A 114,670-nucleotide genomic window follows, 5' to 3' on the forward strand; every position below is an offset into this window, starting at 1 on the left:
GGCGACCTGGTCGTCGGAGCGGAGCACGAGAAGACGGGGGACAAGGAGGACGCCGGCACGGTGGTCATCGTCTGGGGCTCCGCGAGCGGCCTCTCCGGTGCCACGACGGTGAAGAACCCCCTTTCGCTGTACGGGAGTTACTTCGGGCTGAGCATCGCGGCCGCCGACTTCACCGGCGACGGGAAGCCCGACCTGGCGATCTCCGCGCAGGGCGACACCGGCGTCCCCACCTACCGGATCCGGCTGATCCGCGGTCCGTTCGGCAAGTCCGGCTCGACGGGCACGGTCTCCTCGTACTCCCCCGGGATCGACAGGCCGGCCCTCACCGCGGGCCGGGTCGACGGCGACACCAAGGCCGACCTGGTGGTCACCGGGCAGAAGGCGAACAGCGACCGGCTGGCCGGAGCCGTCTACTACAAGGGCGCGTCGAGCGGCCTCAGCAAGGCGGCCACGCTGCCCGTCGCAGAGACCGCGGCGATCGGCGACCTCGACAAGGACGGCTACGGCGACATCGTCCTCGGCAACCCGCAGGACCCGGACCGCGATCCGTCGGGCTCCACCGGCGGCAGGATCAACGTCGTCTACGGCACGTCGTCCGGCCCGAGCACGACCCGCCGGAACTCGCTCGGCCAGAACACCGCCGGTGTACCGGACTCGGCCGAGGCGGGCGACCGGTTCGGCCAGGCACTGGCCATCGGGGACTTCGACAAGGACGGCTACGGCGACCTCGCCGTGGGCGCACCGGGCGAGTCCTTCGGCGACGACCAGCACTACATCGCCTCCGCGGGCACGATCACGCTGCTGCGCGGCTCGGCGTCCGGTCTCACCACGACCGGGGCGACACAGCTCACGCAGGACAGCCCCGGGGTACCGGGCTCGGTGGAGGCGGGCGACAGCTTCGGCGCCACTCTCCTCGCGTCCGACGTCACCCACGACGGCCGCGCGGACCTCACGGCGATCGCGTCCCAGGAGAACGACCCGGCCGGTGCCGCATGGTTCCTGCCGGGCGCGAAGTCGACGTCCTCGGTGTCCTTCGGTCCGACCTCGATCGGCCTGACGAACAATCAGGGCGGCGCGTTCGGAATGGACTTGGCGGGCTAGTCACCGCGGGATCGACGCGACGCCCGCCGGACGGGGCGCCGCGTCGATCCCGGACAGGGCGCCGCGTCGATCCCGTGGCGAGCCGCCGTGCCGCCTCGGCCGGTCGGACGTATCCACCCTCCCCGGCGACCCGAGGCGTCACCGCAGGCGCCCCGAGGAGACACCGCGGGGCCGCGCCACTGGCACCGGCGACCGCTGCGGCCACCACCTCGGCCTCGGCCACCACCACCGCCACCTCGGCCTCGGCTTCCGCCTTCGCCTTCGAAGAAATCCTCGAACTCACGTACAACCCTCAACCACCATCAATGGTCTCCTGTTCGCCGATCAGTCAGTGAACTGCCGGACAACTCAGGGCAAACAAAGACGATCGGCTCCCATTGACAGGGGATGTGCGCCCAGCATCCCCGCATGCCGCAGGAGAATCCCGCATGCACAAGCGTCACCCGCACCACGTGCGACTCGCCCTCGCGACGGCAACGGCTGCCGCGCTGACGGGAGGTCTGCTCACCTTCTCGGCCGCGACCGCGACCGCCGCGGACTCGATGAGGGTCCCGCAGGCCGACTTCAACAACGACGGCATCGGCGACGTGGCCCTGTCGGCCGTCGGCGCCTCCGTCAGCGGCCACGCGGGCGCCGGCCAGATCGTCGCCCTCTACGGCACGACCACCGGCGTCTCGTCCGCCAGGCGTTCCACGATCAGCCAGAACACCACGGGTGTCCCCGGCACCGCCGAGGCCGGGGACGGTTTCGGCGGTGAGACGGCGTACGCCGACTTCAACAACGACGGGTACGACGACCTCGCCGTCGCCTCCCCCTGGGAGAAGGTCGGCACCGACACCAACGGCGGCGCCATCGCCATCCTCTGGGGCTCCGCGAGCGGCCTCACCGGCAAGAGCATCGACGTCCCGGACCCGTCCCCCTCCTCGCACGACTACTGGGGCAAGGACCTGGCGGCCGGCGACTTCGACGGCGACGGGAAGGCCGACCTGGCCGTCGGCAGCTCGGCGAGCACGATCTACGTCTACAAGGGCGGCTTCAGCACGGCCGGCACCCCCGGCGGCCGTACGACGATCAAGCCCCCGATCCAGTCGGGCACCAACGACAACCCGTACGGCCCGCTCAGCCTGACCGCGGGAGACGTGAACGGCGACCACAGGACCGACCTGATCGTCGACGGCTACGAGACACAGACGAGCTACGGCTGGAACACGAACTACTTCGTGCCCGGCACGGCGAGCGGCCTGAGCGTCGCGTCCGCGAAGACCCTCAAGCCGGGGATCATCACGGGCATCGGTGACATCAACGGCGACGGCTTCGGCGACATCGTCAGCGGCGCCGGCTGGGACGCCACCCTGGACGACGGCACGACCGTCCCGGACGCCGCCACCGGCGGCAAGGTGAACATCACCTACGGCTCGGCGTCCGGCCCGGCCGGCACGACCGGGATCACCCAGAACAGCGGCAGCGTCCCCGGCACCTCGGAGACGGGCGACCGGTTCGGCTGGGACCTGGACATGGGCGACATCAACGGCGACGGCTACCAGGACGTGGTCGTCTCCGCCCCGGACGAGGACATCGACGGTGTCTCCAACACCGGCATGGTCACCGTCCTGTACGGCTCGGCGGCCGGCGTCGACGTCTCCTCCGGCGCCCAGTCGTTCGCGCAGAGCACGGCCGGGGTCCCCGGCAGCGACGAGAAGAACGACCTGTTCGGCGCGGACGTCAAGCTCGACGACGTCACCGGCGACGACCGGGCCGACCTGCTCATCGGCTCGTACGAGAACGCCGGCAACGGCGCGGTGACCTACCTGCCCTCCAACGGCAGCAAGATCACCACGACCGGCTCCCGCACCGTCTCGCCGAGCACGTCCGGCGTCTCGACGTCGGGCACCCCGCAGTTCGGCGCCAATTTCGCCGACTGATCCGGGTCACTCCCAGGGCTGGTCCAGGTAGCTCCCGAACAGTCGAACCGGCGTTCGGGGGCGACCGGGCTGCTCTCCCCGGAAGGGGCCGCCCGTCCCGGGCGACCCCTTCCCCACACGCCGGGCCCGCTCCGCTCACGGGCCCGGCGTGTCCCGTTCCCCGGGCGTTCCCGGGTCCCGCCCTCCCTGCCGTTCCGTCGTACGGACGTTCCCGTACGGGGCCGCCCTGACTACCCCTTAGGGGATGTCACAGCTCGGACCCAATGCCCGGCCCGTTGCCCCGGGCCCGGCACGTCACTCTTCGGGACCAGGTACGTTCGATAACGTGGCTGGATTCAGGATCGGACGCGGCGGCCGGGACAACCGTGCCCCGCAAGCGCGACCGCAACAACAACCGTCGTACGGACAGGCCCCCCAGGGACGCGGACAGCAGTCCCCCCAGGGAGGCGGGCAACAGCCGTACGGCTACCCGCCCGCGCCGTCGCAGCCGCAGTACGGGGGACAGCAGCCGTACGGCGGGCAGCAGGGCGGTCAGCCCTACCGTGGCGGGCAGCAGGGCGGTCAGCCGTATCGCGGCGGGCAGCAGGGCGGCTGGCCCCAGGGCGGCGGACACGACGGCGGGCACGATGAGCCGGAGTACTTCGGCGACGGTCACCCGCAGCAGGGCCCCGACCCGTACGCGGCGAACAGCCCCGGCCACACCCAGGCCTTCTCGATCGGCGAGGACCCCTACAACCAGGGCGGGACCTACCGCGCGGGCCAGGCGGCGGCTCCGCCGGTCGGCCCGCGGCTGCACTGGAAGGACCTGCTCAAGGGCATAGTGACGGCCCCCAACCGGACCTTCCTCCAGATGCGCGACTACACGATGTGGGCCCCGGCCCTGATCGTGACGTTCCTCTACGGCCTGCTGGCGGTCTTCGGCTTCGACAGCGCCCGCCAGGACGCCATCAGCGCGACCCTCTCCAATGCCGTCCCGATCGTCCTGACGACCGCCGTGGCCCTTGTCATCAGCACGTTCGTCCTGGGCGTGGTCACCCACACGCTGGCCCGCCAGCTCGGCGGCGACGGCGCCTGGCAGCCCACGGTCGGCCTCTCCATGCTGATCATGTCCATCACGGACGCCCCGCGACTGCTCGTCGCCATGTTCTTCGGCGGCAACGCGTCCTTCGTCCAGCTGCTCGGCTGGATCACCTGGGTCGCCGCGGGTGCCCTGCTCACCCTGATGGTCGGCAAGTCCCACGACCTCCCGTGGCCCAAGGCACTCGCCGCGTCATCCATTCAGCTGATCGCCATCCTGTCGATCATCAAGCTGGGCACGTTCTGACGGCTTCCGCGCGCCCCTCGTACAGGGGCCCACACGCATGAGAAGGGGCTCCCGGCACAACGCCGGGAGCCCCTTCTCACGCGTTCACCGAACGGGTCAGCAGGCCGGGAGTGCACTCCCGGCCGACAGGCCAGAGGGCGCCTCAGCCGACGGCAAGCAGGTCAGAGGGCGTCCTTCGAGGGAGTGATGGGCTCCCCCGCCTTACGTACCGGAGGCAGGACACTCCAGGGGAAGTTGATCCACTCGTCGGTCCTCCGCCACACGTACTCGCACTTCACGAGCGACTGGGTCTTCTCGTAGATCACGGCGCTGCGGACCTCGGCGACGGCGTCGACGCAGAAGTCGTGCACGAGCTTGAGCGTCTTGCCCGTGTCGGCGACGTCGTCCGTGATCAGGACCTTCTTGTCGGAGAAGTCGATCGTGTTGGGGACGGGGGCGAGCATGACCGGCATCTCCAACGTCGTCCCCACCCCCGTGTAGAACTCGACGTTCACGAGATGGATGTTCTTGCAGTCGAGGGCGTACGCGAGCCCGCCCGCGACGAAGACGCCGCCACGGGCGATGGAGAGCACGATGTCCGGCTCGTACCCGTCGTCGGCGATGGTCTGGGCGAGTTCGCGTACGGCGACGCCGAACCCTTCGTAGCTGAGGTTCTCGCGCACGGGAGACACGGGAGACACGCTCATCGCCTCAGACCTGGGTGCGGTGGAAGTTCAGGAAGGACCGCGAGGCGGTCGGACCGCGCTGGCCCTGGTAGCGGGAACCGTACCGGTCGCTGCCGTACGGGAACTCGGCCGGCGAGCTGAGCCGGAACATGCACAGCTGACCGATCTTCATCCCCGGCCACAGTTTGATCGGCAGGGTCGCGAGGTTCGACAGCTCCAGGGTGACGTGCCCGGAGAACCCGGGGTCGATGAACCCGGCGGTGGAGTGGGTGACCAGCCCCAGCCGGCCCAGGGAGCTCTTGCCTTCGAGCCGCGAAGCGAGGTCGTCGGGCAGCGAGATGACCTCGTACGTACTGGCGAGGACGAACTCTCCAGGGTGCAGGATGAACGGCTCGTCACCCTCGGGCTCGACGAGCCGCGTGAGGTCCGACTGTTCGACCGCTGGGTCGATATGGGGGTAGCGGTGGTTCTCGAACACCCGGAAGTAGCGGTCGAGGCGCACGTCGATGCTCGACGGCTGCACCATGGATTCGTCGTAGGGATCGATCCGGACCCGCCCGGCGTCGATCTCGGCCCGGATGTCCTTGTCTGAGAGAAGCACGCCCTGAGGATACGCAAGGGGCGCGGAGCCACCACAATCGTGATGGCTCCGCGCGCCCGTACTGCTCCGCCGCTCCTGCGCCCGAGACGACTCCTCGGCCTCTGCGCCCCTGCTGGAGCACCGGTTCTCGTGCCTCTACTGCTTACTGTTGCCGCTCCTACTGATCGGCCCCTGCCGCGTCACCGCTCCGGTACTGCCTTCTCCAAGGTCACCGGCACCACACTGCGGAGCCGGGCACACCGTGGACACCGGAGCAGCCGGCCGGGGCCGAGCCGCTCGGCCTGCTGCATCGGGAACGAAGCGGTGCTGAACACGTGCCCCTCGGCACAACGGACGACGGTGCGCTCCATCAAGTCCCAGAGTCCCTTCCCCAAGAGCTGCGTCAGGCTGATGCCCTGACAACGAAAGCCACATTACGGGATGAAAGGGACGGCTCTCCAAGCGGCACTCCGCCCCCGCCCGGACCCACTTCAACGCCCCCACCGTACGCCCCAACTCCGGGCGCTCGCAGCCGCATCCACCCTGCGAAACACGAGCGGGCCCTGCGGCTTCGGCGCCGGGGGCGGGGCATGAGGTAGAGTGAGCGAGCATTCGACACCGGCCCGATCGGCGTCTTACGCGGGTGTAGTTTAGTGGTAGAACATCAGCTTCCCAAGCTGAGAGTGCGAGTTCGATTCTCGTCACCCGCTCCATGTGAAACCCCCAGGTCGATGACCCGGGGGTTCTTTGTTGTCCAAACCAAGGGGCGGGGCGCAGGACGACGGCACGCACACCCGCGTCAGGCTTGGCTCTCCGGGAGCTCACCGGCCGTTGGTCCGCTCGGGCTCGGCGGCTCGGACGCGGATCGCCATGTCGTCCAGGTCGGCGTCCCGGCGGCGCAGGCCCGCCAGTTCCTCGGATCGCATCGGGCCGTACGCGCCGAGGCAGACCATGAGGCGCCGGCGGATGCCGATCGCGTCGGCGAGGGCATCCACCTGGCCGACGGTGGCGATACGACGTTCCGCCGCGGACTCCTTGCCCGTGCCAAGGCCCGGCGCGTCATCGGATGCGCCGGGCCTTGGGGGGGCCTCAGCCGGTGAAGGTGAAGTACTTCCAGGAGCTGTTCGTGGTCGAGTTCACGGTGTCGCCCGAGGAGTTGTTGATGTAGGACGACCGCACGCGCATCGAGTAGCCGGTCTGGTGCGTGCCGCCCAGTTCCACCACCGACTTGCCCGTGGAGTCGAGCTTGAAGTACTGGTACCCCGCCGACCGCCAGGCGCCGCCGGAGTAGATCTGGAACTCCAGCTTCTGCGAGCGGCCGGAGTAGGCCGTCATCGTGGTCGTGAAGAGCGGATTGGTCGTCTTCCGGAAGTAGTACTTGGTGTACCCGTTGACCGTGGCCGTCTTGTAGGAGCGGCTCACACTCAGCGACACCTTGACCTTCGCGCCCACCCAACTCGTGGCCGTCTTCGGGGCGGTCCGCGCGTCGCCGGAGAAGGACGCGCTCACCGTGGTGTCGCGCTTCAGGGTCAAGGAGGCCGACAGGTTGCCCCCGCTGTTGACCGTGCCGGTCTTGACCAGGTACTTGCCCTTGCCGTCGCCCGCGGTGTCCGCGTAGAGCGAGAGCGTCCGGTTCTTGTACGTCGTGCCGAGGTGGGCGGTGAACGTCACGTTGCTGGCGTAGTCGTAGACGCTGCCGTTCTTGCTCACGGTCAGGGTCGCGGAGTTCCGGGAGACCTCGACCGTGTCGGAGGCGGAGGCAGCCGTGCGATCGGCGCCGCCGGCATAGGAGGCCTTGTACGTGACCTTGCCGCCCGCGGGCGGGGTGTCGGTGAAGGAGAAGGTCCCGTCCGCCTTCACCGTCGCGGCCGGGAGCGCCTTGCCGTTCGGGGACTCGACGTCCGTTCGGGTGACCGCGACGGTGGTCCCCGCGGGCAGCCCGAGCGTGTTCGTGACCTTGCCGGAGACGGTCAGCGACTTGGCACGGCCGGCCGTCGCCGGGGCGTTCACCGTGATGCCGGTGACGGCCTTGCCGGGGTCGGTGACGACGCGCAGGCGGTAATAGCTCTGGAGGTCGCGCGTGACCGCGAAGAGCCGGCTGCTGTCGGGCGCGAAAGCGAGGTCGCCGTGGTCGAGCAGGGTCTCCTGGGAGACTCCGCCCCGTTCGTCGGTGAAGTCGGCGGTCCGCCTCGGGGCCGTGCCACCGGGCCTGTAGATGGACACCTGGGGGAGGAACATCGCGTAGGTGTCGGAGCCCACCGCGACGAGGCCGTCCGGCGCGACAGCCACCGACCGTTGTGCCGAGTAGGTGCTCGGATACCTGATGGTCTCCGACAGGTCCGAGGTCCGGAAGACCTGCTGGAAGTCGCCCGCCGTGGTGGCCACCACCAGCCCTGTGCCGTCCGGGGTGAGCGCCAGGTCCTCCGCGGTGTTGCCGATGGCGGCGTCCTGCCCGCCGAGGAACGCGGTCCGGCCGGCCGTGCCGGACGACACGTCATAGATGCCGAGGGTGAAGTAGTACTGGCGCGAGCCGGCCGCCAGGGTGTTGGGAGCGCCCGGTACCGAGTCCAGCAGGGGAGCGTCCTTCCAGGTCCCCTCGGCCTCCTGGGCGAGCGAAACCCGCGTCTGCCCGCCTGACAGGTCGAGGGAGCCGATGTTGCCGTGACCGTCGCCGCCATAGCCGAACCAGAGCTTGCCGCCCGCGAGCGCCAGGTGCTGCGGATCCGTGCCGTCACCCGTCGCGTACCGCCCGGCCACGGTCAGCGTCGCCGGGTCGACGGCCACGATCTCATCGGTTCCCGGCACGGCGACGTAGAGCGTTGCCGAGTCGGCGGACAGCTCCAGGCCGTCGGCCTGCGGCAACGAGGTGACCGTCCCGATGACGGTGCCGTTGTAGTCGGTCGCGACGACCTTGCCTCCCGACGGGTCACTGATGAAGACCCGCTTGTGAACGCCGTCCACGATGATGTCGCCGCTGGACCTGATGGGCAGCGCGGCGCTGCTGTCGGCGACAGCAGCGCCCGCGGACGACCCGATCAGGGCGACTGAACCGAGGGCGACCGCGAGCGCCGTCCCGGCCGAAATGCTGCGCACACGCACAGTGATGCAACCCCCACTAGGAAACACAAGACTGCCCTCAAGACCCCTGTAGCCCCATCAGGGTTGTACGGCACACCCGCGCGATTCTCCGCAGGTCCCACTGGCTGCCGCCCGGGAGCCGGGCACCTTCCATGGCAGGCGCCCACTGGGATCGCTGCGATCGGGGAACACCGGGGAATCGAGGACGCTCAGTACGGCCGCGGGATCTCGTACTCGCCCAACGCAGCGTGAGGAGCCGAAACGTGTTCCCCCTCGCGGACCAGCGCCATAACTCCCCCTCCAACAGCGAAGATGCCGGCGAACCCAACTCAGCCGACCGTCTCAATTTCCTTCTCGTTCGGCGCCGTTCATGGCCGTTCGGGCGAGCCCAAGGCGGTGGCCGCTCAGACGACCGGCCGCACCTGAACACAGTTGAACGGCCCCGTCCGAGGCTCCCGGGACCACCATCAGGTCGGCCATGCTCGCCGTGGCATGATCCACCGCCATGAGGAGACGCCGGTGGGGGAAGACCGTGACAGGGGCTCTGCTCGCCGCCGTCGCGACAACAGCCATGAGTGGCTGCGGGGGAGAGACGGACGCATCCGCCGACAAGAAGGAGCCGGCACTGAGCGCGAGCCCGTCTTGGCACAGTGCGACTCTGCAGGATGCGGCGTACATGTTCCAGAAGGACTTTCGGGAACTGACCACGACCGACTGTTCCGCGGACTGCGGGCGGGACCTGGCAAAGGTTTTCGGCGACGGACTGCTGCTCAAAGACCTGATGAAGGCGTCCGGGGCGTCGGAAAGCGTCTATGCCGAGCCGATTCGTCTGTTCGGCAAGCTGGAGAAGGGATTCACCGCCGCCGCAGCGCTGAGCGGGGAGGCCCGCCTCCCTCCCATGCTCGGCCCGGCACGCGAGCTGAACAACTGGCTGAACACCCACCCCATCCGATAGACCGACGGGCCCGGGAGCGGTGACCACCGAGAGCTCAGAACAGCCCGCGTTGCCGCAGCCGGCCCAACGTCGCGTTCTTCAACCGGAGTCACTCGCGCCACAACCATTGCGTCGTGGCGGTGGTCAACATGAACGTCCGATGTACCAGGGACCGATACCGGGAGTCTCCGTGCCCAACCGCAATCGCCGTCGTTCCGCCGTGGGCTGTGCCGCGCTCGCCGCGCTGCTGACCGCCCCCGTGCTTCTGGCCGCACCGGCCTCCGCCACGACGACGACGCCGGTGATCGACTTCAACGGCGACGGGTTCGCCGACCTGGCGATCAGCGCGCCCGACGCCACGGTGTCGGGCGTCGGCGACGCGGGCTACCTGTCGGTCGTGTACGGCTCCTCCGCCGGGGCCGACACCAAGCACTCCCAGTTGATCACGCGCGCCGCCGAGGGCGTGCCCGGAGACGTCATGGAGTACGACTACTTCGGCAGTTGGACGGCGGCCCGCGACCTCGACGGGGACGGCTACACCGACCTCGTGGTCGGCGGTTACCACACGCCCGTGGTGCTGTGGGGCTCCCCACAGGGCCTCCGCGGCGGCGCCGCACTCGCCGGTACGACGTACCAGGTGGGTGCCGGTGACATCAACGGCGACGGTCACGCCGACCTCGTCGCCAACGTCGGCGGCTCGCTGGAGGTGCGCTTCGGTCCCTTCACCCGCGCCGGGGTGCCCGCGTCGACCGACACCCTCGCCTTCGCCGAAGAGGACGGCCCGCAGGACTTCACCGTCGGCGACGTGACCGGGGACGGCAAGGACGATGTCGTCACCCAGCACGGCTTCGAGGAGATGCAGCACAAGTCCCGCTTGTGGAAGGGCACGTCCACCGGGCTGAGCAAGACCTTCCAGTCCTCCGGCTATTACACGGTCGGCGGGGTCATCGCCGACGTGAACAAGGACGGCTACGGCGACTTCATCGCCCGTCAGGTCGACCAGGTCTCCGAGATGATGGAGTACGACGCCGGCGACATCCGTGTCGTCTACGGCTCGGCGTCCGGCTTCTCCACCCGTACCAGCAAGATCAACCAGGACACGGCGGGCGTCCCGGGCGTCGGCGAGGCGGGCGACGACAACGCCGACTACGGCGACCAGTTCGGCTACTCGCTCGCCGCCGGCGACGTGACCGGCGACGGCTACCCGGACATAGCGGTGGGTGTGCCCGGCGAGGACATCGGCTCGATCCGTGAGGCAGGTGCGGTGGTCCTGCTCAAGGGCGGCGCGTCCGGCCTCACCGGTACCGGCGCACAGGCCTTCAGCCAGTCCACGTCCGGCGTGCCGGGCGCATCGGAGAAGGACGACCACTTCGGTGCCGCCGTCCTGCTCGCGGACGTCAACGCCAACCATCGCGTGGACCTCGCCGTGGGCACGCCCCAGGAGGACGGCACCTACCAGGACTCGGGCGCGGCCTGGCTCCTGCGCGGCTCGAAGAACGGCCTGACGACCACCAACATCGCCTCCTTCGGCCCCGGCACACTGAACGCGCCGCAGAAGGGCTCCCGATTCGGAACCGGCTTCGCGCGCTGAGCCCGTCGAGCCGTCGGGGCACGCGCGGACGAGCCCCGACGGCCCGCAGATCCAAGGCCCCCTTGTCGCCCAACCGATGAGCGGGGTGCGCACCGCAGTTGTGAGCGCTACGGCGTATCAGGCAGCCGGTCGGCGATGGTCCGATCACGGTCACCGGTGAGGTGCCGACGGATCGGGGCCGGAGGCTGTCCCTCGGCGCCCGCGTTCGTCACATGCGACGGGCGCTCCTGCGCGCCAGGAATTCGGCGGCGATCCCGGCCAGAAGTGCGAGGCTCAGGCCCAGGACACCCGCGTTGACGACCGAGGGACCTTGGGACCAGGCCCAAGCGCAGCCGACCGCGAAGGCCACGGCCACCGCGATGCGGCCGGGAGTTCCGCTGTCCGCGAGCAGGGGGGTCTGCCCAGCCCTGCGCCGACGGTATTTGAGTACGACGATGACCGCGGCAACCAGCACCAGGATGGCCGGTCCTGCAAAGCTGTCCATAACCTACGTGTGCCCTCTCTGTTTCTCGGCGGTGTGCGGCGGACCTACTTGCAGTATCCGCCCTTGTACTCGTACGGAAGGAAGGTCGGCACCTTCACCTCGACGCACTTGCCGTCGGAGCCCGCGTTCCAGGCCACCCGGGAAATGTTCGCCGCGTTCAGGATGCCGTACGCGTCGAACGGCGGCGGAGCGGCCGCGAACAGCACGGCCACGAAGCTGGCATTGGACGCGAGGTGAGCCGTCTCCTTCTTGTTGAAGTAGACCGTTCCGCTGATGATTCCCCAGGTCCACTTCGGGTCGGCGACGATGGGGTACGCGGCGTTCGCGTCGGCTTCCACGGTCTGGGTGACGGTGTCCCCCTCGACGCGGTAAGCGGTAGGCACCGGGGCGCCGTTCGCATCCTTCGCCCAAGGCGTCTCCAGCCCGCCGATGATCTTTCCGGAGGCGTCGAAGACGACCAGGCCGCCCTCGGCGGTCTGCCGCGTCGTGGCGCCTTCCGGGAGAGTCAACCCGAACGACTGCTGTCGCGGAGCGTTGGCGTCGTCCAGGGTGAAGAGCGCGCGGAAGCCACCGTCCGTCGTCGCCTGCGCGGCGGTGGAGACCGAGTCGTCGCGGCCGGCGAAGACGGCCGTGCCGCTCGTACTTGAGGACTCCCTCCCGCCAACTCCGGGAAGGGCGAGCTTGATGGTGTCCTCCCCCTTGGTCGCGCTGATCGGATCGTCGGCGCGGGCCGGAAGGAATACCTGGGCACCTTCCGCGGCCACGGTGCCCGAGCCCTTGAGGATCTCCTGCGTGCCCGTCGCCTTCTCGATCACCGTCGAGGGTGTCGCGGTGTGCGATGACGTGTCAGCCATGGCGCCGGGCGCGGTGAGCATGGTCAGTGCCGCCGCCCCGGCAACGAGGGTCAAGTTTCCAACTCTCGGTATTCGCAAAGCAGTTCCCCCAGTGTTGTGGTCCGAACCGAACTCGTCGGCCGGGGGATCCTCACACGGTCGACCAGGAGCTCACAAGATCAACAGTTTTCGGCTGCCATCGCCGCACTGGCGACATACATGACTCATTGCTTGCATATGGCACTCCCATGGTGAACCTCGGCCGATTTGCTCCACTTTGACGATCACCCCGCGCACAGCGCGAACGGCCTTGTGAAGTCGGCCACTTGGCCTGAATCACGCACGCGGGGGATCAGCGGCAGTCCTCTTGATCGAGCAAGGGTCCCGGCCTGTCGGTCGCCAGGCTCAGCCCTTGCTCAAATCGGTCGAATCTCCTTGACGATCATCCGGACGTTGCGTGACTGTTGTGCCCATGCCGCTCCCTGGGGCAAAGGTTCCGGCGAGCCGGCAGGACGGACGGCTCGCCCCGTATCGCCCGCTGATGGGTTGAGGACGATCCGATGAAGCTCTTCCCGCCGGCCGTCGGACTGTCGGCTCTGCTGCTCGTGTCGGCCTGTTCCGGCGGCACACACCATCGCGCCACCGCCACCCGCGGCGCGACCGCCACTGCGGTGTCGGCCTCGACGAACCCGGCCCGCCTTCCCGATCCGGTCCGATCGCCGGTCCCTGTCGGGTCGAAGACGCTGTACACCGGGTCGGGTCACGGCGCGGGCGGTGTCGTGCTTCCCGCGTCGGCGGGGAAAGCCTCGTCCGTCACGGTGATGTGGACATGCGCCGGTCCCTCCGGGTTCGACATCACCGCCGCCGGCAAGACCCTCGCCGGGTCCCGGTGCGGTGACGGGACCGGCGTGTTCACCGCCGAGATACCGCACGCCCATATGCGCGAACTGGCATGGAGGTTCTCGGCCGACGATTCGGTGGTCTGGCGGATGGTCGTCACCCAGCCGCCCGGGAAGTAGTGGTTGGAACGGGCGCGCCGACGCCTGGAGCCGACCGCACGCGAAGGCCCCGAACCGGTCGACCGTGGTTCGGGGCCTTCGGCATCGACGAGCGGCCACTTCAGGACGTCATGCCCCGGGCGGGGCCTTCGTCCTTGGTGCGGCTGCTAGTTGGAGAAGTACAGGTACTTCCACGAGCCGTACGTCGTCGAGTTGACGTTGTCGCCCGAGGAGTTGTTGATGTACGACGAGCGCACGCGCGCCTTGAGGCCGGACGTGCCCGGGGCACCCAGGCTCACGGCCGACTTGCCGTTCGAGCCGAGCTTGAAGTACTGCGGGCTGCCGTCGGTGGTGTACCACTTGCCGGCGTAGTAGACCTGCAGGTCGATGCGCTGCTTGCGGCCCGGGTAGTACGTCATGGTCGTGGTGAGCACCGGGTCGGTGTTCTTGTGGAACCAGTAGTACGTCGTCGAGCCGATCTTGGCCGTCTTGTACTGCTTCGACACGGAGGTGGACGTCTTCACCTTGGCGTAGCCCGTGGACTTGACGGTCCTGGACTTGTAGCGGGCGTCGCCCTTGAAGACCGCGGTGACGTCGGTGTCGCGGGTCATGTCTATCTTCGCGGAGATGTTGCCGCTGGAGTTGACGGTCCCGGTCTTGATCAGCTTGTTCGGCTTGTCGCCGCCGTAGGGGTTGGCCCAGATCTCGACGGTGCGGTTCTTGTACGTCGTACCGAGGTGCGCCGTGAACGTCACGTCGGTGCCGTACGAGTACACCTTGCCGTTGTTGTTCAGGCTCAGCGAGGTCGTGGCGCGCGATACGTCGACCTTGTCGCTCGCGGTGACCGCGGAGTGCCCGGCGTCGCCCGCGTACGTCACCTTGTAGGTGACCGTGCCGCCGGCGGGCGGGGTGTCGGAGAAGGAGTACGTGCCGTCCGACTTCGCCGTGACGGCGGGCAGCGCCTTGCCGCTCGGGGAGTCCAGGTCGACCCGGGTGACCTGGAGCTTCGCGCCGGCCGGGAGCGGGACCGTAGCGGTCAGCCGGCCGGTGACGGTGAGCTTCTTGGCGCGGGTCGCGCTCGTCGGGGCGTTGACGGTCAGGGTCGGGTTGTTCAGCGTCGGGTCGGTGAGGACCTTGACGCTGTAGCCGCCGCCCGAGCTGACGAGCGCGAAGATCCGGGAGCCGTCCGGCGCCCAGGAGAGGGCCGCCGTCTGGGCCGTGCCCTCGTCGTAGGTGTGCACCGGCAGGGTGGCGTTCGGCTGGTACGTGCGGATCTTGCCGCCGTTGACCTGGGCGAGAAGTCCGTTGGAGCCGATGTCCGCGAGCTGGCCGCTCGGGTACGAGCCCGCGGCCTTGAAGTTGCCGCCCGTGTAGGCGTCCCGGTCCTTGCCGTTGACCAGCACCTGCTTGCCGCCGGGCACCAGGTCGATGTCGCCGATGCCGTCGTTCAGCGAGTAGTCGCCGTTGTGCCAGGCGACCAGGGCGGCCGTGCCGCTGGAGACGTCGAGCACGGCCATCGAGTCGGTGGACAGGCCGTTCTCGGCGACGGCGAGGATGCCCGGCTGGGTCGAGTCGGTGTCCAGCAGGGCCTGGCCCCAGATCCCGCTCGAGGTGCCCCCGGACGGGAACTGCCCCATGCTCACCGGGTCGGTGCCGCTCGCCGGGTCCACCGTCGGGTCGACCGAGCCGAGGTTGCCGTCCCACTGGTCGCCGTAGGAGAACCACACCTTGCCGCCGCTGAAGGCGACATGGCGCGGGCCGGTGTTGGTGGAGACGGTGTAGCGGGCCTTGACGTCGAGGGTGCTCGCGTCGATGGCCCAGATCTCGTGGAGCTGGGGCGCGGCCGCGTACACGGTCGACCCGTCGTCCGAGACCGCCAGGTCGCTGACGCCGGTGACTCCGCCGACCGAACCGAGGACCGTACCGGAGTAGTCGGTGGCCGCGACGGTGCCGTTGGTGCTGTCGCCGACGAACACCCGCTTCACCACGCCGTCCACGGCGAGGCCGCCGGGCGAGGTGACATGGGCGGTCGGAGCGGCCGAAGCGGTGCCGACCGCGCCGAGGCTCAGTGCCGCCGATCCGAAGAGGACCGCGATCGCCGTCGCGGTCGAGATGCTGCGCGTACGCACAGTGCTGTTACCCCCACATGGAAACCCGGTACCGCGACCGGGGAGACGAGTGCGCCGCGCAGCACCCGGACATGACCGCTGGACTGCGGTGATGTGCGGGGCGCGGCTGCTGGAAGCAGGCTATGGCATGGCTGTGACAATTGGGGAGGGGATTTCCGGGGGTGGCTCAAGCCCTGGCAGGGCTTGAGCCACGACCGGTCTCAGGCTCTGACCGTGAGGTGGAGCCAGCCGCCCCACGTGCTCAGGTTGGTGGTGTCCTTCGTGCTGCGCTCGTACTCGGAGCGGACCCGGAACTTCTGGTTGAGCGCGTTGGTGAGGCTCACCTGGGCCGCCGCCGCGCTGTTCGTGGAGAGGGCGTAGCAGCCCGATGTGGTGAGCGTGTGCCAGGCTCCGCTGTAGTACTCCTGCACCTGGAAGCGCTGGCACTGACCCGCCTTGTTCGGCGTCACGGTCGCGGTCACCGTCGGCTTCGCCGTGCGGTGGTAGACGCGGTAGGTGGTGCCGCTGTACGTGGTGCTCGTGTAGTAGCCGCCGAGGGTCGTGGCGACCTTCGCATAGGTGTTGGCGGTGCGGGTGGCCGTCGCGGGCGCGTAGCGGTAGTCGCCCGCGAAGGACGCCGTGAACGTCGTGGTGCGGGTGGGCTTGTAGGTGGCCGTCAGGTTGCCCTTGGCGTCCACGGCTCCCGTCTTGACCAGCGTCTTCGTGCCGCCGGAGGGCGTGGCGTAGACCGAAACCGTACGGCCGTCGTAGGTCGTGCCGAGGTGCGCGGTGACGGTGGCCGTCGCGCCGTACGCGTACGAGGACGCGTTGGTGGTGACGGACACGGCCGTCGCCGCGCGGGACACCTGGACGATCGCGGACGCGGTGGCCGCCTCGTGGGAGGCGTCGCCCGGGTAGCTCACCGTGTAGGTGTCGGCGCCGCCGACGGACGGGGTGTCCTTCACGGTGATCGTGCCGTCGGCGCCCACGGGCGCGGTCCACTTCACCGGCGCGGTGGTGTGGGCGGCGTCCGTACGGGAGACGGTGACCGTCTCGCCGCTGCCGTACGGGGCGTCGCCGAGCTTGCCGCCGAAGGACAGAGCGGCCCCGCGGGTCGCGGTCGCCGGGGCCTTCAGTGTCAGGGCCGGGGCGTACGGGGAGACCGTCAGGCCCACGTCGGCGGTCGTCGGCCGGTGGGTGGCGTCACCCGCGTACGAGAGGTGGTAGGTGAACCGCCCGGCGCGGTTCGGGACGTCGGTGACGGTGAACGCGGTGGTGGACGGGTCGACGGTGGCCGACGGGAGCTGTTTCGTCTCCTGGGTGTCCTCGTTCGTCCTGGTCACCTGGACGGCGGTCCCCCGGGGCAGGCTGCCGAGGCCGAACTGGGTCAGGAGCGAGCCGGTGAAGGCGACCGAGCCGGGGCTCGCCGAGCTGATGTCCGCGCCCGTGAGGGTGGTCGGCAGCTTGGCCACGTACACCCCGAGCGAGGCCGTCGCGGCCCGGTGCGTCGCGTCACCGGCGTACGACACCTGGTAGGTGTACGTGCCCTCGTCCGGCCGGATGTCGCTGACGGCGAACGTCCCGTCCTTGCCGACCGTGGTGTCGGGCAGGGCCGTTCCGTCGCGGGTGACCTGGAGCCGGGCGCCGGCCGGCACGAGGCCGCGGGTTCTCAGCGAGCCGGTGAACGTGTACTGCTCGGTGGGGACCGCGTACTTCGCCTGGTCCAGGGAGAGTTGGGTGTCGGTCAGCTTGGGGGCGCTCAGCACGTCGAGGGTGTGGGCGCCGGAGGAGTCCTGCGTGACGGCGTAGAGCGTGGTGCCGTCGGCTCCCCACTCCAGGCCGTCGGGGGCCACGGTGGTACCGGCCGGGAAGGTGACGTGGTTCTCGGCGAGGGTGCCGGAGCCGGCGTGGAGGTAGACGCCGGAGGTGCCGGCGACGGCGATCGTGCCGTCGGTGTCGACCGCGAGCGAGTTCGGGGCGGAGTTCACCCCGCCGGTGAAGTACACGGCAGGGTCGGCGGCGGCGAGGTCCGAGGCACGGTATGCCTGGAGGGCCGGCTGCTCCGGAGCGGCGAGCAGCACCTTCGCGCCGTCGCCGGTGACCCGGAGTCCGGTCGCCGTGCCGCCGAACACGAGGGTGTCGGCCTCGGTCGACGGGGTGCCGGAGGAGACGTCGAAGGTGGCCACGTGGCTGAGGCTCTGCTGCGGCTCCTCGGCCGCGAGCACGTCGCCGCCCGTCGTGAGCCGCGGTGCCGCCGACCAGTGCGACATGGCGGGCCGAGGAGTCGCCGCGGGGGCGGCGGCGGAGGGATCGACCGATCCGATGCCGCCCTTTCCGTCGGCCGTGTATCCGTACCAGACACGGCCGCCCGCGACCGCGACGGAGACCGGGGCGCTGCCGGGCCCGGTGGACCAGCGGCCGGTCTCGGTGAGCGTCGCCGCGTCGATGGCGGATATGGCGTCGCCGTCCGCCAGAGCCGCGTACAGCGTGCGGCCGTCGGGGGACAGCGCCAGCCCGGTGGCGCCCGGCTCGTCCGCGACGGTGGCGACGGGGGCGCCCGCCAGGTCGGTCACGACGATGCCGGTCGAGCCGGCACCCTCGCTGAAGAAGATGTGCTGGTGAGCGGTGTCGACCAGCATGCGCGCGTAGCCGGGCAGCGGCAGCGCCACGGTGCTGTCGGCGAACGCGGCCGGGCCGGTGAGGCCCACGGTGGCGGTGGTCAGCCCGGCCACGACTGACAGGGCAGCGGCGAGCGAGACCCGCTGGAGACGCATGGAGCTCCTGTGAGGAAAAGGAGGGAACGAGCGGTCACGACAGTGACTCTCGCCCCCTTGGACACTCCAGCCTCACGAAAGGTTGCCCGTCAGCGGACCGTGAAATGGGTCCACTGGGTCCAGGCGCCGCCGGTCTCCGCGCCCTTGGCCGGCGGCGTGTAGTGGCCGCGGATCCGGTAGTGGTCGTTGCTCGTGAACAGCTTCAGCGCCGCGGCGGTTGGCGTCGAGAATCGCGCCGGCTTCATGAAAGGCCCCCACTCCACCTTCACGATCAAGAGGCGCAAACTAACACGGAGTTGCTGTCGCAGGATCGGCGTCAGCACCCCGACCAGCGGCTTTGCCACCGATCCTGGGCCGCATCCGCCGAGGCCCCCGTACTGCGCCGCAGGTCAGGGCGAGCTGTCATGACCTGGCAAAAAAATGGCACCCGCCCCCGGTGCGCACGGCCCTTGCCGATGCCGTGCCGCGAGAGGAAGATCCAGGCGGTCGAGGAGGCGGCATGCTGCGGTTCATGGACTGGTCGGTGGTCGCCATGGGGTGCGCGCTGATCGCCGGAAGTCTTGGTGTTCTCCGGGGGGCGCGCGTCGACGCGTCGAGGGGGGCGGGTCCCGGTCAGGGCCGTCGCTCCCCCTCCGCGTGGTTCCCGCTCCTCCTCATGGGCCTGGCGATGATCTCCGCCAGGCTGCCGGGCCTGCTGCACGCGCCTCACCAAGTCGTCGAGATTCTCGACGCGTCGACGTTCGTGATCGCGGTGACGACCGCGGTCCTCACCATCCGGTTGGCGCGCTCCTTCCGGGCGCGCGGCGGCGCCTGAGCAACCCCTGCGAGCAGCGCCTCTGTGCACCCCCTGTGGGCAGCCCATGGACGCCGGCTGGGCGCCGGTGGCGCTGTCCGAGTGCCGGCCCGGCGTCGTGTGACGGCTCCGGTGGCCGGGCGGCCTCGCAACCGGGGCCGTTCGGCCCTATCGGCACCGACCCGCCAAGTGATCCTCTGGCGCGGCGGCCGAGTGCCCCGCCCCTCCTCAACTCCCGCTCCCCCGTACGGGAATGGGGCCGGAGCACTCGGCACGCGCCAAGAACGGCTCCGGTCCGCACGGACCGCACCGGCGACGTGCGGTCCCCCCGGACCGGCCGGTGACCAGTCGATCCCAGGAGGCTCAGTTGCGGCGCACCTTCGGAACGATCTTCATGGTGCTGGCGATCGCCGGCACGATCGGCTCACTCGCGTACCCGGTGTTCTATTCGTACCCCCACCGTTTCGACGCCGTGAAGGCCGTCGTGGCCGACCCGGGCCCCGTGGTGGACACACCGTGGGGACCGCTGAGCGCCGCCGATCGCGACCTCGTGGTGCGGGTCCGGCTTGAGGGGCTGTGGGAGATACCCGCGGGCCGCCAGGCGATCGAGCGAGCTCCCACCAAGGAGATCAAGGAGGCGGGCACCGAGCTGGTGGCCGGTCATACCGACCTCGACAAACGTGTGCGCACCGTCGCAGCCGACCTCGCCATCGCCCTGCCGACCCAGCCGACCGCGGAGGAGCAGAGCCGGCTCGCGGAACTGTCGGCTTCCCAGGGCGAGGGCTACCGGCATGAATTCGCGAACCTGCTGCGTGACGAGCACGGCCAGATCTTCCAGGCGCTCGCGCAGGTGCGCAGCAGCACCCGCAACACACTGATACGGGCGCTGGCCACGGCCACCAACCGGACCGAACTCGACCACATCTCGGCGCTGGAGAAGACCGGATACGTCGACTTCGACGCCATCGCGCACGAGGCGACGGCCCCACCGGAGCCGATCCCGACAGGCGTGTCGGCACCGTCGCCGTGAGAACGGAGGCCGGGCGGCCCCGGCCTTTCGCGACGGCCCCGGCGACGGCTGTCACGCCGAAGCGGACCGCCGCGACCCCGGAGTGCTCCGGCGCGGGCGGGACGGGCGGCTCAGTGCGCGATCGAGCAGTCGCCCCAGGCGGCGGCCAGGGCGTGGGGAATCGCCGGGACGTCAGCGCAGCCGTGCGGCCCGGCGGGGAAACCGTCGGTCGCGATGTAGACCCAGCCACCGCCCGAGCTGCGGAAGTACTTCACGGCGCTGCCCTCGTCCTGCATGCCCACGAGTTCCGCGTGCGTGGCACCCGCGGTGAGCCCGAACCGGGTGGCGGCGTAACGGACGTTGCCGCACTGACCGTAGAAGAACACGTGCGGCACCGGCCGGATGTGCGCGAAGTGCGTGACCTTGTCGCGGTAGGCCCTCGTCACGGCGGTCTTCACCGCGTCCCCGGCGGTCAGGTTGCGGCAGCCCGGAACGGCCGCGGGCGAGACCCCGTCCGTAGCTCGACCCGCGGTCGCTGAGGCGGTCGCGGAGCCGTGCGACGGCGTGGGCGTGGGCGCGCCGGCCGGGCTCGACGCGTCCGGCGCGGAGGCGTCCGGAGAGGAGGCGCGGGTGCCCGTGGCGGAACCGGCGCCCGCCGAGTCCTGGCATCCCGTCAGCAGCAGGACTGCGCCCGCCAGCGCTGTCACCGTCGCCGTCACCGTTACCGACGTACGTATGAGACCGGGCATGGTCCCTCCTTGTTCTCGACGACTTCTCGCGGCCGACGTCTCCGGGCCGCGAAGTCACGGTCACGGCCTGCGTGACCACGGCATACGGCGGGAGCGCTCCCCCGGCCGCGGGTTCTGTCCCACAGGACAGCGCGGGACCGCCCGGGAGTTGCGGGGGAAGGGATGCGGGATGGTCTCGATTCCGCATACGGTTCGTCCCGGCGGTGACCGGCGGTGACGATGGCGACCGGCGCCGCGTGCCGCCGCGTGGCGCCCCGACGGTGACGGTCGCGGTCGCGCCGAGCGCGGCGCGCTCACGCGCGGGCCGCTACGGCATGGGCTCGATTGTCGTCACATTTTCCGAACTCCGCCGCATGATCCCCGGGCAGAAACGCTGCGACCCGGGCGAACCAATATCTGTGGCGGCGACGTAAGAAATCGAAGCCGGACGCGATGAGAGTTCCTTGATCGACAGGCGGGGCGACGTTATCCGCCGCGCACAATCGATCGTGCCGTGCTACTGTCGATAGCAGTTGCAGTTGTGGTTCCCAAAAACTTGTGAGCATCCACCCTCTTCTTGCAGGGTGGAGTTCTTTTGTGTCTCCGGTCATTTTCCGGCGGGGTAATCATCACGGCGACACGGAGTCGGCACAGTGCGGACTCCGAGCACCGTCCCAAAGGAGAATTGACATGGCTACTGGCACCGTGAAGTGGTTCAACGCGGAAAAGGGCTTCGGCTTCATCGAGCAGGACGGCGGCGGCGCCGACGTCTTCGCCCACTACTCGAACATCGCCGCCCAGGGCTTCCGTGAGCTCCAGGAAGGCCAGAAGGTGTCCTTCGACATCGCTCAGGGCCAGAAGGGCCCGACGGCGGAGAACATCGTTCCCGCCTGACCTTCACACGCACGGCGTAGCTGGGGCCCGCACCTTGGGGTGCGGGCCCCAGCTCGCCGCGTTTCCGGCGCAGACGTCCCGGTGGTCCGCGGTGATTTCGCCCCGCGACCGCGCTTCCGGGAGTTCACGATCGGATCAGGGTCCACGGCCTGCCCTTCAGCGCCCACGGCCCTCGGCACGGGAAGCGCCACCCGCGACTGCGGGAAGCGAACCCCTCGGAGCGGCGCCGGCGCCCGGACTTCCGGACTCCTTTCCTGAACCTCCGTCGCCGATCCCGCGCCCGGTCCGCTTCTGGTCCCTCCTGATCCGATCCGCCGATCGTCCGACGGTGCCCGTTCCCGCTCCTGGCTCACTCCGGGGCAATGTAGGGGCCGCGTAAGGTCCGCGTACGGTTCGCTCCTGTGTTCCGCGTTCCGCCGCACGCCGTCCGACACCTCCCGCTCGCACCCTTCGTTTCCCTTCACTTTTCTTCACCCTTCTCCATTCTTTTCCATTCCGCTCCACCGTCTTAACTTTCTCTTATTTCCGGGATCCCGCCGCTCGTTCGGCAGACATCCCGTGAGAGTTCTCACCGATCCGATTCGGTGCTGAATTTCGTTCGGCTCGTTCTCGCGATTCTCTGCGCTGCTCACCGGCTGCGGGAATTCCTTGATACGTGCCCGGTCAAGGAAGGTTCCGCATGAACCGCACGCGTACCAACGATCGCTACACCCGTACTCGCAGTGAGGGCGCCGGCTCCAAGAGGAGTGGCGGCAGCCGATTCGGAGCCCCGTCCTCGGGCCGTTCCGGCGCTCCGAGTCGTTCCAAGGGCGGCTACGGACGCCACCAGGCCTCTCCCCAGGGGGAGTTCGCGGTACCCGTGACGATCACGCCCGCCCTGCCGGCCGTGGAGGCGTTCGCCGACCTGGCTCTGCCGGAGCAGTTGCTGGCGGCGCTCGGCCACGAGGGCGTCAGCGTCCCGTTCCCGATCCAGGGTGCGACCCTGCCGAACTCCCTCGCGGGCCGTGACGTACTCGGCCGCGGCCGCACCGGCTCGGGCAAGACCCTGGCCTTCGGCCTCGCGCTGCTGGCCCGCACCGCCGGTCAGCGCGCCGAGCCCCGGCAGCCGCTGGCCCTGGTCCTCGTGCCCACCCGAGAGCTCGCCCAGCAGGTCACCGACGCGCTCACCCCGTACGCCCGTTCCCTGCGTCTGCGGATGGCCACCGTCGTCGGCGGTATGTCGATCGGCCGCCAGGCCAGTGCCCTGCGCGGCGGCGCGGAGGTCGTCGTCGCGACGCCCGGCAGGCTCAAGGACCTCATCGAGCGGGGCGACTGCCGACTGAACCAGGTCGCCATCACCGTCCTCGACGAGGCCGACCAGATGGCCGACATGGGCTTCATGCCGCAGGTCACGGCGCTGCTGGACCAGGTACGTCCGGAAGGCCAGCGGATGCTGTTCTCCGCCACCCTGGACCGAAACGTCGACCTGCTGGTCCGCCGCTACCTCTCCGACCCGGTCGTCCACTCCGTCGACCCGTCCGCGGGCGCGGTCACCACGATGGAGCACCACGTCCTGCATGTGCAGGCCTCGGACAAGCACCGGACGACCACCGAGATCGCCGCGCGCGACGGCCGGGTGATCATGTTCCTGGACACCAAGCACGCGGTGGACCGGCTGACCGAGCACCTGCTGAGCAGCGGCGTCCGCGCCGCCGCCCTGCACGGCGGCAAGTCCCAGCCGCAGCGCACCCGGACCCTGGCCCAGTTCAAGACCGGGCACGTGACCGTCCTGGTGGCGACCAACGTCGCGGCGCGTGGCATCCACGTCGACAACCTCGACCTCGTCGTCAACGTCGACCCGCCGACGGACCACAAGGACTACCTGCACCGCGGCGGCCGTACGGCCCGTGCCGGCGAGTCCGGCAGCGTCGTGACCCTGGTGATGCCCAACCAGCGCCGCGAGATGAGCCGGCTGATGGTCGCCGCCGGGATCACCCCGCAGACCAGTCAAGTGCGTTCGGGCGAAGCGGAGTTGACCCGTATCACGGGTGCCCAGGCTCCCTCGGGCGTGCCGGTCGTGATCCGGGCGCCGGTGACGGAGCGTCCGCGTCGCAGCGCCTCCGCCTCGTCGCGGGGTCGCCGCGGCCGCTCCGGCCAGGGCCGCCCCACCACCGGCAGCGGCTCGCACCGCACGCCCCAGCAGTAACCCCGACGGCCACCGGCTGACACCGGGCGTGCGCCGTCCCCCGCCGGGACAGCGCACGGCCGCCGCCGGACAGCCGACGGTCGCCGCCCGACACGCCCGACACGCCCGCCTGACGGCTGACGGCTCGGGACCGCGACACGCCGGTCACCGGCGCCCCGTTCACCGTCGCCGGGCGCCCGGTCGCGTGACCGTCTGCCGGTCGCGGTACCGGGTGCCGTTGGTCGGTCGCCGGGCACCAGGTACCCGCCCTCCGGTCGACCAGCCGCCCGTTGCCAGGCACAGCCCGGCACACGGTCGCCGGTCACGCGAGGCGGTACCCGGCAGAAGCAACAGCGCCGGGCACCAGTTGCCAGGCACGACACCCGGCGGTCCGGCTGCGCGTCACGGCGGCCGGTAGCCGGACGTCGGGCGCGGTATCCAGTCGCCGGGCGGCCGGCGTCGGTCACCGGTTGCCCCTCGCTGACTGCCGGTCACCGGTTGCCGTATCCCGTAACCGGGCGCCGGTCGGCCGGTTGCCGTAACCGGGCGCCGGTTGGCCGGTTGCGGTAACCGGGCGCCGGTTGGCCGGTTGCAGTAACCGGGATCCGGTTGGCCGGTTGCCGTAGTCGGGCGCTGGTCGGCCGGTTGCCGTAACCGGGCGCCGGTTGCCGGTCGCCGCTCCAGTGACCGAGCGCCGGCTGCCGTAACCGGTAACCATGCGCCGGTCGCCGTAACCGGTAACCATGTGCCGGTCGCCGTATCCGGTAACCGCGTACCAGTTGCCGGGCGTCTGTCCCAGTAGCCGGGTTCCGGGCGCCAGTTGCCGGGCGCCCGCCGCAGTGGCGGTCACCGGGCGCTGGCGCGTCGCGCCTGGTGTCTGGCACCGTTCGCTGCACTCTCCCCCGCACTCACCCCGCAGGAGGCACCTTTTGGCGCTCGTTCAGACGCAGCCGCAGTTTGCGGGACCCGTCCCGGCCGTCGTCGTCGATCCGGGCGACGTCTCGGGGCCGCGTGTGCGGGGCGACATGACCGTCGAGGTGGCGCTGTCCGTCATGGCCGGTGCCCGTGTCGGGCATCTCCTCGTCTGCGACGAGGACGACCAGTGCACGGGCTCGGTCACCGAGGCCCAGCTCACCGCCGTCCGCCACGGCTCCGCGTACACGGACCGGGTGCGCCTGCGTGACGTCCTCGGCCCCCGTCGCACCCAGGGCGCCCCCGCCCTGGCCCTCTCCCACTGAGCGTCCGCCGCCCCGGGCCCCGCTCGGCCGGTTACCCCGCTTCCCCGCTTGTCGCTCTTCCCCGCTTCTCCCGCTATCTGTGAGGCATCATGCGCTGTGTCATCGCCCGCTTCCCGTTCGACCTCACCAAGAGTGGTGTGCTGGACTCGATGAAGGGGATCAAGCCCGAGCCGATCACGGGTGAGTCCGTGATCATCGGCCGCGTCCACTATCCCGTCAAGCAGGTGGGCGAGGTCATCACCCGCCAGGACCGCCGCGATTTCACGGGCGGGGAAGTGACCCGGGCCATGGCCCGCCTCGGCTTCACCTGCCGCACCCCGGAGGTGGCCACGCCCCCGCCCGTCCTGAGCCCGCTCCAGGCCGCCTCGGCGCTGCTCGGCAGCCCCGAACCGCTCGAGCTCTGAGGACCTCCGCCGACACCAGGACAACCATGAGGGCCCCGCCGACACCGTCGGCGGGGCCCTCATCGCGTCTCACTGATCGGAGTAGCTGAAGTCGCCCACGGTCCAGGCGCCGACGTCCTCGATCGCGACGCGGTACATGCCGCCGGTCTCGGGAATCCCGACGCTGCCCTGAAGGATGCGGGCGAGATGGAAGTGCAGATGGGTCGGCTTCCCGGCGCGGTCGCCCCGGCCCGCCGTCCGGTCGGGGGAGAAGACGTCGGAGAACGGACCGAGGCGGTCCGAGTCCTTCAGGACCTCCGACACCCGCTCCCGCCACACGGCCTCGGGAGCCAGCCGGCCCGTGATGACGGCACCGCCGACGACCACGGTCAACGACATCTGCGTGCTGTGCCCGGACTCCACCATGGCGGAGATGTCAACGAGGAGCTCGTCAGGGTTCGACATGGAAGCCCATTCTATTCAGCAGCCCCGCCGGTCGCTGCGTGGCGCAGAATATCTTGGATCCGAGCGGCTCCAAATCTGTCTTTGTCACGGTAGACATCGCGTGTCGGCGTGATTAGGGTTTCTTGTGCAGGCACAGTCGGGCCGGAGGATCTCTCAACCGGTCCGGTACCTGCCCGATACGGACGAAGGACGGAGGAAGCAGACGCCATCAGGATCGCCCGGCCCGGAAGCATCCCGGTCCGAGCACCGCTAGAACCCGGAATGGACGGTGGTTCCCGGTCACGCACACACGATCCCCGCTCACCCGCCCCTCTCCGGGGCCCGGTAGCGGAAACAGACGGTCGGCTCCGCAGTAGAGCCGGCAGATGGTGTTCAAGTTCCTTCGGGGCCCTGGTGCCGTACGGCGGCGGGGCCCCTCGACGCGCGCCAAAACGAGGTGAAATGACAGCGGACACTCCACTCAGTGGTCGTCTCGACGACGACGACTACCCCGCGTACACGATGGGCAGGGCCGCCGAGATGCTCGGCACCACGCCGGGCTTCCTCCGAGCCATCGGGGAGGCCCGGCTGATCACGCCCCTCCGCTCGGAGGGCGGCCACCGCCGCTACTCCCGCTACCAGCTACGGATCGCCGCCCGCGCACGGGAACTCGTCGACCGGGGAACGCCCATCGATGCCGCCTGCCGCATCGTCATCCTTGAGGACCAGCTCGAAGAGGCCCAGCGGATCAACGCCGAGTACCGGCGCGCCGCGCAGACGGCGCCGGAGGGATCCAGAGCCCGCTGAACACGCCGACGGACGGGCAGGCCGTCCCGACGGCACGGAATCGACACCCCCGATCGACCCGCACGGGTGGAGTGCGTCCGCGCCCGGGAACGGGATCGCGTTGACACAGGGGGTCGCCCGGCGTTGACTGACAGCCCGATGTGCGGCCCGTACCTCTCGGACGACCGTGGCGGCCGCGATCACCGCGGTGATCGCCCCTCCGGAACGCCCGACCCGATCGTCGCCACACCGCCGCGGTCACAGCGCCCGCATCGTCACCACCCGATCGTCAGCACCCGATCGTCGCGACATGACCGCCAGCACCCGATGTCACGACACGACGTCACACCCGATCGGCACGACACGATCGTCGCGACATGATCGTCGCCATCCGATCTCCCTACGCGCCCCGCCGGTACGAGGTACAGGAAGTGGCCCACGATGATGTACGACCAGACACGCGCCCAGCAGCCCCCGGACAGGCAGCCCGGCTCCACCGGGCGTCGTACGCCGGGCCCGGAGCCGCTGCTCGGGTCGGACGAGCGGGCCGGGATCACCCAGCGCCTCCACCACGCACTCAACACCTTCGCGCACAACCCGCGTGAGGCGCTCGAAGAGGCCGAGACCGCGTTCGACGATGCCGCGGCCCAGCTCATGAGCGCCCTCACGGAACGGCGGCGCGCCCTCCACGACGGCTGGCACGGCCAGGACCCCGAGACCCAGGCCGACGAACTGCGCCACGCGCTGCGGCAGTACCGCGAGATCACCCAGCGGGTGCTGCGCATGTGAGCCCGCGCCGGCCGCCTCCGGCCGGAAACCCGCCGGTTCCGGGCACGCCGTCAACCCGTGTCCCGCCGTCACCCCAGGTCTTACGGAGCCGTGACGTGGTGGGCGTGGTGATGCCGCCGGACCGGGTGGCGGTCCTAGCGTTCGGGTCATGCGTGTACTGGTTACCGGCGGAGCCGGGTTCATCGGAGGTCAGGTCGTCTCGGCGCTGCGCGCGCGGGGGCACGACGCGGTCGTGTTCGACCTGCGGGACGGGCAGGACGTGCGGGACGCCGACGCCGTCGCGGGCGCGCTGAACGGCGTGGACGCGGTGTGCCATCAGGCCGCGATGGTGGGCCTCGGGACCGGGTTCGGCGACGCGGTCGAATACGTGTCGCGCAACGACCTCGGTACGGCCGTGCTGCTCGCCGGGATGGCCGACGCGGGCGTACGACGGCTCGTGCTCGCGGGGTCGATGGTCGTCTACGGGGAGGGGCGGTACACGTGCGAGTGGCACGGGGTGGTGCGGCCGGGGCCGCGGACCGTCGCCGATCTGGACGCGGGGCACTACGAGCCGCGCTGCCCGCGCTGCGGTGAGGAGTTGACGCCGGGCCTGGTGGGCGAGGACGCGCCGGCCGACCCACGCAATGTGTACGCGACGACCAAACTGGCCCAGGAGCATCTCGCGGCGGCGTGGGCCCGGTCGACGGACGGCACCGCGGTGTCGCTGCGCTATCACAACGTCTACGGTCCCGGGATGCCCCGCGACACCCCGTACGCGGGCGTCGCCTCCTTCTTCCGGTCCGCGCTCGCCCGCGGTGAGGCCCCGCGCGTCTTCGAGGACGGCGGCCAGCGACGGGACTTCGTCCACGTGGGCGATGTGGCGGCTGCCAACGTGGCCGCGCTGGAGGCGAGTTCGCCGGACGGCGCCCTCACCGTCTACAACACCGGCAGCGGCGAGCCCCGTACGGTCGGCGAGATGGCGCGCGCGCTGGCGGACGCGTACGGCGGCCCCGAGCCGGTCGTGACCGGGGAGTACCGGCTGGGGGACGTACGGCACATCACCGCGGACTCGGCGCGGCTGCGGGCCGAGCTGGGGTGGAAGGCGGAGATCGCCTTCACCGAGGGAATGCGGGAGTTCGCGACGGCACCGCTGCGCGGGGAGTAGGCCCTCAGCGGCCGGACACCCGGCTCGCGGGCCGGCCACCCGGCCCACGGCCGGACGCCCGGCCACCCTGACGTCCGGGTGGCCGGGCGTCAGTGCGTCCGGGCGTCCGGGCGTCCGGGTGCTGCACGGGTGTCCGCTCACACCCCCGCCATCGGGAGGGTGACCTCGAAGCGGCAGCCGCCGGGAACGTTGTGGACGGCGGCCATGCCCCGGTGGGCCTCGACGATGCCCCGGACGATGGCCAGGCCGAGGCCCGCTCCCGCGGGTGGCGTACGGGCGTGGGTGCCGCGCCAGCCGGTGTCGAAGACGCGCGGCAGGTCCTCCTCCGGGATACCTCCGCAGCCGTCGGTGACGGACAGGACGACGCCCGTGTCCGAGCGTTCGGCGGCGACCGCGACCGTGCCGTCGGCGGGCGTACGGCGGATGGCGTTGACGAGGAGGTTGCCGAGCACGCGGCTCATCTCCTTGCCGTCCACCTCGACCGGCACCTGCTCGATGCGGTTCCCGACCAGACGTACGCCGTGTTCGCGGGCCAGCGGATCCGCTCCCGCGAGCGCGTCACCCACGAGGTCGTACACGGAGACGCGGGAGGGGGACAGGGCCAGGGCGCCCGCGTGGATCCGGGAGAGTTCGAAGAGGTCGCCGACCATGTCGTTGAGGCGTTCGACCTCCGTACGGATCTGGCGCAGATAGCGGTTCGGGTCCGCCGCCACGCCGTCCTCCAGTGCCTCGGACATCGCGCGCAGTCCGGCGAGCGGGGTACGCAGGTCGTGCGAGATCCAGGCCACGAGTTCGCGGCGCGAGGTCTCCAGGGCACGCTCGCGGTCGCGGGACTCGGCCAGCTTGCGACTGGTGGCCGCCAACTCACGGCTGAGCGCGGCGAGTTCGGCGGTAGCCGGACCCTCGGGGGCCGCGAAGTCGCCGCCGTCGCCGAAGGAACGGGCGGCCAGCGTCAGCGCCCTGCTGCGGGCCACCACCCAGCGGCCCAGCAGGAGCGCGGTGGCCAGCGAGACGACGGCCGCCATGGTGATGACCGTCGTGACCACGCTCAGGTCGTGCGGGGACAGGAACATCGCCCACGCCACCGCCAGCGTTCCGGCGAGCATCGCGCAGACGGCCACGGCGGCGACGACCGCGACGGAGGCGGTGAGCGAGCGGCGGCGGAGCAGCCGGAGCGCGCCCGCGCCGAGCAGGCCGGCCGCGGCCGCACCCAGGAAGGCGAACAGGGCCATGACGAGTATGTCGTTCACGAGCGGGCCTCTTCCTCGGGCGTTCTCCCGGGCACGGGGTGGGACGGTCCGGCGGTGGGCAGGGCCGCCGCCGCCGTGTCGTCGAAGCGGTAGCCCACGCCCCACACGGTCTGGATCAGACGGGGTCGCGCGGGGTCGTCCTCGACCTTGCCGCGCAGCCGGCGTACGTGGACGGTGACCGTCGACAGGTCGCCGAAGTCCCAGCCCCACACCTCGCGCATCAGGTCCTCGCGGGCGTACGCCCGTCCGGGGTGCCGCAGGAAGAAGGCGAGGAGGTCGAACTCGCGCAGGGTGAGGGCGAGTTCGGCGCCGTTCTTGGTGGCACGGCGGGCCGACGGGTCGATACCGAGACCGGCCGCGCAGAGCGGGCGCGCGGCGGCCACCGGCCGGCTCCTGCGCAGCACGGACTCGACCCGCAGGACCAGCTCCCGCGGGCTGAACGGCTTGGTGACGTAGTCGTCGGCCCCGACCTCCAGGCCGAGGATCCGGTCGTCCTCGTCGCCGCGCGCGGTGAGCATGATGACCGGCACGGGCCCCTGGGCGCGCAGTCGGCGGCACACCTCCAGGCCGTCCATGCCCGGCAGCATCAGATCGAGCACCACCAGGTCGGGCCGGTGCTCGGCGGCGCGGGTGAGCGCGGCGGGACCGTCCGCGGCGCGGTCCACGAGGTACCCGGCGCGGTCGAGGTACCCGGAGACGACCTCGGCCACGGTCGGGTCGTCGTCCACGACGAGGACCCGGGTGCTCGCGGCGCCAGGGGGCGCGGCCGCCCCTCCGGCAGGACTCGCGACGGGACCCGGACGGGAGCCCGGCCCGTGCCCCGGGTGAGCGTCCGGCGCGAACTCCGGGCGAGGACCGGTCGCGGGCCCCGGGCGACTGCCCGGAGCAGTCCCCGGTTGCGGGCCCGCGGCCGGTCCCGGGCCCCCGGCGGCGCTCGGGGCAGGTCCGGCACCTGGGGATTCGTGCGGTCGATGCATGGATCCAGCGTCCCACCCGGGCCGGTCCGGCACGGCTCGTCGGTACCGACGTCCGAGTTTCGTAAGGACATGAAGTCCGGTATATCCCTTTCGTGTTCGTAAGGTGAAGCCCGTGACGACCTTCCCCGTACCTGACCCGGACGTCGACCTGGTCCTTCCCTGTCTGAACGAGGCCGGCGCCCTGCCCTGGGTGCTCTCCCGGATCCCGCCCGGCTGGCGCGCGCTCGTCGTGGACAACGGTTCCACGGACGGCTCCGCGGAACTGGCCCGCGCGCTCGGCGCGACCGTCGTGCGCGAGGAGCGCCGCGGATTCGGCGCCGCCTGCCACGCCGGGCTGACCGCCGCCACCGCGGACATCGTCTGCTTCTGCGACTGCGACGGCTCCCTCGACCCGGCGCTGCTCCTGCCGTTCGTCGCCGAGGTCCGGGCCGGTGAGTCCGACCTGGTGCTCGGCCGACGCCGTCCGCGGGAGCGCGGCGCCTGGCCGGCGCACGCCCGTGCGGGCAACATCGCGCTGGCCCGGATGCTCCGGCGCCGCACCGGGCTGCGCCTGCACGACCTCGGTCCGCTGCGCGCGGCCCGCCGCGAGGCGCTGCTCGGCCTCGGGCTCACCGACCGGCGCAGCGGCTATCCGCTCCAGATGGTCGTCCGTGCCGCCGACGCCGGGTGGCGCGTCGCCGAGCACGACGTGCCGTATCTGGCGCGCACCGGCGTCTCCAAGGTCACCGGCACCTGGCGCGGTACCTGGCAGGCGGTACGGGACATGCGCCGCGTCCTGGCCGAACCGCCCGCGCCGGTGGCGGCCCCCGTCCCCGCCCCCGTCCAGGCCCCGGACGGCACCCCGGTCCAGGCCCCGGCCCGAACCGGAGTCCGGACCGGAGTTCAGGTCCCCGCCCCGGCGCCGTCCCCGGCTCCGTCCGCGGCGTCGACCCTCGCACCGTCCCGAGGAGGAACCGTCCAGTGAGCGTCACCCTGCTCGTCATCGCCAAGGAACCGCGCCCTGGACGGGTGAAGACCCGGCTCACCCCGCCGTTCACCCCCCAGGAGGCCGCGGCGCTCGCCGAGGCGGCCCTGGTGGACACCCTGCGTACGGTGGCCGCGACGCCCGCGCGGCGCCGGGTCCTGGTACTCGACGGGGCGCCCGGCCCCTGGCTGCCGGCCGGCTTCGACGTCGTACGACAGTGCGCGGGCACTCTGGACGAGCGGCTGGCCGCGGCGTTCGCGGGCTGTGACGGGCCCGCGCTGCTCATCGGCATGGACACCCCCCAGGTGACCCCGGACCTCCTCACGGTGGACTTCGCGGACTGCGACGCGTACTTCGGGCCCGCCGAGGACGGCGGCTTCTGGGCGCTGGGCCTGGCCGAACCCGACCCGGAGCTCCTGCGGGGCGTACCGATGTCGACGCACACGACGGGTGCCGCGCAGCGGGAACGGCTCGTCGGGGCCGGGCTCCGGGTACGGGATCTGCCCCGTCTGCGGGACGTCGACACGGCCGCGGACGCGACGGCGGTCGCCGCGGACGCGCCCACAGGCGTCTTCGCGGCGGAGCTGGGCCGGCTCGGGGCGGCGGCCGCACCGGGCGCCGGACAGGTTCCCCGACCGTCCACCGGCGAGGCCTCGGGATTCGTCGCGGGGCTCAAGGCCGTGCAGGCCGCCGGACTCGCACCCGGGACCGGGACCGGGACCGGCACAGCCGCCACCGCCACCGGCCACGAGATCGGCCCGGTCGCCGGGCGGCGGGGTGCGGTGCGATGAGCGGCGCCCGTGGGACGACCGCGCGGGATGTCGGCGCGGCACGGATCTCCGTGCCGGCCGCCGACACCGGGAACGACACCGGGAACGGCGACGGAAGAGGGGCGCCGGTCGGGCGGGGTTCGCGGTCCTGGGCCGCCGATCCCTACGCCGACGCGCTGGGCGCCGGGCGGGGGCCGCTGTTCCTGCGGCGGACGGACGGCTGGCTGCTCCCCCTGGAGGTGGAACGCTGGTGCGCCCGCGCCGACGCGGTGGACCTCCAGGTGCTCGCGTACTGCGAAGGTGCCGTGCTCGACGTGGGATGCGGGCCGGGCCGGCTGGTCGCGGAACTCGCCGCACGCGGACGCCCCGCGCTCGGCATCGACGTCAGCGAGGCCGCCGTCGCCCGCACGGTGCGGTTCGGCGGGCAGGCACTGCACCGGTCGGTCTTCGAGCCGCTGCCCGGCGAGGGCCGCTGGGGCACCGCCCTCCTCGTCGACGGCAACATCGGCATCGGCGGCGACCCCGCCGCCCTCCTCCGCCGCACGGCCGAACTGCTCGCCCCGGGCGGCCTGCTGATCGCCGAGACCGTGGCGGGCGCGGACGTCGACGAACGCGTCGACGTCCGCATCGTCCGCGCCGCGCACACCGACGACGAGGACTACGAGGACGGGGACGGGAAGGGGCACGGCACGGACGACGGCACCGGGCACGAGGGTGCCGCCGGGACCGCGGCCCGGGGCGGTGGCGAGCCCGGGGCAGGTGCCCGGGGCCCGTCGGGAGACCGGGCCGCCTTCCCCTGGGCCAGGGTGGGCACCCCGGCCCTGCTCCGGCACGCGGCGCGCGCCGGCTGGCGCGCGGACGCTCAGTGGTCGGCGGGCGGACGCTCCTTCGTGGCCCTGCGCAGCGGGCCACGGCGGGACGCCCGGAGGGACCGCAGGACGAGCAGCAGCGCCGACCCGGCGAACAGCGCCGCCGTGATCAGCAGCCAGTGGGCCAGGAAATCGTCGGCCGGCAGGGTGGTCGCCGACCGGTAGTGGTCGGCGATCTGCCCGCTGATCAGCGGGAACCACACCAGCAGCAGCAGACCGGAGAGGGCCGCCGGAACGCGGACGTACATCGTCCGGTCCCGGTGGCCGGTCGCGCCCAGCGTCTCCGAGACGGCCCGGTCCGCTCCCGCGTACAGCGGCACCAGCACCAGGTCGTGCAGCACCGCGGCGCCCACGAACCACAAGGCCACCCGGGACCAGTCGTCCGCGAGCAACCGCACCCCCGCGTAGGCGGCGAGCGCGAACGAGCAGGCCATCAGCAGGAGTTGGAAGGGGCTGCCGATCAGGTCCCGGGCGGGGCGCGGGCGGGGCGCCGGGTGCGTCGCCCCAGATCGGCGGCGAGGGTCGAGGCGTCGTGGGTCGAGGCGTCGCATCACAGGTCTCCGAACGTCATCCGGGCCACCCATTTGGTGTTCAGCACGCCCGGCGCGGCCGGAACGATGACCCGCGCCGGGTAGCCGTGGTCGGGGGTCAGGTCCTCGCCGTTGACGAACAGGGCCAGCAGGGAGAGGGGATCGCGCACCTGGTTGTCGCGCAGGGCGGCCACCCGGAACGCCCCGTGCCGCTGCAACGACTCCACGATCACGTCCGGGGCCGCGTCCCCCTCGTACCCGACGAGTCCCGCCAGGTCCCGCAGCCGCACACCCCGCCACCACTGGTCGGACGTCGACCAGCCCTCGACACAGGCGATGGGCAACGCGGAGCTGTGCAGCGGGAGTCCCTGGAGTTCGGCGCGGCTCAGCCGGACCGTCCGGCCGTTGCCCGTGACGACCAGGCGCCAGGCCTCCTCGCTCGTCTCCGTGGCGGTGATGCCGCGTGACGCGGCCGTCTTGTTGATCTGGAAGCCGTTGGGTCCGGAACCCGGTTCGGCGCCGCCGTGCGGGGCCAGCAGCGCCGTCTGTCGCAGCGGCCCGTCGAAGCTGTGGCCCGCCGTGGTGGCGGCCAGGAGCAGGGACCCGCCTCCGACGAATCCGAGGGCCCCGCGCCGCGAGACGGTGGGCGGCAGCGGGTCGGGGGACACCAACTCGTCCTCGGGCCGCGCCGGTTCGCCCGCACCCGCCGACGAACTCGCCCCGGGCCGCGGGCTCGCACTCGCACTCGCACTCGGGCGGCGGATCTGCCGCAGGTTGCGGAGAGCGGTCGGCACCCGCAGGACCGCGTGCGTCACGAACGCCGCGATGAACACCCAGGCTCCGTAGAAGTGCAGCGTGTAGAAGGAGCCGGGGAAGACGTAGTCGAGCTGGATGTTCAGCACGCCGGTGGTGAACTCGAAGAGCGCGCCGCCGACCAGAAGGAGCAGCGAGAGCCGTTCCAGGGCGTGCGCGAGCGAGCGGGCCGGCGGCAGCGCGAACAGTTTCGGTACGACCGACCACAGCTTCGCCAGCAGGACGGGGATCAGTGCGACGCCGAGCGTCACGTGGACGCCCTGGGTGAGGCGGTACAGCCACACCGGGCCGGTCGGCCAGGAGAAGAGGTAGAACCCGAGGATCCCCTTGTCGGGGGTCTTGTCGTTCACCGCCGACAGATTCGGGTTGTAGGCCGCGTACGACAGGAGCCCGGTCACGAACAGCACCGTGATCCCGACGAGCAGCACCACGCCGAGCACGGAGGTGAACCAGGGACCGCGCAGCGGGCTGCGCCAGAACGCGGGTGACGAGGGAGACCGTGGCATGCCCCGACCGTAGGCCGGGAGCACCCCCCGAACGGGTTCTCAAACCATGACGAAACTCTGACGTACACCTCAGTGGCCGCGATCGGCGGAGTCTCCCGGCCTAGCGTGCGAGGGTGAACCGCGATCTCCCCCGCGATCTGCCTCGCGACCGCCCCGAAGACCCGGCCCGGGTCGCACCCCCGGCCGCTCCGCCTCCAGTCGCTCCTCCCCCGACCGCCTCCCCTCCGGCCTCTTCCTCTCCGGCCTCTTCCCCTCCGGCCTCTTCCCCTCCGGCCTCTTCCCCTCCGGCCTCTTCCCCTCCGGCCTCTTCCCCTCCGGCCTCTTCCCCTCCGGCCTCTTCCCCTCCGGCCGCGCTTCCCACGGCTTCTCCCCGGTCGGTTCCCCGGGCACGTTCCCGGGGCCTGGCACCGATCCTGTCCCGGGCCCGCTCCCAGGCCCGGTCCCCCGGCCTCTCCCGCGCGCTGCTGAGCGACCGGCCCCGGGCCGCCTTCCGCGACCTGGCCGCCGCGCTGGCCGCCGCGCTGCTCGTCCTGACGGCGGTGGTCGTCGGCTATGCCATCGAGCACAGCGACGGCACGCTGTTCGTCAGCGCCGCACCCCTGTACGGGCATTGGGGGCCGCATGTCGGGCCGGGCACCGCGGCCTCGATCGCCGTGGCCGTCGCGGGCGTGGCGTACGGACCGTCACTGGCCGCCCGGCTGCCCTGGCGCCCGCTGCTCTCCGCGGTGTGGGCCACGGCGACGGCGTGGACGTTCTCCCTCGCGCTGATCGACGGCTGGCAGCGGGGCGTGGCCCGGCGCCTCACCACGCGGTACGAGTACCTCCGGGTCATCTCCCCGGTCGACCGCTTCCACGACATCCCGGCCACCCTGCGGGACTTCACCCACCACATCCTCTTGCAGTCCCCGGACCACTGGCCCGCGCACATCGCCGGACATCCGCCGGCCGCCACCCTCACCTTCGTCCTGCTCGACCGGATCGGTCTGGGCGGCGGGGCCTGGGCGGGCGTCTGGTGCGTCACCGTCGGCGCGACGGCCGGCGTGGCGGTGCTCGTCACCGTCCGCGTCCTGGCCGGGGAGGCTCTCGCCCGGCGCGCCGCGCCCTTCCTCGCGCTCGCCCCGGCCGCCGTGTGGATGGGGACCTCGGCGGACGGCTACTTCGCCGCCGTCGCCGCCTGGGCCCTCGCCCTGCTCGCCCTCGCGGTCACCGGACACCGGCCACGGACGACGGGCCTCGCCGCCGGTCTCCTCCTGGGCCTCACCGCGTACCTCTCGTACGGGCTGACCCTGATCTCCGTGATCGCGGGCGCCGTCCTGCTGCTCGGGCGGCGTTCCAGGCTGCGCCCGCTCCCGTACACCCTGGCCGGACTCACCGTCGTACCCGTGGTGTTCACCCTGCTCGGCTTCAACTGGTTCGAGGCATATCACCTGTTGGTCACCCGCTACTACCAAGGGGCGGGCGGTGTCCGGCCGTACGGCTACTGGGTCTGGGCGAACCCCGCCTGCACGGTGCTGATCGCAGGACCGGCGACGGTGGCGGGGCTGCGCAGAGCGGGGGCGGCGGTCCTGCGGATCGGGGCGGCACCGGTACGGCTCCGTACGACTCGCGCCCCGGAGGGCCCGTCTCCCGCACCCGGGCCGGGCACCCCGGTCCACGAGGAGGCCGCGGCCACCGGCGGACCAGAGGCCGCAGGCACCGCCGGACCCGCCCCGCGTCTCGCCGTCCTCGTCGTGGCGGCGCTGCTCGCCCTTCTCGTCGCCGATCTCTCCGGTATGAGCAAGGCGGAGACCGAACGCATCTGGCTGCCGTTCGTGATGTGGATGCTCCCGGCGGGGGCGTTCCTCCCCCGGCCCCGAGCCTGGCTCATCGCCCAGGCCGCCTTGGCCCTGCTCGTCAACCACCTCGTGCTGACGGGCTGGTGACCCCGCTCGAAGAGATGGGACGCCTCAGCGTTCGGTGTTCGCCGGCTGGGCGAGTGTCGCTCCGAAGACCAGGCCCACGGCGATGGCGGTGACGATCGTGATGAGTTTCAGCAGGTCGCGGAAGCCCTCGATGACATGGCCGCCGGCCAGGGTGGTCAGCCCGCGCATGCCGAGGGAGCCGACGGTGAGGGTGAAGAAGCCGGGCAGGAGCAGGACGAGCCGGGGCGGCTGCTTCGGCCGCAAGGTCAGCCGGGTCGCGGCGGCGGCCAGGACGGCGGCCGCGACGAACGTTCCGCCGGTCTCGCCGATCGCCTTGGTGGCGAGGGACTGCACGCCCACGGTGACGTACACGAGCACGAGCAGGGGCGGCAGCAGCCGGAACGGGATGGCGAAGGCCAGCAGCGTGCCGGTGGTGAAGACGATCCAGCTCAGGAAGAGGGCCCAGCGCGGGAGATCGGACGCGGCGGCGATGTCGAAGAGGGCGCGGGTGGAGGTGCCGGTGAGGAACAGGCCCAGCAGGACCCCGAGATAGAGCTGGACGAGGAGGAAGGCCGCGTAGACGAGCCGGATGGCGCCGGTGGTGATGTAGCCGGCGGCGAGTTCGGCCGCGGCGGCGCTCAGATAGTCGCCGGGGACGAAGTAGAAGAGCGCGGGCAGCATCAGCAGCACGGGGCCGCCGTGCGAGAGGTCGCGGGCGAAGACCTCGACGGTGATCACGGAGACGGTCGTCGAGACGACCAGCGGGAGCACCGTGGCGAACCGCGGGACCCGGTCCGCCGTGACGGCCAGCACGGCGGCGACGGCTCCGAGGACGGCGGTGGCGCCCACCTCGTACCACGTGGACTGCATCAACGGGGCGAAGCCCAGCGTGAAGAGCACGATGCCGAGCAGCTTGAGCCACCACGGGTAGGGCGGCCGGGACGCCTCGATCGCGGCCAGCCGCCGGTCCGCCTCGGCGACGCCGGTCCGCCCCGCCCGCACGTCCTCGACGAGCGGTTTCAGCGCGACGACCCGATCGAGCCGGAAGACCTCGGGCAAACCGCGCAGGGTCACCGTCCGGGTGTCGCCGCGGCTGCTGACGGTCAGCGCGGCGCCGTCCGGTACGAGCAGGACGGAGGCGTCGGCGCCCAGCGCGCGGGCGGTCTGCCGGACGGTGCGTTCGATCAGGACGGCGCCCTCGCCGCTGGACCGCAGCAGCAGCCCGGTCAACCTGGCCAGGAAGGCGGCGACTTCGTCCGGGGCGGCGACCGTGTCCGGTTTCACCGGCCGCCTCCCCTCGACGCGTGGCCCGGCACCGCCGGAATGGGCGCGGGGGTCCCCCACCAGCGTGCCGAGCGCCCGCCTCCCCGGGCGAGCGAAGCGGTCCGAACGGGTGAGGAGCCGCCGGAAGCCGACGCCATCCGCCGCGCACCCGGACGGTGACGGGGTCCTGACAGGACCGGGGCGGCCTACGGGCTCACCCGGACGGGTCACCCGCCGCGCGCCCCCACTCACCCGCCCGGAGGCTGGCCTCATCGCTTTCGACCCACGAACAGGGAGGGGTCCGATGAGCTCGATGGACATGCCCGCGGACACGCCACGGCAGACGGCGCGGGCCGCGCACGCCACCATGCCGGATGCGCCCAGGCTCACCTGGTTGACGCTGGCGCTGATGACGACGGCGTCCGTGGCGAGTCTGCGGGCCGCTCCCACCATGGCGGTGTACGGGCTGGCCTGCGTGTTCCTCTACCTCGTCCCGGCGATCGTGTTCCTGCTGCCGACCGCGCTGGTCTCCGCCGAACTCGCCTCCGGCTGGAACGGCGGTGTCTACCGCTGGGTGAGCGAAGGGCTGTCCAAGCCGCTCGGCTTCCTCGCCGTGTGGTGCCAGTTCGCGATGACGATCTTCTACTACCCGAGCCTGCTGGCCTTCGTGGCGAGCACCCTCGCGTACGTCATCGACCCGGCCCTCGCATCGAGCGGCCTCTACACCGCGATCGTCATCATGGTCCTGTACTGGACCGGCGTCTGGGTCTCGTCACGCGGCACCAAGGCCCTCGCGGGGCTGTCCAGTTGGGGCCTGGTCATCGGCACCCTGATCCCCGGCACGATCCTCGTCGTGCTCGGCATGGTCTTCCTGGCCCAGGGCAACCCCTCGGCGGCGCCCATGACGGCGAGCCATCTGCTGCCCCAGTGGACGGGCCTGGCCAGCCTCGTCCTGATCGTCAACAACTTCCTCTCGTACTCCGGCATGGAGATGAACGCCGTCCACGTGTCGTCGCTGAAGAACCCGGCGAAGGAATACCCGAAGTCGATGTTCCTGGCGATGGGCCTGGTACTGCTGATCTTCATCCTGCCCGCGCTGGCCATCAGTTGGGTGGTCCCCTCCGACCAGACCAGCCTCACCGCCGGTGTCATGCAGGCGTTCGACGCGTTCTTCTCGTACTTCGACATCGGCTGGATGACTCCGATCGCGGCGGTGATGCTGATCTCCGCGTCGCTGGCCGGCATGCTGACCTGGCTCGCCGGACCGTCCAAGGGCCTGCTGCAGATCTCCCGCAGCGAGGGCTATCTGCCGCCGTTCCTCCAGCAGTTGAACCGGTTCGGGGTCCAGCAGAACATCCTGGTGACCCAGGGCGTCGTGACCACGGTGATCGCGCTGGGGTACGCCTTCATCCCGAACGTCTCCAACGTGTACTGGATCTTCTCGACGATCACCACGCAGGTGTATCTCATCGTCTACCTGCTGATGTTCGTCGCGGCGATGCGGCTGCGGAAGAACCAGCCCGACCACCCGCGCGGCTACCGCGTCCCCGCGCTCAACGTGCTGTGCGTCGTCGGCCTGCTGTCCTCGGCCGCGGCCATGATCATCGGTTTCGTGCCGCCCTCGCAGTTCGGCGGCGGCAGCGTCCTGGTGTACGTCGTCATCATCGGCTCCGGTCTGGGCATCCTCGGCCTGCTGATCCCGTGGGCCTTCCTGAAGTTCCGCAAGCCCAGTTGGCAGACGCAGGCCGCTCGCGAGGAGGAGGCGGGGGCATGAGTCCCACCCGGTTCGCATCCGAGCACAAGTGGATCTACATCGGCGCGATCGTCCTGCTGCTCACGTTCGTCGTGATCGGGCTCGTGCGCTACGCGGCCATCACGACGAACAGCAAGGCCGCGACGAAGGCCAACGAACTCGCCGACGCCGCCGTGGCGGCCGGCTACCGGCGCCCCGACACCGAGCTGATCGCGAGCGTCCTGGGCACCGACGGCGGCCTGGTCTGCGACGACCCCTCCAGCGCCCTCAAGTCGGCGCTCTGGAAGATCAACGTGTCGAACGGCGCCGCGTTCGTCGGCCAGCGGCCCGTCATCGGCGACGGCAGCGCGCTCAAGGCCGAGGCCGCGATTCTGAAGATCTACTGCCCGGACAAGCTGGACACGTTCCAGGACAGGCTCGACACCCTGAAGACCGACGACACAGTGAGGCAGTGACGGTGTCCGAACTCGCCGAGAAGGTAGCCGGGTTGATGGGCCGCGCCAGGGCGGACCTGGCCGAGCTGGTCGCGATCCCGTCCGTCGCCGACCCGCGCCAGTACCCGCCCGAGGAGTGCCACCGGGCCGCACGATGGGTGGCCGACGCCTTCACCGAGGCGGGGCTGCGGGACGTCCACCTCGCCGAGACGCCCGACGGGAGCCACGCGGTCATCGGCCACCGCCCGCCGCCGCCGGGCGCGCCCACCGTCCTGCTGTACTGCCACTACGACGTGCAGCCGCCGCTGGACGACGACGCCTGGACCACTCCGCCCTTCACCCTCACGGAACGCGACGGCCGCTGGTACGGGCGCGGCACCGCGGACTGCAAGGGCAACATCGTGATGCACCTGACCGCGCTGCGGGCGCTCGGCGACGACATCCCGGTCGGCCTGAAGTTCGTCGCCGAGGGTTCGGAGGAACAGGGCACCGGCGGTCTGGAGAGTTACGTGGCCCAGCACCCGGAGCAGTTCCTCGCCGACGCGCTGCTGGTGTGCGACACCGGCAACGCGGAGGTCGGCACGGGCACCGCCACCGTCACCCTGCGCGGCCTCGCCAATGTCGTCGTCACCGTCGACACGCTGGCCGGAGAGGTGCATTCGGGCATGTTCGGCGGCCCCGCCCCGGACGCGCTCGCCGCGCTGATCCAGTTGCTCGCCACCCTGCGCGACCCGGCCACCGGCGCCACCCGCGTCGACGACCTCGACTGCGAGGGCGGTTGGGAGGGCGCCGGCTACGACGAGAAGCAGTTCCGCGCGGACGCCGGAGTACTGGACGGGGTCCGCCTCACCGGAACCGGCACGGTCGCCGACCGGCTGTGGGCGCGCCCCGCCGTCACCGTCCTCGGCATCGACTGCCCTCCGGTGGTCGGCTCCGCCGCCGCCGTACCACCCACCGCACGGGCCCGGGTGAGTCTGCGGATCCCGCCGGGCACGAACCCGCTCACCGCCCGCGCGGCCCTCACCCGGCACCTCACCGAGGCCGCGCCCTGGGGGGCGCGGGTCACCGTCGAGGACGAGAGCACGGGAGCCCCCTTCCGGGCGGCCACCGACGGGCCCGCCTACACCGCGCTCGGGCGCGCCATGAACGAGGTCTACGGCAGGCCCATGGCCTTCCTCGGCCAGGGCGGCTCCATCCCGCTGTGCAACGTCCTCGCCGAGACCTACCCGCGCGCCGAGATCATCCTCATGGGCGTGGAGGAACCCCGCTGCCTCATCCACGCGCCCAACGAGAGCGTCGACCCGACCGAGATCGAGCACATGGCCCAGGTCGAGGCACTCTTCCTGCGCGCCTACGCGGCCGTGGGGGGCCGCGGCCGCTGACCGTGCCCACCGGCCCGCGCCGCGCCCGGACCCGGCTTGCGGGCGCGCGGACCGCCTGCCTATCGTCGCGCGTATGCAGTCCTACACGATCGGCCAGGCCGCCCGGCTCCTCGGGGTGAGCCCCGACACCGCCCGGCGCTGGGCGGACGCCGGGCGGGTGACCACGCACCGGGACGAGAGCGGACGGCGGCTCATCGAGGGACGCGACCTCGCCGCGTTCTCGGTGGAGCTGGCCGGAGCCGGTGGCGAGGAGGGACTCACCTCCTACACGTCCGTCCGCAACGCCTTTCCCGGCATCGTGACCGCCGTCAAGCTCGGCGATGTCGCGGCCCAGGTGGAGATCCAGGCGGGACCGCACCGGCTGGTCTCCCTGCTGACCCGGGAGGCCGTCGAGGAACTGGGCCTGGAGGTCGGCGTGGAGGCCACCGCCCGGGTCAAGTCGACCAACGTGCACATCGACCGCGCCTGAGCGGCGGCCCGTCCACGGGCCCGTCGTCGCGTACGCGTGGGGGCGCCGGATTCACGAGACCGTCGTCGCGTACGAGGGGCGCCGGATTCAGGAGACCGTCGTCGAGTACGAGTGGGCTCCCGTCCCCGCCAGCGCGCCCCCGTCGACGATCAGGTACTCGTCGCGGATCGGGGTGCCGTCCAGCCAGCACTCCAGGATCTCCCGGGTGCCCGCCGCGTAGCGTGCCTGCGCGGAGAGCGAGGAACCCGAGATGTGCGGGGTCATCCCGTGGTGCGGCACGGTGCGCCAGGGATGGTCGGCGGGCGCCGGCTGCGGATACCAGACATCGCCTCCGTAACCGGCCAACTGCCCGCTGACCAGCGCTCGTTCGACAGCGTCGCGGTCCACGATCCGGGCCCGCGCGGTGTTGATGAGATACGCCCCGCGCTTCATCGTGGCGAGCAGCCCGTCGCCGAACAGGCCCTCGGTCTCCGGGTGCAGCGGCGCGTTGACGGTCACGACGTCGCAGTGCGGGACCATGTCGGCCGCGGTCGGGTGGAAGGTGAGCCCGAGTTCCCGTTCGACGGCCTCCGGCAGCCGGTGCCGGTCCGTGTAGTGGAGCGACACGTCGAAGGGCGCGAGCCGCCGCAGCACCGCGAGACCGATCCGCCCGGCGGCGACCGTGCCGACGTGCATGCCCTCCAGGTCGTACGAACGGGCCACGCAGTCCGCGATGTTCCAGCCGCCGTCGAGCACCACCCGGTGGGCGGGCAGGTAGTCGCGGACGAGCGAGAGCGTGGTCATCACCACGTGTTCGGCCACGCTGATGCTGTTGCAGTACGTCACCTCGGCGACCGTCACCCCGTGCGCGATGGCCGCGTCGAGGTCCACGTGGTCCGAGCCGATCCCGGCCGTGACCGCGAGTTTCAGGTTCTTGGCGGCGGCGATGCGCTCGGGGGTGAGGTACGCGGGCCAGAAGGGCTGGGAGATGACGACGTCCGCGTCGGGCAGCTCCCGGTCGAAGACCGATCCGGTGCCGTCCTTGTCGGAGGTGACGACCAGGGTGTGACCGCGCTCCTCCAGGAAGCGGCGCAGACCGAGTTCGCCGGTCACGCTGCCGAGCAGCCGCCCCGGGACGAAGTCCGTGCCCTTCGGGGTGGGAGCCGTCTGACCGCCGGGGTAGTGGTCGATGACCGGGAGGTCGTCCCGGGCGTACGTCGTCGGGTATCCGTCGGCCGGGTCGTCGTACAGCACGCAGAGCACCTTGGCCATGTCGCGGCTCTCCTCAACTCCGTTGTACGTAAGGTGCTTTCACCATCCTCGGAGTCAAATGCGCTGGTCAAAGCGAACGTTGCTATGTGCTGATAGCCGCGGGCTATGAACCCGCCTCCCCCAGGTGCGCCTTCAGCAGCGAGTCCAGCGCGTCGCGCACCCCCGCCTCCCGGGCCACCCTCAACAGCGCCTGCGCCAGCACCGATTCGGGCTCGTGCCGGGCGACCACGATGCCGACCCGGGGCCCGTGCGCGGGACCTTCCAGCGGCACCACCCGCATCCCCCGCGGCACCCCGAACATGTGCAGCCAGGCGTGCGAGATCACGCTCGACCAACGGCCGCCGGGCAACTGCGCGTACAGCCCCGCGACCGTGTCCGACTCGATCGCCGGAGCCGCCCGCGCACCGTCCGCGGCGAAGTACTCGTCGATGATCCGGCGGTTGCGCATCCGCGGGCTCAGCAGACACAGCGGGAGACCGGCCGCCTCCGCCCAGCGGGCCCTCGCCGCGCCGGCCAGCGGTCCGTCCACCGGCGTGAGCAGCACGTACCGCTCCTCGTACAGCGGGAAGCGCCGGACGTGCCGCAGGTCGTCGTCGTCGAGATACGTCATCGCCGCGTCGAGCTCGAACTCGGCGAGCCCGTGCGAGATCTGCGCCGAGGACAGCGACTCCAGGCTGACCCGGGCCCGTGTGTGGCGCTCGCAGAACGGGGTGGTCAGCAGGGACGCGGCGGGCAGCGCGGTGGGCACGATACCGAGGCGCAGGGTGCCGGTCAGACCACCGCGCAGCGCCGACAGCTCCTGGCGCAGGGCGTCCCGTTCGGCGAGGATGCGGTGCGCCCAGGCCAGGACGACCTCGCCCTCCGGGGTGAGCCCCTCGTACCGTCGGCCGCGGCGCACGATCGGTACGTCCAGCTCGTGTTCGAGCCGGCGGATCGCGGCGGACAGCGACGGCTGCGACACGAAGCAGGCCGCCGCCGCCCGTGCGAAGTGCCGCTCCCGGGCGAGCGCGACCAGGTACTCCAGCCGACGCAGCAGCACGCGCCACCTCCCGTAGGCGGGCCAGGGTCGCAGACACGGGGCGGCCCTGTCACGACCCCGGCCGGCTCACGCCACCGGCCGGCTCACGACCCGGCCCTCACAACCCCGCCGGGTACCGGCCGTCCACCCGGATGGTGTTGATGCCACTGATGTGCCGGGCCCCGCAGCGGTCCTGCGGCAGGACCAGTTGCGGGCCCGCCCGGTCCAGCGGGGTGCCGTCGATGGCGACCGCGAGCAGCACCGGGGCGTCCGCGAAGTCGGGGTCGATCTCGGCCCAGGTGAGCAGCGCGTGATGACCGTCCGCGCCCGCCACCGCGATGAGGAAGCGCAGCCGGTCCTTGCGGCGGGCCGGATCGAAGCTTGGCCCGGCGTCCCGCAGCACGTCGTGCAGCCGCGGGCCCTCGAAACCGTGGTGCCGCACTCCGCTGGTGGCGCACTCGAAGCTGACCCGGACCCGGTGCTGGGGCCACATGAGCAGGTCGGGCACGGTCAGCCGGACCGGGCGGGCGAGGTCGCCGGTCAGCGCGAGCTCGGCGAGCGGGGGAGCCGGCGGCGTCGGCTGTGTCAGGGACTGGCTCACTGGGCAGCACCTCCCGCAGGACCGTACCCAGCGGACGGTCCCGTACAAACGCACATGCGTACATCCGAAGGCCGTACGTACAGCTCATGCGATGCGACAGGAGACTTACAGCTCGCATATGCGGAAGTATGATCTGCGTATAACAGAACGTGAGCTCATGACTGATGATCACGCCGGGGGCTTCAGCGAGCCTCAGAGTTTCCGAGGGAGTAGATCCGTGATGACCCGATCCGCGCGCCGGACCCGCCGCACCAGCCGCACCCTGCAGGTGGCCGGCGTCGGAGCCGCCGCGCTGCTGGCCCTGAGCGCCTGCTCCTCCTCCGACGGCAAGTCCGACTCCTCGGGCAAGGCGAAGTCGTCGGCCTCGACGTCCTCCTCGCCGAAGCTCTCCGGCACCGTGACCGTGTTCGCCGCCGCCTCCCTGAAGGAGAGCTTCACGGCCCTCGGCCAGCAGTTCGAGAAGGCCCACCCGGGCACCAAGGTCACCTTCAGCTTCGGCGGCAGCGACTCCCTCGCCGCGAGCATCACGGGCGGCGCCCCGGCGGACGTCTTCGCCGCGGCCAGCCCGAAGACAATGGCGATCGTGACCGACAAGAAGGACGCGGCGACCGCCCCCGCCACCTTCGTGCGCAACCAGCTGGAGATCGCCACCCTGCCCGGCAACCCGGACAAGGTCGCCTCCCTGAAGGACCTCACCAAGTCCGGCCTCAAGGTCGTCCTGTGCGACAAGACGGTGCCGTGCGGCGCCGCCGCGCAGAAGGCGCTGACCGCGAGCAAGCTGAAGCTCACCCCGGCGTCCTACGAGCAGGACGTCAAGAGCGCCCTGACCAAGGTGGAGCTGAAGGAGGCCGACGCGGCGGTCGTGTACAAGACCGATGTGAAGGCCGCGGGTGACAAGGTGGAGGGCGTGGAGTTCCCCGAGTCGGCCGACGCCATCAACGACTACCCGATCGCCCTGCTCAAGGACGCGCCCAACGCGGCGGCGGCCAAGGCGTTCATCGAGCTGGTGCGGTCCGCGGAGGGCCAGAAGGTGCTGACGGCGGCGGGCTTCCTGCAGCCCACGTCCTGACCTCCGCCCCCCTGGCAGCCGCACCCGTCGGCCCTGTCCGGGCACCCGAACCCCGTCTCCTGAAGCCATGAGTGATCCCGTGACCTCGCTCGACAAGTCCGACGCCGCGGCCGACACCCTCACGGGTGGGCCGCGGCTCGGCCGTGGCCGGACGCGGGGCCGGGCGGGCGGGCGGATCCGTGGCGGGGCACCGCTTCCCCTGCTGCTCCCGGCTCTCGTCGGGCTCGCGTTCCTGCTCCTCCCGCTTCTGGCGCTGCTCGTCCGGGCGCCCTGGCACAACCTGCCGGAACAACTGGCCGAGCCCGAGGTCTGGCAGGCCCTCCGGCTGTCCCTGTTCTCGGCCACGGCCGCCACGGTGGTGTGCCTGGTCCTCGGTGTGCCGCTCGCCTGGCTGCTGGCGCGTACGCGGTTCCCCGGGCGCGGGCTCGTCCGGGCACTGGTCACGCTGCCGCTCGTGCTGCCCCCGGTGGTCGGCGGTGTCGCGCTGCTGCTGGCCCTCGGCCGCAACGGCGTCGTCGGGCACCTGCTCGACTCCTGGTTCGGGATCACCCTCCCGTTCACCACGGCCGGGGTGGTCGTGGCCGAGGCCTTCGTGGCGATGCCGTTCCTGGTGATCAGCGTGGAAGGCACCCTGCGGGCGGCCGACCCGCGCTACGAGGAGGCCGCCATGACCCTGGGCGCCTCCCGCTTCACCGCGTTCCGCCGGGTCACCCTGCCCCTCATCGCGCCGGGCATCGCCGCCGGTTCCGTCCTGGCCTGGGCCCGCGCGCTGGGCGAGTTCGGCGCGACGATCACCTTCGCGGGCAACTTCCCGGGCCGTACCCAGACCATGCCGCTGGCCGTCTATCTGGCCCTGCAGAGCGACCCGGACGCCGCGATCGCCCTGAGCCTCGTCCTGCTCGTGGTGTCGATCGCGGTTCTCGCCGGTCTGCGGGACCGCTGGATGACGGCGGGGGCGTCATGACGGACGTCCCGACGAACGCGAACCTCACGACCGGCAAGGGCCTCGACGCCCGTCTCGTCGTCGAGCGCGGCCCGTTCCGCCTCGACATCGAACTGACCGCAGGACCCGGTGACGTCGTCGCGCTGCTCGGGCCGAACGGCGCGGGCAAGACGACCGCGCTGCGCGCGCTCGCCGGGCTCACCCCGCTGTCCGAGGGCGGCCGGCTGCGGCTGGACGGCGTCCCCCTGGACCGCACACCGCCCGAGTCCCGCCCGGTCGGCGTCGTCTTCCAGGACTACCTGCTCTTCCCGCATCTGTCCGCGCTCGACAACGTCGCCTTCGGACCGCGCTGCCAGGGCGTGTCCAAGGCGGAGGCGCGGAAGCAGGCAGCCGTCTGGCTGGAGCGCATGGGCCTCGCCGACCACGCGGGGGCCAAGCCCCGCCGGCTCTCCGGCGGACAGGCGCAACGGGTCGCGGTCGCCCGCGCCCTCGCCACCCGCCCCCGGCTGCTGCTGCTCGACGAACCGCTCGCCGCGCTGGACGCCCGCACGCGCCTGGACGTCCGCGCCCAACTCCGGCACCATCTGGCCGACTTCGAGGCCGTCGCCGTCCTCGTGACGCACGACCCGCTGGACGCGATGGTGCTGGCCGACCGGCTCGTGGTCGTCGAGGACGGCCGGGTCGTCCAGGAGGGCAGCCCGTCGGACATCGCCCGCCGGCCGCGCACGGACTACATCGCCCAGTTGGTCGGCCTCAACCTCTACCGGGGCGAGGCCGGGGGCCACACCGTACGGCTGGAGGCGGGCCCGGCGATCACCACGACCGAGACACTCGACGGGCCCGTCTTCGTGGCGTTCCCGCCGAGCGCCGTCACGCTCCACCGCGACCGCCCCACCGGCACCAGCGCCCGGAACCTGTGGCAGTGCCAGGTGGCCGGTCTGGAGACGCACGGCGACCAGATCCGCGCGGACCTCACCGGCGAACTCCCGCTCGCCGCCGACCTGACGACGGTCGCCGCGGCGGAACTCGACCTGCACCCCGGCGCTGCCGTCTGGGCCACCGTGAAGGCGGCCCAGACGCACGCGTATCCGGCCTAGCGTCCGCTCCCGGGCCTGAGGACCGCCGGCCCTACTCCCCGGGCGGGACAGCCGTCGCGCGGACCATCACGCAGTCGAACTCCACCACCCGTCCGGTCGCCGCCTCCCGTGACACCGGGTACATGCCGGTGATCTCGAAGCCGGCCTCCTCGTACACCGCGACGGCCTCGCCCATCCGGGGACTGCCCTCGTACAGCCGCAGCGTCGCGACCTCCGACTGCATCCCCACGAACTCCGCGGCGCGCTCTCCGGCGCCGGCGAACACCTCCAGGTCGTAGCCCTGGGTGTCCATCTTCAGATAGGGGCGGGGGTCGGTGATCCCGGCGAGCGCCTTGTCCATCATCCCGTCGAGACGGCGGACCTCGATGTCCTCGGTACGGGTCTTGGCGAAGCGCTTGTAGCGGTCCTTCCCGTAATCACTGGGCGCGAGAAGGGAGTTCATGGTGTTCCAGCCCACATGGATGGACTGGGTGGTGTCCTCCCGTCCGAGGCCGACCTGGTGCACCTGCCAGTCGGGGTCTCCCTCGGCCGCCTTCCGGAGCTTGCCGAACGCCTCCGCGGTCGGCTCGAAGGAGACGATCCGGCCGGTGTAGCCGAGGCGGCGCAACTGGCGTCCGTACTGGCCGGAGTTGGCCCCCACGTCGAAGACGCAGTTCACCTCGTAGCGGTCGAGCAGGGCGGTCACGTGCTGGCCGCAGAGATAGGCCGCGGCCGACAACTGGAACTTGCGTTCGTCGGCCGCCGTCTCCTTCTCGTCGAGCAGGAGACGGGCGCCGGTGTCACCCAGCGGAACGTGCTTCCAGGCCGCCGTCCGCCCGCGCAGCACCAGATCGGCGCCCTTGCCCAGGGCGACGCGTCTGCGCACACCGCGCCGGTAGACCACCGCGGCTCCCGATCCGAGGTCCAGCACCTGCACCCCTACGCGGGGAAGCAGACCTAGCAGCTTTCTGTGAAGCGTCGCCATGACCCACACCCTGTCAGACGGACACGCGTGTCCACCGGGAGTTGGTTGAACCCCTTCCGACCGCGTGATAGAGGCAGGGGATGACCTCTCCTGAGACCGGCATCCCGGAACTGGCCGCCGCCCTGGACATGCGACCCCATCCGGAGGGCGGCTGGTTCGTCGAGACCTGGACCGCGCCGCAGGCCTTCCGGCCCGACGGCTACCCGGGCCCCCGCGCCGCCGCCTCCGCCATCTACTTCCTCCTCGCCCCCGGCGACACCTCCGCCTGGCACACCGTCCGCTCCGACGAACTCTGGCTGTGGCACCGCGGCGGTCCCCTGGACGTGCTCCTCGGCGGCGACGGAACGACCCCCCAGTCCACCCCGCAGGTCGTCCGCCTCGGCCCGCGTGTCGAGGCGGGGGAGCGCCCCCAGGTCCTCGTCCCCGGCGGCGTCTGGCAGTCCGCCCGCCCGGCCGGCGACCAGGAGGTTCTGGTCAGTTGCGTGGTGGCGCCCGGCTTCGACTACGACGACTTCCGTCTGCTGGACTCCGGGCGCTGATCGAACCCCTACGCGCTGTGGCGGCTTTGTGACGCAGGTCGTTGGTTGCCGATCGCCCGGGTGGGGCATCACCCGAAGGCAGGGCCTGCCGCGCACCGGTTCGCGCGGGGCCCCGGTCGACGGGGACGGAGTCGTCGGCCGGGTGCTGGTTGCCCTGGAGGGGGAAGAGAGGTGTCAGTCATGCGTGCGCACCAGCGCACCGTCCGGCCGACCGCCCGCGTGGAGTACACACTGCCGCGTACGGCCGTCTCGGCGGGCAGGGCCCGCAAGCTGACGACGGCGTTCCTGACCCGGCCGCGTCCACGGCTCGCGTCGCCGACCGCAGACCAGGTGGACGACGCCACGCTGATCGCCTCCGAGCTCGTCGCCAACGCCGTACGGCACGGCCGCAGCGGTTGCAGGCTGAGGCTGCAACTGGGGCACGGAAGGGTGACGGTCGAGGTCCGCGACGACAGTCCCGGACGGCCGCGGGTCGGCGTCCTGGACGCCGAATCGGAGAGCGGGCGGGGCCTGGCCATGGTCCAGCAGCTCGCCCACAGCCTGGAGGTCGTCAGTACGGGCCTGGGCGGCAAGACCGTCCGCGCGGTCCTGGCGGTGTAGTCGGTCGATGGGCCGAGTTTGGCGCCGCCAAAAACGGGAACAGGTCACCGAAAAAAATTCATCGCCCATTCAATGACCGCGGAAAAAGCAGATGGCCGACACCCACACCTTGCGGTGCGGATGCCGGCCATCCGGCGTCCCAGACTAGGCGGGGACGATGTTCTCCGCCTGCGGGCCCTTCTGGCCCTGCGTGACGTCGAAGGTCACCTTCTGGCCTTCCTGGAGCTCACGGAAGCCAGAGGTGGCGATGTTCGAGTAGTGAGCGAAGACGTCGGCGCCGCCGCCATCCTGCTCGATGAAGCCGAAGCCCTTTTCCGCGTTGAACCACTTCACGGTGCCAGTAGCCATGTCAAATCTCCTTCGGGGCAAAGCTCGAAGGTCCACACTGTGTGGACCTGCGTCGCCGCAATGATTGCCCCAACCGGAATGCACCGGAAAAACTTTGGGAACCACAACTGCAACTGAAATCGACAGTAGCACGCTACGGGCCTCGAAGGTGGCGCACTATCTCACCCTGGCGTGGGGAATAACAAAACCTCGCGGGCCCGTGCACCAAATTCTGTATCGGCCGGAGCAGATATCCCGGAACCGGCCGAGAAACGGCCTCAGAGGCCCTCTGACGTCGCCCGACGTCGGCGCTCAGGCGTCCTGCGGTGTCGACCCGCGCAGCTCCGCGTTGATCCGCAGGGCTTCGTCGAGGCAGTCCTCCAGCGTGACGATCCGGCAGGCGGCCTCGACGGGCGTTCCCTGGTCGACGAGATCCCGGGCGCGGGCCGCGACCCGCAGTTGATTGCGGGAGTAACGGCGGTGGCCGCCGTCGGAGCGCAGCGGCGTGATCAGCCCCGCCTCCCCGACGGCCCGCAGGAACGCGGGGGTGGCGTCGATCAGCTCGGCGGCACGACCCATCGTGTAGGCGGGGTACTCGTCGTCGTCGAACCGGTCGGTGGGGCTCATGGTGCTTCCCTGGGGCGCGTGCATCACCTTCCACTTTGGCAGATCCCGTGCGGTACCGGCCGGGGGCACCCGGCATCGGTCCGGTGACATCCGCGCGCCGCACTCACCCGGACGGCCCGGTGCGCTGGTGGGAGGGCGTGGCCGGTGATGGCGTGGGGGCACACAGCCCGACCTCGGGACCGTCCTCGGGAGGCCCTCGCATGAACCGTCCGTCCTGTCTCCTGGCATCCGCCCTGACCGCGGGGATGCTGCTCTCGACGGCCGCCTGCTCGAACGGCGGCGGTGACGGCGGCGGCTCCGGCCGTACGGACTCCTCCGCGTCCCCCGCCTCCGCGTCCCCCGTCCCCGCCTCTCCCGTGGCCGAGGAGTCCGGCTCCGCGTCGCCCTCGCCCTCCCCTTCCGTCCGGGAGCTCACCAAGGCCGAGGCCCAGTCCGCGCTGATCACCAACTCCGACCTCGGTTCGCAGTGGGACGAGTCGAAGGGCGTGGCGGCCTGGCACGACACGCTGCTCAAGAGCAAGGTCGACGAGGCCGACTTCGTCACCGACAAGGCGAACGCCAAGCAGTGCCAGAAGCTGCTGGACGGTCTGTACAGCGAGAACCTGCTGGGCAAGCCGCAGGGAGCCAGTGCCGTCACCGGCTTCGACGACAGCGACAACGACGCCCAGATGCGCTACGAGGTCGCCTCGTACGGGAAGAGCTCACTGGACACGCAGCTGAAGTGGCTGAAGACGCTGCCGGACATCTGCGACCAGTTCACGGCCGTCGACGGCAACGGCGACAAGCAGACCGTCCAGGTCGTCTCGACGCATCTGCCCGACGTGGGGGACGCCCGCCAGGGCCTCCAGGTCACGATGAGCGGCAAGCTGGAGGGCGACCCCGAGACCCTGACGCTCGACTTCGCCGCGGTCCGGGTCGGCGACAGCGCCCTGTCCCTCACCAACGGCGGCCTCTCCGGTACCGAGCACCAGTCCACGGAGCAGGCGGTCCAGGCCGGCACGAACCGCCTGAAGGACGTCCTGGCGGGGAAGTCGCCCGCCCCGACACAGGGCTGAGGCCGAGGACCGGCACGATCACCGACGAGATACGCGGTGACGCCGCTCCCCGCACGGACGGGAGCGGCGCCCCCGCGTTCCACCGACCACCTGACCCTGCCCCCTCCCCCCTCTCCCCCCTTCCCCTCTCCTCGGCGATCTCGGGACCCGTCAGACCGTTGTTGAGCATGCGCAGGGTCTGGTCGTGCAGGTACGCGTACAGGTCGCGCTGCTCGGCGAGGAAGCGGACGACGTCGTCGTGCCCCCAGGTCGGCCAGTGGTGGGAGGCGAAGGCGACGTCGTAGGTGCCGTCGAAGAAGTCGATGGCCTCGTCGAGGTAGCGGGCCCACTGCCGGGCGTCGCGGACCAGGGCGCCGCGCAGGGTGAGCAGGTTGTGCATGTTGTGCGTGGCGTTCTCCGCCAGGCACAGGGCCCGCCGGTCCGGGAAGAGGAAGTTCATCTCGGCCGGGGCCTCGGTGCCGGGGGTGACCTGGAAGACGATCCGCACGCCGTCGACCGTCTCCGTCTGGCCGGTGCGGGTGATGTCCAGGGTCGGCGGTACGAGCGTCAGGGTGCCGCTGGAGACCGCGGGGCCGAGCCCCGTGCTGATCTGGCCGTCGGGCGCCTTGGGCAGATGGTCGCCGTACATGTAGCCGGCGCGGCGGATCATGGCGTTGCCCGCGTGGACGTTCTCGCTGACCGCGTGCTCCAGGAAGCCCTCCGGCGCGATGACCGGGACGCCCTCCTCCGTGCCGTGCGGCAGCACTCCGCGGGCGCCGCCGAAGTGGTCGGCGTGCGAGTGGGTGTAGATCAGACCGGTGACGGGGCGTGCTCCCCGGTGCTCGCGGTACAGGGCGAGCGCGGCGGCGGCGGTCTCCGCGCAGAGCAGCGGATCGATGACGATCACTCCGCGGTCGCCCTCGACGAGTGTCATGTTGGAGATGTCGAGGCCCCGTACCTGGTACACGCCCTCGGTGACCTCGTACAGGCCCCGGCGCGCGCAGAGCTGGGCCTGCCGCCACAGACTCGGATGCGCGGTCCCCGGACACTCACCGTCGAGGAACTCGTACGCCTCGCTGTCCCATCACCCGCCCGTCCTCCGCCCGGACCACAGCGGGCCCGAACACCGCGAGCAACCCCCGGTCGGCGTTCTCGAAGTCGGCGACGTCGTCGAACGGCAGCTCATCACGCGAGGAAGTCGTCATCCACCCAGCCTCGACCGGGGCAGGGCGGGAGGCATGCGGTGTGGGCCGTCGTGCCGGAGGGCAGTCGGTGACACACGTGGCCGGTCCGGGCCGCCACGCACCGCGGCCCCGGCAACCTGTGGTGGGGCTGCCGCGGGCTGAGGTGGCGGGCCGGGGTGTTACGTCATTGCTTGCTAGTCAGAGCCGGTCCATCCGGGTGTAGGGGCTCAGGACGCGGACCTGGCGGGCGCCGAAGTCGACGAGCATCGCGATGCCCTCTTCGACGCCGACGATCGTGCCCAGGCCGTACTGGTCGTGGGAGACGCGGTCTCCGAGGCTGAACTCCTTGGCCACGGGGACGACGGGTGCGGCGAAGGGGCTGGTGGGCAGGTGGCGCCGGGGCGCGGAGGATTTACTCATCGTGATTCCAGTATGGGCCCTATTCCGGTGGGCGGTAGGGCTTGATGGTCTCGATCCCGCTCCGACTCGACGTCCCGCACCGCTCGGGAACGCGGTGGGCGGGGACCCCGGTGTACGGTCCCCGCCCGGCAGGCCGCGCGTTCACTGAGGTCAGCCGTCGGGGCGGCCGGTCCGCGATCATTCCGGTTCGCGGACCGGTTCACCGGGCGCGCCTGTCGTGGACCGGACAGGCCACGGCGGCGGGTCGGGACCCGCCGGAACCGGGGTGCGGACCGTCGGTACGGCGGGGTCCCCGGGGGAGGCGTACGCCCGCGCGGGCGCTCCGCCCGCCCCTCGGGACCCCGGGATGCCGGGGTCCCGCCCGGGGGAACGTGCACCGTGCGGCCGGGCCGGGGCGCCTGCCGCGAGCGGATCCGGGCGGCGCGCACGACTCCCGTCAGCCCCCGGACGTCGCGACGGCGCCCCGGCCCGGCCGCACGGTGACGGGATCGAGCCGGTTCATGACGCCCGCCACCATCTCGGCGGCCGAGTTCGCCGCCGTGGAGGGGAGCTGGGCGATCCGGGCCGGGTGCCGGCCGTGGGCGGGATGCTGGGCGAAGAGGGCGACCGTGGTGGACAGTCTCGCGTCGTACATGGTCTGCCACAGGGTGCGGGTTCCGGCGCCCCCGGTGAACACGCCCCAGGTCCCGCCGGACGGGTGCAGGAGTTTGGTGACGAGCTGCACGGTGGACGGGCCCATCACGGTGCGGGTGCGCGGCCGGGCGGTGTAGAGGGTCCGGCCGTCCCGGGTGATCCTCTGGACGGTGTACGGCTCGGCGTAGGTGCCGCCGGCCGCCGCCGTGGCGTACGCCGCCGACAGCGAGAGCGGAGTGGGCGCGGCGCGCTTGGGAAGGTCGGCCAGGGGAGGGCCGAGCCTGGCCCGGGTGAACGGCTCCATCGCCGTACCCGCCTCCACCGCTCCGGCCAGCGCGTCGTTGAACGGCTGCCGGGCGTAGTCCGCGCCCCCGTACAGCACGCGGATCGCGCCGTCGCCCGGCACCAGCGCCACGATCGTGGAGTGCAGGCTGACGCCCTTGACGCCCGCCGGATCGGCGGCCGATTCCGCCGCCGCGTCCTGGGCGGCGAGGTCGAAGGTGGTGCGGACGGTGTATCCGCCGCGAGCCAGTTCGTCCTGGGTGATGCCGAGCCGGTCCGCGGCCTCCGCGGCGGCGACGTCGATCAGGTACTGGCGCTGGCCGTCCGTGGCCCCGGGCGGATAGAAGCGGAACGCCGGAAGGCGGGCCGCGGCGCGCTGCGCCGGTGTGATCGCCCCGCTGTCGGCCATCGCGTCCAGCACCCACTCCCAGCGGCGCGTGAGTTTCGCCGTCACGGCCGCGTCCGAGCCCGCCTTCTCGTAGTACGAGGGGATGTTGATGACGGCGGCGAGGGCGGCGCCCTGGCTGACCGTCAGCCTGGCGGCGTCGACGCCGAAGTAGTTGCGCGCCGCGGCCTGGATGCCCGCGGCGCCGCGGCCGAAGTAGACCGTGTTGAGGTAGCCCTCCAGGATCTCGTTCTTGGACCGGGTGCGGTCCAGTTTGACCGCGATCAGCGCCTCGCGCGCCTTGCGGGACAGCGACTGCTGGGGACTGAGCAGGGCGTTCTTCACGTACTGCTGGGTGATCGTGGAGCCGCCCTGCCGGCCGCCGCCGCTCAGCGTCGACCAGGCCGCCCGGACGATCGCGGTCGGCGAGACCCCGGTGTCCGTACGGAAGGAACGATTCTCCGCGGCGATCACCGCCTCCTGGACATGCCTCGGCACCTGGGCGAGCGGGACCGCCTGCCGGTCCACCGGACCGCGCCGCCCCAGATAGTCACCCCGGCTGTCGACGAAGACCGTGCTCTGCATCGCCGTCTCCGGGTGCGGCTCGGGAATCAGGGTGAGCCGGTACGCCACCACCACCGCGCCCGCGAGCGTGAGCACGAGGGCCAGCAGGACGGTCAGCGCGCGGCGCAGCCGACGGCCGCGGGTACGGCGGGCCTTCACGCGCCGGGCCCGCAGGACGCGGCCGAGCCCGGACCGGACGCGGACGCGGGGGCCCGGGGGCGCGCTCGCCGCGGCGCCGGCGGTCCCGCTCCCGGCCCGTGTCCCACGCCAGGACGGCATCCCGCGCGCGGCCCGTGAACCCCGCACAGCCCGTGAACCCCTCACAGGTCGCGGCCCCCGCACGCCTCCCCGGCCCCTCACGGCCGGTACTTCTGGCTCACGAGCACCGCTCCCGAGGTGTCGTACACCGTGACTCTCCGGGGGTCCCAGGACGGAGGGTCGTCCGGGGCCGGGCTGGGCGGCGCCGGGGTCATCACGTACCAGGCGCCCCAGCCGGGCTTGCCCGCGAGGGTGAGTGCGGTGGCGTGGAGGACGCCCGCGGGGGTCGTGACCTCGACGCGGGCCGGCTCGCCCGAGCCGATGAACACCCCGGACAGGAACGTGCGGCCGTCGTTGCGATAGGACGCCTGGAGCGAGACGCGGGGGCCGACCCGGCTGAGGTAGTCGTCCGTGACGCCGTGGGACTGGACGGGCATGCCCGGTTCGGTCCAGCGCGAGCCGTCCTTCGTCAGCCAGATCTCGGTGCCGGACGCCACCCGGACCCGCTCGCCGGACGCCACGACCCGCACCCGCCCGGCGCTCTCGGCGGGAGAGGGAGCAGCGCTGCCGCCGTGGGCGGCGGGCGCGTTCACGGACTCACCGGGCCCGAAGGGAACGCCGTCGCGGATCCCGGCCACGGCGAGCGGCACCAGCAGCGCCCCGCAGGCGGCCCCCAGCACGGCGGTCCTGCGGCGGCGCCGGCGTCGGCGCCCCTCGCGTTCGATGGCGAGCAGCGGCACGGCGGACGGGGTGACGTCGTACGCGGCGTCGGCGAACACCTCGCGCAGCCGCTCGGCCTCGGCCGACATGCGCGCGGAACGGGACGAGTGGTTCATGGGCGTGCTCCGGAGACGAAGGGACGGCCGGCGAACACCGGGTGGGCGCGCAGCGCCTGCAGACCGCGCCGGGCGTGGGTCTTGACGGTGCCGACCGAGCAGCCGAGCAGTTGAGCCGTCTCGGCCTCGCCCAGGTCCTCCCAGTAGCGCAGCACCAGGACGGCGCGCTGCCGCGCCGAAAGCGCGGCCAACGCGGTGTCCAGAGCGGCCCGTTGGGTGACCGCCTCGGCGTGTCCGGGGTCGCGCTGGTGCGCCCGCTCGGGCACGAAGGGCATCAGGAGCTGCGCGACCCGTCTCTTGCGGATGCGGCTGAGGTTGTTGTTGACCAGCGAGCGGCGTACGTAGAAGTCGACGTCGTCGCTCGGGATGCGCCGCCAGCGGGAGTACACCTTGGCCAGCGTGGTCTGGACGAGATCCTCGGCGTCGTGGAAGTCGCCGGTGAGCAGGTGCGCGGTGCGCACCAGGCGAGGCCAGGCAGCACCGGCGTAGGCGGCGAAGTCGCCGCTTTCCGCGGTGGGCCGGGAGGTGTCGGTGAGGCTGTGCGGCACGACCTGCGGTCCCTCGGGTCGGGTGCGTGGGGGGTGGTTCGGGGCGAGGGAGCGATCACCCTCTGCGTCCCGGTCAAAACGGACAACTCCTCGTGATGTGGCTGACGTTCGGGCGACGGGAGGACGCCCCTCCCCCGTACAAACTCCCGGCGCCCCAGGTCCGGATGACACCGCCCGACGATTTTCCGCACGGATGTACGTCAGCCGATCTTCCGCACGGACGCACGTCAGTCACTTTTCCGCGCGGGTGTACGTCAGTTGAGCGCGCTCGCCGCCCGCCATCGGTCCCAGCTCAGGTTCCAGTCGCCGTAGCCGTTGCCGACGGCGACGGTCTCCCGGGAGCCGACGACCGTGACGACGTCGCCGGGGACGACCTCGTCGTAGAACGCCTTCGCGGGGCCGCCGGTGGCGAGTCCGACGCAGCCGTGCGTGACGTTCCGGACCCCGCCGTAGGTGTTCGCCTTCGGGTTCTGGTGGAGGTAGGTGCCCGAGGCGGTGAGGTGCACGGCGTAGTAGTAATAGCCCGCGTACGCGTCGCCGTAGCCGACGGACCGGGAGTTCATGAAGACCCTGGGCGCCTTGTCGGAGACGACCATCGTGCCGTTCCAGGTGTCCATGCCCGGCGCGACCGCGGTGATCGGGACGCGGCGCGACGAACCGGCCGTCTTGAGCGTCATGAAGTGTGTACGGACATCCACTGTGGCGACGAGGGAGCGGCCCACCGTGAAATGCCTAGTGATTCCGGCCCCCACCCGGACGGTCACCGCCGTGCCGGGCTTCCAGTACACGCGGGGCCGGAAGTCGACGCGCTGCCCGTCGGCGAGGTTACGGTCCCGGACCCAGCCCCAGGCCCCCTCGACCTCGGCGGTCACCTTCAACCGTCGTTCCAAATCCGCCCGTTCGGCCATCGGGACCGGATGGTCGAAGGTCACCGATATCGGCATGCCGACGCCCACGGTCTGCCCGTCGGCGATGTTGACGTGCGCGCCCGCCAGGGATGCGAGCGGGGTGGCGGAGGGACTGGGCCGGGCCTTGCCCGCGGGGCTCGCGGTCCCGGTGGCGGCCGGTCCGCCGCCCGGACCGGCTCCCGTGTCCCCGCCGTCCGCCGCCGCCCGCGCCGAACACCCGGTCAGCGCGAGCGCGCACACGGCCGCCGCCGCGCCCCAGGCGCGGGTGGACCGGCCGCGGCCGCCTCTCAGTCCCGTGAACATGGTGATCCCCCTGTTGTGTGTTTCGATGTGCGACGTACGGGACCTGTACGCGCGACGGGGACGGGCGGGTTGCACACGGCCGCCCGAACTGCGGAAATTCCGGCGGGGGGCATGACCGAGGAAGAGTTCGACGCGTTCTACGCGACCGCGTTTCCCCGGCTGACCGGCCAGCTCTACGCGTTCACGGGGGACCACGGCGAGGCGCAGGACGTCGTCCAGGAGGCGTTCGTCCGCGCCTGGGACCGACGGCGGGAGTTCCTCGCCGACGGAGCGCCCGAAGCGTGGATACGGACGGTGGCGACGCGGCTCGCGGTGAGCCGCTGGCGCCGTGCGCGCCGCTGGCTGGAACTGGTGCGGCACACAGGGCCGTCCGACCACGCCCCGGGCCCCGGACCCGAGCGCACCGCGCTCATAACCGCGCTGCGTACGCTGCCCGAAGCACAGCGGATGGCGATCGTTCTGCACCATCTGTACGACTTGAGTGTCGAGCAGGTAGCCTCCGAAACCGGTGCCCCCGTGGGCACGGTCAAGGCCCGGCTCTCACGCGGCCGGACGGCGCTGGCACGGGTGCTCTCGGAGAAATCGGCGGACTCGGTCGGCTCCGCGCGTCCGCTGGACTCCGCGGGCGTGCCGGGCAAGGGGGAGAGGGAGGACGACCGTGTCCGATGAACTCACCTCCGAACTAAGGGAGCTGGCGGCAGAGGGCGAGCGGCTGCCGACGCTGACCGGTGCGGAGATCCGCGGCCGGGCGGTACGCCGCCGACGCCGACGCCGTACGGCACTGGGCGCGGGCGGCGCCTCCGCGGCCGGAGTCGTGGCCCTGGTCGTCGCGGTGAGCCTGGGCGGCGGCACCCCGCACCGGAATCCGCTCCCGGTCGCCAGTCCCACCACCGGCCCGAGCACCGCCTCCGACCGGAGCCTCCCGCCGACGGCGCCGGCGCCGGTCGCCACGATCGACCTGGGCCGACGCGTGGTCTCGGTCGCCGGCCGCGAACTGACGCTCACCTCCGACAGCCTGACGGGTTACGTGCCGACCCTCCGGTCGACGGTCACCGTCAAGAAGGCCTCCATGAAGGTCTCCAGCAGGATCGTCGGACTCGGCGACGCGTACAGCCTCAATGCCTCCTGGGCGGTCGAACTCAGCGCCCCCGACGGCACGACGGACTACGTCGGCGCCATGCCGGGCGACGCGAAGGTCGTCCACGACCAGCCGCGCGGCTGGATCGGCCTGCGCGAGGCCGACGCCAAGTGGCTGTACGAGCGGCTCGCACTCGGCTCGGCGGTCGAGATCAAACCGTCGAGCGGCGGACCCTCCTCGCCGGACCCGGCATCGGCGGACCAGGGCACGGTGACGGCGGGCACGGGCACGGGCCTGGTCACAGGCTCGGGGGCGCCGGACTCCGGAACCTCGGGCCGCTAGCGCGCCGGGCGGGCGCGCCCCCGACACCGGCGTACGCGTCGGCCTGTGCGCCGAAGAGCCCGTCGAGGTGCGCGTCGAGGGCGGCGAACGTCGCCTCGGGCCGCTCGATGTGCGGCAGATGGCCGGCCTCGGCGATCGGCTCGAACCACCCTCGCGCGAACGCCCGCGCGTAGGCCCGCCCGTACGCGGGCGTGACGATCCGGTCGCTCTCGCCCCACAGCACGAGGGCCGGGACCCGCACCCGGCCGAGCCGGTTCAGGAGCTTCGGGTCGTGCATGTACGGGTCGCCGGCCAGCACCCGCATGGTGGCCATGTTGGCCCGCTGGACCGCGATCCGCTCCTCGGTGAGGGTGGCGGGGTCCACGGCGAACCGGGCCGGATCGTGGAAGGAGTACGTGGCGATCTCGTCCGGCCGGAGCCCGAAGACGTCGCGGACCGGCTCGCCCGGGACGGCCACGCCCGCCGCGTTGACCAGGACCAGCGAGCCGATCACGGCGCCGTCGTCGCGGAAGGCCATCTCGGCGGCGGTCCAGCCGCCGAGCGAGGAGCCGACGACGAGGACGTCACGGTGGCCCTCGTCCCTGAGCCAGTGCAGATAGGCGATCGCCAGGTCGTCGACGCCGGTGAACCAGTCGGGGCGCTCGGTCCCGTTCCAGCCGGGGTGCGTGGGCACGACGGCGCGCATTCCGTGCCGGCCGGCCAGATGCCCGGCGATGCCCTGGACGGTGGCGGGCCCGCCACCGCCGTGCAGGACCAGCGCGAGCGGGCCGTCCGCGGGGCCGGTCTCGGTGAGGGTGAGGGAAAGGTCGGGGCGCTGGTGGACGGTACGGGTTCGCATCTCGGTGTCGGTCATGCGCCCCACGGTATCTACGCATACGTATATACGCAACCTTAGATTCTCGATTAGGATGTGCCCATGACCGCGAACCATGGGGACACAGGGACCCGCGCCGCAGCCGAGACGGCCGCTGCCGCCGATGGCGCCGATGTCGACGGTGCCGCCGGGATCAGGACGGCCGCCGGCACCGTCGACCTCGAAGAGCTGGGACGGGCCGTGAAGGAGGCGCAGTACCGGCACCACCGAACGCTCGACACGCGCCTCGCGGCGGTCGGCACCACGCTGGCGCAGTGGGACGCGCTGCGGGCGATCGCCCGTACGCCCGGGGCGTCCGCGCACGAACTGGCGGTGGCGACCTTCCAGGGCGACCAGTCCTTCGGCACCCTCGCCTCACGGCTGGCGGCCCAGCACCTCATCGAGCGCCGGCCCGGTCACGGACGGCGGATAGAGCACCACCTGACGGAGGCCGGGGAACGCGTCCTGGCGGCGGGCCGCGCCGTCACGCGCGATGTCCTCGCCGCGTCCTTCGGCCCGCTCGACGAGGTCGAACGCGCCACACTCCTCGGCCTCTTGCGCCGCATCGGCTCCCCGGGCGAGGCGCTCTAGGAGCCCGTCCGACGCCGAAGGGGTGCGCGTACCGCGTCCGGTGCCGGGGGGAGTCGGCCGCCCCGCCTTCGGTCAGAGCGGGGGCTGGGCCGGGGCCGGGCCCAGGGTCGTCGTGCCCGGGGCGGTGCGGTGGCCGAGGCCGGTCCGGTAGGCGTCCAGGGCCGCCTCCACCCGGCCGGTGCGCCGCAGCAGGTCGCCCAGCAGCCGGCACAGGTCCGCCAGGTCACCAGCCGCGCCGGCCCGCTCCAGCAGGCTCATCGCCCGCACGTAGTTCTCCTCCGCCGCCTCGGTGTCCCGGGCGTCCTCCGCGATGATGCCGAGCAGGCGGTGGGCGGCGGCCGAGTGAATGGCACCCCGCTCGGAGTGCAGATCGCCGAGCACCTGCTGGAGCAGCTCGGCGGCCTCGTCCGACTTGCCGCGCCGGTGCAGCACATCGGCCAGTTCCACCGCGACCTGACTGGTGTAGAGCGCGGCCCGCTTGGCGGAGAGCATGGCCTGCGCCTCGCGCAACTCGCTCTCGGCACGGTCCAGTTCACCGTTCTGTGCGTACAGGTACCCGCGCATCCAGTGGCAGTTGGCGAGCTCGGTGCGGATCTGGAGCTGCCGGTAGAGCTCGGCGGCCTTGGCCAGGGAGGCGTCGGCCTCCACCATCCGCCCCTCGGCGATCATCGTCCGCGCCACCGACCGGTGCATCCGCGCCACCAGGGCCGGGTCACCGACCTGCGGCGCGAGGGCGAGAGCGAACTCGGCGGCCTGGGCGGCGCGGGCGTGCGCGCCCATGTCCATGTAGGGCGCTATCACTCCCGTATAGAGGAGGAGCAGCGCCTCGGGGTCGTGCAGACCGGTCCGGTTGAGCTCGTCCAGGGTGGACTCGAACAGGTAGCAGGAGTAACGGAGTTCACCGGCCAGATAGTGGGAGACCGCCCGGCCGCGCACGGCGGGGACCCGCTGCGGCAGGGGCGCGTCCCCCAGCCGCTGCTCGGACTCCTCGAAACGGCGCTGCGCCGTCTCCAGGTCCCCGGTGTCCAGGGCGCATTCGCCGAGCCCGAGGAGCGCCGCGGCCTGCTCGGCGACCAGCCCGTGGGCCTCCGCCTCCGCGAGGAGCGTGGCGTAGACCTCGGCGGCCGGCTCGGCCTCTCCGGTGGCGAGCGTGCGGTGCGCGTCGGTCAGCCGCAGCCGCAGACCGGTGGCGAGGTGGGCGGGGCGCCCGGTCGCCAGCTCCTCGTACGCGACCCCGAGCCGGCCGGCGATGTGCCGCAGCGCGGGTTCGGAGGCCCGCACCCGGCCGGCCTCCAGAGTGGAGATGTACGCGGGTGTGTAGGCGGGCTCCGCCAGCTGTTTCTGTGTCAAACCGCGTTCCGTACGCAGCTGTTGCACCCTGCGTCCGATGATCTCAGGGTCGTCCCGCTCAGCCATGGGTCAAGCATGCCATCAAGCCGAGTCAACTCAGTCCAGCTTTTGACTACTGTCCGACCCCGGGCCCTCTTGCGACGGGAGCCCACGAGCCTCTACGTTAAGCGCCGGATTAAGCATGCTTAATACGCCGCTGTTGTTGCGAGGTCACCGTGCTCCGACGTATTTCCGCGCGCTACTCCAGGGGGCTCCTGGCCGCCGTCATCGCGGTCGCCGCGCTGGTCACGGCGGCGAACGTCGGCCCTGCGAGAGCTGTCGAACCGACCCCCGCCGTGCACACCGCCCCGTAGCCGGCCGGGCACACCGGCGTTCACCCGGCGTGCCCCCGCGCACCGGACCCGTCAGAGGGTGCCGGCCGCCGCGGCCCCGACGAAGGCGGCGAAGGCACCGGCCGCGACCGTGAAGGCCCCCAGGGCGGGGTTCTTCGAGTCGCGGAGCGCAACGTGGGTGGCCAGGGGGGCCACCTCGACGCACTGGCCTCCGGTGTCGCCGCTGTAGGACGACTTACGCCATCGCGCCGCCGTCAGATCCTGGCTGGTGCCCATAACGCTCCTCCATCACACGAGCGATCAGCTCGGCCGAGGCCTCAACGGACAGGGCAGCGGCCTTCAAATGATCGTATCGGAGGAAGCCTTCCTTGAGACTGGCCGGATTGGCCGTCATATGTCCCTGCACGAAGTCCTCGGTGTAGACGACGTCCGGGTCGCCGTCGAAGCGCAGGAGATTGAACGAGCCCATCAGGCCGGGGTGTTGACCGGCCTCGAACGGCAGCACCTGAACCTGCGTCCAGCCGTCACGACGGAGATGCAACAGACGACCGAGTTGGTCTCGCATGACCGCTGCGCTCCCGATCTGCCGGTGCAGTACGGCCTCGTCCAGCACGACCCATGCCACGGGCGGTTCGTCCCGGGCCAGGACCCGCTGCCGCTCCATCCGGGCGGCCACCTTGGCGTCGAGGTCCGCTTCACTCCGGGATCCCAGTACTGCCCGCGCATAGCCCGGGGTCTGAAGAAGTCCGTCCACCAACTGGGCCTGGAAGGAGTAGATATAGGCGGCCCTCGCCTCCATTTCCGCGTAGGCCTGGAACCAGGTCGGCAACTGGCTCCGGAGTACCAGCCCGATGAGACGGGAGAACGCCCCGCCCGTCAGCAGGGCCGCGTCGATGCGCTCGGCGAAGTCCCGGGTCGGCACCTTGTGGGCGGTCTCGACCTGGCCGATCAGGGAGCCGGTGCAGAAGATGATGTCGCCCAGCTCGCCCTGTTTCAGCCCCGCGGCCTCTCTCAGCCGCCGCAGTTCCGAACCGAAGTAGTCCAACGGGGAAGCACTGGGGTCCAGTTCGCGGATGTTGGGCATGGAAGTTCACCCCCGGGTCCGAACGCCGAGCGGCGTTCCCTTCGACTTGTAGCCGAGCGTAACCGTCCCACTCCACGCTGGAGTCGTGAATCACGCAACTGACCTGCCGAACGGGACGATCGACGCGAGGTACGGCATCCGTTTCACCGTGGGCGAGCATTCGGCGCGGCATCTGCGCCGGATCCTGAAGGCTTACCTGGTCGCCTGGGAGATGCCGGAGCTGACGGAGGCGGCGGCCCTGGCGCTGACCGAGCTGCTCGCGAACGTCGTCCGTCATGTGCCCGGCCGGAGCGCCGCGCTGCTGATGCTGCGGCGCGCGAACGGTGTACGGGTGGAGGTGACCGACACCTGCCCCCGGCCGCCTCTGTCCACAGCGGTGGACGGCGAACTCGCGGAGGGCGGACGCGGACTGCTGATCGTGGACGCGGTGACCGACCGGTGGGGCTGGCATCCGCTGCCCGGACGCGGCAAGACGGTCTGGTTCGAGTGCCACACCACCGGGTGACGCGGCCGGACCCGCCGGACCCTCCCAGCGGCCGGGAGACGAGCGGCAGCGGCGCCGGAGTCGTACGAGAGCGTCGATTCCCCCGTACGAGGGACCCGTGGCGCCTAGGCTGGCCCGGTGACCTCTGCCGCCGCCCGCACCGCGCTGGACCTCACCGCCGACCTCCCGGTCCTGGCCCTGGAGGACTTCTACCGGGACCTGCACCGGCATCCCGAGCTGTCGCTGCGCGAACACCGCACGGCCGCCGCCCTCGCCGGGCGGCTGCGCAAGGCCGGGTACGACACGACCGAGGGCGTGGGCGGTACGGGCGTCGTGGGCGTCCTACGGAACGGGGACGGGCCCACCGTCCTGCTGCGCGCCGACATGGACGCGCTGCCCGTCACCGAGGAGACCGGGCTGGCGTACGCCTCGGAGACCGACGGCGTGATGCACGCCTGCGGTCACGATCTGCACGTCACCTGGCTGGCCGGTGCGGCGGAGGCGCTCGCCGCCGGGCGCGACACCTGGAACGGCACACTGGTGCTGGTCGGGCAGCCCGCCGAGGAGACCGGCGAGGGCGCGGCCCGCATGGTCGCGGACGGGCTCCACGAACGGTTCCCGCGCGCCGACGTCCTGCTCGGCCAGCACGTGGCCCCCGGCCCCGCCGGGCTGTACGCGCACTCCCCGGGCCTGATCATGTCCGCCTCGACCGACATCGACATCGTGGTGCGCGGGCGGGGCGGGCACGGTTCTCGGCCCGAGGCGACCGTCGACCCGGTGGTGACGGCCGCGTACATCGTGACGCGGCTCCAGACCGTCGTCAGCCGGGAGATCGCGGCCCGGGAGTCCGCCGTGCTCACGGTGGGACGGATCGAGGCCGGCACCCGGCACAACATCATCCCGTCCGAGGCCCGGATCGCCCTGAACCTGCGGACCCAGTCGCAGGACACGCGCGAGCGGATGATCGCGGCCGTGCGGCGCGTCACGGCGGGCGAGTGCGCGGCGGCCGGCTGCCCGAGCGAGCCGGAGATCACCGTCGGCAACGACTTCCCGGTGACCGTCAACGACGCCGACACCGACCGGCGGATCGCCGCCGTGCACAGCGAGGTCTTCGGTGCCGGGACGGTTCTCGACCCCGGTCCGGCCATGGGCAGCGAGGACTTCTCGCGGCTCGCGACCGGTGGAATCCCGTACGCCTACTGGTTCGTGACGAGCACTCCGGCCGACGTGTGGAACGCGGCGCCGGGCGGCGACGACCTCATGACCCGGCTCGCGGCCGTGCCCAGCAACCACAGTCCGCACTTCGCCCCCGACCTGTCCACGGTCGCGCCCGGCGTGCGGACCCTGGTGTCTGCGGCCCTGGCCTCGCTCTCGTCCGGCGGCTGAACTCCCCGCCGCCGGGCCCGCCTTCTCACGCCTGCGTCTGCAACTGGCGCAACTGCTGCCGGACATGGTCCAGCGCGCCCTCCCGGCGTCCGGGCACACGCTGCCTCAACCGGGCCAGCTCGGCGCCCAGTTCACGGGCCCGCACCGGATCACCGATACGGCCCCACTGGTGGTGCGCGCGGTCCACGGCCGACTCCACCTCCGGGGCGTCCGCGGCCTGCCCCGCGTCCAGCCGGGTCCCCGCGAGGGCCAGCCAGGCACGGCAACTGCGCTCCGGGTCCCCCGCGAACATCGCCAGGTCCGCCCGTACCTCCACCCAGTGCAGCACCTGCTCGGAGCCGGGCCCGTGGGCGCGCAGCGCCTCCCGCTCCCGTCTCCCCGCCAGCGCGAGCGCGTCGTCGTGCCGTCCGTCCCGGACGGCGGCGGTGATCTCCCCGTGGGGATCGGAGCCTGGTGAACCCACCTGTCGGGCCGCCTGGCCGGGAAGCGTCACGGGCGACGCGGACGGAACCGGCGGGGGAGCGGCCGGCATCGTCGGCAGGGCGCTCGCGGCCGTCGGCGGAACCGGCGGCGAGGGCGGCACCGTGCGCGGCGGTGACGTCACCGTGGTGAACCCCGCTTCCGGGGGCCAGGGCCGGCCCGCCCACGACTGCCCGTGCGCGAACACCAGGTCGGCCTCCCCCGGCCGGGCCGGCTCCTCGCCCGCTGTCCTCGACAGCGCCTGCTCGTGGAGCTGGAGCAGGGGCGGGCGGTGACCACTGCGCAGCAGGGTGGCGACGGCTCTCATGTACGCGGGCTGGGCCACCGTACGACGGGGCGGCGGCGGGGCCACCCGGCCGTACAGCGCGGTCGACGGGCCCACCGTCAAAGGGCGCCCGGCGAGGAGCGTCCAGGTGTCCGCGTCCGTGCGCAGGTCGACGAAGACGGTCGTCGACCCCGGTGGGCGCAGCCGGAGTTCATCGGCGATCCAGTGCCAGGGGAAGGCCGTGTAGCGGACCGTCGCCGGGGTGGTGCGGGCCAGCGCCAGGTGCGGAAGCCGCTGGCGGCGGTCCAGTTGGAGCTGCCCCGTCACGAACATCGTCAGTGGTCCGGGAGCCGTCGCCGCCGCGCGCAGCCTGGTCAGCACGGCCTGCGGTTCCAACGGGTCGGCCAGTTCGACGATGTTCGCGGTGTCGGTGCCCGACAGCACGGACGGGGCGACGGCAGCGAGCACGGGGAGCACGGACGCCGCGTCCACCAGACATCCCTTGCCGACCGGCGAGGCCGCGAGGAGCAGCACGGTTCCGGGCATAGGTTCCCTCCCCCATCCATCAGGTACGTCAGCACCGTAACGGCTGCGCATGCAAAGGGGGGACGCGAAGAACCCGGACGTCCGGCCGGTCCCGGGACCCCGGAGTCCGCTTCCGGCTCCCCGCTACGCCGGGCGCGCGCCGCGTGCCCGCCTCCGTACGGCGAAGATCGTCGTGTCGTCGGCGAGCCGGCCGCCGCAGTGCTCCAGGGTGCCGTCGCGCACGAACCGGACGAGCAGATGCGGGTCGGCGGTACCCGGGTCCCGCGCCACCTCCTTCGTGAGGGCGTCGCGGAGCGGGAAGAAGTCGCCCGCCGCGTCACGGGCCTCCGTCACCCCGTCCGTGACCAGCAGCAGCGTCTCGCCGGGCGCGAGCGGGACCCGGAGCACCTGCGGCGGCTCGGGCGTCAACTCGCCGAGACCGAGCGGGAGTCCTTCCCCGTACGGCAGGCTCCGTACACCCTCGGCGGTGATGACGAGGGGAGCCTCGTGGCCGAAGTTGACGACTTCGACGGTGTCCGGTGTCTCCTCGGGGAAGGCGACCAGGACCCCCGTCGCGAAACGGCCGCCCTCGTCCCGGCCGAGCGCCGCGCAGTAGCCGACGTGCCGCAGCATCCGGACCTCGAGACGGCCGGCGACCTCGTCGAGGACCCGCTCGTGGTAGGCCGCCTCGCGGAACGTGCCGAGCAGCGCGGCCGCCGCCTCCACCGCCGCGAGCCCCTTGCCCTGGACGTCACCGAGCAGCAGGCGGGTGCCGTGCAGACCGGGCTGGATGTCGTAGAAGTCGCCGCCGACCCGGGCCTCGCTGTCGGCGGCGAGGTACACGGCCGCGTGGTCCAGGCCGCCCCAGCCCGGCGGCATCGGACGCAGCACGGTGCGCCGGGTCGTCTCGGCGATGTCCCTCATGCGCATCATGCGCCGCTCGCCGCGCACCCGCACCGAGCAGGCGAGGACCGCGAGGACACCGCCCGCCAGGACGAGGATGAGATCGGGCAGACCCGTCCGGTACTGGTGCGGCCACGAGAGGTCCACGGCGACGTAGGTGAGCAGCGCCAGCACGGCGAAGGCCACCGTGCCCGGCACCCCGCAGATCGCGGCGGCGACGGCCGGTACCAGCGCCACCCAGGAGATGAGCCGGAACCTGCCGGAGGTGTTCGCGTCGAGCAGCACGATGCCGAGGAGCAGCAGCAGCGGCACCCAGGCGAAGCCGCGCCCGCGCGGCCACAGGGTTTTCCGCTGCTGGACGGCGTCCGGCCGCCCTGCGAGGGGGAGTCGGCCGAGTACGGGTCTCCGGTCGGCCACCTCGCCGTACCGCCTCCTCTTGTCGTGCTCTCAGTAGGCGACGGACATACGGCCGTGCGGGTGAATGGGCATCTCCAGTTGGTCGACGAAGGCCATCGCGTAGTCCTCGGCGCTGATCCGGCTCTGCCCGGACGCGTCGGTGAGCATGCGGTCGCCGCCGATCCTGAAGTCACCGGTGCGTTCACCGGGACCGATCTCGGCGGCGGGTGAGATGTAGGTCCAGTCGAGGTCGTCGACGTCGGCCCGCAGATAGGCGAGGGCGTCGCGGTGGGCCAGCGCCTCCGGAAGATAGGCCTCGGGGAAGTCGGGCTGGTCGCAGGCGGCCTCACCGGGCGCGACCTCCAGGGTGCCCGCGCCGCCGACGATCACGAGCCGGTGCACCCCGGCCGTCCGTACGCCGTCCACCAGGGACTGGTTGAGGGCGAGGAAGGGTTCACGGGGGTCCGAGCCGTCCCGGGGCGGGACGCAGGCCGACCCCACCGCGTCCGCGCCGGCCACCAGCTCGGCGACCTTCGCCGGGTCCGCGGCATCGGCCGCGGTCGCGGCGACCCCGGGGACCGGGGACTGTCCGGACCGGCTGACGGCGACGACCTGGTGTCCGCGCGCCGAGGCCTCCGTGGCGATACGGCTGCCGACCATGCCGGTGGCACCAAAAAGTACGAGCTTCATGCACCTCAGCGAAGCACGCGACCATGATCACCGCATCCCGGCGGCCCGCCGGAAGAGCGTTCCGCGGGGGTCCGATCGGGGTGCCGTCCCGAGTTGCCAGGGGCTGCGACGAGGTGTGACCTGGAAGGCGGGGGCGAGCAGAGAGGAGTCCTTCCCATGGCTCAAGCCGCACCCGTGTCAGGGACACCACGTACAACCGGATCGACCGACGTCTTCGGGGCACAGACCCACATGATCGCGAAGTGGGCCGTACCCGTCGCAGGCGGACTCGTCTACGGCTTCTGGGCCGCCAACATCAACCGGAACGCCGGCGCCGTCACGGGCTGGAACGTGCTGTTCGGCTTCGTGTGCGCCATCGCGTTCGCGGCGGCCTACATCGGCGTCCGGACGGTGGCGCCCACGCTGCGGCGCGAGATGCACGCGCTGGTGTGGGCGGTGTTCGCGGGCTGCGCGTTCGGCTTCCTGTACAGCCAGACCGACGCGACCGTCCTGCGGTCCGTGTTCATGTCGCTGCCGGTGGCCGTGGGTGTGTTCGCCGTGGCCTTCTACCGCTACTACACGCACGAGGACGCGGCGGGAAAGGCGAGCTGACACCGTGTTCCGCCGTTCCGCCGTTCCGGCGTCGAGCCGACGCCGGAACGGCACACGGCACACAGCACACGAGGCCCCGGCTGACCGCCGGGGCCTCGTGCGTCTCCCTCACTCACCTACTCACCTGCCACCTGGGACCCAGTCCCAGGAGTTCGAGGAGGAGCCGGACACGGTCCAGCTCCACGAGCTGGAGACGGTGAAGGTCCAGGAGCCGGAGGCGGTCACGCTCCAGCCGGGGTCGTCGGCCGGATTGCGGTTGTTGTCCCAGTGCGCGTTGTGCCACACCCCGTCCTTCTGGTCGGGGCACGGGTCCGAGCAACCGGGCACCGAGTGGCCGCCGGTGTCGACGAAGGCCGCGCTGGCCCAGGCGTGGGCGCCGACGAGCCAGTACCAACTGGTGGTTCCGGACACGCTCTGCCCGCGTACCGCGCACTCGACGCGGTCCTGGCTGCCCGGTGAGAGCGAGCCGACGACGGGTGAACTCGTGCTGGGCTGAAGACGCAGGTTCAGTTCTCCACGGGAGACGACGGTGCCCCAGACGGGACTGCCGGAGCCGCCACCGTCGCCGGTGTGCGCCGACGGGACCGCCGCCATGGAGGTGCCGGCGGCCGCGACGGTCAGTACACCGCCGCTGAGCAGGGCCGCGGCGAGAGTCCGCAGGGCCGGGGTGGTGCGCATATCGGCCTCCTTTTTCCCCAGATCCAGGAAACACCCGTTCGGGTGAGGGCTCCACCGGAGCGGTCACAGGCCTTGGGGCCACTGGGACGCACGGGGGTGAGCGGCGCCCCCGGAGGGCCCCGGCAAGGACCGGCACGGGGGCACGGGCGGTCCCGCGCGCCCGGCGGCTCCCCGTTCGGCTTGCCGGCTGCGCCCATTTGCAGTCACCCCGGTCGCGGACGGCCGCCGGGGGGCCTTGCCTGAGGACGTGTCCCCTCGTGTCCGGAGCGCGCTGTCGGCCGTGCTGATCGTGCTCGCCTGCCTCCTCGCGCCGCTCGGCGCGCTGTCGACGTGGGCGATGTACGGGCTCGGCGATTCCGACCGGTACGAGGCCACCATGGCGCCGCTGGCCGCGGACGACGACATCCGCGACGCGATCACCGCCGGCGTCACCGACGACATCCTGCGCGAAGTCCACGTACGGCCAAGGCTCCAGGGGCCGGTGAACCACTTCGTGCGGGACGCCGTGCGCTCGTTCACCGGGACCGAGGCGTACCGCACGGCGTGGGAGGCCGCCAACATGGCCGCGCACGACGCCGTGATGCGGGCGCTGCGCGAGGACCGCGAGGGTGCGGTGACCGTCGACCTCGCGCCCGTCACCGAACAGGTCAAACGCCGACTGGCCGACGACCACATGCCGTTCGCCAACCGGATCCCCGTCGAGCACACCGAGATCACCGTGCTGGAGGCCGAGGACCTGGCCCGGCTCCGGAAGGGGTTCCACGTGCTCGAAGTCGCCGGTTTCTGGCTGCCGGTGGCGGCGGTCGTCTTCGCCGCGGCCGGGATCGTCATCGCCGTGCGCCGCCGCCGGGCGGTCCTCGCGACGGGCCTCGGCACCGCGCTGGGCGCCGCGCTGCTCGGCGCCGCGATCACCGTCGGCCGCAGGCTCACCCTCGACGACCTGCCGCCCGACGTGTCCCGTATGGCCGCGGGCGCTGTGTACGACGCCCTCACCGAGACCCTCCGGTTCGTCAGCTGGCTGCTGCTGGCCGTGGGTCTGACGGTGGCGCTGACCTCCGCCCTGGCCGGCGCGTACACGCGCTACCGGCGGCGGACGGCCGAGACGCCCCTGCAGGCCCCCGCCGAACAGTCGACGGGCGTCGGCGCCTGACCACGCGCCGAGCCCACGGCCGGCCGGACCGCCCATCGGGCGGCCCTCCACCGCCGCGACCCGTCCTCGGGGGAGACTCCGGCCATCCCACCAGGCATCCCACCGGGCATCCCACGCGGACGAGCGGAGTCGCCGCGGATCAACGGCGCCGACCACCGCGGGTGCCCCCGTCGTCGGCGCCACCCTCCACCGGCGGAACCGAACCGGGAGACACACCGGGAAACCGCCATACTTGCGGCATGTCCCGCGAGTTCCCCATCGGCCTCACCCCTCCCGACTGGCTGGTCAGGAACCTCAAACCGCAACGGGCGCCCCTCAACCGGGCCGCCGCCGTCCGCGCAGCCGTCGCCCTGTCGCTCCCCCTCGCCGTCGGCCTCGCCTGCGGAGAACCCGCGTACGGCGCGCTGGCCTCCATGGGCGCGCTCTCCGGCGTCATCAGCGACACCGCCGACGCGTACCGCATGCGGATCTTCAACATCGCCGTCCCGCAGTTCTTCGGCGCGATCGGCGTCACGATCGGCGCCGCGGTCTTCGGGCACGGCTGGGCCGCCGTCGCCACCCTGACCGGGGTCGCCCTGGTCTCCGGGATGATCTCGTCGATCGGTGCCGTCGCCTCCGTCACCGGACTGCTGCTGCTCCTCAACTGCGTGATCGGCGCCGGACTTCCGCTGCCCGGAGCCTGGTGGCTAGCCCCGCTGCTGATGTCCGGCGGCGGCCTCCTCGTCCTCGCGCTGACCCTGCTCGCCTGGCCGCTGCGCTCGGGCGTGCCGGAGCGGTCCTCCGTCGCGAGCACCTACCGCACGGTCGCGGACCTGCTCGCCGCGAGCGGCACCGAGGACTACGACCGTCTCCGCCTGGCCGTCACCCAGTCGCTGAACGAGTCGTACGACGTGGTGCTCGCCCGGCGCGTCTTCCACCACGGCCGCAGCCCCGACCTCGTCCGGCTGCTCGCCCAACTGAACGCCGTCACCCCCGTCGTCGAGGCCGCCCCCGCCGCGCACCAGCGGGGCACGCCGCTGCCCGCCGCGATCCCCGACGCCGTGCGCGGGCTCGCCGTGACCGTCGAGACCGGCGGCACCGGTCCCCCGGACCTGCGGCTGCCCGCCCCGGCCGACGAGACCGAGCGCGCCGTGGACCACGCGCTTCGGCACGCCGCCGGTGTCGTGACGGACCGGTCCCCGGACCCGCACACCCTCGACGACCGCCTCGGCCGGCCCGCCACGCTCCGCGTCCGCGCCGCCCGCGCCACCCGCAACGTCCTGCTGTCCGGGGCCTCCTGGCGCTACGGCACCCGCCTCGCCCTGTGCATCGGCCTGGGCCAGGTGCTGGTGTCGACCGTCGCGGTGCCGCGCTCGTACTGGGTCGCGCTCACCATCACCTTCGTCATGAAGCCCGACTACGGCTCCGTGTTCTCCCGGGCACTGCTGCGCGCGCTCGGCACGGTCGCGGGCCTCGTGGTGGCGGCGGCCGTGCTGACCGTGGTGCCGCGCGGCTGGTGGGACGTACCCGTGCTGATGGTCCTCGCCGCGCTCATCCCGGCCCTGACCCCCCGCGGCTACGGCTATCAGACCGCCGCCATCACCCCGGTGATCCTGCTGTTGTCCGACATCCTCAACCACCAGGGCACCGGGCTCATCGTCCCCCGCCTCGCCGACTCCCTCATCGGCTGCGCCATCGCCCTGGTGGCCGGGTACCTCCTCTGGCCGGAGAGCTGGCACGCGCGAGTCGGCGACCGGCTCGCGGACGCGGTCGCCGACACCGCCGGATATGTCGAGCTGGCCTTCGGGGACGCCGCCGAGCCGGCGGCCCGCGCCCGCAGCAGGCGCCGTCTGTACCGCGACCTGTCCTCCATCCGTACGGAGTTCCAGCGCGCCCTGACCGAACCGCCCCCGAACGGGCGCCGGGCCGCCGCCTGGATGCCGCTCGTCGTGGCCGTCGAACGGATCGTGGACACGACGACCGCGGCCCGGGTCCACGTCAAGCAGGGCGCGGCCGAGCCGTCAGCCGTCGAGATCTCCACCATCGCGCGCCAGTTGCGGGAGCTGTCCGAGGGGCTGCGCGGGACGGACGTGCTCGTCGCCGTCCGCACGGATCTCACCGGGCCCTCGGAGAGCGTGCTCGAACCGGTGCGGCAGGAGGTCGCGGCGGCCAGGGCGATCGCCTCGCCGCACTGACCGGAACGGAGCGGCCGAAGCAGGCTCGGGGTGGGGCCTGAGCGGGGCCGGAGCCCGGGACACGCTTTACCCTCCCCTTGCCATCCGTTCACACAAGCGTGACCCTGGGGAAGGGTGCTTGGCGGAAGCCAGAATTCCGACAAATCCCCATGACGGGAAAGTGAACCCCTGGGCGCCGCAAGGGGGTTGACGTGACGGTCTCCCGGTATGCCGCCCCTGCCGAAGATCACCATCTATGGCCGCTAACCTTACGTGTCCGTCCTGGCCAGGGATTGACGGGATCAACTCACGCGAAGGGTTGCGCACATGGGCATTCTCACTCTCCTGCGGAATGCGTTCGGCCGCTCACGCAAGGGTCGTGACGCCGACGCGGAGACCTCGCGAGAGGCCACGTCGAACGCGACGGTCCCGGCTCCCGCCGCGGAGCCGACGATTTCCCCCGAGGCCGAGCCGGCCTCCACCCCCGTACCGGAGGCCGCGGCGACCGTCCCGGCCCCCGCGTCCGAGCCCACGCCCTCCGTGGTCGACGAGTTGGTGTCGGCCGCCTTCGACAACGTCACGGTACCGAAGCAGTCCACTTCCCCGTCCGCGGAAGAAACCCCCACCAACCCGGAGCCGGCCGTCGAGCCGACGCCAGCCGGCGAGGCCGAGGCCGCCGTCGAGCCCAGAGCCGAGGCCGAGCCGGTCGCCGAGGCGGAGCCGGTCGTCGAGACCGTGCCCGCCGTCGAGGCGGAAGCCGCTGTCGAGCCCGAGGCGGAGCCCGCCGTCGAGGCGGAGCCGGTCGTCGAGACCGAGCCCGCCGTCGAGGCGGAAGCCGCTGTTGAGCCCGAGGCGGAGCCCGTCGTCGAGGACGAGGCGGAGCCCGTTGCCGAGCCCGAGGCCGCCGCGGAGGCGGAGACGGTCGTCGAGACCGTGCCCGTCGTCGAGGCAGAGGCCGTTGCCGAGCCCGAGGCGGAGCCGGTCGTCGAGGTGGAGCCCGCCGTCGAGCCTGAGGCTGCCGCGGAGGCGGAGCCGGTCGTCGAGACTGTGCCCGCCGTCGAGGCGGAAGCCGCTGTCGAGCCCGAGGCGGAGCCCGTCGTCGAGGACGAGGCGGAGCCCGTTGCCGAGGAGGTCACCCCGGTGACCGAGCAGGTGGACGAGCCCGCGGTCGCCGACGGCGAGGACGCCCCGCAGGTCGAGCCCGCCGCCGACATCGAAAGCCGCACGGGTGGTGCGGGTGGGAACGACGACGCCGAAGGCGAAGCCGAGGCGGAGCCGGTCACGGCCGAGGCGGAGCCCGCCGCGGAGCCCGAGGCTGAAGCCGTGGCGGAGCCCGTCGCGGCGGCGCCGGGTGCGCCCGGCGTAACGGCGTCCGACGTCAAGGCGCAGGCCCCGGCCCTGGTCACGGCGTACCAGGAAGCGGCCACCGCGCTCCAGAAGCGGAACCTCACCGACACCCGCGCCAAGGTCTACCTCGTCCTCGACCGCTCGTCGTCCATGCGCGCCTACTACAAGGACGGCTCCGCCCAGGCCCTCGGCGAGCAGGCCCTCGCCCTCGCCGCCCACCTGGACCCGGAGGCGACCGTCCACGTCGTCTTCTTCTCCACCGAGCTGGACGGCACCGGCGCCCTCACCCTGACCGAGTACGACAACAAGGTCGACGACCTGCACGCCGGCCTCGGCCGCATGGGCCGTACGAGCTACCACGCAGCCGTGGAGGAAGTCGTCACCCACCACCAGAAGTCGGGCGCCACCGTCCCGGCCCTGGTGATCTTCCAGACGGACGGCGCCCCGGACGCCAAGACCCCCGCCACCCAGTCCCTCACGGACGCGGCGAAGGACCACCCGGGCGTCTTCTTCTCCTTCGTGGCCTTCGGTGAGCACGACAACAAGGCCTTCGACTACCTCCGCAAGCTGAAGACCGGGAACACGGCCTTCTTCCACGCGGGCCCGACCCCGCGCGAACTGACGGACGTCGAGGTCTACGACGGCGTGCTGGAGAACTGGCGCCCGTAGTCCCCCGCGCACCGAACACCCCGGGCCGCCCCCTTCCCACGCCTTAAAACGGGAAGCGGGCGGCCCACCCATGTCGGCTACGATTTCAAGGTTCACCGGCGACGGCCCGCCCACCGGAAATCCGGCGCGATCGTCACCCCACGTAGCGACTTGGGAGCAGCCCGCGATGGCTCGACACCTCATCACCAGCGCCCTTCCGTACATCAACGGGATCAAGCACCTGGGCAACATGGTGGGGTCCATGCTCCCGGCGGACGTGTACTCCCGGTACCTCCGCCAGCGCGGCCACGACGTCCTGTACATCTGCGCGACGGACGAGCACGGCACGCCCGCCGAGCTGGCGGCCAAGGAGCGCGGTCTGCCGGTCGACGAGTTCTGCGCGCAGGCGCACGACGCGCAGAAGGCGGTGTACGACGGCTTCGAGCTGGCCTTCGACTACTTCGGCCGCAGCTCCAGCCCGGAGAACCGCGAGATCACCCAGCACTTCGCGCGCCGCCTGAACGAGAACGGCTTCATCGAGGAGCGCGCGATCCGCCAGGTGTACTCGCCCACCGACGGCCGTTTCCTCCCGGACCGCTATGTCGAGGGCACCTGCCCGCACTGCGGTTACGACAAGGCCCGCGGCGACCAGTGCGAGAACTGCACCCGCGTGCTCGACCCCACGGACCTGATCAACCCGCGTTCGGCGATCTCGGGCTCGACGGACCTGGAGGTCCGCGAGACGAAGCACCTCTTCCTCCTCCAGTCCAAGCTCCAGCACGAGGTCGAGGAGTGGGTGGCCCGGCACGAGTCGGAGTGGCCGCAGCTCGCCTCCTCCATCGCCCGCAAGTGGCTGACCGAGGGCCTGCACGACCGCGCGATCACCCGTGACCTGGACTGGGGCGTCCCGGTCCCGTCCGACACCTGGCCGGAGCTGGCGGCGGAGGGCAAGGTCTTCTACGTCTGGTTCGACGCCCCGATCGAGTACATCGGCGCGACGAAGGAGTGGTCCGACCAGGACACCGATCACCGCGACTGGAAGTCCTGGTGGTACGACGCGGACTCCGGCGAGAACCCGGTCCGCTACACGCAGTTCATGGCGAAGGACAACGTGCCCTTCCACACCGTGATGTTCCCGGCCACCGAGCTGGGCGTGCGCGAGCCGTGGAAGAAGGTCGACTACGTCAAGGCCTTCAACTGGCTGACGTACTACGGCGGGAAGTTCTCCACGTCCCAGAAGCGCGGCGTCTTCACCGACCACGCCCTGGACATCCTGCCCGCCGACTACTGGCGCTACTTCCTCATCGCCAACGCCCCCGAGTCGGACGACTCGTCGTTCACCTGGGAGCACTTCACGACCACGGTCAACAAGGACCTGGCCGACACCCTCGGCAACTTCGTCAACCGCGTCCTGTCCTTCTCCAAGAAGCGCTTCGGCGAAGAGGTCCCGGCGGGCTCGGAAGCCGGCGAGGCCGAGGCGAAGCTGGGCGTGGAGATCGCGGGCCTGCTCGCGGAGTACGAGACCCAGATGGAGGCCCTCCAGTTCCGCAAGGCCGCCGCCGCGCTGCGCGCCCTGTGGTCCGCGGGCAACTCCTACCTGGAGGAGAAGGCCCCCTGGCTGGAGATCAAGACCAGCCCCGAGGGCGCGGCGCTGACGCTCCGTACGGCGATGAACCTGATCCACCTCTACTCGGTGGTCTCGGAGCCCTTCATCCCGGCGTCCGCCCGCGCGATGCGCTCGGCCTTCGCCCTCGCGGACGACACGGCGGTCTGGGTGACGCCGGACGAGGCCCGCGCCCTGGCCTTCGTCCCCTCCGGCACCCCCTTCACGGTTCCCCCGGTCCTCTTCGCCAAGATCACGGACGAGGACCTGGCCTCGTACAAGGAGCGCTTCGGCGGCGCTCCGGAGTAGCCACGACCGCTCGACGGGAGCCCGGGAACGATCCGTTCCCGGGCTCTTCGCGTGCCACGGATCTCCCGCGGCCGTCCGGTGAACATCACCCCACCAGCGGCTTTACCGTACCCTGACCATCGGACCGACCGTCACCTCCTGTTAGCATCCGCGCACTTGTACGAGGGCGGGGGCTCTCGTGGGGAGGGACAGTTCGCATGGGCAGACACGCCCCGGGACGGCGCGGCCTTGCCGCGGCCGTCTCCTCCATAGCGGTCGCCGTGGCGGCCGCCACCATCGCCGTACTGCCGCAGAACGGCGCCTCGGCGGACCCGGCCGCACCGGCCGGGACCGCCTCCGAGATCACCCTGACCGACCCTGCCGGCACGCAACCGCGCGCCGACCGCCCGCTGGTGGCCGGCGCGAGCGGCTTCCTGCACCGGCAGACCGGGATCACGGGGCTGCTGTGGACGGACTACGCCACCGGCACGAGCACGGTCGTCCGGACCTCCGACGGCGTGTACGCGCCCACGGGTACCTGCGCGAGCCTCGGCTCGTCGACCTGCCCCACCGCCTGGTACGGCGGCGACGGCGACCTGGTCGCGCTGCCGTCGGCCGGTTCCGTGGCCCTGTGGGACCCGGCGACCCGGACGACGTCGTCGTTCACCTCGGACGAGGCGTACCGGGGGCTGGCCGGACGGACGGTCCTCACCGAGTCGTCGGTGCACGACCTCGTCGACGGCGCCTGGCGCTCCCGCGCCATCACGCCCGATTGGATGCGGATCACCTCGGGCGCGGTCACGGCCGCCGACGCACACGGCGTGCTGTTCAAGGTCGACAGCTACCTGTACTACCTCGACCTCGCGACGGCCACCGCCACCAGGGCCTTCTCCGGCATGGACGCGCGGCCGTACACCGTCCTCGGTGGCGACCGGATCGGCTGGTACGACGCGGCCGGCGGCAAGCTGCACGTCAAGCCCCGCACGGACCCCGAAGCCGACGAGCAGGTGATCGACCTGCCCTCGCCCGGTGCCCAGCTCGACGGCGCCCCCGTGCTCTCCGGCGACTGGCTGCTGGTCCCGCTGCACACCGGCACCGGGACCAGCACGCTGCGGGCCGACTCCCTGAAGGACGGCTCCTCGCAGACCCTGGAGGACAAGGCGGGGGCGTACGTGCTCCGTGCGTCCGGCGACACCGCCCTCGTCACCGGCGGCAGCGGCGCGAGCGACTGGTGGGTGCGGCGCTTCACCGAGGCCGCCGACGGCACGCCCGGCCTGGAGCAGCTCGCCCAGGTCCCGGCGACGGAGAACGCGAAGACCGGCCTGGCGCTCAGCCGGGGCTACCTCCGCGTGGCCGAGGACAACCCCTCCAGCACCTCCGACACCACCTCGTGGCGCACCATCGGCAGCGTCGGCGGCCAGTTGACGCCGACCGCCGCCACGGAGAGCGGTTCGGTCAGCCCCAAGTGCCCGTACGCCGGCACCACCTGCTCGGCGATGTGGGGCAACTACGGCAACGGGCCCAGGGACGTCTACCTCGACACCTACTACGACGGTGACGAGGGCGGCAGCGGCCTGTCCAACGCGGACCGGCTCGTCACGATCGGCTACAACCCCCTGGAGTTCCACACCGCGGGCGGCGCGATCGTCGACGTCTCCGACGACTACGCCGTCTACAACTCGGGCGGCTCGGCCCCGATGCAGTACATCGGCGAGTTCGGCCAGGGACAGAAGCTGAAGCGCTCCGTGCGCGCCGCCGCCCTGAACGGCTCCACCCTGTGGGGCGCCTCCACCACCGGCAAGCTGACCTCCTACAGCCTGACCGAGGACAAGACCCTCGCGACGGTGACCGTTCCGGGCATGTCCTGCGTGCCGGGCGAACTCCAGGCGGCGGGCCGCTGGGTGTACTGGGCGTGCGGCGACGGCTCGGCCGGCGTGTACGACACCAAGGCCGCCACCTCCCGCGCGGTGAGCGGCGGCGACGTACTGCTCGGCGACGGCTTCACCGTCCGCCACGACCGCACCGCAGGCACCCTGGTGCTGACGGACGCGGCCACCGGCACCAGCCGCGTCCTCGCGACCGATGTCGCCGACACCGGCCTCGCCATGGACCGCCGCTTCAAGTGGACCGTGGACGAGTACACGGGCCTGGTGGCCTGGACCGACCTGTACGAGCGGACGCACGTCGCCCGGACCGGCGTCACCCCGTCGGCCGTGACGGCCTTCAAGACCGAGGCGACGGACTCCGCCGACCCCACGATGCCCTTCCACGGCTCCTGGCTGCTCTCCCGCCCCGTCACCTCCTGGTCGGTCACCTTCGCCTCGGTCCAGAGCGGCGCGAAGGGCAAGGCCACCCACACGGTCACCGGGGGCGCGTCCACCGCCTCGGTGGGCACGAGCTGGTTCGGCACGACGGTCGACAACGCCCGTTTCCCCAACGGGGAGTTCACCTGGACCCTCAAGGCCACCGGCATCGGCACCGCTTCGGCGGTCACCGCGTCGACCGGCAAGGGCTTCCTCCTGAGCGGCACACCGGTACGGCACGACTTCGCCAGCCCCGACGGGCCCGACGGCCGCGGCGACCTCCTCATCCTGAACTCCTCGGGCGGCCTCACCTTCCAGACGGGCACCGGCACCGGGAAGTTCGGCGAGAAGATCAGCGGTTCCGGCTGGGCCGCCGGCATCAAGGCCGTGCCGTTCGGCGACCTCGACGGCGACCGCTGCAACGACGTCCTCGTCCGGCTGAGCAGCGGCGCCCTTCGCGCGTACAAGCCGCACTGCGGCGCCCCGGTCACCCCGAAGACGTCGTACACCACGCTCGCGAGCAGCGGCTGGACGCAGTACGACGTCCTGACGTCGCCCGGCGACGTGAGCGGCGACGGCCGACCCGACCTGATCGCGCGCGCCGCGTCCACCGGGACCGTCTACCTCTGCAAGGGGACGAGCACGGGCACGCTGTCCGCCCGCGTGAAGCTCTACGACAACTGGAAGGGCTACAAGAAGATCGTCGGCGCCGGTGACCTCGACGGCGACGGCATCGGCGACCTGCTCGCGCAGGACACGTCCAACACCCTCTACCGCTACAGCGGCAAGGGGGACGGAACCTTCGCCGCGCGCGGGAAGGTGTTCGGCGACTGGGGCGGCTCCTACGACGCCGTCGTCGTCGTCGGTGACATCACCGACGACGGCCGGGCCGACCTGGTCTCCCGGGACACCTCCGGCAACCTCTACCGCAACAGCGGGGACGGCAAGGGGTCGTTCGGTTCGCGCACCCGGATCGCGACCGGCTGGAGCGGTTACCGGTCCCTCTCCTGACACGCCTGACCTGCGAAAGGGGGCACGGGACCATCGGTCCCGCGCCCCCTTCGTCTTGGTACCGGACTCGTGAAGACCCGGCAAAGAGCCGGGAAAAAGACTGTCTGTCCGGTCCCTCCGATCCGGAGTGGACCCCGGCGCCGCGAACGCCTCGACCACCCGTATGGTTTCCGCCATGGCAGTCCCCGAGGTCATCCCGATCGCCTACGAACCGAAGCGCCGCACCGAGACAATCGGCCGGTACGCGGACGGTCAGTTCCTGGCGTCGATCACGTACGCCTTCCCCGAAGGGTTCCGTCCCGACGACGGCTGGGAAGAGCACAAACGTCTGTACACGGTGCTCCACACCTTCGACTCCGAGGGTCGCTACCGCGACTCGGAGGTCTGGTGCGCCGGCACGTGGGCCGAACAGCAACGAGCCGCCCAGGGCGAATACTCGGTGCTGTCACGCGCCCGCGTCCATCTGGCGAAACTGCTGCGCAGCCTGCCCCGGCGCTCGTACACGGACATCGCGATCCGGCCGTTCCAGCTCACCGTCGACGGCGTGCTGTTCGGTCTGCTCACCGGTGTGGACGAGGGCGAGGCCTGGGCCGAGCTGTACCCGGACCGCCTCGGCTTCTCCGAGCCGTGGGACGGCACGTACGACACCTGAGCGGCCCCTTCCTCCGCACGGCGAGAGAGCCCGGACCGATGTGTTCCGGGCCCCCTCCGCCTGTCAGGGAGTCGAGGGGCCCGGAACCCGTTGACCGGGCTCTCGTGATCCGGGGGTAGGACCGATCAGGACGCCGAGGCCGACGCGCTCGGCTGGGTGTCCGAGCTGTCGTGGGTCTCGTCCGGGGCGACACCCATGGTCAGGTGGGCGTGCACGCCCCTGGCGATGTGTCTCTTGTTGTACGAGAGGTACAGGAGCCCGCCCTCGTGGCCGTTGTCCGGGTAGATCGTGTCCTCGTCCAGCGTCGTGCGGGTCGTGGTGTTCGAGGAGTACGGAGCGACCTCCGCCGACGCCAGGACCGCCTTCTCCGCGAAGAAGAGCTGCCCCGTGTGGCAGGTGTGGCCGCCCTCGTAGCCCGCGTCGGTCCAGGTGCCGTCCACATGGACCTTCACGTGGATGTGGACGCAACGGCCCCGGTACCAGCCGGGGAAGAGCGTCCTGAAGGTGACGTGACCGTGCCGGTCGGTCTTCCAGGTGCCGCGCAGATACCGCTTGTCGTCGGTGGGCTCGGCGTGCCCGCCACCGCCTCCGCCGGGGGGAGGACCGGACGGGGGTTCGCCGGTCGGGGTGCCGGTCGGGACGTCCGTGGGCCCGCCCGACGGACCGCCGCCGCCACCGCCGTTGCTCATCGCCTCGTAGCCGGAGTAGACACCCACCGCCGAGCAGTGCCAGATGTCCACCGCGGCGTGCCTGACCGGCTTGCAGGTGTCCGCGTCGATCACCTTGAGCTCAAGGGTCAGCGGGATGCCCTCCTGGTCCTCGGTGATGTCCCGACGGATCTTGTCCGCGTCGATGTAGTAGGGGCCCTCGGTGGTCTCCGAGGTCAGCGTGTAACAGGCCTCCGCGCCCGAAGCGCCCGACGCCGTGCCGGCCGCCGCCTCGTCCGCGAACGCGTTCACGGCGGCGGCGCCGCCCACGCCCACGGCCGCCACGGCCACTCCACCTGCGACGACGACCTTGCGCCGGGTCATGTTCCCTTGGTGCGCGGGTCCTTGGGTCTCAGTCATGCGCCGGACCGTAGGGAGCCGACCTGTCAGCAGCATGGGTGCCGACTGTGGTTTCGCGCGCCACGCGAAAATGGCTCGGAACCGTCGTCGGTTCCGAGCCACTTCCGTGTGCGACGCCTGTTCCGGCGCGCGCCGCCTACTTCGGCTGCGGCTTGCGCACCGAGATGTGCAGCTCGCGCAGCCGCGTCTCGTCCAGCTCCGTGGGCGCGCCCATCATCAGGTCCTGCGCGTTGCCGTTGAGCGGGAACGCGATCGTCTCGCGGATGTTCGGCTCATCGGCGAGCAGCATGACGATGCGGTCGACGCCCGGGGCGATCCCGCCGTGCGGCGGGGCGCCGAAGCGGAAGGCGCGCAGCATGCCGGCGAACTGCTCCTCGACCGTCTCGCGGTCGTAGCCCGCGATCTCGAAGGCCTTGAGCATGATCTCGGGCTCGTGGTTCCGGATCGCGCCGGAGGACAGCTCGACGCCGTTGCAGACGATGTCGTACTGCCAGCCGAGGATGTCCAGCGGGTCCTGGGTCTCCAGGGCCTCCAGACCGCCCTGCGGCATCGAGAACGGGTTGTGCGAGAAGTCGATCTTGCCGGTGTCCTCGTCCTTCTCGTACATCGGGAAGTCGACGATCCAGCAGAAGCGGAAGACGTTCTCCTCGAAGTTGCCCGAGCGCTTCGCGGCCTCGACCCGCACCGCGCCCATGATCTTCGAGACTTCTTCGAACTCGCCCGCGCCGAAGAACACCGCGTGGCCGGCGGCCAGCGAGAGGCGCTTGGTCAGCTCGGCGACGTTCTCCTCGGTGAGGAACTTGGCGATCGGGCCGGTCAGCGAACCGTCCTCGCCCACGCGCACCCAGGCCAGGCCCTTGGCGCCCTGCTCGACCGCGTAGTCACCGAGGCCGTCGAAGAACTTCCGCGACTGACCGGCGACGTCCGGCACCGCGAGGGCGCGCACGTGCTTGCCCGCGAAGGCCTTGAACTCGGAGCCCTCGAAGATGTCGGTGATGTCGGTGAGCTCCAGCTGGGCCCGCAGGTCCGGCTTGTCGGAGCCGTACTTCAGCATCGACTCGCGGAACGGGATGCGCGGGAAGGGGGAGGTGACGTGACGGTCACCGCCGAACTCCTCGAACAGCTCGGTCATGAGCTTCTCGATGGGCTGGAACACGTCCTCCTGCTCGACGAAGGACATCTCCACGTCGAGCTGGTAGAACTCGCCCGGCGAACGGTCCGCGCGGGCGTCCTCGTCGCGGAAGCAGGGCGCGATCTGGAAGTACCGGTCGAAGCCGGAGATCATCAGCAGCTGCTTGAACTGCTGCGGCGCCTGCGGGAGCGCGTAGAACTTGCCCGGGTTCAGCCGGGAGGGGACCACGAAGTCGCGCGCGCCCTCGGGGGAGGTGGCGCTGAGGATCGGGGTCGCCATCTCGTTGAAGCCCAGCGCCGTCATCTTGTGACGGATCGCGGAGATCACGGCCGTACGCAGCAGGATGTTGCGGTGCATGCGCTCGCGGCGCAGGTCGAGGAAGCGGTACTCCAGACGCCGCTCCTCGTTGACCCCGTCCTCGGCGTTGATCGTGAACGGCAGCGGGGCGGCGGCGCCGAGCAGCTCGACCTCGCCCACCTCGACCTCGACCTCACCGGTCGGCAGGTCCGCGTTCACGTTCTCCGTGCCACGCGAGACGACCTTGCCGTCGACGCGGACGGTCGATTCCTTGGAGACCTTGTCCAGGGCCTCGTAGGCCGGTGTGCCGGGGCGGGCGACGAGCTGCGTGATGCCGTAGTGGTCGCGCAGATCGATGAAGAGGATGCCACCCAGGTCTCGGCGATTGTGCAGCCAGCCGCTCAGCCGGACGTCGCTGCCGACGTCAGAGGCGCGGAGCTCGCCGCAGGTGTGGGACCTGTACCGATGCATCGTCGTTTCATCCAGTCTTCGCGGATTGAGGGCGTGTTTCACGTGAAACACCCCCAGGGTACCGGGCAGCCCAGGACCACCTCCCCATCATTAACCGCTCCGCCACCGACCGGCGCCCTGGACCGGCATCGGTGGCAGGCATCGGTGGCAGGCACCGATCACCTGTTCCTACAGTGGGCGCATGCGCACTGGTGAGCCCCTGCCCGCCGTGGGGGACGTCCTGGCCACTCTCGCCACCGGCGTGTGGCGCTGGGACAACGCCGCGGGCCTCGTCACCTTCGACGCGGAGGCCGCACGGCTCATCGGTATGCCCGCGAAGCTGACGACACTCTCCGAGGCGGGCACGCGCTCCCACTTCCATCCCGTCGACTGGAACGAGATGGACGGCGTCGTGAACCTCGCGGTGGCCGAGGGCACGCTCGCCGAGGCCCGCATGCGGATCATGGACGAACACGGCCGGGTGCTCCGCACGGTCCGCAGCCGGTCCAGGCCCCTCATCGACCCCGAGACCGGTCAGTACGAGCTGATCGGCACCCTTCAGGAGGTCAGCGAGCAGCCCCCGGACGCCGCCGCGCGCACCCCCGTCACCGGGGACTGGCGCCGCTCGCGGGAGGCGTTCCTGCTGGACGCGGGGCGGGCGCTGGCCGAGGCGCGGTCCACGGCGGAGGTGCTGCGGGTGGCGGCGGCCCTGTCGATGCCCGGCTTCTCTCCGGACGGTCTCGCCGTGTTCGGCGCGGAGGGCGACCGGCTGACGATCATCGGCCATCACGGGCACCAGCCGGGTGACGAGGACCCCTTCTCGCACATGTCGCTGGCCACGGACTATCCGGCCGCCGAGGTCGTCCGTACCGGCCGTGCGGTCTACCTCTCCTCCCCCGACGACTACAGGGAGCGCTACCCGGCGTCCTGGCCGCTCGCCCAGCGCTTCGGGCGGCAGTCGTGGGCGTTCCTGCCGCTCACCGTCGCCGGCAGCACCATGGGCGCGTGGATGGCGGCGTTCACGTATCCCGTCACCTTCACGCCCGACGAGCGCTCGGTCCTCACGACCGTCGCCCGCATGCTCGCGCAGGCCCTGTCGCGCGCCGGAGCCGCCGAGACCGCGCGGGAGCTGACCGACGGCCTCCAGCGCTCGATGATGCCGACGCTCGGCCCGCAGATGCCGGGCATGAGCGTCGCCGCGCGCTACGTCCCGACCGGCGGCGGCCTCCAGGTCGGCGGCGACTGGTACGACATGATCCCGCTGCCCGCCGGCCGCTACGCCCTGGTCATCGGCGATGTCCAGGGCCACGACGTCCGCGCGGCGGGCCTGATGGGCCAGCTCCGCATAGCCCTGCGCGCGTACGCCTCCGAGGGCCACCGCCCCGACGCGGTGCTGTCACGGGCCTCGCGCTTCCTCTACGGGGTCACCGGTTCGGTGATCTACGGGTCCAGCGGCGGCACGGACGCCGAGGAGGACCCGGCGGACCCCGCGGATGTGCGCTTCGCGACCTGCCTGTACGTCGAGGTCGACCCGGCGACCGGGACACTCGACATCGCCCGCGCCGGGCATCCCGACCCCGCGATACGCATGGCGGACGGGACGGTGCTGATGCGGCCCACGGCGGGCGGGCTGCCGCTCGGCATCGACCCGGACGCCGACTACCCGACCACCCGGCTGGTCCTGGAGCCGGGGGAGACCATGCTGGCCTGCACCGACGGGCTCATCGAGACCGGCGGCCACGACCTCGACACCGGCTGGCGCCGTATCCGCCGCACGCTCGAATCCCACGACGGCGACATGGAGGCCCTCGCCGACGCGCTCGTCCAGGCCGTGCACGGCCCCTCCTCCCACCACACCACCGGTCCGCTGGCCGACCGGCGCGAGGACGACATAGCGGTGCTGCTGCTGTCCCGGCTGGGCGAGGAGAGCGGCTACGACGACACGGCCCCGGCCGTCCGGCCGATGGTGCGGCGGACGATGCTGACCGTGGCGCAGACCGAGCCCGAGCGGATCGCCGACGCCCGGCAGCAACTGCGGGAGCTCCTGCACGACTGGGCCTCAGCCGACCAGCTCGACTCCGCCGTCCTGCTCGTCTCCGAGATGGCCACCAACGTCCTCGTGCACACCGACGCCGACGCGCTGCTCGTCGCCGAGGTGACGGGCGAGCCGGGCAAGCGGCGGATGCGGGTCGAGGTGACCGACGGCAGCGACGACCTGCCGCACCGGCGCCATCCGGGGGAGCTGGCGTCCTCCGGGCGCGGACTGGTGCTCGTGGAGATGCTCGCGGACGCGTGGGGGGTCGACCCGCGGGGCGAGGGCAAGAGCATCTGGTTCGAGTTCTCCGAGACGCCGGAGGCCGGTTCCGGCGAGCCGGCGGCCTCGGACGACTCCGCGCGCGTGAACGCGTGGGAGAGCGTCGGCGACGCCGGCACGTCGAAGGACTACGGGCTGTCCGACGGCTACGAGTCCTCGGACGGTCCCGGCGCCCCGGGCACCCCGGGAAACCCTGGTGTCCCCGGTCTCCCCGGTCCTTCGGGTCCGTCGGGTCCCTCGGGGGCGTAGAGCGCGCGGAGTTCGTGCACCACTCCGAAGGCCGCCGCCGTCAGCGGTACCGCGAGCAGCATGCCGAGGACGCCCGCCACGGACGCTCCCGCCGTGATCGCCAGGAGCACCACCGCCGGATGCATCTGCACCTGCCGGCTCTGGATCATCGGCTGGAGGCCGTATCCCTCCAGCATCTGGATCGCGAGCACGAGGCCGAGCGTCCACAGGGCGATGACGAACCCCCGGTCGGCGAGCGCGACCAGGACGGCCACCGCGCCGGAGAGGAACGCGCCGAGATACGGGATGTACGCCCCCACGAAGACCAGCGCGCCGAGCCCGACGGCGCCCGGGACGCGCAGGACCAGGAGTCCGACGGTGATGCAGAGGGCGTCGATGAGCGCGATGATCGTCGTCCCGCGCATGAAGCCCTCGACGGCCGCGAAGGCGCGCCGGGCCATGGCCTCGACGACGTCGGCGGTCCCCCGGGGCGCGAGCGACCGCAGCGACCCGGCCACCTTGTGCGAGTCGCGCAGGAAGAAGAACACGAGCAGCAGGGCGAGGAAGCACATGGCGAGGGTCTCGGCCACGACGCTGACGCCGCTGACGACGTTGGACGCGGCAGTGCCGCCGAACTTGGCCAGCAGGTCCTTGGAGTTGGCGGCGATGTCGTCGAGCGAGGTGCCCGCCGCGCCGAAGTGCTCGGCGACGGAACGCGAGGCCTCGCGGAGCGAGGACACGATCTGGGATCCGGTGTGGAAGAGCGCGGCCACCACGACGTAGACGGCGCCGCCGACCACGACGGCCACCGCGACGCAGGTCAGGGCGGCGGCGAGCGAGCGGTTGATCCGCGCTTTGACCATCCGCCGGTACAGCGGCCCGAGCAGGGCGGTCCCGAGCAGCGCGAGCAGCACCGGCACCACCGCCGTACGGAACTCCCCGCACAGCAGGATCCCCACCCACCCCACACCGGCGGCCAGCAGGAGCACGACACACCAGGCCGCCAACCGCCGGGCACCCTCAGGGAGTAGCTGCACCCTGCAAGCTGACCATGTGTCAGCCGAACCGGCGCCCGGGAAAGACCGAACGGGGGAGGCCCGGCCCCGCACGCGCGAAAGCCCCGTCCGATACGGCGGACGGGGCTTTCGCGTGCTCGATCGCTCGCGGGTGCCTCGGCAGGGCGAGGGACCCGCAAGGACCGGGGCCGACCTACAGCCCGCCCTCGGACATCCCGTGCACCGCCGGGATCGTCCCGAGGCGGCCCTTCTGGAAGTCCTCGAAGGCCTGCTGGAGCTCGTCGCGGGTGTTCATCACGAAGGGACCGTAGTGGGCCATCGGCTCACGGATCGGCTGCCCTCCGAGCAGGACGACCTCCAGGTCCGGCGTGTTGGAGTCCTGCTTGTCGTCCGCGCGGACGGTCAGCGAGGAACCCGCGCCGAAGACGGCGGTCTGGCCGGTGTGCACCGGCCGGCGGTCCGCGCCCACGCTGCCGCGTCCGGCGAGGACGTACGCGAGGCCGTTGAAGTCCTCGCGCCACGGCAGGGTGATCTCGGCGCCGGGCCGCACGGTGGCGTGGACCATCGTGATCGGCGTGTGCGTGATGCCCGGTCCCTGGTGGCCGTCGAGCTCACCGGCGATGACCCGCAGCAGCGCGCCGCCGTCCGGGGTGCTGAGCAGCTGCACCGTGCCGCCCCGGATGTCCTGGTACCGCGGGGCCATCATCTTGTCCTTGGCGGGGAGGTTCACCCACAGCTGGAGCCCGTGGAACAGACCGCCGGACATGACGAGGGACTCCGGGGGCGCCTCGATGTGGAGCAGGCCCGAGCCCGCCGTCATCCACTGCGTGTCGCCGTTGGTGATCGTGCCGCCGCCACCGTTGGAGTCCTGGTGGTCGAAGACGCCGTCGATGATGTAGGTCACGGTCTCGAAGCCGCGGTGCGGGTGCCAGGGGGTGCCCTTCGGCTCGCCCGGCGCGTACTCCACCTCACCCATCTGGTCCATCATGATGAACGGGTCGAGGTGCTTGTAATTGATTCCGGCGAACGCGCGGCGGACCGGGAAACCCTCGCCCTCGAAGCCGCTGGGCGCGGTCGTCACGGTCAGCACGGGACGCTCCACGGCGTCCGTGGGCGCCGCCACACGCGGCAGGGCCAGCGGGTTCTCGACAGTCACTGCGGGCATGTCGGTACCTCCTTGTGCTTCGAGTTTAGTTGAGAGTTGAACTTTCTGCTACCCGTAACGACGCGCGCCCGGAGGGCATTCCCTCCGGGCGTCACGCGTTCATGGGGCGTTTCGGCCGTGCGGACGGCAGGGGCCGCGGGCCCCGCCGGCGGCGGCCCGCCGGCCGTATCCGCGGCCCGCCGGCCGCGCCTGCGGCCCGTCAGCCGTACATACGGCGCATCGCGAAGTCCACCATCTGCTCCACGGCCTTCGCGTCGAAGACCATCCGGTGCTCGCCCTCCATGTCGATCACGAAGCCGTAGCCGGTCGGCAGCAGGTCGATCACCTCGGCACCGGTGATCACGAAGTACTTGGACTCCTTGCCCGCGTACCGGCGCAGCTCCTTGAGCGAGGTGAACATCGGGATGACAGGCTGCTGAGTGTTGTGCAGCGCCAGGAATCCGGGGTTGTCCCCACGCGGGCAGTACACCTTCGACGTGGCGAAGACCTGCTGGAAGTCCTCGGCGGCCATGGAGCCCGTGGTGAACGCGCGCACCGCGTCCGGAAGGGACGGCGGGGACGGCTCGGGATACAGCGGCGGCTGCTGGCCGTACCCGCCGGGCATCTGCCCGCCCGGCATCTGGCCGGGCATCTGCTGCTGCGGCGGGACGTACCCCTGCTGGGCGCCTGCGTTCTGCTCGTAGCCGTACATGCGTCAAAGAGTAGTGGGCCACATATGGACCACTCGGGGTTGCTTCTTATTACTGGCGGGTAGCATCATCGAAGCTACTTGTTGGTACGTGAACCAGATGCGAGGAGTCAATGCCTCGCCGATCCCTTAACGGAGCCGTCGCCATGGGGCATTACAAGTCGAATCTCCGCGACATCGAGTTCAACCTCTTCGAGGTACTCGGGCGCGACAAGCTGTACGGCACCGGCCCGTTCGCGGAGATGGACACGGACACCGCCAAGAGCATCCTCGAAGAGCTGACCCGCCTCTCGGAGAACGAGCTGGCCGAGTCCTTCGTCGACGCCGACCGCAACCCGCCCGTCTTCGACCCGGAGACCAACACCGCGCCGGTCCCGGCTTCCTTCAAGAAGTCGTACAAGGCGTTCATGGACTCCGAGTACTGGCGTCTCGGCGTGCCCGAGGAGATCGGCGGCTCCACCGCGCCCCGCTCACTGATCTGGGCGTACGCGGAACTGATCCTCGGCGCGAACCCGGCGGTCTGGATGTACTCCAGCGGCCCCGCGTTCGCCGGCATCCTCTTCGAGGAGGGCAACGAGGTCCAGAAGCACATCGCGACGATGGCCGTCGACAAGCGGTGGGGCTCCACCATGGTGCTCACCGAGCCGGACGCCGGCTCCGACGTGGGCGCGGGCCGTACCAAGGCGGTCAAGCAGGAGGACGGCTCCTGGCACATCGAGGGCGTGAAGCGCTTCATCACCTCGGGTGAGCACGACATGGAGGAGAACATCCTCCACTACGTCCTCGCCCGCCCCGAGGGCGGCGGCCCCGGCACCAAGGGCCTGTCCCTCTTCCTCGTCCCGAAGTACGAGTTCGACTTCGAGACCGGCGAGCTGGGCGAGCGCAACGGCGTGTACGCGACGAACGTCGAGCACAAGATGGGCCTCAAGGCCTCCAACACCTGCGAGATGACCTTCGGCGACCGCCACCCCGCCAAGGGCTGGCTGATCGGCGACAAGCACGACGGCATCCGCCAGATGTTCCGCATCATCGAGTTCGCCCGCATGATGGTCGGCACGAAGGCGATCTCCACGCTGTCGACCGGCTACCTGAACGCGCTGGAGTACGCCAAGGAGCGCGTCCAGGGTCCCGACCTCGCGGAGTTCATGGACAAGGCCGCGCCCAAGGTCACCATCACGCACCACCCGGACGTGCGCCGCTCGCTGATGACGCAGAAGGCGTACGCCGAGGGCATGCGCGCCCTGGTGCTGCACACCGCCGCGGTCCAGGACGAGATCCAGGTCCTGGAGGCCGCCGGTGAGGACACCGCCGCCGCCGAGGCCCTGAACGACCTCCTCCTGCCGATCGTGAAGGGCTACGGCTCCGAGAAGGGCTACGAGCTGCTCGCCCAGTCGCTCCAGATCTTCGGCGGCTCCGGCTTCCTGCAGGAGTACCCGATCGAGCAGTACATCCGCGACGCCAAGATCGACACCCTGTACGAGGGCACCACCGCGATCCAGGGCCAGGACTTCTTCTTCCGGAAGATCGTCCGCAACCAGGGCGCGGCCCTGAACACCCTCGCCGAGGACATCAAGAAGTTCCTGGCGCTCGGCACGGGCGGCGAGGAGCTGTCCGCCGCCCGCGAGCAGCTCGCCAAGGCGGCCGTCGAGCTGGAGGCCATCGTCGGCCTGATGCTCACGGACCTCGCGGCCACCGAGCAGAACGTCAAGAACATCTACAAGGTGGGCCTCAACACCACCCGCCTGCTGATGGCCTCCGGCGACGTGGTCGTCGGCTACCTGCTGCTGCGCGGTGCCGCCGTCGCCGCCGAGAAGCTGGAGACCGCCTCGGCCAGGGACAAGGCGTTCTACACCGGCAAGATCGCCGCCGCGAAGTTCTTCGCCGCCAACGTGCTGCCCGGCGTCACCGGCGCCCGCAAGCTCGCCGAGGGCGTCGACCTGGACCTGATGGAGCTGGACGAAGCCGCCTTCTAAGGGTCCTCCGGGCTCCTTCCGAGGAGCAGCCGGGCTCCGCGGAACCGGGCGGGCACCGGCCCGACACCTGTCGGTCGGGTCAGGTGTCCCAAGGTGTCCACCCTTCACATCCCCCTTACGAGGGCCCGCTCCCAACCCAGGGAGCGGGCCCTCGTGCGTCGTTAAGGTGAACCCATGAGTGCACCCTCCCGCTTCGATCGCGGCCACACCGACGACCTCATGTCCTTCCTGGCGGCGAGCCCGACGCCGTACCACGCCGTGGCGACCGCCGCCGAGCGCCTGGAGAAGGCCGGATTCCGTCAGGTCGCCGAGACCGACGCGTGGGAAGGGACCAGCGGCGGGAAGTACCTGCTGCGCGGAGGGGCGATCATCGCCTGGTACGTGCCGGCGGGCGCCACCCCGCACACACCGTTCCGGATCATCGGCGCGCACACCGACTCCCCGAACCTGCGGGTCAAACCGCTCCCCGACACCGGGGCGCACGGCTGGCGGCAGGTGGCCGTCGAGATCTACGGCGGACCGCTGCTGAACTCCTGGCTCGACCGGGACCTCGGCCTCGCCGGACGCCTGTCGCTGCGGGACGGCTCGACCCGCCTGGTCAACATCGACCGCGCCCTGCTGCGCGTGCCCCAGCTCGCCATCCACCTGGACCGTTCCGTCAGCAGCGACGGACTCAAGCTCGACAAGCAGCGGCACCTCCAGCCCGTCTGGGGACTCGGCGACACCCGCGAGGGCGACCTGATCACCTTCCTGGAGGAGGAGTCGGGGCTGCCCGCGGGCGAGGTCACCGGCTGGGACCTGATGACCCACTCCATCGAGCGCCCCTCCTACCTCGGCCGCGACGAGGAACTGCTCGCCGGACCGCGGATGGACAACCTGCTGTCCGTGCACGCCGCGACGGCCGCGCTGGCCGCGGCCGCGGCGGCCGGCACCGAGCTCTCCCACATCCCGGTCCTCGCCGCCTTCGACCACGAGGAGAACGGCTCGCAGAGCGACACCGGCGCCGACGGACCGCTGCTCGGCAGCGTGCTGGAACGTTCGGTCTTCGCACGCGGCGGCACCTACGAGGACCGGGCGCGCGCGTTCGCGGGCACCGTCTGCCTCTCCTGCGACACCGGTCACGCCGTACACCCGAACTACGCCGAGCGGCACGACCCGACGCACCACCCGCGCGCCAACGGCGGCCCCATCCTCAAAGTGAACGTCAACAACCGCTACGCCACCGACGGTTCGGGCCGCGCGGTGTTCGCCGCCGCCTGCGAGAAGGCCGGCGTGCCCTTCCAGTCCTTCGTCTCCAACAACTCCATGCCCTGCGGCACCACCATCGGTCCCATCACGGCGGCCCGGCACGGCATCAAGACGGTCGACATCGGCGTGGCCATCCTCTCCATGCACAGCGCCCGCGAACTCTGCGGCGCCGACGACCCGTTCCTGCTGACCAACGCGCTGGTGGCGTTCCTGGAGGGCTGAGTCGCACCGTCCTGGTCCCCTCCACTAAACCGTTTGTTTTGAACCTGTTCAAAGACGGTTTCCCCGGCATACGATGCGCTTCGATCTTCAACGATCCGCGTCATGAAAACAGTCTCGTGGGGGGACTCACACGTGCGAAAAAGATCCCTGGCGCTCACCTGCGCCTCCGTCGCGGCCGGCCTGCTGCTCGGCCCGGTACCCGCCGCGCACGCCGCGGTGGCACCGGTCCTGTACGGCGTCGGCAGCGGCGACCACCCCGGTGACGGACAGGTGTGGCTGTCCGCCTCGTCCGACACCGCCATCACCTCGATCACCGCACACCTGTACGCGCCGGGCTCCGCCGCCGGCGCCCCGCAGATCACCCAGGTCAGCGACTTCACCCCGGACGCGAGCACCGGCTTCGCCAACACATGGCGGACCACCACCCCGCTGCGCCTGGCCGACCTGGGCGCCTACCGCGTCGTCGTCGACCTGACGGACGCCGACGGGGACACCACCACCGCCCAGGGCACGTACGAGTACGAGCTGGAGGGGAAGCTCACCGATCTCCAGGTGGCTCCGCGGAGCCCGGACTACGCGCACCAGGACGTCACCGTCACCGGCGGCTTCACCGTCACCGACCCGCGCACCGGCGGGACGACGCCCGCGGCGAACGCGCCCGTGGACATGGAGATCTCCAGCGAGGCGGACGGGACGGCCACGACCGGCGCCGACGGCCGGTTCAGCTACACCTACCGCGTCACCGACGCGTCCATCTCGTACGTCAACGCCTGGCTGCGGCTGGACGACCCCTTCTACCAGTCCCGGAACAACGAGAGCGTGGAGGTCAGGGCCGTCCAGTCCGACACCCGCGTCACCCTCGACACCGCCGAATTGGACGTCAAGGCCGGGCAGGCGGCGACCGTCTCGGGGACCGCCGAGGTGTACGTCGGCGGTGCGTGGAAGCGGCTGGCCGGAGCCACGGTGGACGAGATCTGGTCCGACGAGTTCGGCGGCGTGGCCTCGCGGCCCGTCACGGACACCGACGGCCGCTTCACCGGGAAGCTGACGCTGCCGAAGTCCGGCACGGTCGAAGTGCAGGTGCGCAGCGGGACGTACCTGAAGTACGCCGAGCCGCAGAAGGTCAAGGTGTACGTCGCGGCCAAGACGTCGCTCACCGGCTTCACCGCGACCCTGGACAAGTACGCCGTGCTGACCGCCAAGGGCAGGCTGCACACCGGCACAAGTGTCCCCGCGGGTACGGACGACAAGGTCGAGCTCCAGTACTCGGCCGACGGGAAGACCGGCTGGAAGACGATGAGGACCGTCACGCCGGGCAGCTCCGACCCCGATTCCGGCGCGGCGTTCAAGGGCACCTTCGACGCGTCCTACAAGGGCTACTACCGGGCGCACTTCAAGGGCGGCCGCAACTGGCAGGAGTCGTACAGCAGCACCGTGCACGCCACCCGCACCCCGACCCGGATCACCGACGGCAACGCCTCCCCCGAACCGGTCCGCAAGGGCCGCACGATCACCTACAGGGGCAAGCTCCAGCACTACACCTCGGGCACCTGGAAGGCGTACTCCGGGCAGCAGGTGAAGATCCTCTTCCGCCCCAAGGGCTCCAGCGGTTGGTACGACATGGGCAACGCCACCACGCACTCCGACGGCACCTTCTCCAAGGGCTGCACGGCCTCGAAGGACGGCACCTGGGTCGCGGTGCTCCTCTACCCGAACAGCACGCACCTGGTGGGCTCCGGGCGCGAGGACTACGTCGACGTGAGGTGACGCGCGCCGCCGCCGGAAACGGCGGCGCACGTGACGGGAGGAGCCTCCTCCGCATGACCCATGGGGTTCCGGGTACCCGGAACGAGCCCGGAATGACTCCGAGTTGCTACTTCAAGGAGGCGACACCCATGGGCCTGGGCGGATGCATCATCCTGATCGCCGCAGGGGCGATCCTCACGTTCGCGACCGACTGGCACATGCGGGGAGTCGACCTTCACGTGGTCGGCGTGATCCTCATGATCGCCGGACTGATCGGCGTGGCGACCTTCGGCAGCATCACCAGGCGCAGGCGTCTGGTCGTACCGCCGACGGCGACCGTCGTCGAGGAGGACCGGCACCAGCGGAACGGTTACTCCGACGGCTACGGCGTCTGAGCCGACTCAGGCGTCCATGCCCGCGAGCACCAGGGGCAGCCGGTCCGCACCGCCTTCGGCGAGGCGGACCGGCACCCCCCAGTCCTGCTGGTGGACATGGCAGGCCGGATACTCTCCCCCGGTCTTCGACCGGGAGGTGCCCCCAGCCGCATCGTCGTCGCAGGACGCGGCCATCGCGGACACGTGCAGCACACCCTCCGGAACGGCCGGGTTCAGCTCGACGGTCCGCGAGAGGTCGGTGCCGGCGCCCTCACCGGCGAGCAGCAGCTCGGGCGGAGTCGAGGAGACGACGAGCCGGGTCGAGGGGCCGTACCCGGTGTCCAGTTTCTGCCCGGCGGGCGCCTGGAAGACGACGTCCAGCCGGACGGCACCCGGGGCGACCTCGGTGGCCTCGCGCCGGGTGCGATGCGAGACCGACTCCACCCGTACGGCGTCCTCGGGGAGCCGCAACCGGGTCAGCCGGTGGCGGGCGGACTCCACCACCACGATGTCGTCCCCGACGAGCACGGCGTCACTCGGCTCCCGCAAGTCCGTTGCCAGCGTGGTCACTTCACCTGTGGACGGGTCGTAGCGGCGCAGCGCGTGGTTGTACGTGTCGCTGACCGCGACCGAGCCGTCGGGCAGCGCGGTGACACCCAACGGGTGCTGGAGCAGCGCCTGTTCGGCGGCCCCGTCACGGTGCCCGAAGTCGAAGAGCCCGGCACCGACGGCGGTGTGCACGGTGCCGTCCCGGTCGACCCAGCGCAGGGCCGAGGTCTCGGAGTCGGCCAGCCAGAGCCGGTCCCCGGCGGCGGCGAGCCCCGACGGCTGCGCGAACCAGGCCTCGGGTCCCGGACCGTCGACCAGCCCCTCGTTCGTCGTGCCCGCGGTGACCCCGACGGTCTCCGCGGCCGGGTCGTACGCCCACAGTTGGTGCACACCGGCCATCGCGATCCAGACCTTCCCGCCGAACAGGGCCACGTCCCACGGCGAGGACAGATCGACCTCGCGCGCCGGTCCCGACGTCGGCGACCCCTGCCACCACTGGCGGCCGGTGCCCGCGAGCGTGCTGACGGCGCCGGTCGCGAGATCGACCCGGCGCAGCGCGTGGTTCACGGTGTCCGCGACGACGACAGCGCCCTCGTCGAGCAGCGCGAGCCCCTGCGGCTCGCTGAACCCCGCCGCGTTCGCACCGCCGTCCACGAAGCCCCGCACGCCGGAGCCGATACGCCGTACGACGGTCTCGGCGTCCTCCGCGAGCTCCACCAGCTGATGCCGGGTCGTGTCGCTGACCAGCAGATTTCCGTTCGGCAGGGCGAGCGCCTTGCCCGGGAAGCGCAGCACGGTCGGCTCGGGCTCGGGCGCCACGTACGGCCCGTCGCCCCGGCGCAGGGTGCCCTTGGCCGCGTGCTCGGCCTCCAGCTCCGCCACCAGCCGCTCGATGGCGTGGGCATGCCCCTCACCGGCGTGCTGGGCGACGACGTACCCCTCGGGGTCGATCACCACGAGCGTCGGCCAGGCCCGTACCGCGTACTGCTTCCAGGTCGCGAGCTCCGGATCGTCGAGCACGGGGTGCTCCACCCCGTACCGCTCCACGGCGTCGACGACCGCCTGATGCTCCGCCTCGTGCGCGAACTTCGGCGAGTGCACCCCGATGATCACCACGGTGTCCCGGTGCTTCTCCTCCAGCTCCCGCAGCTCGTCCAGGACGTGCAGACAGTTGATGCAGCAGAAGGTCCAAAAATCGAGCAGAACGATGCGGCCTCGCAGGTCGGCGAGGGTGTACTGCTCGTCCCCCGTGTTCAGCCAGCCGCCCTTGCCGATCAGCTCGGGGGCACGGACACGGGCACGGCGACGGGCGGGCGTCGAGGCGGCCGCCCGGGCGGAGTCGTTCATGGATCAAGGGTGCCACCCGAAACGGGCGCCCCGTCGGCCGGTGGCCTCCGCGCGGGCGTCACCCGGGGTACGAACGCGTCGGACGGGGGCGTGGCTGACGGCCCAGCGGGTGGCCCTCGCCTGCCGGCTCATCGAGCGCGGCGAAGTCAGGCTCGACGTGGTCGCGGACCGCAGTGGGCTCGGGTCCGCCGCGAACCTGCGCGAACGGGTGCGCCGGGCCACCGGACTCAGCCCGTCGGCCTACCGGCGGCGTTTCGGAGCGCTCACCGGGGAACCGGTGACGGCATGAGATACCTCGTACGCGACCGACTGCTCGGCTTCGGTGACGACTACTGGATCGAGGACGACCACGGGAACAAGGTCTTCCTCGTCGACGGCAAGGCCATGCGGATGCGGGACACCTTCGAGCTGAAGGACATCCGCGGACGCGTCCTGATCGACATCCACCAGAAGATGCTCGCGCTGCGCGACACGATGATCATCGAGCGGGACGGCTCCCCGCTCGCGACCATCAAGCGCAAGCGGCTGTCCCTGCTCCGCAACCACTATCGGGTGTCCCTGGTCGACGGCACCGAACTCGACGTCAGCGGCAAGATCCTCGACCGCGAGTTCGCCATCGACTACGACAACGAACTCCTCGCCCAGATCTCCCGCCGCTGGCTCCACCTGCGCGACACCTACGGAGTCGATGTCGTACGGGAGGACGCCGACCAGGCACTGCTGATCGCGGTGGCGGTGTGCGTGATCCATCTGGCGGAGAAGGAACGGGGGGACGGCTGACCCGGCCGGGGACACCGGCCGCGGGCGGCGCGGCCCCGCCGCCGGTCAGCGGCGGGGGGTCTCCAGGCCCAGGAGCCGGTCCTTCAGGGCCGGGAACTGCTCCCGTGTCGTCGTGACCTTCGCGGGGTCGAGGTCCACCGTGAGGACCTCCTCGCCCGAGCCGGCCTCGGCGAGGACCTCACCCCACGGGTCGACCACGATCGAGTGACCGGCCTGGGGAACTCCCGCGTGCGTACCGGCCGTTCCGCAGGCGAGGACGTACGCCTGGTTCTCGACGGCGCGCGCCCGCGCGAGCAGGGTCCAGTGGGAGCGGCGCCGCTCGGGCCAGCCGGCCGGGACGACGAAGGTCTGCGCCCCCGCGTCGACGAGCCCGCGGAAGAGTTCGGGGAACCGGAGGTCGTAGCAGGTGGCCACGCCGACGACGGTCTCCGGCAGCCGCACCGTGACCAGTTCCGTGCCCGCGCCCATCAGCACGGCCTCGCCCTTGTCGAAGCCGAAGCGGTGGATCTTGCGGTAGGCGGCGACGAGTTCACCGACGGGGGAGTAGACGAGGGAGGTGTTGTAGAGGGGCGCGTCGGGGGTGGAGCCGGACACGGTCGACGGTCCGGAACCGGTCCCGGTCGGGGCGCGCTCGGGGATCGAGCCCGCGTGCAGCCACACGCCCGCGTCGCTCGCCGCCTTGCTCATCGCCTGGTGGGTGGGCCCGTCCAGCGGTTCGGCCGCCGCCCCGAACTCCTCGTAGGCGAACGCGCCGGTGGTCCACAGCTCGGGCAGCACGACGAGATCGACTCCGGCCTGATCCCGTACCAGATCCGCCACCCGGTGTCTGCGGGATGCGACCGATTCGTCATCATTTACGTCGATCTGGAGGAGCGAGGCGCGCACACTACCACCGTCCTGGCATTCGAGCCGTCGATACGGGCCTACGATCGTCACACGAAAGCACTGCCGGGGTGCCTCACAGCAGCGTAACTTAGCGTCCCAAGACACCCGCTGCCTGTGCACTGCCCGCGTCCAACCGCCCGAGGGGTCCCGTTCCGTGAGTCTGCATCCGAGTCTTCAGTCCTACGCCGACGCCTGGGCCCACTCGATCGAAGCGATATCCGAGCTGGTGCAGCCGCTTGTGGAGGGCGAGTGGAACCGGCGGACTCCGTGTCCCGGCTGGTCGGTCCGCGACATCGTCTCGCATGTCATCGGGCTGGACTGCGAGATGCTCGGCGATCCCCGGCCGATCCACACGCTCCCCCGCGACCTCTACCACGTGACGAACGAACACCAGCGTTACATGGAGATGCAGGTCGACGTGCGCCGCCACCACACGGCGCCGGAGATGACCTCCGAGCTGGAGTACACGGTCATCCGCCGCAACCGTCAGTTGCGGAACGAGTCGCGGCAGCCCGACGCCAAGGTACGCGGCCCCCTCGGCACCGAGGTCACCCTCGAACAGGCGATGCGCAACCGCGCGTTCGACGTCTGGGTGCACGAGCAGGACCTGCGGTACACGCTGGGCCGGCCGGGGAACCTCGACTCCCCCGGTTCGCAGATCGTGCGGGACGATCTGCTGGCCGCCCTGCCGAAGGTCGTCGCCAAGGACGCGGGCGCGCCGGCGAACTCGGCGGTCGTCTTCGACGTGCACGGCCCCGTCGAGTTCCTCCGTACCGTCCGTATCGACGCCGACGGGCGTGGATCGATAGACGGCGCCCCCTCGCTCGGTCCCGCCGCGAGCCTCGTCCTCGACTGGGAGACCTTCGTCCGGCTCGCCTGCGGCCGGGTCCACCCGGACGCCGTGGCCGACCGCATCAAGACCGAGGGCGACCCGGAACTGACGGCGGCGATCCTGCGCAACTTCACCGTCACGCCGTAACCGGGGCGGGCGGGGCGGCGGTACCTCGCCCCCCGTCTCACTCCGCCGTTCCCGTGTCCGGGAACGTCCCGTGCACGGGGCCCGTCCTGTGCGCGGCCCCGGCGCGGGCGGTCCGGCCGCCCCGGCGCTCGGGGCGCAGGGGCTCTGGCTCCGTACGGTCGGCGAACGCCCGGGCCGGGACGGCCGCCGGTGGCCGGTGGCGGCGGACGGCATGCCCCGGCGGTCACGCCGGTACGTGCACCGTTTCCACCCGGCTGGCCACCAGCCGCTCCCGCTCCCGGCGGGCCGCCTGCTTCCGCAGCCGGAAGATCTGGCTCAGCCCGATCGCCTGGAGCACGAACACGGCGGCGAAGGCGATCCGGTAGTTGTCGTCGGTGGCGTCCAGCAGGACACCGATGGCCAGCAGCGTCGTCATCGAGGCGACGAAACCACCCATGTTGGTGATCCCGGACGCGGTCCCCTGACGCTCCGGCGGATTCGCCGGCCGGGCGAAGTCGAAGCCGAGCATCGAGGCGGGACCGCAGGCCCCGAGCACGGTGCACAGCACGATGAGCACCCACATCGGCGCGTGCTCACCGGGGTACACCAGCACGCCCGCCCACACGACGGCCGTCGCCGCGACCGTGCCCAGCGCCAGCGGCAGCCGCGCGGTGTGGTGCCGGGCGACGATCTGCCCGTAGACCAGCCCGACGACCATGTTGGACAGGACGACGAGCGTCAGCAGTTCTCCGGCCGTGGCCCGCGAGAGACCCTGCGCCTGGACGAGGAACGGCATCCCCCACAGCAGCAGGAACACCATCGCCGGGAACTGCGTGGTGAAGTGCACCCACAGACCGAGCCGGGTGCCGGGTTCCCGCCAGGACGCGGCGATCTGCCGGCGGACGTAGGCGGCGCCGCGGTGCGGGAACGGCTCCGGCTCGTGTCCCTCGGGATGGTCCTTCAGGAACAGCAGCAGGAGGACGAGGACGAGCACACCGGCACCGGCGCTGCCGGCGAACGCCTGTGTCCAGCCCAGCCCGTGCAGCAACCGCGCGATCACCAGCGTCGAGACGAGGTTGCCCGCCATCCCGGCCAGCCCCGCGAACTGCGCGACCATCGGCCCGCGTCGGGCGGGGAACCAGCGGGTGCCGAGCCGCAGGACGCTGATGAACGTCATCGCGTCACCGCAGCCCAGCAGGGCGCGCGAGGCGAGCGCCATGCCGTACGACGAGGAGAAGGCGAAGCCCAGTTGGCCCGCGGTGAACAGCAGCACGCCGATGGTCAGCACCTTCTTGGTGCCGAGCCGGTCGACCAGCAGTCCGACCGGTATCTGCATGCCCGCGTACACGAGGAGCTGGAGGATGGAGAAGGTCGACAGGGCCGAGGCGCCGACGTGGAAACGGTTCGCGGCGTCGAGTCCGGCCACCCCCAGTGACGTACGGAAGATGACCGCGACGAAGTAGACCGAGACGCCGATTCCCCAGACGGCGATCGCGCGCCGGCCGCCGGGCGGATCGCCGGGCAGCGTGGCCGAGGAGCTCATCGGACCTCGCCCCGCGCCAGGTTGGAGAACCAGCTCACGTGTCCGTGGATGAGAGCGACGACCGCGTCGGCGTCACCGGAGCGCAGTGCCTGGAGGATCTGCTCGTGCTCGACGAGCGTCTTGGTGATCCGGTCCGGGTGGGCGTGCATCACGGCGACCCCCATCCTCAACTGCCGGTCGCGGAGCTGGTCGTAGAGCCGGGAGAGGATCTCGTTGCCGCCGCTGCGGACGATCTCGGCGTGGAAGCAGCGGTCGGTGACGGCGGCGGCGGCCAGATCCCCGGCGGCGGCCTGCTCCTTCTGCTGGGCGAGGAGTTCTTCGAGGCGGGCTATGAGCCGGGGCGACGCCGGTACGGCCTTGCGCGCGGCGTGCTCCTCGACGAGCTGGCGGGTCTCGACCACGTCCGCGATCTCCTGGGCGGAGACGGGCAGGACGAGCGCGCCCTTCTTCGGGTAGAGCCTGATCAGCCCCTCGGCCTCCAGCCGGAGCAGCGCCTCCCGGACGGGGGTGCGCGATACGCCCACCGCGTCGGCGAGTTCGCCCTCCGTCAACAGGGCTCCGCCCTCGTAACGGCGCTCCAGGACACCCTGTTTGACGTGCGCGTAGACGCGGTCCGCGGCGGGCGGCTGCTTCACGGGAGGCCGCATCGGCGCGGGCGGGGCTGAAGGCATGCGCACATCATAGATACAACACGTACGCATGCCCGGAGGCATTTCAGCATGCGGACCCCAACTGCCCCTGGCTGTAACCCAGGTCACATATTTTCCACTCGTTCGCCGTACATCCCTTTGCCCGCCTCGCGAGTCCGAACGTGAGACGGCACTGCCATGTGCCGTTCTCCCAGGGGCATATCGCGTATACGGAGCTTTCATTTTGATTACCGGCATTAAGGGCACACGTTTCCGCAGGGCCGCCGCTGTGACCTTCACGACCGGCGCCGTGCTGGCAGCCGGAGCCTTCGGCGCCGCGCCCGCGGGCGCGGTCGCCACGCCCACGATCGCCGCCAAGGGCGGCTACGTCATGAACAACAGCACCGGTACGAGCCTGTACACCAAGAAGGCGGACACCCCGCTGTCCACCGGCTCCACCACGAAGATCCTTACGGCCAAGGTGGTGCTGTCCCAGCCGAACCTGAACCTGGACGCCAAGGTCACGGTCTCGAGCGCGTACAGCAACTACATCGTCGACAATGGATACCTCTCCTCGGCCAACCTGATCGTCGGTGACAAGGTCACCGTCCGTCAGCTTCTCTACGGTCTGATGCTGCCGTCCGGCTGCGACGCCGCCTACGCGCTCGCCGACAAGTTCGGCTCGGGCACGACGCGCGCCGCCCGCGTGAAGTCGTTCATCGGCAAGATGAACACCACCGCGCACAGCCTCGGCATGACGCACTCCAAGTTCGACTCGTTCGACGGCGTCGGCCATGGCAACAACTACTCGACGCCGCGCGACCTGACGAAGCTCGCCAGCAGCGCCATGAAGAGCTCCACGTTCAAGACGATCGTTAAGACAGTCTCCACGAAGCAGAAGGTGACGACCGCGAGTGGCGGCTACCGCTACTACACGTGGGAGAACACCAACAAGCCACTGCTGACCGGCTACAGCGGCACGATCGGCATCAAGACCGGTTCGGGCCCCGAGGCGAAGTACTGCCTCGTCTTCGCCGCCACGCGTAACGGCAAGACGGTCATCGGCACGGTGCTCGCCTCCACGTCGGTCACCGTCCGTACGTCGGACGCGAAGAAGCTCATGAACTACGCGTTCGCCCGGTAAGACGCGCGAACAAAAAAGAGGGGCCCGCCGCGCGGTGCGCGGCGGGCCCCTCTCGTGTCGCGGGCCGACCGGAAGCCCGGCTCGACCACGCCGAGGGCGCCTCCTCCCCTGCGTACGGGAAGAGGCGCCCTCGGCGTATACGGAATCACTTCCGGGCGGCCGGCGGGACTCGCGTCCTTCCGGCCGGCCGGTTCACGCCCAGGTGATCAGCCGCTTGGGCTGCTCCAGGACGGCCGCCGTGTCGGCGAGGACCCGGGAGCCGAGCTCGCCGTCGACCAGACGGTGGTCGAAGGAGAGCGCCAGCGTGGTGACCTGGCGGGGCTTGACCTTGCCCTTGTGGACCCAGGGCTGGAGCTTGATCGCACCCACCGCGAGGATCGCGGACTCGCCGGGGTTGAGGATCGGCGTGCCCGTGTCGACGCCGAAGACACCGACGTTGGTGATCGTCACGGTGCCGCCCTGCATCGCGGCGGGTGAGGTCCTGCCGTCGCGGGCCGTGGCCACCAGTTCGCCCAGCGACTCGGCCAGTTGCGGCAGGGTCTTGGTGTGGGCGTCCTTGATGTTCGGCACGATCAGGCCGCGGGGGGTGGCGGCGGCGATGCCCAGATTCACGTAGTGCTTCTGGACGATCTCCTGGTTCGCCTCGTCCCAGGACGCGTTGACACCGGGGTTGCGCTTGATCGCGACCAGCAGTGCCTTGGCGACCAGCAGCAGCGGGTTGACCCGCAGCCCCTGCATGTCCTTGTCCTGCTTGAGCTCCTCGACCAGCCGCATCGTGCGCGTCACGTCGAGCGTCACGAACTCGGTGACGTGCGGCGCGGTGAACGCCGAGCCCACCATCGCGGTGGCGATCGCCTTGCGGACACCCTTGACCGGGATCCGGGTCTCCCGCGCGCCGTCGTACGACGCGGCCGGGGCCGGGACCTGCGGCTGCACGGGGGCCGGGGCCTGCGGAGCCGGGGCCGGGGCGGCGGCCGGTGCGGGTGCCTGCGCCGGGGCCGCCGCCGCGTGCACGTCCTCCCGCGTGATGATGCCGTCGGGGCCCGACGGGGTGACCGTCGTGAGGTCGACCCCGAGGTCCTTGGCGAGCTTGCGGACCGGGGGCTTGGCGAGGGGCCGCTGCCCGCCCGCGGGACCGTGGCCGTTGAGCTCGCCCTGGATGGCGGTGGCCGCGTAGAGCGTCTCGCTCTGCTGCGCCGGCACCTCGGCACCCTTGCGGGGGCGCCGCTTGGTGGAGGACTCCGCCACGCCGTACCCGACGAGGACCGGCGTGCGGCCCTCGGGCTTGGCCTCCTCGGCGGGGGCCGGCTCCGCCACCGGAGCGGCGGGTACGGCGGGTGCGGCGGGTGCCTGCCCGGCGGCCGGAGCCGCCTGCGCGGGCGCGGCGCCACCGGACACGTCCACCGCGATGATCACCTGGCCGACGTCCACCGTCGTGCCCTCGGGGAAGCGGAGTTCGGCCACCACTCCGGTGAACGGGATCGGCAGTTCGACCGCGGCCTTGGCGGTCTCGACCTCGCAGACCACCTGGCCGTCGGTGACCTTGTCACCGGGCTGGACGTACCACTTGAGGATCTCCGCCTCGGTGAGTCCCTCGCCCACGTCGGGCATCTTGAACTCGCGGAGTCCCGACGCGTTCTCAGTCATCGTCGTCACGACTCTCTCCTCAGTACGCCAGCGAGCGGTCGACGGCGTCGAGCACGCGGTCCAGGCCCGGAAGGTATTCGTCCTCCAGGCGGGCCGGCGGATACGGGGCGTGGTAGCCGCCCACCCGCAGGACGGGCGCCTCCAGGTGGTAGAAGCACCGCTCGGTGATCCGGGCCGCGATCTCCGCGCCCGTCCCGAGGAACACCGGGGCCTCGTGCACCACGACCAGACGGCGGGTCTTCTCGACCGAGGCCTGGATGGAGTCGAAGTCGATCGGCGACATCGAGCGCAGGTCCAGGACCTCGATCGACTTGCCCTCCTCCTGGGCGGCCGCGGCGGCCTCCAGGCAGACCTTCACCATCGGGCCGTACGCGACCAGGGTGAGGTCGGCGCCCTCGCGGGCCACCCGCGCCTTGTGCAGCGGACCGGGGATGGCCTCCTTGTCGACCTCGGCCTTGTCCCAGTAGCGCCGCTTGGGCTCGAAGAAGATCACCGGGTCGTCGCTCTGGATGGCCTGCTGCATCATCCAGTAGGCGTCGCCCGCGTTCGACGGGGAGACCACCTTCAGGCCCGCCACGTGCGCGAAGAGCGCCTCCGGGGACTCCGAGTGGTGCTCGACCGCGCCGATGCCGCCGCCGTACGGGATGCGGATGACGACGGGGAGCTTGATCTTGCCCAGCGCCCGCGCGTGCATCTTCGCGAGCTGGGTGACGATCTGGTCGTACGCCGGGAAGACGAATCCGTCGAACTGGATCTCCACGACCGGGCGGTAGCCGCGCAGGGCCAGACCGATCGCGGTGCCGACGATGCCCGACTCGGCGAGCGGGGTGTCGATGACCCGCTCCTCGCCGAAGTCCTTCTGGAGCCCGTCGGTGACCCGGAAGACACCGCCGAGCTTGCCGACGTCCTCGCCCATGATGAGGACCTTGGGGTCGGCGTCGAGGGCCGTGCGCAGCGATTCGTTGATCGCCTTGGCCAGCGCCATCTTTTCGGTCGCCATGGCTACTTGCCCTCCCCTGCGTCCGCGAACGACGCCTGGTAGGCGGCGAACTGGGCGCGCTCCTCGTCGACGAGCGCGTGCCCGTCCGCGTACACGTTCTCGAAGATGGCGAACTTGTCCGGGTCAGGCATGGCCCGTACGACTTCGCGCACCCGCTTGCCCAACGCTTCGCTCTCGGTCTCGAGTTCCGCGAAGAACGCGTCGTCGGCGTACTTCGCGGACTCCAGGTAGGCGCGCAGGCGCAGGATCGGGTCCTTCGCCTCCCACGCCTCGCGCTCCTCGTCGGCCCGGTACTTCGTCGGGTCGTCGGAGGTGGTGTGCGCGCCCATGCGGTAGGTGTACGCCTCCACCAGGGTGGGGCCCTCGCCGTTGCGGGCCCGCTCCAGCGCCCAGCGGGTCACCGCGAGGCTGGCGAGCACGTCGTTGCCGTCCACGCGGACGCCGGGGAAGCCGAAGCCCTGCGCGCGCTGGTACAGCGGCACGCGCATCTGGCGCTCGGTCGGCTCGGAGATCGCCCACTGGTTGTTCTGGCAGAAGAACACCACGGGAGCGTTGTAGACCGCCCCGAAGTTGAAGGCTTCGAGGACGTCGCCCTGGCTGGAGGCGCCGTCACCGAAGTACGCGATCACGGCCGAGTCGGCGCCGTCCTTGGCGATGCCCATGGCATAGCCGGTGGCGTGCAGCGTCTGCGAGCCGATGACGATCGTGTACAGGTGGAAGTTGTTGCCGTTCGGGTCCCAGCCGCCGTTGTTCACACCCCGGAACATGCCGAGCAGGTTGGTCGGGTCGACGCCGCGGCACCAGGCGACGCCGTGCTCGCGGTAGGTCGGGAAGACGTAGTCGTCGTCGCGGGTGGCCCGGCCCGAGCCGATCTGGGCGGCCTCCTGGCCGAGCATCGAGGCCCACAGGCCCAGCTCGCCCTGGCGCTGGAGGGAGGTGGCCTCCGCGTCGAAGCGGCGGCTCAGGACCATGTCCCGGTACAGGCCGCGCAGCTCCTCGGGGGTGATGTCGGCGACGTACGGGTCGTAGGTGGCGTCCTTGACCCGCTTGCCTTCCGGGGTCAGCAGCTGAACGAGCTCCGGCTCGCCGGCCGTCGCGCCCGGCGACGCCTTGGCGGCCGCGCCGGTGCTCCTGCTCGCGGCGCTCTTGGTACCGGTCGTACTGGCGCTCGCGGCGCTCTTCGTACCGGCGCTGCGTCGCGGCTTGCGCGCGGCAGTGCTCTCCACGGTCACGTGTGCTCCTCCGTCGGTCCGGCCCCCGGGGTTGCCGGAAGGCTGGGGTCCCCCTCGCTCGCGGTTTGAGCTCGGGGGAGCGGCTCGCCTGTTCCGGCACCCGTGCACGGGGTGGGTGCCACTCGGCCGGGAACAGGCGTGACAGGTGCCCCGGCGAGCGCCCTGCAACAGTCACGTTACCCAGTGCTTCACAATTCTGTGAAACCCCTCCTGACCTGCGATTTTGATAGGAAATCCAAGTACTTGGATACGTGGATTTCCTACTTGGTCGAGCAGGTCGGGAACAGTCGCTGGTCACAGCACTGGTTACAGCCTTGCAGGGGGCCGGAACACCGGCACGTTATCCCGGCCACCCCGGGCTCGGGAAGAGTTCACCTGGGGCAATGCCCATGATCGTGTGTGAGACTGACAGCGTGCGCGAAAACGGGACAATCACCGTATTCCTCCTCGATGACCACGAAGTGGTCCGGCGCGGAGTGCACGAGATGCTCTCGGTCGAGGACGACATGGAAGTCGTGGGAGAGGCCGGCACGGCGGCCGACGCCCTGGTCAGGATCCCGGCCACCCGCCCGGACGTGGCCGTCCTGGACGTGCGCCTCCCGGACGGCAGCGGTGTGGAGGTCTGCCGCGAGATCCGCTCCTCGAACGAGGACATCAAATGCCTGATGCTGACCTCCTACGCCGACGACGAGGCCCTGTTCGACGCGATCATGGCCGGCGCGTCGGGCTATGTCCTCAAGGCCATCCGCGGAAACGAGCTGCTGGCGGCCGTACGGGATGTCGCGGCCGGAAAGTCGCTCCTCGACCCGGTGGCCACCGCGCGTGTCCTGGAACGGCTGCGGGACGGCGGCGGCGCGAAGGACGACGACCGGCTCGCCCGTCTCACCGACCAGGAACGCAGAATCCTCGATCTGATCGGCGAGGGACTCACCAATCGCCTGATCGGAGAGCGACTGCACCTCGCCGAGAAAACGATCAAGAATTACGTGTCGAGCCTGTTGTCCAAACTCGGAATGCAACGCCGGTCGCAGGCGGCGGCCTATGTGGCACGCATCCAGGCGGAACAACAGCAGCACCACTGAGCGGCGCCACTGAGCGGCGCCATGGAACGTTCCGGAGCTCATGGCGCCTCATGGCGCCTCTTCGGACCGCCGGCACTTCTTCGTTCCGCGGGCGCCTCTTCGTTCCGCGGGCGCGTCCGGCTCTTCCCGCCGGACGCGCGGCGCCTCGCGCCGCCACGCACAACGCCACGCGCGCGTGAATCCCGTCCGGGACTCACGCGCGCGTGGAAGGTCTGCCGCTCCCCGATCCGTCCGGACCCGGGCCGGTGAGGGCCGCTCAGTCCAGCGGCCCCACGCCGGGGGACTCGGTGCCGGCCGCCGGGTCGCTCTCCGTCGGCTCGTCGGTCGGCGAGGCCGGATCGCCCGTCGGGTCCGCCGTGGTCGGCGCCGACTTCGTCGGCTCGTCCGTCGGCTGGTCCGTGGGCGCCTCGGTGGTGGCACTCTGGGTCGGCCGGTACGACGGGGTGTAGTGCGAGCCGCCGCCGGTGTTGGTCGAGTCGTCCGAGGTGTCGTCCGTGGACTGGTCCGTCGGCTGGTCCGTGGACTGGTCGCTGGGCTTGTCGGTCTTGCTGGAGTGCGTGGCCGTCGGCGAATGCGTGGTGCCGGTCCCCGCGTCCCCGCCGTTGCCGGTGGTATTGAGCGCCAGCGCGACACCCGCCGCGATGGCGATCATGGCGAACACCGCGAGGATCCACAGCTTGCCGCGGCCGCCGCCGCGGTTGCCGTGCCCCTCGAAGCCGCCGTCGTCACCGCCTCCCCGATGGGGCGGGATGAGCGGCGCCGGGATCTGCGTGGTGCCGTAGTCACCGGGGTGCGGCAGCGCGGCCGTGCCGGCGAAGCCGGACGACGGGGTGTGCAGTCCCTCGTGCATGGTGACCGGGCCGGTGTTCCAGGTGCCGGTGTGACTGCCCTGGTCGTACAGCATCTGCAGCCCGTACTGGACGAGGCCGCGCATCTCCTCGGCGGTCTGGAACCGGTCGTCCGGGTCCTTCGCGAGGGCGCGCATGACGAGCCCGTCGAGCTCCGGCGGCGCCCCGCCGGCGACCTCGGACGGGGGCACCGGGATGTCCTGGACGTGCTGGTAGACCACCGAGAGCGGCGTCTCCCCGGTGAACGGGGGCCGCAGCGCGAGGAGTTCGTAGAGCAGACAGCCGGTCGCGTACAGGTCGGAGCGGTGGTCGACTGCCTTGCCGAGCGCCTGCTCCGGGGAGAGGTACTGCGGGGTGCCCATGACCATGCCGGTCTGGGTCATCGTCGACTGGGCGCCGTGCAGGGCACGCGCGATACCGAAGTCCATCACCTTGACCGCGCCGGTCTCCGTGATGATCACGTTCGCGGGCTTGATGTCACGGTGCACGATGCCGTGCTGATGCGAGTAGGCGAGCGCCTCCAGGACACCGGAGACGATGATCAGCGCCTGCTCGGGCCCCGGGGCCTCGGCGTTGATCAGCAGATCGCGGATCGTGTGACCCTCGACGATCTCCATCACGATGTACGGGACGACACCGTGTCCGACCACGTCCTCGCCGGAGTCGTACACCGCGACGACCGCGTGGTGGTTGAGCCCCGCGACCGACTGTGCCTCGCGTGTGAAACGCGCCTTGGACACGGGGTCCTCGGCCAGGTCGGAACGGAGCAGCTTGACCGCCACGGTCCGCCCCAGGCGTACGTCCTCGGCGGCGAACACCTCGGCCATGCCGCCCCGGCCGAGTCTGTGTGTCAGCCGATACCGGCCGTCGCCGACCAGCCCGCCGTTACCCCACAACTCCGGCGCATCTGACATACCGCCGCCAGTCGCCTCGGGGTCGGACGGGCCCTGAGCGCGCTGCTGCTGTGCCATCAGTCCTCGCCGTCGTTTCTGCCCGCGGTCTGCGCGGTGGTTGTTACGGTCTCCGTCGGGCCACGCTACAGGCTCCGCGCGGGGCGCCGGTCCGAGATGAGCGTGAGATGGACCGGCCATCCAACCCGTCGGAGGTCCGTGTGTGCAAATCCCGTGTACCGGCCGTACGCCACCTGTAACGCTTCCGCGACGCTTCTTTCTCAGACGGTCACGGAACGGGCACCAAGCTTGACGTGTCCGTGCCCTCGGGCAGACTTGGCCCGGAATAAGCCAATCGATCACGGCCGCGGGGGACGCAGAAGATGAGCCAGGACGGCGCACAGGGCCGGTACGCGGGGCGCGCGGTCGCCGGCGGCCGCTACCAGTTGCGCGATCTGCTCGGCGAGGGCGGTATGGCCTCGGTGCATCTCGCCTACGACTCGGTGCTCGACCGCCAGGTCGCGATCAAGACACTGCACACCGAGCTCGGCCGCGAGCAGGCCTTCCGCGAGCGCTTCCGCCGCGAGGCCCAGTCGGTCGCCAAGCTCACGCACACGAACATCGTCTCGGTGTTCGACACCGGCGAGGACGACCTCGACGGCATGACGACTCCGTACATCGTCATGGAGTACATCGAGGGCAAGCCGCTCGGCTCGGTCCTCGACGCGGACATCCAGCAGTACGGCGCCATGCCCGCCGACAAGGCCCTGAAGATCACCGCGGACGTGCTGGCGGCCCTGGAGATCAGCCACGAGATGGGCCTGGTCCACCGGGACATCAAGCCGGGCAACGTGATGATGACCAAGCGCAACGTCGTCAAGGTCATGGACTTCGGCATCGCCCGCGCCATGCAGTCCGGCGTCACCTCCATGACGCAGACCGGCATGGTCGTCGGCACCCCGCAGTACCTCTCCCCGGAGCAGGCCCTCGGCCGGGGCGTGGACGCCCGGTCCGACCTCTACTCGGTCGGCATCATGCTGTTCCAACTGGTCACCGGGCGGCTGCCGTTCGAGGCGGACTCCCCGCTGGCCATCGCCTACGCGCACGTCCAGGAGGAGCCGGTCGCGGCCTCCTCGGTCAACCGCTCGCTGCCCCCGGCGGTGGACGCGCTGATCGCCCGCGCGCTGAAGAAGAACCCGAACGAGCGCTTCCCGAGCGCCGAGATCATGCGGGACGAGTGCCTGCGGGTGGCCCAGTCCTTCCAGCCCGCCGCGCCGAACATCGTGCCCGGCGCCCCGACGCCGAGCGGCTCGGGCGTCGGCTCCGCCGTCTTCCCGCCGGTCGACCAGGGCACCCCGGCTCCCGGCCCCGTGCAGACGCCGTACCAGCCGGGCCCGTACGGCACGCCGGCCCCCGCCTACGGCTACCCGCAGCAGGGCGGTTACCCGACTCCGCCGCAGACCTCCGCGTACTCCCCGCAGCACGGCACGTCGACCCCGCCGCCGTACAACCTCACGCCCCAGCCCACCCCCGGCGGCCCGGGCGGCGGCAGGAGCAGCAAGGCGGTCGTGATCGGCGCGGTCGTGGTCTCGCTCATCGCGATCGGCGGCCTGATCACGGCGCTCACCCTGAACGCCGGGAGCGGCGACGACAACAAGGGCGGCGGCGGCAGCACCGCCAGTAAGACGCCCACCGCGGTCGCGGGGCACAAGGATCCGGACACGTCCAAGACGATCGACACCGAGAAGTGCACGGACCCTCAGGAGTCGTACGACGACCCGGACAAGATCCAGGTCCCGGACTTCCACTTCAAGAACCTCACCTCGGTGAAGTCCTGCTTCCAGGCCGCCGGCTGGAAGATGAAGGTCACGCGCGTGGACGAGAACACCTACGGCGAGGACACGATCATGGACCAGTTCCCCTCCGCCGGCGAGGATGTCGACCCCAAGCAGATGCCCGACATCGAACTCAAGGTGTCGACGGGCAACCCCTCCTGAATCGTCCCTGAGCCGTCCCTGAGCGTCCGGAGCCCTCCGGGCACACTCCGGCGGCTCGGGCAGCGGATTCGGGCAGCGGATTCGGGCAGCGGATTCGGGCAGCGGATTCGGGAACGGGCCCGGCACTTGGGTGCCGGGCCCGTTCCGATCGGGGTGACCTTCTGACGACTTCCGTACGGGGTGGCCCCGGGCGGCCTTCGAGGCGCCCTTCGACGACGCGCCGGCCCGGTGACCCGCGTGGTTACAGGTACGGTCCGCCCGAGCGGCCTCCCGTGCGGGGGTCCTCGTCACCCTCCAGTCCGCCGACACCCGGCGGCAACGCACGGCGCATCTGCTCCAGTTGGGCCCTGGCCGCCATCTGCTGGGCGAACAGGGTCGTCTGGATCCCGTGGAAGAGTCCCTCCAGCCACCCCACCAACTGGGCCTGCGCGATCCGCAGTTCCGCGTCGCTGGGGGTCTGATCGTCCGTGAAGGGCAGGGAGAGCCGCTCCAGTTCCTCCACGAGCTCCGGGGCCAGACCGTCCTCCAGCTCCTTGACGGAACTGGCGTGGATCTCCTTGAGCCGGACCCGGCTGGCCTCGTCCAGAGGTGCGGCGCGCACCTCCTCCAGCAGCTGCTTGATCATGCTGCCGATGCGCATCACCTTGGCGGGCTGTTCCACCATCTCCGTCACCGGGATCTCGCGGGAGTCCTCGTCCCCGGTGCCGCCGAGAGCCATTCCGTCCTGGCCGACAACCAGGATCTGAGGGTTCTCCGGCGACCGTTCGTTCCTCGGCATCTCCATGCCGCCATTCTCTCGCACCCACGTACTCCATCACGGTGGTGCCCCCCGTACACGGTGATCCACCACGAACGACGGCGCACTTCGCCACGGAACGCGGCTCCACCGCCCCTGAAGTGCGTGAATGGGGTCACTTTCTGTCGAGATGCCGGGATCACGGCGTCATGTGAGGCTGGTTCCGTCGATCACGGCACCCGTCTTGGCGAACCGTTCCGGGAGGGGGTCACCGACGTGACTCCATGGCTGCGCACCCTGCCCACGGCCGGACTGCTGGCGGCCGCCCTGCTGAACGGCGCCGGCCAGCTCGCGAGCGCCGCCCCCGCGGGCCCCGGGGCCCGCTCGTACGCCGCCGCGCCGGGCCCGTCCGCCGTACGGACCGCCTCCCCGACCGCGGCCGGCCCCGCCGCCTCGGATCCCGCCCGGCCCACTCCCACGGCGGACTCCTCCCGCGCGGGCAGCTATGCGGGCGAGGGACGGGTACGCCCCGGCCGCCCGGATCCGGACCCCTCGGACGACACGGACAGCCCCGACAGCCCGGACCTCCAGGACACGGCCCCCGCCGCCGACACCGACGCCGGACTCACGGACGCCGGGACCGCCACCCCCGAGCCCTCGCCGAGCGACGCGGTCCCCGTCCAGCAGAGCGTCGTGGGCCCCGGCGCCCCGCCCGAGCCCGCCCTGGAGCTCCTGCCGCTGGGCAGCGGCCTGATCCTCATCGGCCTCGGCCTGGGGCTGGCCTTCCTGGCCCTGCGGGCCAGGCGCGCCTGAGGTGCCGCCTCGCGGGCAGTCACGGCACCCGGACGAAGCCCGGAGCCGAAGTCCGTAGGCCGGAACCAGGAGGCAGGAGCCGGGGGGGGCGGGGCCACGGAGCCAGGGACCAGGAACCGGGGGGCGGGGCCACGGAGCCAGGGACCAGGGACCAGGGACCAGGAACTAGGGAGCGACCAGCAGCACCTTTCCGATGTGGCTGCTCTCCTCCAGCACCCGGTGCGCTTCCGCCGCGTCGCTCATCGGCAGCTCACGGTCCACGACCGGACGGACCTGACCGGCGTCGATCAGCGGCCACACATGCTCGCGTACGGCCGCCACGATCGCCGCCTTCTCGCTGAGCGGCCGGGCACGCAGCGAGGTCGCGCTGACGGCGGCACGCTTGTTCAGGAGGGTGGCGATGTTCAGCTCCGCCTTGATGCCGCCCTGCATGCCGATGATGGCGAGCCGT

The 114,670-nt window shown here is 71.4% G+C and carries 100 protein-coding genes, 1 tRNA gene and 4 pseudogenes (2 of these 105 cut by a window edge); 55 read left to right on the plus strand and 50 right to left on the minus strand.

Going from position 1 to position 114,670, the window contains the following annotated elements:
* The 3 genes from OHT01_RS19345 to OHT01_RS19355 form a co-directional block, all read left to right on the plus strand.
* Positions 1-1,101, plus strand: the 3' portion of a protein-coding gene (locus tag OHT01_RS19345) for an FG-GAP and VCBS repeat-containing protein (protein WP_328554392.1). 339 nt of this gene lie to the left of the window's left edge; 1,101 of the gene's 1,440 nt are visible here — the last part of the coding sequence; its start codon lies off the left edge, out of view; the stop codon is at positions 1,099-1,101.
* Between the two features lie 428 nt (positions 1,102-1,529).
* Positions 1,530-3,023: an FG-GAP and VCBS repeat-containing protein gene (locus tag OHT01_RS19350; protein ID WP_328554393.1), complete on the plus strand. Its 1,494-nt coding sequence runs from the start codon at positions 1,530-1,532 to the stop codon at positions 3,021-3,023.
* A 244-nt stretch (positions 3,024-3,267) separates the two neighbouring features.
* Positions 3,268-4,347 (plus strand): Yip1 family protein, encoded by a 1,080-nt coding sequence (locus tag OHT01_RS19355; RefSeq protein ID WP_328554394.1) that lies wholly within the window; start codon positions 3,268-3,270, stop codon positions 4,345-4,347.
* Between the two features lie 161 nt (positions 4,348-4,508).
* On the opposite strand, the gene OHT01_RS19360 is transcribed toward OHT01_RS19355, so the two are convergent.
* Positions 4,509-5,033: a phosphoribosyltransferase gene (locus OHT01_RS19360; RefSeq protein ID WP_328554395.1), complete on the minus strand. Its 525-nt coding sequence runs from the start codon at positions 5,031-5,033 to the stop codon at positions 4,509-4,511.
* 4 nt (positions 5,034-5,037) lie between these two features.
* A complete protein-coding gene (dcd, locus tag OHT01_RS19365; protein ID WP_328554396.1) occupies positions 5,038-5,613 on the minus strand; it encodes a dCTP deaminase in 576 nt (191 codons plus the stop codon).
* A 618-nt stretch (positions 5,614-6,231) separates the two neighbouring features.
* Between dcd and OHT01_RS19370 the strand changes: the two genes are divergently transcribed.
* A tRNA-Gly gene (locus tag OHT01_RS19370) sits at positions 6,232-6,305 on the plus strand.
* Between the two features lie 61 nt (positions 6,306-6,366).
* Here OHT01_RS19370 and OHT01_RS19375 read toward each other — a convergent pair.
* Positions 6,367-6,638 (minus strand): annotated as a pseudogene (locus tag OHT01_RS19375) (tyrosine-type recombinase/integrase); the annotation flags it as partial.
* 43 nt (positions 6,639-6,681) lie between these two features.
* Positions 6,682-8,685 carry an Ig-like domain repeat protein gene (locus tag OHT01_RS19380; protein ID WP_328554397.1) on the minus strand — a complete coding sequence of 668 codons (2,004 nt, stop codon included), beginning with the start codon at positions 8,683-8,685 and terminating at the stop codon, positions 6,682-6,684.
* 661 nt (positions 8,686-9,346) lie between these two features.
* On the opposite strand from OHT01_RS19380, the gene OHT01_RS19385 reads away from it, so the two are divergent.
* Together OHT01_RS19385 and OHT01_RS19390 are read left to right on the plus strand one after the other, a co-directional pair.
* On the plus strand, positions 9,347-9,625 hold the full coding sequence (locus OHT01_RS19385; protein WP_328554398.1) for a hypothetical protein: 279 nt from the start codon (positions 9,347-9,349) through the stop codon (positions 9,623-9,625).
* Positions 9,626-9,794: 169 nt separating this feature from the next.
* Positions 9,795-11,195, plus strand: coding sequence for an FG-GAP and VCBS repeat-containing protein (locus OHT01_RS19390; protein WP_328554399.1), 1,401 nt, complete (start codon positions 9,795-9,797; stop codon positions 11,193-11,195).
* A gap of 208 nt (positions 11,196-11,403) precedes the next feature.
* Here the strand turns inward: OHT01_RS19390 and OHT01_RS19395 are convergent, their stop codons facing one another.
* Positions 11,404-11,679: a hypothetical protein gene (locus tag OHT01_RS19395; protein ID WP_328554400.1), complete on the minus strand. Its 276-nt coding sequence runs from the start codon at positions 11,677-11,679 to the stop codon at positions 11,404-11,406.
* Between the two features lie 44 nt (positions 11,680-11,723).
* The gene (locus tag OHT01_RS19400; protein WP_328554401.1) at positions 11,724-12,587 is read right to left on the minus strand and encodes a hypothetical protein; all 864 of its coding nucleotides are present in this window, start codon (positions 12,585-12,587) and stop codon (positions 11,724-11,726) included.
* A gap of 485 nt (positions 12,588-13,072) precedes the next feature.
* On the opposite strand from OHT01_RS19400, the gene OHT01_RS19405 reads away from it, so the two are divergent.
* Positions 13,073-13,531 carry a hypothetical protein gene (locus tag OHT01_RS19405; protein ID WP_328554402.1) on the plus strand — a complete coding sequence of 153 codons (459 nt, stop codon included), beginning with the start codon at positions 13,073-13,075 and terminating at the stop codon, positions 13,529-13,531.
* Positions 13,532-13,677: 146 nt separating this feature from the next.
* Here the strand turns inward: OHT01_RS19405 and OHT01_RS19410 are convergent, their stop codons facing one another.
* The 3 genes from OHT01_RS19410 to OHT01_RS19420 form a co-directional block, all read right to left on the minus strand.
* Positions 13,678-15,639: an Ig-like domain repeat protein gene (locus OHT01_RS19410; RefSeq protein ID WP_328554403.1), complete on the minus strand. Its 1,962-nt coding sequence runs from the start codon at positions 15,637-15,639 to the stop codon at positions 13,678-13,680.
* Between the two features lie 200 nt (positions 15,640-15,839).
* Positions 15,840-18,392 (minus strand): hypothetical protein, encoded by a 2,553-nt coding sequence (locus OHT01_RS19415; RefSeq protein ID WP_328554404.1) that lies wholly within the window; start codon positions 18,390-18,392, stop codon positions 15,840-15,842.
* 89 nt (positions 18,393-18,481) lie between these two features.
* Entirely contained in the window at positions 18,482-18,736 is a 255-nt protein-coding gene (locus OHT01_RS19420; RefSeq protein ID WP_328554405.1) for a hypothetical protein, read from the minus strand.
* 155 nt (positions 18,737-18,891) lie between these two features.
* On the opposite strand from OHT01_RS19420, the gene OHT01_RS19425 reads away from it, so the two are divergent.
* Both OHT01_RS19425 and OHT01_RS19430 read left to right on the plus strand, forming a co-directional pair.
* Positions 18,892-19,206 (plus strand): hypothetical protein, encoded by a 315-nt coding sequence (locus OHT01_RS19425; RefSeq protein WP_328554406.1) that lies wholly within the window; start codon positions 18,892-18,894, stop codon positions 19,204-19,206.
* Positions 19,207-19,525: 319 nt separating this feature from the next.
* On the plus strand, positions 19,526-20,215 hold the full coding sequence (locus OHT01_RS19430; RefSeq protein ID WP_328554407.1) for a DUF4142 domain-containing protein: 690 nt from the start codon (positions 19,526-19,528) through the stop codon (positions 20,213-20,215).
* Positions 20,216-20,325: 110 nt separating this feature from the next.
* Here OHT01_RS19430 and OHT01_RS19435 read toward each other — a convergent pair whose 3' ends face one another.
* Entirely contained in the window at positions 20,326-20,943 is a 618-nt protein-coding gene (locus tag OHT01_RS19435) for a hypothetical protein (RefSeq protein WP_328554408.1), read from the minus strand.
* Between the two features lie 669 nt (positions 20,944-21,612).
* On the opposite strand from OHT01_RS19435, the gene OHT01_RS19440 reads away from it, so the two are divergent.
* From OHT01_RS19440 to OHT01_RS19455, 4 genes are all read left to right on the plus strand, one after another.
* Positions 21,613-21,816 carry a cold-shock protein gene (locus OHT01_RS19440; protein WP_030224351.1) on the plus strand — a complete coding sequence of 68 codons (204 nt, stop codon included), beginning with the start codon at positions 21,613-21,615 and terminating at the stop codon, positions 21,814-21,816.
* A gap of 679 nt (positions 21,817-22,495) precedes the next feature.
* Positions 22,496-24,001 (plus strand): DEAD/DEAH box helicase, encoded by a 1,506-nt coding sequence (locus tag OHT01_RS19445; RefSeq protein WP_328554409.1) that lies wholly within the window; start codon positions 22,496-22,498, stop codon positions 23,999-24,001.
* Positions 24,002-24,909: 908 nt separating this feature from the next.
* On the plus strand, positions 24,910-25,218 hold the full coding sequence (locus tag OHT01_RS19450) for a CBS domain-containing protein (RefSeq protein WP_328554410.1): 309 nt from the start codon (positions 24,910-24,912) through the stop codon (positions 25,216-25,218).
* 89 nt (positions 25,219-25,307) lie between these two features.
* Entirely contained in the window at positions 25,308-25,622 is a 315-nt protein-coding gene (locus OHT01_RS19455) for an SCO5918 family protein (protein WP_328554411.1), read from the plus strand.
* A gap of 69 nt (positions 25,623-25,691) precedes the next feature.
* Here OHT01_RS19455 and OHT01_RS19460 read toward each other — a convergent pair whose 3' ends face one another.
* A complete protein-coding gene (locus OHT01_RS19460; RefSeq protein WP_328554412.1) occupies positions 25,692-26,066 on the minus strand; it encodes a hypothetical protein in 375 nt (124 codons plus the stop codon).
* Positions 26,067-26,507: 441 nt separating this feature from the next.
* On the opposite strand from OHT01_RS19460, the gene OHT01_RS19465 reads away from it, so the two are divergent.
* The 3 genes from OHT01_RS19465 (at position 26,508) to OHT01_RS19475 (ending at position 28,764) form a co-directional block, all read left to right on the plus strand.
* Complete coding sequence (locus tag OHT01_RS19465; RefSeq protein ID WP_328554413.1) at positions 26,508-26,852, plus strand: MerR family transcriptional regulator; 345 nt, start codon at positions 26,508-26,510, stop codon at positions 26,850-26,852.
* Positions 26,853-27,275: 423 nt separating this feature from the next.
* The gene (locus OHT01_RS19470) at positions 27,276-27,620 is read left to right on the plus strand and encodes a hypothetical protein (protein WP_328558175.1); all 345 of its coding nucleotides are present in this window, start codon (positions 27,276-27,278) and stop codon (positions 27,618-27,620) included.
* 148 nt (positions 27,621-27,768) lie between these two features.
* Positions 27,769-28,764, plus strand: a complete 996-nt coding sequence (locus OHT01_RS19475; protein WP_328554414.1) for an NAD-dependent epimerase/dehydratase family protein — start codon at positions 27,769-27,771, stop codon at positions 28,762-28,764.
* Positions 28,765-28,901: 137 nt separating this feature from the next.
* Here the strand turns inward: OHT01_RS19475 and OHT01_RS19480 are convergent, their stop codons facing one another.
* Together OHT01_RS19480 and OHT01_RS19485 are read right to left on the minus strand one after the other, a co-directional pair.
* Entirely contained in the window at positions 28,902-29,996 is a 1,095-nt protein-coding gene (locus OHT01_RS19480; protein WP_405918475.1) for a sensor histidine kinase, read from the minus strand.
* 14 nt (positions 29,997-30,010) lie between these two features.
* A complete protein-coding gene (locus OHT01_RS19485; protein WP_328554416.1) occupies positions 30,011-30,742 on the minus strand; it encodes a response regulator transcription factor in 732 nt (243 codons plus the stop codon).
* A 352-nt stretch (positions 30,743-31,094) separates the two neighbouring features.
* Here OHT01_RS19485 and OHT01_RS19490 point away from each other — a divergent pair, with 352 nt between their 5' ends.
* The 3 genes and pseudogenes from OHT01_RS19490 to OHT01_RS19500 all read left to right on the plus strand — a co-directional run bounded on the left by OHT01_RS19490 (position 31,095) and on the right by OHT01_RS19500 (position 33,759).
* Positions 31,095-31,955: a glycosyltransferase family 2 protein gene (locus OHT01_RS19490; RefSeq protein WP_443043413.1), complete on the plus strand. Its 861-nt coding sequence runs from the start codon at positions 31,095-31,097 to the stop codon at positions 31,953-31,955.
* Positions 31,952-32,566: pseudogene (locus OHT01_RS19495) on the plus strand (TIGR04282 family arsenosugar biosynthesis glycosyltransferase); the annotation flags it as partial. The gene OHT01_RS19490 and the pseudogene OHT01_RS19495, both read left to right, overlap by 4 nt.
* A 176-nt stretch (positions 32,567-32,742) precedes the next feature.
* Positions 32,743-33,759, plus strand: a complete 1,017-nt coding sequence (locus OHT01_RS19500) for a class I SAM-dependent methyltransferase (protein ID WP_328554418.1) — start codon at positions 32,743-32,745, stop codon at positions 33,757-33,759.
* Positions 33,760-34,144: 385 nt separating this feature from the next.
* Here the strand turns inward: OHT01_RS19500 and OHT01_RS19505 are convergent, their stop codons facing one another.
* Positions 34,145-35,443: a molybdopterin-dependent oxidoreductase gene (locus OHT01_RS19505; protein WP_328554419.1), complete on the minus strand. Its 1,299-nt coding sequence runs from the start codon at positions 35,441-35,443 to the stop codon at positions 34,145-34,147.
* Positions 35,444-35,904: 461 nt separating this feature from the next.
* Between OHT01_RS19505 and OHT01_RS19510 the strand changes: the two genes are divergently transcribed.
* Positions 35,905-37,365: a hypothetical protein gene (locus tag OHT01_RS19510; RefSeq protein ID WP_328558176.1), complete on the plus strand. Its 1,461-nt coding sequence runs from the start codon at positions 35,905-35,907 to the stop codon at positions 37,363-37,365.
* A 24-nt stretch (positions 37,366-37,389) separates the two neighbouring features.
* On the opposite strand, the gene OHT01_RS19515 is transcribed toward OHT01_RS19510, so the two are convergent.
* Positions 37,390-38,628 (minus strand): threonine/serine exporter family protein, encoded by a 1,239-nt coding sequence (locus OHT01_RS19515; protein ID WP_328554420.1) that lies wholly within the window; start codon positions 38,626-38,628, stop codon positions 37,390-37,392.
* Between the two features lie 283 nt (positions 38,629-38,911).
* Here OHT01_RS19515 and OHT01_RS19520 point away from each other — a divergent pair, with 283 nt between their 5' ends.
* The 4 genes from OHT01_RS19520 to OHT01_RS19535 all read left to right on the plus strand — a co-directional run bounded on the left by OHT01_RS19520 (position 38,912) and on the right by OHT01_RS19535 (position 42,645).
* Positions 38,912-40,381 (plus strand): APC family permease, encoded by a 1,470-nt coding sequence (locus OHT01_RS19520; protein WP_328554421.1) that lies wholly within the window; start codon positions 38,912-38,914, stop codon positions 40,379-40,381.
* Entirely contained in the window at positions 40,378-40,815 is a 438-nt protein-coding gene (locus OHT01_RS19525; RefSeq protein ID WP_328554422.1) for a hypothetical protein, read from the plus strand. The genes OHT01_RS19520 and OHT01_RS19525 overlap by 4 nt, the downstream gene beginning before the upstream one ends.
* 35 nt (positions 40,816-40,850) lie before the next feature.
* Positions 40,851-42,176 carry a dipeptidase gene (locus OHT01_RS19530; protein ID WP_328558177.1) on the plus strand — a complete coding sequence of 442 codons (1,326 nt, stop codon included), beginning with the start codon at positions 40,851-40,853 and terminating at the stop codon, positions 42,174-42,176.
* Positions 42,177-42,249: 73 nt separating this feature from the next.
* A complete protein-coding gene (locus OHT01_RS19535) occupies positions 42,250-42,645 on the plus strand; it encodes a TOBE domain-containing protein (RefSeq protein WP_328554423.1) in 396 nt (131 codons plus the stop codon).
* 87 nt (positions 42,646-42,732) lie between these two features.
* Here the strand turns inward: OHT01_RS19535 and OHT01_RS19540 are convergent, their stop codons facing one another.
* From OHT01_RS19540 to OHT01_RS19550, 3 genes are all read right to left on the minus strand, one after another.
* Positions 42,733-43,896 (minus strand): NAD-dependent formate dehydrogenase, encoded by a 1,164-nt coding sequence (locus OHT01_RS19540; protein ID WP_328554424.1) that lies wholly within the window; start codon positions 43,894-43,896, stop codon positions 42,733-42,735.
* A gap of 103 nt (positions 43,897-43,999) precedes the next feature.
* Positions 44,000-44,935, minus strand: a complete 936-nt coding sequence (locus OHT01_RS19545) for a LysR family transcriptional regulator (protein WP_328554425.1) — start codon at positions 44,933-44,935, stop codon at positions 44,000-44,002.
* A gap of 97 nt (positions 44,936-45,032) precedes the next feature.
* Positions 45,033-45,515, minus strand: coding sequence for a molybdopterin-dependent oxidoreductase (locus OHT01_RS19550; protein WP_328554426.1), 483 nt, complete (start codon positions 45,513-45,515; stop codon positions 45,033-45,035).
* 220 nt (positions 45,516-45,735) lie between these two features.
* On the opposite strand from OHT01_RS19550, the gene modA reads away from it, so the two are divergent.
* From modA to OHT01_RS19565, 3 genes are all read left to right on the plus strand, one after another.
* Entirely contained in the window at positions 45,736-46,584 is an 849-nt protein-coding gene (gene modA, locus OHT01_RS19555; RefSeq protein WP_328554427.1) for a molybdate ABC transporter substrate-binding protein, read from the plus strand.
* Positions 46,585-46,651: 67 nt separating this feature from the next.
* Positions 46,652-47,548, plus strand: coding sequence for an ABC transporter permease (locus OHT01_RS19560; RefSeq protein ID WP_328554428.1), 897 nt, complete (start codon positions 46,652-46,654; stop codon positions 47,546-47,548).
* On the plus strand, positions 47,545-48,624 hold the full coding sequence (locus OHT01_RS19565) for an ABC transporter ATP-binding protein (protein WP_328554429.1): 1,080 nt from the start codon (positions 47,545-47,547) through the stop codon (positions 48,622-48,624). The genes OHT01_RS19560 and OHT01_RS19565 overlap by 4 nt, the downstream gene beginning before the upstream one ends.
* A gap of 31 nt (positions 48,625-48,655) precedes the next feature.
* Here OHT01_RS19565 and OHT01_RS19570 read toward each other — a convergent pair whose 3' ends face one another.
* Positions 48,656-49,588: an FkbM family methyltransferase gene (locus OHT01_RS19570; protein ID WP_328554430.1), complete on the minus strand. Its 933-nt coding sequence runs from the start codon at positions 49,586-49,588 to the stop codon at positions 48,656-48,658.
* A gap of 80 nt (positions 49,589-49,668) precedes the next feature.
* Between OHT01_RS19570 and OHT01_RS19575 the strand changes: the two genes are divergently transcribed.
* Positions 49,669-50,127, plus strand: a complete 459-nt coding sequence (locus OHT01_RS19575) for a cupin domain-containing protein (protein WP_328554431.1) — start codon at positions 49,669-49,671, stop codon at positions 50,125-50,127.
* A 180-nt stretch (positions 50,128-50,307) separates the two neighbouring features.
* On the plus strand, positions 50,308-50,727 hold the full coding sequence (locus OHT01_RS19580) for an ATP-binding protein (RefSeq protein ID WP_328554432.1): 420 nt from the start codon (positions 50,308-50,310) through the stop codon (positions 50,725-50,727).
* A 144-nt stretch (positions 50,728-50,871) separates the two neighbouring features.
* Here the strand turns inward: OHT01_RS19580 and OHT01_RS19585 are convergent, their stop codons facing one another.
* Together OHT01_RS19585 and OHT01_RS19590 are read right to left on the minus strand one after the other, a co-directional pair.
* Complete coding sequence (locus OHT01_RS19585) at positions 50,872-51,075, minus strand: cold-shock protein (protein WP_020871138.1); 204 nt, start codon at positions 51,073-51,075, stop codon at positions 50,872-50,874.
* Positions 51,076-51,366: 291 nt separating this feature from the next.
* Positions 51,367-51,681 carry a MerR family transcriptional regulator gene (locus tag OHT01_RS19590; protein WP_328554433.1) on the minus strand — a complete coding sequence of 105 codons (315 nt, stop codon included), beginning with the start codon at positions 51,679-51,681 and terminating at the stop codon, positions 51,367-51,369.
* A gap of 200 nt (positions 51,682-51,881) precedes the next feature.
* Here OHT01_RS19590 and OHT01_RS19595 point away from each other — a divergent pair, with 200 nt between their 5' ends.
* Positions 51,882-52,736, plus strand: a complete 855-nt coding sequence (locus tag OHT01_RS19595; protein ID WP_328554434.1) for a hypothetical protein — start codon at positions 51,882-51,884, stop codon at positions 52,734-52,736.
* Between the two features lie 130 nt (positions 52,737-52,866).
* Here the strand turns inward: OHT01_RS19595 and OHT01_RS19600 are convergent.
* The 6 genes and pseudogenes from OHT01_RS19600 to OHT01_RS19625 all read right to left on the minus strand — a co-directional run.
* Positions 52,867-53,920: pseudogene (locus tag OHT01_RS19600) on the minus strand (alkyl/aryl-sulfatase); the annotation flags it as partial.
* 177 nt (positions 53,921-54,097) lie between these two features.
* On the minus strand, positions 54,098-54,319 hold the full coding sequence (locus OHT01_RS19605; RefSeq protein WP_037614735.1) for a hypothetical protein: 222 nt from the start codon (positions 54,317-54,319) through the stop codon (positions 54,098-54,100).
* A 436-nt stretch (positions 54,320-54,755) separates the two neighbouring features.
* A complete protein-coding gene (locus tag OHT01_RS19610) occupies positions 54,756-56,489 on the minus strand; it encodes a transglycosylase domain-containing protein (protein WP_328554435.1) in 1,734 nt (577 codons plus the stop codon).
* A 50-nt stretch (positions 56,490-56,539) separates the two neighbouring features.
* Positions 56,540-57,277: a hypothetical protein gene (locus tag OHT01_RS19615; RefSeq protein ID WP_328554436.1), complete on the minus strand. Its 738-nt coding sequence runs from the start codon at positions 57,275-57,277 to the stop codon at positions 56,540-56,542.
* On the minus strand, positions 57,274-57,825 hold the full coding sequence (locus OHT01_RS19620) for a SigE family RNA polymerase sigma factor (protein WP_328554437.1): 552 nt from the start codon (positions 57,823-57,825) through the stop codon (positions 57,274-57,276). The genes OHT01_RS19615 and OHT01_RS19620 overlap by 4 nt, the downstream gene beginning before the upstream one ends.
* Positions 57,826-58,079: 254 nt before the next feature.
* Entirely contained in the window at positions 58,080-59,036 is a 957-nt protein-coding gene (locus OHT01_RS19625) for a L,D-transpeptidase (protein WP_328554438.1), read from the minus strand.
* A gap of 111 nt (positions 59,037-59,147) precedes the next feature.
* Between OHT01_RS19625 and OHT01_RS19630 the strand changes: the two genes are divergently transcribed.
* Together OHT01_RS19630 and OHT01_RS19635 are read left to right on the plus strand one after the other, a co-directional pair.
* On the plus strand, positions 59,148-59,705 hold the full coding sequence (locus OHT01_RS19630; protein WP_328554439.1) for a SigE family RNA polymerase sigma factor: 558 nt from the start codon (positions 59,148-59,150) through the stop codon (positions 59,703-59,705).
* Positions 59,695-60,456 carry a L,D-transpeptidase family protein gene (locus OHT01_RS19635; RefSeq protein WP_328554440.1) on the plus strand — a complete coding sequence of 254 codons (762 nt, stop codon included), beginning with the start codon at positions 59,695-59,697 and terminating at the stop codon, positions 60,454-60,456. The genes OHT01_RS19630 and OHT01_RS19635 overlap by 11 nt, the downstream gene beginning before the upstream one ends.
* Here the strand turns inward: OHT01_RS19635 and OHT01_RS19640 are convergent.
* Positions 60,413-61,309 (minus strand): alpha/beta fold hydrolase, encoded by an 897-nt coding sequence (locus OHT01_RS19640; RefSeq protein WP_328554441.1) that lies wholly within the window; start codon positions 61,307-61,309, stop codon positions 60,413-60,415. The two genes, OHT01_RS19635 and OHT01_RS19640, sit on opposite strands and share 44 nt — an antisense overlap.
* Positions 61,310-61,462: 153 nt before the next feature.
* Here OHT01_RS19640 and OHT01_RS19645 point away from each other — a divergent pair, with 153 nt between their 5' ends.
* Positions 61,463-61,900, plus strand: a complete 438-nt coding sequence (locus tag OHT01_RS19645; RefSeq protein ID WP_443043536.1) for a MarR family winged helix-turn-helix transcriptional regulator — start codon at positions 61,463-61,465, stop codon at positions 61,898-61,900.
* Between the two features lie 72 nt (positions 61,901-61,972).
* On the opposite strand, the gene OHT01_RS19650 is transcribed toward OHT01_RS19645, so the two are convergent.
* Positions 61,973-63,316: a helix-turn-helix domain-containing protein gene (locus OHT01_RS19650; RefSeq protein ID WP_328554443.1), complete on the minus strand. Its 1,344-nt coding sequence runs from the start codon at positions 63,314-63,316 to the stop codon at positions 61,973-61,975.
* 149 nt (positions 63,317-63,465) lie between these two features.
* On the opposite strand from OHT01_RS19650, the gene OHT01_RS19655 reads away from it, so the two are divergent.
* Positions 63,466-63,603: a hypothetical protein gene (locus OHT01_RS19655; RefSeq protein WP_328554444.1), complete on the plus strand. Its 138-nt coding sequence runs from the start codon at positions 63,466-63,468 to the stop codon at positions 63,601-63,603.
* A gap of 51 nt (positions 63,604-63,654) precedes the next feature.
* On the opposite strand, the gene OHT01_RS19660 is transcribed toward OHT01_RS19655, so the two are convergent.
* Together OHT01_RS19660 and OHT01_RS19665 are read right to left on the minus strand one after the other, a co-directional pair.
* Positions 63,655-63,858 (minus strand): DUF397 domain-containing protein, encoded by a 204-nt coding sequence (locus OHT01_RS19660; protein ID WP_328554445.1) that lies wholly within the window; start codon positions 63,856-63,858, stop codon positions 63,655-63,657.
* Positions 63,818-64,666 (minus strand): helix-turn-helix domain-containing protein, encoded by an 849-nt coding sequence (locus OHT01_RS19665; RefSeq protein WP_328554446.1) that lies wholly within the window; start codon positions 64,664-64,666, stop codon positions 63,818-63,820. The genes OHT01_RS19660 and OHT01_RS19665 overlap by 41 nt, the downstream gene beginning before the upstream one ends.
* An 85-nt stretch (positions 64,667-64,751) precedes the next feature.
* Between OHT01_RS19665 and OHT01_RS19670 the strand changes: the two genes are divergently transcribed.
* Both OHT01_RS19670 and OHT01_RS19675 read left to right on the plus strand, forming a co-directional pair.
* Positions 64,752-65,171, plus strand: a complete 420-nt coding sequence (locus OHT01_RS19670) for an ATP-binding protein (protein WP_328554447.1) — start codon at positions 64,752-64,754, stop codon at positions 65,169-65,171.
* Positions 65,172-65,288: 117 nt separating this feature from the next.
* Positions 65,289-66,536, plus strand: a complete 1,248-nt coding sequence (locus OHT01_RS19675; RefSeq protein WP_328554448.1) for an amidohydrolase — start codon at positions 65,289-65,291, stop codon at positions 66,534-66,536.
* A 25-nt stretch (positions 66,537-66,561) separates the two neighbouring features.
* On the opposite strand, the gene OHT01_RS19680 is transcribed toward OHT01_RS19675, so the two are convergent.
* From OHT01_RS19680 to OHT01_RS19690, 3 genes are all read right to left on the minus strand, one after another.
* Positions 66,562-67,827 carry a hypothetical protein gene (locus OHT01_RS19680; protein ID WP_328554449.1) on the minus strand — a complete coding sequence of 422 codons (1,266 nt, stop codon included), beginning with the start codon at positions 67,825-67,827 and terminating at the stop codon, positions 66,562-66,564.
* A 123-nt stretch (positions 67,828-67,950) separates the two neighbouring features.
* Positions 67,951-69,126 (minus strand): PP2C family protein-serine/threonine phosphatase, encoded by a 1,176-nt coding sequence (locus tag OHT01_RS19685; protein ID WP_328554450.1) that lies wholly within the window; start codon positions 69,124-69,126, stop codon positions 67,951-67,953.
* A 30-nt stretch (positions 69,127-69,156) separates the two neighbouring features.
* A complete protein-coding gene (locus OHT01_RS19690) occupies positions 69,157-69,795 on the minus strand; it encodes an NAD(P)-dependent oxidoreductase (RefSeq protein ID WP_328554451.1) in 639 nt (212 codons plus the stop codon).
* 156 nt (positions 69,796-69,951) lie between these two features.
* Between OHT01_RS19690 and OHT01_RS19695 the strand changes: the two genes are divergently transcribed.
* The gene (locus OHT01_RS19695; RefSeq protein ID WP_328554452.1) at positions 69,952-70,386 is read left to right on the plus strand and encodes a hypothetical protein; all 435 of its coding nucleotides are present in this window, start codon (positions 69,952-69,954) and stop codon (positions 70,384-70,386) included.
* Between the two features lie 120 nt (positions 70,387-70,506).
* Here the strand turns inward: OHT01_RS19695 and OHT01_RS19700 are convergent, their stop codons facing one another.
* On the minus strand, positions 70,507-71,064 hold the full coding sequence (locus OHT01_RS19700) for an SH3 domain-containing protein (RefSeq protein WP_328554453.1): 558 nt from the start codon (positions 71,062-71,064) through the stop codon (positions 70,507-70,509).
* A 247-nt stretch (positions 71,065-71,311) separates the two neighbouring features.
* Between OHT01_RS19700 and OHT01_RS19705 the strand changes: the two genes are divergently transcribed.
* The 6 genes from OHT01_RS19705 to OHT01_RS19730 all read left to right on the plus strand — a co-directional run bounded on the left by OHT01_RS19705 (position 71,312) and on the right by OHT01_RS19730 (position 82,219).
* Positions 71,312-72,214: a hypothetical protein gene (locus OHT01_RS19705; protein WP_328554454.1), complete on the plus strand. Its 903-nt coding sequence runs from the start codon at positions 71,312-71,314 to the stop codon at positions 72,212-72,214.
* A gap of 239 nt (positions 72,215-72,453) precedes the next feature.
* Positions 72,454-74,388 (plus strand): FUSC family protein, encoded by a 1,935-nt coding sequence (locus OHT01_RS19710; protein ID WP_328554455.1) that lies wholly within the window; start codon positions 72,454-72,456, stop codon positions 74,386-74,388.
* Positions 74,389-74,694: 306 nt separating this feature from the next.
* Positions 74,695-76,383 (plus strand): VWA domain-containing protein, encoded by a 1,689-nt coding sequence (locus tag OHT01_RS19715; protein ID WP_328554456.1) that lies wholly within the window; start codon positions 74,695-74,697, stop codon positions 76,381-76,383.
* Positions 76,384-76,549: 166 nt separating this feature from the next.
* Complete coding sequence (gene metG / locus OHT01_RS19720) at positions 76,550-78,274, plus strand: methionine--tRNA ligase (protein ID WP_328554457.1); 1,725 nt, start codon at positions 76,550-76,552, stop codon at positions 78,272-78,274.
* 197 nt (positions 78,275-78,471) lie between these two features.
* A complete protein-coding gene (locus OHT01_RS19725) occupies positions 78,472-81,567 on the plus strand; it encodes an FG-GAP repeat domain-containing protein (RefSeq protein WP_328554458.1) in 3,096 nt (1,031 codons plus the stop codon).
* A gap of 175 nt (positions 81,568-81,742) precedes the next feature.
* A complete protein-coding gene (locus tag OHT01_RS19730; protein WP_328554459.1) occupies positions 81,743-82,219 on the plus strand; it encodes a hypothetical protein in 477 nt (158 codons plus the stop codon).
* A gap of 125 nt (positions 82,220-82,344) precedes the next feature.
* Here OHT01_RS19730 and OHT01_RS19735 read toward each other — a convergent pair whose 3' ends face one another.
* A complete protein-coding gene (locus OHT01_RS19735; protein WP_328554460.1) occupies positions 82,345-83,286 on the minus strand; it encodes an intradiol ring-cleavage dioxygenase in 942 nt (313 codons plus the stop codon).
* 136 nt (positions 83,287-83,422) lie between these two features.
* The gene (gene aspS / locus OHT01_RS19740; RefSeq protein WP_328554461.1) at positions 83,423-85,186 is read right to left on the minus strand and encodes an aspartate--tRNA ligase; all 1,764 of its coding nucleotides are present in this window, start codon (positions 85,184-85,186) and stop codon (positions 83,423-83,425) included.
* A 181-nt stretch (positions 85,187-85,367) separates the two neighbouring features.
* On the opposite strand from aspS, the gene OHT01_RS19745 reads away from it, so the two are divergent.
* Positions 85,368-87,728: an ATP-binding SpoIIE family protein phosphatase gene (locus OHT01_RS19745; protein ID WP_328554462.1), complete on the plus strand. Its 2,361-nt coding sequence runs from the start codon at positions 85,368-85,370 to the stop codon at positions 87,726-87,728.
* Here the strand turns inward: OHT01_RS19745 and OHT01_RS19750 are convergent.
* The 3 genes from OHT01_RS19750 to OHT01_RS19760 all read right to left on the minus strand — a co-directional run bounded on the left by OHT01_RS19750 (position 87,626) and on the right by OHT01_RS19760 (position 90,579).
* Positions 87,626-88,744 carry an AI-2E family transporter gene (locus OHT01_RS19750; RefSeq protein WP_328554463.1) on the minus strand — a complete coding sequence of 373 codons (1,119 nt, stop codon included), beginning with the start codon at positions 88,742-88,744 and terminating at the stop codon, positions 87,626-87,628. The genes OHT01_RS19745 and OHT01_RS19750 overlap by 103 nt on opposite strands.
* A gap of 172 nt (positions 88,745-88,916) precedes the next feature.
* On the minus strand, positions 88,917-89,888 hold the full coding sequence (locus OHT01_RS19755; protein WP_328554464.1) for a pirin family protein: 972 nt from the start codon (positions 89,886-89,888) through the stop codon (positions 88,917-88,919).
* A 199-nt stretch (positions 89,889-90,087) separates the two neighbouring features.
* A complete protein-coding gene (locus tag OHT01_RS19760; protein ID WP_266760725.1) occupies positions 90,088-90,579 on the minus strand; it encodes an SseB family protein in 492 nt (163 codons plus the stop codon).
* Between the two features lie 143 nt (positions 90,580-90,722).
* Between OHT01_RS19760 and OHT01_RS19765 the strand changes: the two genes are divergently transcribed.
* The 4 genes from OHT01_RS19765 (at position 90,723) to OHT01_RS19780 (ending at position 96,160) form a co-directional block, all read left to right on the plus strand.
* The gene (locus OHT01_RS19765; RefSeq protein ID WP_328554465.1) at positions 90,723-92,549 is read left to right on the plus strand and encodes an acyl-CoA dehydrogenase; all 1,827 of its coding nucleotides are present in this window, start codon (positions 90,723-90,725) and stop codon (positions 92,547-92,549) included.
* A 174-nt stretch (positions 92,550-92,723) separates the two neighbouring features.
* Complete coding sequence (locus OHT01_RS19770; RefSeq protein ID WP_328554466.1) at positions 92,724-94,019, plus strand: M18 family aminopeptidase; 1,296 nt, start codon at positions 92,724-92,726, stop codon at positions 94,017-94,019.
* Between the two features lie 132 nt (positions 94,020-94,151).
* Positions 94,152-95,786: a hypothetical protein gene (locus OHT01_RS19775; protein WP_328554467.1), complete on the plus strand. Its 1,635-nt coding sequence runs from the start codon at positions 94,152-94,154 to the stop codon at positions 95,784-95,786.
* 128 nt (positions 95,787-95,914) lie between these two features.
* Positions 95,915-96,160, plus strand: a complete 246-nt coding sequence (locus OHT01_RS19780; protein ID WP_328558178.1) for a DUF6458 family protein — start codon at positions 95,915-95,917, stop codon at positions 96,158-96,160.
* A 6-nt stretch (positions 96,161-96,166) separates the two neighbouring features.
* On the opposite strand, the gene OHT01_RS19785 is transcribed toward OHT01_RS19780, so the two are convergent.
* Positions 96,167-98,035: a thioredoxin-like domain-containing protein gene (locus OHT01_RS19785; RefSeq protein ID WP_328554468.1), complete on the minus strand. Its 1,869-nt coding sequence runs from the start codon at positions 98,033-98,035 to the stop codon at positions 96,167-96,169.
* An 88-nt stretch (positions 98,036-98,123) separates the two neighbouring features.
* Here OHT01_RS19785 and OHT01_RS19790 point away from each other — a divergent pair.
* Both OHT01_RS19790 and OHT01_RS19795 read left to right on the plus strand, forming a co-directional pair.
* Positions 98,124-98,324 (plus strand): annotated as a pseudogene (locus tag OHT01_RS19790) (helix-turn-helix domain-containing protein); the annotation flags it as partial.
* Positions 98,321-98,815: an LURP-one-related/scramblase family protein gene (locus OHT01_RS19795; RefSeq protein ID WP_328554469.1), complete on the plus strand. Its 495-nt coding sequence runs from the start codon at positions 98,321-98,323 to the stop codon at positions 98,813-98,815. The pseudogene OHT01_RS19790 and the gene OHT01_RS19795, both read left to right, overlap by 4 nt.
* 45 nt (positions 98,816-98,860) lie before the next feature.
* Here OHT01_RS19795 and OHT01_RS19800 read toward each other — a convergent pair whose 3' ends face one another.
* Entirely contained in the window at positions 98,861-99,700 is an 840-nt protein-coding gene (locus OHT01_RS19800) for a carbon-nitrogen family hydrolase (RefSeq protein ID WP_328554470.1), read from the minus strand.
* Positions 99,701-99,854: 154 nt separating this feature from the next.
* Here OHT01_RS19800 and OHT01_RS19805 point away from each other — a divergent pair, with 154 nt between their 5' ends.
* Positions 99,855-100,679 (plus strand): maleylpyruvate isomerase family mycothiol-dependent enzyme, encoded by an 825-nt coding sequence (locus tag OHT01_RS19805; RefSeq protein ID WP_328554471.1) that lies wholly within the window; start codon positions 99,855-99,857, stop codon positions 100,677-100,679.
* A 223-nt stretch (positions 100,680-100,902) separates the two neighbouring features.
* On the opposite strand, the gene OHT01_RS19810 is transcribed toward OHT01_RS19805, so the two are convergent.
* Complete coding sequence (locus OHT01_RS19810; RefSeq protein WP_328554472.1) at positions 100,903-102,201, minus strand: MFS transporter; 1,299 nt, start codon at positions 102,199-102,201, stop codon at positions 100,903-100,905.
* Positions 102,198-102,872 carry a GntR family transcriptional regulator gene (locus OHT01_RS19815; protein WP_328554473.1) on the minus strand — a complete coding sequence of 225 codons (675 nt, stop codon included), beginning with the start codon at positions 102,870-102,872 and terminating at the stop codon, positions 102,198-102,200. Before OHT01_RS19815 ends, OHT01_RS19810 begins: the two co-directional genes overlap by 4 nt.
* A 202-nt stretch (positions 102,873-103,074) precedes the next feature.
* Here OHT01_RS19815 and OHT01_RS19820 point away from each other — a divergent pair, with 202 nt between their 5' ends.
* Positions 103,075-103,974: a D-alanyl-D-alanine carboxypeptidase family protein gene (locus OHT01_RS19820; RefSeq protein ID WP_328554474.1), complete on the plus strand. Its 900-nt coding sequence runs from the start codon at positions 103,075-103,077 to the stop codon at positions 103,972-103,974.
* A gap of 192 nt (positions 103,975-104,166) precedes the next feature.
* Here OHT01_RS19820 and OHT01_RS19825 read toward each other — a convergent pair whose 3' ends face one another.
* Genes OHT01_RS19825 through pdhA form a run of 3 tightly spaced genes read right to left on the minus strand, consistent with a single transcriptional unit; the run spans position 104,167 to position 107,853 of the window.
* Positions 104,167-105,630: a dihydrolipoamide acetyltransferase family protein gene (locus OHT01_RS19825; protein ID WP_328554475.1), complete on the minus strand. Its 1,464-nt coding sequence runs from the start codon at positions 105,628-105,630 to the stop codon at positions 104,167-104,169.
* Positions 105,631-105,640: 10 nt separating this feature from the next.
* Positions 105,641-106,621 (minus strand): alpha-ketoacid dehydrogenase subunit beta, encoded by a 981-nt coding sequence (locus tag OHT01_RS19830; RefSeq protein ID WP_328554476.1) that lies wholly within the window; start codon positions 106,619-106,621, stop codon positions 105,641-105,643.
* Between the two features lie 2 nt (positions 106,622-106,623).
* On the minus strand, positions 106,624-107,853 hold the full coding sequence (pdhA, locus tag OHT01_RS19835; RefSeq protein WP_328554477.1) for a pyruvate dehydrogenase (acetyl-transferring) E1 component subunit alpha: 1,230 nt from the start codon (positions 107,851-107,853) through the stop codon (positions 106,624-106,626).
* Between the two features lie 413 nt (positions 107,854-108,266).
* Between pdhA and OHT01_RS19840 the strand changes: the two genes are divergently transcribed.
* A complete protein-coding gene (locus OHT01_RS19840) occupies positions 108,267-108,935 on the plus strand; it encodes a response regulator transcription factor (protein ID WP_328554478.1) in 669 nt (222 codons plus the stop codon).
* A 256-nt stretch (positions 108,936-109,191) separates the two neighbouring features.
* On the opposite strand, the gene OHT01_RS19845 is transcribed toward OHT01_RS19840, so the two are convergent.
* A complete protein-coding gene (locus OHT01_RS19845) occupies positions 109,192-110,754 on the minus strand; it encodes a protein kinase domain-containing protein (protein WP_328554479.1) in 1,563 nt (520 codons plus the stop codon).
* A 302-nt stretch (positions 110,755-111,056) separates the two neighbouring features.
* Here OHT01_RS19845 and OHT01_RS19850 point away from each other — a divergent pair, with 302 nt between their 5' ends.
* Positions 111,057-112,670, plus strand: a complete 1,614-nt coding sequence (locus tag OHT01_RS19850; RefSeq protein WP_328554480.1) for a protein kinase domain-containing protein — start codon at positions 111,057-111,059, stop codon at positions 112,668-112,670.
* A 241-nt stretch (positions 112,671-112,911) separates the two neighbouring features.
* Here OHT01_RS19850 and OHT01_RS19855 read toward each other — a convergent pair whose 3' ends face one another.
* Positions 112,912-113,454, minus strand: coding sequence for a bacterial proteasome activator family protein (locus tag OHT01_RS19855; protein ID WP_328554481.1), 543 nt, complete (start codon positions 113,452-113,454; stop codon positions 112,912-112,914).
* Positions 113,455-113,682: 228 nt separating this feature from the next.
* Between OHT01_RS19855 and OHT01_RS19860 the strand changes: the two genes are divergently transcribed.
* On the plus strand, positions 113,683-114,219 hold the full coding sequence (locus tag OHT01_RS19860) for a hypothetical protein (RefSeq protein ID WP_328554482.1): 537 nt from the start codon (positions 113,683-113,685) through the stop codon (positions 114,217-114,219).
* A gap of 165 nt (positions 114,220-114,384) precedes the next feature.
* Here OHT01_RS19860 and OHT01_RS19865 read toward each other — a convergent pair whose 3' ends face one another.
* Positions 114,385-114,670 carry the 3' end of an NAD(P)H-quinone oxidoreductase gene (locus tag OHT01_RS19865; RefSeq protein WP_328554483.1) on the minus strand. 695 nt of this gene lie beyond the right edge of the window, so 286 of the gene's 981 nt are visible here — the last part of the coding sequence; its start codon lies beyond the right edge, outside the window; its stop codon occupies positions 114,385-114,387.

The organism is Streptomyces sp. NBC_00358 (assembly GCF_036099295.1).
In the GTDB taxonomy this organism is placed as follows: domain Bacteria; phylum Actinomycetota; class Actinomycetes; order Streptomycetales; family Streptomycetaceae; genus Streptomyces.

Bases quoted from the DNA above. Each gene is read 5' to 3' on its own strand.
- OHT01_RS19350 (WP_328554393.1), top strand. From the start codon at position 1,530: ATGCACAAGCGTCACCCGCACCACGTGCGACTCGCCCTCGCGACGGCA.
- OHT01_RS19355 (WP_328554394.1), top strand. From the start codon at position 3,268: ATGTCACAGCTCGGACCCAATGCCCGGCCCGTTGCCCCGGGCCCGGCA.
- OHT01_RS19360 (WP_328554395.1), bottom strand. From the start codon at position 5,033: ATGAGCGTGTCTCCCGTGTCTCCCGTGCGCGAGAACCTCAGCTACGAA.
- OHT01_RS19385 (WP_328554398.1), top strand. From the start codon at position 9,347: ATGTTCCAGAAGGACTTTCGGGAACTGACCACGACCGACTGTTCCGCG.
- OHT01_RS19395 (WP_328554400.1), bottom strand. From the start codon at position 11,679: ATGGACAGCTTTGCAGGACCGGCCATCCTGGTGCTGGTTGCCGCGGTC.
- OHT01_RS19405 (WP_328554402.1), top strand. From the start codon at position 13,073: ATGAAGCTCTTCCCGCCGGCCGTCGGACTGTCGGCTCTGCTGCTCGTG.
- OHT01_RS19415 (WP_328554404.1), bottom strand. From the start codon at position 18,392: ATGCGTCTCCAGCGGGTCTCGCTCGCCGCTGCCCTGTCAGTCGTGGCC.
- OHT01_RS19425 (WP_328554406.1), top strand. From the start codon at position 18,892: ATGCTGCGGTTCATGGACTGGTCGGTGGTCGCCATGGGGTGCGCGCTG.
- OHT01_RS19435 (WP_328554408.1), bottom strand. From the start codon at position 20,943: ATGCCCGGTCTCATACGTACGTCGGTAACGGTGACGGCGACGGTGACA.
- OHT01_RS19440 (WP_030224351.1), top strand. From the start codon at position 21,613: ATGGCTACTGGCACCGTGAAGTGGTTCAACGCGGAAAAGGGCTTCGGC.
- OHT01_RS19445 (WP_328554409.1), top strand. From the start codon at position 22,496: ATGAACCGCACGCGTACCAACGATCGCTACACCCGTACTCGCAGTGAG.
- OHT01_RS19455 (WP_328554411.1), top strand. From the start codon at position 25,308: ATGCGCTGTGTCATCGCCCGCTTCCCGTTCGACCTCACCAAGAGTGGT.
- OHT01_RS19460 (WP_328554412.1), bottom strand. From the start codon at position 26,066: ATGTCGAACCCTGACGAGCTCCTCGTTGACATCTCCGCCATGGTGGAG.
- OHT01_RS19465 (WP_328554413.1), top strand. From the start codon at position 26,508: ATGACAGCGGACACTCCACTCAGTGGTCGTCTCGACGACGACGACTAC.
- OHT01_RS19470 (WP_328558175.1), top strand. From the start codon at position 27,276: ATGTACGACCAGACACGCGCCCAGCAGCCCCCGGACAGGCAGCCCGGC.
- OHT01_RS19475 (WP_328554414.1), top strand. From the start codon at position 27,769: ATGCGTGTACTGGTTACCGGCGGAGCCGGGTTCATCGGAGGTCAGGTC.
- OHT01_RS19480 (WP_405918475.1), bottom strand. From the start codon at position 29,996: ATGGCCCTGTTCGCCTTCCTGGGTGCGGCCGCGGCCGGCCTGCTCGGC.
- OHT01_RS19500 (WP_328554418.1), top strand. From the start codon at position 32,743: ATGAGCGGCGCCCGTGGGACGACCGCGCGGGATGTCGGCGCGGCACGG.
- OHT01_RS19505 (WP_328554419.1), bottom strand. From the start codon at position 35,443: ATGCCACGGTCTCCCTCGTCACCCGCGTTCTGGCGCAGCCCGCTGCGC.
- OHT01_RS19520 (WP_328554421.1), top strand. From the start codon at position 38,912: ATGAGCTCGATGGACATGCCCGCGGACACGCCACGGCAGACGGCGCGG.
- OHT01_RS19525 (WP_328554422.1), top strand. From the start codon at position 40,378: ATGAGTCCCACCCGGTTCGCATCCGAGCACAAGTGGATCTACATCGGC.
- OHT01_RS19530 (WP_328558177.1), top strand. From the start codon at position 40,851: ATGGGCCGCGCCAGGGCGGACCTGGCCGAGCTGGTCGCGATCCCGTCC.
- OHT01_RS19535 (WP_328554423.1), top strand. From the start codon at position 42,250: ATGCAGTCCTACACGATCGGCCAGGCCGCCCGGCTCCTCGGGGTGAGC.
- OHT01_RS19540 (WP_328554424.1), bottom strand. From the start codon at position 43,896: ATGGCCAAGGTGCTCTGCGTGCTGTACGACGACCCGGCCGACGGATAC.
- modA (WP_328554427.1), top strand. From the start codon at position 45,736: ATGACCCGATCCGCGCGCCGGACCCGCCGCACCAGCCGCACCCTGCAG.
- OHT01_RS19560 (WP_328554428.1), top strand. From the start codon at position 46,652: ATGAGTGATCCCGTGACCTCGCTCGACAAGTCCGACGCCGCGGCCGAC.
- OHT01_RS19565 (WP_328554429.1), top strand. From the start codon at position 47,545: ATGACGGACGTCCCGACGAACGCGAACCTCACGACCGGCAAGGGCCTC.
- OHT01_RS19570 (WP_328554430.1), bottom strand. From the start codon at position 49,588: ATGGCGACGCTTCACAGAAAGCTGCTAGGTCTGCTTCCCCGCGTAGGG.
- OHT01_RS19575 (WP_328554431.1), top strand. From the start codon at position 49,669: ATGACCTCTCCTGAGACCGGCATCCCGGAACTGGCCGCCGCCCTGGAC.
- OHT01_RS19580 (WP_328554432.1), top strand. From the start codon at position 50,308: ATGCGTGCGCACCAGCGCACCGTCCGGCCGACCGCCCGCGTGGAGTAC.
- OHT01_RS19585 (WP_020871138.1), bottom strand. From the start codon at position 51,075: ATGGCTACTGGCACCGTGAAGTGGTTCAACGCGGAAAAGGGCTTCGGC.
- OHT01_RS19590 (WP_328554433.1), bottom strand. From the start codon at position 51,681: ATGAGCCCCACCGACCGGTTCGACGACGACGAGTACCCCGCCTACACG.
- OHT01_RS19595 (WP_328554434.1), top strand. From the start codon at position 51,882: ATGAACCGTCCGTCCTGTCTCCTGGCATCCGCCCTGACCGCGGGGATG.
- OHT01_RS19605 (WP_037614735.1), bottom strand. From the start codon at position 54,319: ATGAGTAAATCCTCCGCGCCCCGGCGCCACCTGCCCACCAGCCCCTTC.
- OHT01_RS19615 (WP_328554436.1), bottom strand. From the start codon at position 57,277: ATGAACCACTCGTCCCGTTCCGCGCGCATGTCGGCCGAGGCCGAGCGG.
- OHT01_RS19625 (WP_328554438.1), bottom strand. From the start codon at position 59,036: ATGTTCACGGGACTGAGAGGCGGCCGCGGCCGGTCCACCCGCGCCTGG.
- OHT01_RS19630 (WP_328554439.1), top strand. From the start codon at position 59,148: ATGACCGAGGAAGAGTTCGACGCGTTCTACGCGACCGCGTTTCCCCGG.
- OHT01_RS19640 (WP_328554441.1), bottom strand. From the start codon at position 61,309: ATGACCGACACCGAGATGCGAACCCGTACCGTCCACCAGCGCCCCGAC.
- OHT01_RS19650 (WP_328554443.1), bottom strand. From the start codon at position 63,316: ATGGCTGAGCGGGACGACCCTGAGATCATCGGACGCAGGGTGCAACAG.
- OHT01_RS19660 (WP_328554445.1), bottom strand. From the start codon at position 63,858: ATGGGCACCAGCCAGGATCTGACGGCGGCGCGATGGCGTAAGTCGTCC.
- OHT01_RS19665 (WP_328554446.1), bottom strand. From the start codon at position 64,666: ATGCCCAACATCCGCGAACTGGACCCCAGTGCTTCCCCGTTGGACTAC.
- OHT01_RS19680 (WP_328554449.1), bottom strand. From the start codon at position 67,827: ATGCCCGGAACCGTGCTGCTCCTCGCGGCCTCGCCGGTCGGCAAGGGA.
- OHT01_RS19690 (WP_328554451.1), bottom strand. From the start codon at position 69,795: ATGAAGCTCGTACTTTTTGGTGCCACCGGCATGGTCGGCAGCCGTATC.
- OHT01_RS19695 (WP_328554452.1), top strand. From the start codon at position 69,952: ATGGCTCAAGCCGCACCCGTGTCAGGGACACCACGTACAACCGGATCG.
- OHT01_RS19700 (WP_328554453.1), bottom strand. From the start codon at position 71,064: ATGCGCACCACCCCGGCCCTGCGGACTCTCGCCGCGGCCCTGCTCAGC.
- OHT01_RS19710 (WP_328554455.1), top strand. From the start codon at position 72,454: ATGTCCCGCGAGTTCCCCATCGGCCTCACCCCTCCCGACTGGCTGGTC.
- OHT01_RS19715 (WP_328554456.1), top strand. From the start codon at position 74,695: ATGGGCATTCTCACTCTCCTGCGGAATGCGTTCGGCCGCTCACGCAAG.
- metG (WP_328554457.1), top strand. From the start codon at position 76,550: ATGGCTCGACACCTCATCACCAGCGCCCTTCCGTACATCAACGGGATC.
- OHT01_RS19725 (WP_328554458.1), top strand. From the start codon at position 78,472: ATGGGCAGACACGCCCCGGGACGGCGCGGCCTTGCCGCGGCCGTCTCC.
- OHT01_RS19730 (WP_328554459.1), top strand. From the start codon at position 81,743: ATGGCAGTCCCCGAGGTCATCCCGATCGCCTACGAACCGAAGCGCCGC.
- OHT01_RS19735 (WP_328554460.1), bottom strand. From the start codon at position 83,286: ATGACTGAGACCCAAGGACCCGCGCACCAAGGGAACATGACCCGGCGC.
- aspS (WP_328554461.1), bottom strand. From the start codon at position 85,186: ATGCATCGGTACAGGTCCCACACCTGCGGCGAGCTCCGCGCCTCTGAC.
- OHT01_RS19745 (WP_328554462.1), top strand. From the start codon at position 85,368: ATGCGCACTGGTGAGCCCCTGCCCGCCGTGGGGGACGTCCTGGCCACT.
- OHT01_RS19755 (WP_328554464.1), bottom strand. From the start codon at position 89,888: ATGCCCGCAGTGACTGTCGAGAACCCGCTGGCCCTGCCGCGTGTGGCG.
- OHT01_RS19760 (WP_266760725.1), bottom strand. From the start codon at position 90,579: ATGTACGGCTACGAGCAGAACGCAGGCGCCCAGCAGGGGTACGTCCCG.
- OHT01_RS19765 (WP_328554465.1), top strand. From the start codon at position 90,723: ATGGGGCATTACAAGTCGAATCTCCGCGACATCGAGTTCAACCTCTTC.
- OHT01_RS19770 (WP_328554466.1), top strand. From the start codon at position 92,724: ATGAGTGCACCCTCCCGCTTCGATCGCGGCCACACCGACGACCTCATG.
- OHT01_RS19780 (WP_328558178.1), top strand. From the start codon at position 95,915: ATGGGCCTGGGCGGATGCATCATCCTGATCGCCGCAGGGGCGATCCTC.
- OHT01_RS19785 (WP_328554468.1), bottom strand. From the start codon at position 98,035: ATGAACGACTCCGCCCGGGCGGCCGCCTCGACGCCCGCCCGTCGCCGT.
- OHT01_RS19795 (WP_328554469.1), top strand. From the start codon at position 98,321: ATGAGATACCTCGTACGCGACCGACTGCTCGGCTTCGGTGACGACTAC.
- OHT01_RS19810 (WP_328554472.1), bottom strand. From the start codon at position 102,201: ATGAGCTCCTCGGCCACGCTGCCCGGCGATCCGCCCGGCGGCCGGCGC.
- OHT01_RS19815 (WP_328554473.1), bottom strand. From the start codon at position 102,872: ATGCCTTCAGCCCCGCCCGCGCCGATGCGGCCTCCCGTGAAGCAGCCG.
- OHT01_RS19830 (WP_328554476.1), bottom strand. From the start codon at position 106,621: ATGGCGACCGAAAAGATGGCGCTGGCCAAGGCGATCAACGAATCGCTG.
- OHT01_RS19845 (WP_328554479.1), bottom strand. From the start codon at position 110,754: ATGGCACAGCAGCAGCGCGCTCAGGGCCCGTCCGACCCCGAGGCGACT.
- OHT01_RS19850 (WP_328554480.1), top strand. From the start codon at position 111,057: ATGAGCCAGGACGGCGCACAGGGCCGGTACGCGGGGCGCGCGGTCGCC.
- OHT01_RS19855 (WP_328554481.1), bottom strand. From the start codon at position 113,454: ATGGAGATGCCGAGGAACGAACGGTCGCCGGAGAACCCTCAGATCCTG.